The organism is Roseibium sp., assembly GCF_048261595.1.
In the GTDB taxonomy this organism is placed as follows: Bacteria; Pseudomonadota; Alphaproteobacteria; order Rhizobiales; family Stappiaceae; genus Roseibium.
In genome coordinates, this window is record NZ_JBLXFW010000002.1 from 350,701 (window position 1) to 466,043 (window position 115,343).

Consider the following 115,343-nt stretch of genomic DNA (forward strand, 5'->3'; position numbering starts at 1 on the left):
CGTTTTTCGAGATATATGTCTCAATCACCCTTGCGGAGGCTTCATCGCCATATTTCGACCAGCCGGTCTCGAAGTCCGCCATAGCCGCCCGGACCGTCTTGCCCTCGGCATAAGAGAGAATCCCCTGGCGCACCCGATCCAGATAATCGGTCAGCGTGCTCATGCGGCCTTCCGCGAGTGCCATAAGCCTGTCTTCCGCGAGATTGCGAACGCTGCTGGCTCCCGATACGTAGCTCGCAACACCCACTCCGGCGGAACACAGCAGGCCGATCCCGACGATGATCACCGGCAATTTGACAGATACTTTCAACGCGCCAACTCCTCTCAAAGAACGCGAGAGGCGGGGGCATGCCCCGCCGCCCAGCCACTAGAGGCTTTCTACGTTCACACCGAAGGTCACGGCGCCGATGTTTTCGCCAGTCTGCGGATCGGTGACAGGGACACTGACCTGACTTTGCAGCTGCTGGGTGGACTCGTCTTCCTCCAGGTCACCGACATGAACCGCGTCTTTTCCGACGAGGTAGGTTTCCTTCCACTTCGCCTCGTCACCCTGCCAGTAGTCGGAAGTGACATCGCTCTGGCCGACGTTCAGGCCCTTGGCGTCCATGACGAAGATTTCGGTAAACAGGCCATCGCTGTTGCCTTGCAGCTCTGCAAGATACGACGACAAGGCGTTGTCCAGTACCTGATCGATCATCGGCTGGTCGGCGGCTTCGGTTTCGGCGCGCCATGCCTTGTCCAACTCGTCGATCTTCGCCTGATCATATCCGGCAGTCATGCCGTTTTGTGCCTTCACCGCCTCGATCACCTCAGCAGAGGCCGCGATCTCGGCAATCTTGCCCTTCGCGAGCGCCTGCAGCTCTGCGAGGAATTCGTTGGCGTGAACGGTCCCCGCGCTGAGCACGAGGAACATGACTGCATTTGCTAGGAACTTCATGGTACACCTCTCCGGTTACTCCCAGAAGTTCACGCGTAAGATCTTAATTAAATGTTCTCAATGACAGCAATGCGAGTGAAATTACCAAGAAAGACATACCCAGACTCGATTTAGCGATAGATTTAAGTCAACAAAAAGTTGCAACAATACAAGAATACACACGCAACATGTTGAATATGCTAAGCAATATCATCCGCAAATATAACAATGTAATTACTTTGAAGCATCTTTTCCAAACGTCCTGTAAGCTGGGTACGGTTCGTTGTGCTGAAAAGGCAAGCCAGCACGGTTGGCCTTGCACCTGCACGGTCTTTCTTGTATAGCACCCGCGCGCCTGCACCCCTGGAGGAGGCGCATCTGGACCGATCCCGGATCTCGAGGCTGCAAGGCCTAGGAATACGCCGGTCCATTTTCATGACATCCGAAGGAGTTATGCCATGGCTAGCAGCTACGAGCTGAAGGCAACGGCTAGGGACCGGGTGGGCAAGGGGGCCGCTCGTGCACTGCGTCGCGAAGGTCTTATCCCCGCCGTCATCTACGGTGACAAAAAGCCGGCTTTGCCGATTTCTATTCCGCTGAAGGAAACCTCTCTTGCCCTGCATAAGGGCGGCTTCCTGACGCACATCGCCACCGTCGAAGTAGACGGCGCGAAGCACCAGGTTATCGCCAAGGATTTCCAGCTGCATCCGGTTCGTGACGAACTGCTGCACGTCGATTTCCTGCGCGTTGGCAAGGGCACGACCCTGACGGTCGACATCCCGGTTCACTTCATCAATGAAGAAACCTGCCCGGGCATCAAGAAGGGCGGCATGCTGAACGTCGTTCGCCACACGGTCGAAATGAACGTGCCGGCAACTGCGATTCCGGAAGCCCTGGTCTTCGACCTTGCCAAGGCCGATATCGGCGACACGCTGCACATCTCTGCAACGACCCTGCCGGAAGGCGCTCACCCGACGATCACCGACCGTGACTTCACGGTTGCAACGATCGCGGCACCGGGCGGCGGCGTTAAGGACGATGAAGAGGAAGAAACAGAAGAAGCTGGCGAAGAGTAAGCCGGAGTTCTTCGAAGTTTCCGGGGAGGCGGCGTGCTGCCTCCCTTTTTCGTATCTGCCCCTTGCAGCTACACTGGAGCAGGTGATGCTCTGGCGCGAAGGTTTTCAAGCGAAACGGTCTGTCCCATGAAGCTTATCGTCGGCCTCGGAAATCCCGGTTCGAAATACAAACGCAACCGCCACAACATCGGCTTCATGGCCGTGGATGAAATCCACCGCCGCCATTCCGGCTTCACCCCATGGAAAGCCCGCTTTCAGGGCCAGACCTCCGAAGGTCGCCTGGGATCGGAAAAGGTGCTTCTGCTCAAGCCCTCCACCTACATGAACGAGTCCGGCCGCTCCGTCGGCGAGGCCATGCGCTTCTTTAAGATCGAGCCTCAGGACGTGGTGGTTATCTATGACGAACTGGATCTGCCGCCCGCGAAGTTCCGGATGAAGACAGGGGGCGGCCATGGCGGCCACAACGGTCTGCGCTCCATCAGCACCCACATCGGGCAGGACTACCGGCGGCTACGCCTTGGCATTGGCCATCCTGGCGACAAGAAGCTGGTCTCCAACTATGTGCTCGGCGATTTCGCAAAGGCCGATGCCGATTGGCTGGAACCGTTGCTGACCCAGATCGCCGACACCTGCGATCTGCTGGCCGAAGGCAAGGACAGCCAGTTCGCCAACAAGATGACCCTGGCTCTGGAACCTGAAAAGGCCCGCCGCAACAGCAAGGCCGACGCCAGCGACAAACCTGTAGTGGCAGCTTCCAGGCCCGCCAAGGCAAAGGGGCAAAGCCATATCCGGCAGGCCCGTCAGGGCAGAACTCCGCAGCTTCCCAGTTCCGGCCCTATGGCGGATATGCTGAAGAAGCTTCTCGGCGGCAAGAATAATGACGACTGACTTCGCCGTTTCCTGAAATGCAGATTCCGCCCGCGGCTCGCGCGCGTGGCAGTTCAAAGGGGACTGAAACCCTTGACCTTGGCCCGCCCTTCCGGCACATAGCGGCAACGTTTTAGCCAGACAACCGAAAGCGATCTCCCATGGGTTTCCAGTGCGGCATCGTTGGACTGCCCAATGTCGGCAAGTCCACGCTCTTCAACGCGCTCACCAAGACCGCAGCCGCACAGGCCGCGAACTATCCGTTCTGCACCATCGAGCCGAACACCGGCGAAGTGGGCGTTCCGGATCCGCGCCTCAATGAAATCGCCAAGATCGCCGGGTCGAAGGAAATCATCCCGACCCGCATCACCTTCGTCGACATTGCCGGTCTGGTGCGCGGCGCGTCCAAGGGCGAAGGCCTTGGCAACCAGTTCCTTGCCAACATCCGCGAAGTGGACGCCATCGCCCACGTGCTGCGCTGCTTTGAAGACGACGACATCACCCATGTCGAAGGCACCATCGATCCCCTTGCCGACGCCGAGACCGTCGAGACCGAGCTCATGGTCGCCGACATGGAAAGCCTGGAGCGCCGTCTTCCTCCCCTGAAGAAGAAGGCAACCGGCGGCGACAAGGAAGCCAAGGCCGTTATCCCGATCATGGAAGCTGCCCTGGCGCTGCTTCAGGACGGCAAGCCGGTGCGCACGATCAAGCTGGACGACCCTGAGGAGAAGAAGATCCTCAACGGCCTCAACCTGCTGACCTCGAAGCCGGTCCTCTACGTCTGCAACGTGGAAGAAGCCTCCGCCGACAAGGGCAACGCGCTCTCGGACAAGGTAAAGGCCAAGGCTGCCGAGGAAGGCGCCGTTGCAGTTGTCATCTCCGCCGCCATCGAGGCAGAGATCTCCCAGCTCGACAAGGAAGAGCAGGCGGAGTTCCTGGAAACGATCGGCCTTGAAGAACCGGGCCTCGATCGCCTGATCCGCGCCGGATACGAGTTGCTCGGCCTGATCACCTATTTCACCGCAGGCCCGAAGGAAACCCGCGCCTGGACGATTACCCAGGGCACCAAGGCACCGGGCGCTGCCGGCGTCATTCACACGGACTTCGAACGCGGCTTCATTCGCGCGCAGACCATCGCCTACAACGACTACGTCACCCTCGGCGGCGAGACAGCTGCCAAGGAAGCTGGCAAGGCGCGCGACGAAGGCAAGGAATACGTGGTCAAGGACGGTGACGTCCTGCTGTTCAAGTTCAACACCTGACAGCCAGCGGACACTTCGGATTCTGGAGACCGGCCGGAGATTCCCGGCCGGTTTTTCTTTATCGGCTTGCCGCGTAGTAGGACACGCGCCGCTCCAGGTAGGCGAGTACCTCGGACACCGAGAAGGCCAGGGCGAACAGCACAATCAGAACCGCCCAGAAATGAGCCATCAGGAAGTTGTTGGCATAGAGCTCGAAGAGAGCACCGAAGCCCACGATCGAGATCAAAAGCTGACCGATGATCACGCCCTTGACCGCCCGGATGATGCCGATCCGCACCCCGCCGAGGATTTCCGGCAGAGCCGCCCAGAAATAGATCTTGTAGAAGGCCGCGAAAGGCTTGGCACCGTAGCTCTTGGCCATCTCCACCAGCGAGCGGTTGATCTGAAGGACACCGACCCGCGCATTCAGGATGATGATCCAGATGGCGAACAGTGTGGTGGTGATGATGATCGATTTCATGCCGAAACCGAACAGAACCATCAGCACCGGCACGAGTGCCGTCAAAGGCGCACTGAGGAACATGTTGACCCATGGCAACAGGAGCTCATCGATCAAGCGGTTTTTGCCCATCAGGATCCCGACGGGAATGCCGATGACCACCGCGAAGAAGACGCCCAGCGCGAAGGCATAGGCCGTTTCCGACAAGGCCTTCATGAAGGGAGCCGTGCCGATGACCCCGAACAGGGTCACCACGACTTCGCTGAGCGGTGGAATGAAGAAGGTCAGATCCATACGGCCGACAATTTCCCACAACAACGCCCACAGAATGAGCGACGACATCGCAGGAAGCCGATATCCAAAAATTGTCATCACGCCCTCCTATTCCACGTAGGAGCGCAGGGACGCCCATATCCGGTCGACGATATCGAGATATTCCGGATCGCGGCGGATCGTATCGGCATCCTTGGACCGGAAGCCGGTTGGCCGGATGATCTCGGACACGCGGCTTGGCCGTGGCAGCAGGATCGCGATCTGGTCGGAAACATAAACCGCCTCTTCGATGGAATGGGTCACGAAGATGAAGGTCTTGTTTTCATTCTGGACCAGATGGAGAAGATCCTCCTGGAACTTCCGGCGGGTCTGCTCGTCGACGGCCGAGAACGGCTCGTCCATCAACAGAACGTCCGCATCCACCGACAAGGCCCGGGCAAGGCCGACACGCTGACGCATGCCGCCTGACAACTCGTGCGGATAGGCCTTCTCGAAGCCCTTCAAGCCGACATCGGCAATGTACTTCTCGGCAATGGCCTCCCGCTCGGAGCGGGCAACACCCCGCAATTCGAGCCCGAATGCGGTGTTCCGCAGCACATTGGCCCAGGGCAGCAAGGCAAAGTCCTGGAACACGAAGGCCCGGTCGGGTCCTGGCCCCTGGACAGGCGCTCCATTGACCTCGATCTCGCCGGACGTCGGCTCGAGCAGGCCACCGATGATCTTGAGCAGGGTTGTCTTGCCGCAACCCGAAGGGCCAAGCAGTGAGGTCAGTTGCCCGCGCGGGAATTCCAGCGACAGGTTCTTCAGCGCCTCCACCTTCCCGTAGGTCTTCGAAACGTTGCGCGCGACAACCGCATTTTCGGTTGCAGCCACGTCCAGCTGCGTCGCAGCTTCCTTAATCTGAGGCATAACCACGGACATTTCCTTCAAACAGATAGACCTCGATCCGCTCCAGCAGATTCAGGAACAGGACGGCGAGCAGGATGATGGAGAAGATCGCCGCATACATTGCGGGATAGTCGGCAATCGAGCGGCTGTAGGTGATGATGTCCCCTACCCCCGTCGGCGTGATCTTGAGTTCGGCCAGAATGGCACCGATGAACCCTGCAGATATGCCAAGGCGGAGGCCGGAGAAGATGACCGGCGAAGCAGAGGGCAGGATGATCTTCAAGATGATATCCAGGTCTGACCCGAGATAGGCCCGCCCCATTTCCTTGATGGAGGTCGGCGTATTGCGGACCGCCCCTGCCGTATTCAGAACGATGACCGGCATGGCCATGATGCACACGACAAAGACCTTCGACGTCAGTCCGATGCCATAGGCCATCACGAGGATCGGGATCAGAGCGGCAAGGGGAGCCGCCTGCATGACGATGAAGATCGGCGAGAACAACCAGTCGAACTTGGCGCTAAGCCCGATCCACAGACCGAGGCCGATGCCAAACACCGAGGAAATCAGGATACCCACCACCAGCGGCTTCAGGGTCTCGGCGTAGGCGACCAGAAGCGTGCCGTCGAATGCCATGCGCAGCAATGCGGCGAAGGAATCGATGAACGTGGGAAAGGCATAACTTACAGGGATCCTTCCGGCGATTTCCCATGCGCCGAAGACGATGACCGCCGACAGGATCTTGAGTTGCAGCGAACGGCTGACCATTGTTTTTCCGTACCTCCAGAACCAGGGTCTGCCGGGAGCAAAGCCCCCGGCATGAGGGGTTACTGAGCTGCCGCATCAAGCGGCGCGAGATACCAGAAGTCTTCAATGTTCAGGGATGCAGGATCGCCTTCCAGCTGACCGGCCTGGGCGTACCATTCCATGTCGGCCTTTGCCGCCTTGCGCCCACCACCGTTGGGATCATAAAGACCACCGGCGACTGCATCGGCATAGAAGGCATCGAGGTCGCCGAGAATTTCCTTCGGCAATTGGCCGATCGGGCCTTCCGGATCGGTTTCCTTCGAAATGATGGTGGGGTCTTCGCTCATGTCGCGCCAGACGCTGACCAGCGCATCAACGAAGATCTGAACGTCCTTCTCGTTTTCCTTGATCCAGTCGAGATTTGCGAAAAGCGCCTCGTCGCTGGCGTCGACCTCGAACATCGGCAGGACGTTGAAGCGGTCACCAGCCTGCTTCATCAGCTTGTTCTTGTTGGACAGGTCGACGATGGTGGCATCGGTCTGTCCCGCCATCAGCGCAACGATGCGGTTGGACGATCCCGGAACATAGGAACGCTCACCAAGGGTGATGCCGATCTTGTCCTCGATCACGTTCGCGATGGAGTCCGTACCACCACCGCGAGAATGAAGCATGATCGGCTGACCGTTCAGATCCTCCAGCTTCTCGTATTTCTTGGACGTGACGGGGAAGAACTTCAGCTTCGAGAGCTGAAAGATGATCCTGAGCGGTGCCTTGGAGCGCTGCATTGCTGCGTAGGGCGTTCCGAAGCCGATATCCATCTGACCGCTGAGGACAGCCTGGATCGCCAGTTCCTCGTCGGAAAACGCAGTCCATTCGTAGTCAAGACCATTGGCCTTCGCCCGGTCGAGCGCCACGAAGAAGGCCGCCATTTCCGCCGATGGGGTTTCCGCCAATGCAATATTGATCTTTGCGGCCTGCGCGGCCGTTCCCAGACCGCAGGCAAGCGTCAGGGTTCCCAGCGCAAGGCTGAGCCTCTTGAACAAGCTCTTCATAGTTTCCTCCCAAGTTGCGGATGAAGCAATCCGCGTGCCTTCGGACCGTCCGCGGCGTTTTCGCTCTATCGGCGCGGTCCAAAACTGTCCGGGAAGTCAATCCTCCCCGAAAAGCCGCGCAGAAACCGAACCGATGTGTCGGCGCATGGCGTCATAAGCGGCTTTTGAATTGTGCGTCTCGATCGCCTCGACGATCGCGGCATGCTCTGCAAAACTGGTGTGATCTCGCTCCGGGCGCTCGGACGTGCGAACCACATTCTTGATGGCGACCGCCCGTCGAACCCGGTTGAGCTGATCGAAGAGCGACGACAACAGGATATTGTCCGCAGCCTCGGCGATTGCCTGATGGAACAGATCATCCTGGGTTTCATAGTCTTCCCAGGTCTCCGCAGCCTGGGCACGCTCCATGGCAGAGCGGATACGGACAATCGCTTCGCGCGAGGCATTGACGGCAGCCTCACCTGCAAGCGCCGGCTCAATGCACAAACGCGCCCTGACCATCTTGACCGGAGACATCTGCTGCACGAGTGAGGCAAGGCTGTCGGAGCCGTCCGCACCACCTTGCGAGGCAACAAACGTTCCCTTGCCGACATGACGCCAGATCACCCCCTCACGCTCGAGGCTATCGAGCGCCTTGCGCAGGGTCGTCCGGGTCATTCCGAGGGAAACGATAAGATCCCGCTCGGAGGGAAGACGGTCGCCGGGCTTGTAGGCGCGGTCGACAATGAACTGCCTGAGCGCGGCGATCGCCTCTTCCCGATCGGATTGGTCCGGACGCGTAAGCAAGAGCAATTCCCCCCATTGGTTGATCAATCATAGGCATATGAGTCGATCAATTGCAAATTTTTATCTCAAATCGTGAAAATAGACCAATATCATTAAATTGGTTGCGATTGGTTCAAAATAGATTAGGCTGACGGCCATCGCATAACCCGACAAGAATTCCAGGGGGGAGACTTCTGCAATGAATGTGATCGAAAGCCCGCAGGTACCGACACTTGCGGTCGCGGATAACGGCGGGACCTTTCCGGTTCGCCGCGTGTATTGCATCGGCCGCAACTACGCGGCGCACGCAATCGAAATGGGCCATGACCCCGATCGTGAGCCGCCATTCTTCTTCCAGAAGAACCCGGACAACCTGGATCAGTCCGGCGACTTCCCCTATCCGGTACAGTCGGAAGACGTCCATCATGAAGTCGAGTTGTTGGTGGCGCTGAAATCCGGCGGCACAAACATCCCGGTCGACAAGGCGCTGGATCATGTCTACGGCTATGCAGTCTGCCTCGACATGACACGCCGCGACCTTCAGGGCATCGCAAAGAAGATGGGCCGCCCCTGGGAAATCGGCAAGGCATTCGAGCGCTCCGCTCCCACCGGCCCGGTTGTTCCTGCAGACAAGATCGGTCACCTGGACCAGGGCAAGATCAGCCTGCACGTGAACGGTGACCTGAAGCAGGATGGCGACCTGAACCAGATGATCTGGAAGGTTCCCGAGATGATCGCCTATCTGTCGGAATATTTCGAACTGGCCGCAGGCGATGTGATCATGTCCGGCACACCCTCCGGTGTTGGCCCCGTCGTCAAGGGCGACAAGATGGAAGCCCACATTGAAGGACTGCCACCGCTGACCGTCTCGGTGATCTGACGCAGGCCGGCCCGCTTTTCACAGGCAAGCGGGCGGAAGGGCGCCAATAGCGCCCCTCGATCCGGACTAGCTGATACAAGAATGCCCCGCGCCATCGGTGCGGGGCATTTCGCTTTTCCGACAGGCCAATCCTGTCTCAGCGAATCTTCTTGGCTCCGTCCCAGTTCAGGCGAAGTCCTGCACTGCGATCTTCCTTCCAGGCGACCTGCCCGCGGACCGGCCGGTCGAAACCGTCGACATAGACAAGCAGGTCATCCGTCAATTTCTTAAGGCCCTCACCCTCAACGCGACATCCCGATCGGCTGGCATCGGTGATCACGCATGAGATTTCCATGGTTCGCGCAAGATCGCTGATCTTGGCAGCGACCGTGACCGGGTAACGCGGCTCAGCCCGCTTTTCCGAAGACGGTTTCACGTCCCTCTGGAAGACAACGGTGACGTATTCGGTCTTGTGCCCTGTCACACGCCCGCGCTGGAATTCATCCTCGCCTTCCAGCTTCAGAGCAATGTTGTGCCTGAGAACACCAAGGCCTGGCCCCACCAGCTTGCACCCCCAGTCGCTGAAATTCACCGCTTTTGTCTCGACGCACTTCAGGCTGTCCAGATCAAGTGCCAGGACCGGAATCGCATGCTCCAGTTCGCGGGCGGAGGACCTGCGTGCAGTGAGTTGATCGGTGAACATGAAAGCCTCGGAAAACGACAAAAAAATAGTGCCTTGGTCTAACTCACTATCATGAACAAACGCTTACCCCTGTCAGTATTTACAAGGGTAAGTTCAGCTTCCTGTCGAAATCCTCTCGATCCGTGCAACGCTTGACACCCTTCGGCATTTTAGAAAGATCAACAGCCTGAGCGTTGTGCGACGCGACATACACGCCGAGCCGCCATTCGAGAGCACCGCAACCGTGTCATTCGTTTTCCCTCGCCTGCCAAAGACACCACCGGCACGAGTCAAACCAGGCTACATGCATTAACGACAGGAGACAGCAGGTGACATTCGACCAAGGCGCTCTGTTCGCCCTTTTTGGCCTCCTCTTCGCGCTCCTGATCTGGGGACGTGTGCGCTATGATCTCCTGGCATTCAGCGCTCTTGTCATCGCGACCATCCTGGGTCTCGTCCCGACCGAAAGCGTTTTCTCGGGCTTTGGCCACCCGGCTGTCGTGATCATCGCACTGGTTCTGATCGTTTCCCGAGGGCTGATGAACTCCGGGGCGATCGAGCTGGTTGCTGGAAAGCTCTTGTCCGCTTCGGCCGGCCTGTCGCGTCACATAGGCACACTGTCGCTCATCGGAGCAGGACTGTCCGCGATCATCAATAACGTCGCCGCCCTTGCCCTTTTGATGCCTCTCGATATTGAAACCGCTCACAAGGCGGGCCGGGCTGTTGGCCTGTCACTCATGCCCCTGTCCTTCGCGACCATCCTGGGCGGAATGATCACCCTGATCGGCACGCCTCCGAACATCGTCGTCGCGCAATATCGGCAGGATGCGCTGGGTGCCCCCTTCTCGATGTTCGACTTTACCCCGGTAGGTCTCGTGGTCGCGGTCGCAGGAATCGTCTTCGTGACCCTGGCAGGCTGGCGCCTCCTGCCGTCGCGCCTGAAGCGAACAACGGAAAAACAGGATCATACCGAAAGCCTATATGTCGCCGAACTCAAGGTGGGAGAGGAAGCCAGCAGCAATGCCCTGACCGTCGGCGAGCTCTTCCCGGTGGCGGACGAGAAGGATGTCAACATCCTCGGCCTGATCCGCCACGGAGCAAGACTGCGCGGTTTTGCATGGCGCGAGCGCATCATCCCCGGCGATTTCCTGATTGTCGAGGGCGACCCAAAGAGCATCGAAGCCTTCATGGGTGCGGCGAAGCTTGATTTCGCCGGATCTGAAAAGCACAAGCCTGGCCTGACCGGCGGCAGCCTGACCATGCGAGAGGCCATTGTTCCGGACAACGCCCGAATCGCTCACCGCTCGGCCTTCGACCTGAGCCTCCTCCACGGCCATGGCGTCACACTTCTCGGCCTGTCCCGCCAGGGGAAACATGTCCATGCCCGCGTTCGGCACATGGAAGTGCGACCGGGCGACGTCCTTCTTCTATTGGGATCCTCGGAGCGCCTGGATGTCGCAATCAACTGGCTCGGTGTCTTTCCGCTGGAAGGACGAAGCACAGGCGTCGCCCAGCGCAACAAGGCAGCTCTGGCGATCGGCGCCTTCGCTCTTGCCATCGCGGCAGCCGTGTCCGGTCTCGTCTACCTTCCGGTGGCGCTCGCCGCCTGCGTCCTCATTTACGGGATCGCGGGACTGATCGGTGGCAGCGAAGTTTATGAGGCGGTTGAATGGAAGGTCATCGTCCTCCTCGGGTCACTGATCCCGCTCGGACAGGCTTTCGAGACTTCAGGCAGCGCCCAACTGGTCGCCTCGAGCATAGTGACGATAACAGAGGGCTATCCGGCCTGGGTAACGCTGGCTGTGCTCATGGCCGTCACAATGACGCTCTCCGACTTCCTCAACAACGTCGCCACTTGCCTGATCGCGGCTCCGATCGGAGTACAGATCGCTAATGCGCTTGGCGTCAATCCGGATCCCTTCCTGATGGCGGTCGCCGTTGCCGGCTCCTGTGCGTTCCTGACGCCGATCGGCCACAAGAACAACACGATCATCATGGGGCCCGGCGGATACCGCTTCGGTGACTACTGGCGCATGGGGCTACCACTGGAGCTGCTGGTCCTTGCGGTGGGCCTGCCTGCAATCCTGATGTTCTGGCCGCTCTAGACAGACATGGCCACCAATCAGAACCGCAGTGAGATGAACCTCAGAACGGCAATGAAACCAAGCAGGCCGAGCGCGTGGATCAAGCCACCCTGTGCCATCCAGGCATCCCAGAGCGAGGCTTCCTGCCCGACATCCGCACCGTTCAGCCAAGCCATGAAATCAATGCCAAGCGTGTAGAGAAGCAGCCCGCCAAGCCAGAAGACACCGGCAGCGACGGCAAGAACGAACAAGGGCGCCAGCATGCCGATCAGACGGCTGTACCAGGGCTGGCCGACCGCAAAATCGGCATCCGTGGCGTCGGGCTGCTTGCCGACAACGATGAAATCGCAGATCTCGTCCCAAAGGCTTTCGCGCTTGCCTGCCGAATGCGCCCCGCGCACGAACTTGCTGATCCCGCGCTCGTCCAGCTGATAGAGCACGCTGCCATCGAGGCTCGTCTCGAAGCCTGAATGCCCTGCCCCGCCCAGATCGAAAAAGCCCCGGAACCAACGCAACCCATAGGGAAAGAGCGCGACGACCCAGTCGAATGTCGCGCGGATGTTCAAAATCTTCTCGACGCGGCCCGCCTCAACCAGCCGGACCCAGTCGTAGTCGTTGCGCACCACGCTGCCCGCGAACATGATCCGCCTGAAGCTGGCCGCCGGATAATCCTGCAAGGCCTTCGCGCAAAGATAGGTTCCGTTGGAATGGCCGATGTAGTGGAAGTCTGCATCCGGGTAGGAAGTTCGCGCCTCGACGTACTGATCCATCAGCCATTCGACCTTTTGCCGCCGGTACCAGGGCAACACGAATGGCAGGATCGGAAAGTACCCGTAGCTCGGGGTGCGGGTGACAAGGGAACGCCCTTCTGCCGCCGTCTCGCAGTCTTCGCGCGCATGACGCAGCAACGCGTCCTCCCCCTGAGTTTCACCGGCAGCTTCGGAAGGGGCAGGAACACTTCTGGACAGAATGGTGTTGTAGGTTTGCGCGGCAACCTCCGCCGCCTTTCGTTTGACCCGCGCCGCGATTTTCTTGGTCCAGTACCCCCGGTCTCGAATGCCGTGGATGATGAAAAGGAGGTCGCGCACACGCGGGTCACGCGGCGGCGGCAATTCGTCGTTGAGGTAGCCACGCTCGATCGTGCGCTCGTCAAGAACTGGCGCGTCATCGCTCAACACGGCCGTCATGATTCGCGCCCGCTCCTCGCGAATACGGCGGTCAGCTTCGTCAGAGCCTTTGGCGACATCCACCTCGATAATCGTGGCATGACCGCTCGCCGGAACCTCGATCAGACGGAAGTGCTCGGAGTTGTTTGCGTCGGCGTAATCGACGCTGTCATCCGGAGAAACCATGTCATCGATGGTGCCGAGCAGCTGGATCACCTTGGGCTTGGGCAAACCGCTGTTGAGGAACTGCAGCCAGCGAAGGCGGGTCTGCACGATGAACGGTGCTCCCTTGCGGATGTCGAAGATGGTCGGTTTCCGGCCCGGAAGCAGGTGGCCATAGGTTGCGCCCAGGCGCCAGACCAGTTCCTCCATGCCGGACTTGGCGTTGTCGATGCTCCAGCCTCGGCTCATCCCTGCAATCAGGACCAGTCGCGACACCTTGCGTGCCCAGGGACAAGGACCGAGGTGTTCCAGCTCCGGCTCGACCCGCGACACGGGCCGGCCGCCCGAGAGACCCGGCCAGTTGCGTTCCAGATCCGAGGCCTCGATGAAAATCCTCCGGCCGATCACCGCACCCATCGAGTGACCGACGATCACGATCTCGTCGAAATCTCCCTCCTCGTGGATACGCGAGATTTCCGCGATCTGGTCTGCAACGACCTTCGCGGCCCCTACCCGGCAGAAGGTCTTGTTGTAGGGAAGTTCGGGATCATGGACCGTCGCGCCCGGGTATGTTTGCTCAATGAGGTGCTTCACGCCTGCCAGGGACGCCTTGCCATTCGTGTAGCCGTGCAGAAGAACCACCAGCATGCGCGCGTTCTGGCACTGCCCTGCATCATCCTTGTGATTGATGATCTTGCCGCCCTGTCCCATGCAGCGTCCCCCCGACAGCTCCGGATGCAAACTTTGCAATCATGGGTAAGCTTGGCAGGAATCACAAGCGCCAACCGCGTAGCGGTCTACTCGACGGCGAAGAGAGAAACCTCGACCGAGTTCTTGCGGCGCCCTCCCGCACCGACGAAGAGCATGCGATTGACCCAGGCGTAGCGCGGGTCGCCGGTTTCAAGCCTGGCATGCGTGCGCATGTAGTAACTGGACGGATCCACGTCCTCACCACGGCCGACGGCGGCAAGGACCTCGGCCGGACCATGCCGATAGCCGTAGTTGATGATTTCGATCAGCGCTCCGTCATCCGTCTCGAATGCGTAGCGGGTGTCCAGTTCGGCAACGCCATCGGCGAAAATGGTCTGCCAATCGGCGCCAAGGTTCAGGATCGTGCCGGATATTCGCTCGCCCGTAACGGTACCGCCGATGATGGGAATGATGCGCCGGTGCCCTGCCCGGCCCTGTCCCATTTCGCGGATGTCGGCAAGTTCGACCTTGAGGTCGCAGAAATGGGTCAGTATCGGTTCCAGCATGAAGCCTCGCAGCAATTACTTTTCAAGGCCAGCAAGCAGCTTGAGCATGCGGACCAGGTCAGCGCGCTCGTCATCGGTAAGGGCCTCCGCAAGACGGGCCTCGCTGACTGCGATTCTGGGCTTGATCCGTTCGAACCATTCACTGCCGTCGTTTGACAGCGTGTAGCCAGCCTTGCGGCCATCGCCATTGACCAGAACCTTGAGCAGGCGCCCGTCGGCAAGCAGCGGCTTCAACGTGGTCGTGACGACAGAGGCGGAGGTCTGCATGGCCGTACAGATTTCGGAATGGGTAATCTGCGGATTCTGGGAGATCAGCTCGACGATCATGAACTGCAGTGGCGTCACCGCCTCATCGCTGAACGCCTCCTGGAACGCACCCTGGCCGCGGTTAACCGCATAGCGCAGGAGGTGCCCCAATAGATCATTGAGCTGTCCGTAGTTCACGTCCGCCATCAAACTGAAATGCCTTGGGCCTCAAATTCATTCGTCAGCCTCGATCAGAGGCCGATGTACAATGCCATGTTCGGAAGCATTTGTTAAGTTCGTTTACATCGTAAACAATATCGAGTATCAAGAAAACACCGAAGGACGCAAGGGAGGATAGAATGCGCCCTGTAAGTATTGCAAGGAATCTCGTTGCAGGTGCTCTAGCCCTGTCAGCCGTCACCACGACATCTGTCGCCCAGGAAGTGACGCTGAAGCTTCACCAGTTCTTGCCGCCAGTGGCAGTGGTCCCGTCCAAGATCCTGAAGCCATGGGCCGAAAACGTCGAAAAGGCGTCCAACGGCCGCATCAAGGTCGAACACTACGACGCGATGGCGCTGGGAGGCCGCCCGCCGGAACTGTACGACCAGGCACGTGACGGCGTCGTCGACATCATCATGACGGTCACCGGTTACACTCCGGGCCGCTTCATCAAGACCGAAGTGTTCGAGCTTCCCTTCATGATGAAGGGCTCGGTGGCAACATCCAAGGCATTCTGGGAATACGTCGAAAGCGATCTCCAGAACGAGGAGTACAAGGACGTCAAGATGCTTGGCGCCTGGGTGCACGGCCCTGGTGTGATCCACACCGCCGACGGCGTCAGCAAGCTTGAGGACATGCAGGGCAAGAAGTTGCGCGGACCGACCCGCGTGATCAACGATCTGCTCAAGGAGCTCGGCGCCGTTCCGGTCGGCATGCCGCTGCCGTCCATCCCTGAGTCCCTGTCCAAGGGCGTCATCAACGGAACGGTCATCCCGTGGGAAGTGACCCCGGCCATCAAGCTGACCGAGCTGGTCAGCAACCACACCGAGTTTTCCGGTGAGGAAGCGCTCTACACGGCGACCATCATCATGGCGATGAACAAGGATCGCTACGACAGTCTGCCGGACGACCTGAAGGCCATCATCGACGCAGAGTCCGGTATGAAGCTGACGACCCTCGCCGCAGAGGAAATGCTGGCTGGTGACGCGCCCGGCCGTGCGATTGCCGAGAAGAACGGCAACACGATCGCTACGCTGGACCAGGCCGAAGTCGATCGCTGGAAGGAAGCTTCCAAGCCTGTCGTGGCGCGCTGGGTCGAGCAGGTCAAGGAGCGTGGCGTTGATGGCAATGCAGTCATCGAAAAAGCCAAGACCCTGATCGAAAAGTACGGCGAGTAAGCTTCGTCCAACATCCGAGTACAGGAGCGGGCCGCGAAAGCGGCCCGCAATCACGACATGACAGTGTTAATTGCCGGCGGCGGCATCGCCGGGCTCTCTCTTGGCCTGACCTGCGACCAGCTTGGACTTCCGTTCCGCATCTATGAAAGCGCGGCGGAGCTCAAGCCGCTTGGTGTCGGCATAAACCTTCAGCCCAATGCTGTTCGCGAACTTTTCGAACTCGGGCTCGAAGACGACCTTCCATCCATTGGCGTGGAAACACAGGAATTCGGCCTGTTCTCCAAGAAAGGTCTGGAAATCTGGACGGAGCCGCGCGGGCGCTGGGCCGGCTACAACTGGCCGCAATATTCCGTCCATCGCGGTCAGCTCCAGATGCTTCTTTACCGCCGTCTCGTCGAGCGGGCGGGCTTCGACTGTGTCGTGACCGCGGAACGCGCCACCGGCTTTACCAACACCGAAGGCGGCGTCACGCTGCACCTTGAAAACACCAAAACCGGCGAAACGTCATCGGTCGATGGAACGGTACTGATCGGCGCCGACGGCATTCATTCCGCCATTCGCGCACAGATGCAGCCAAATGAGGGCCCACCGCAGTGGGGCGGCGCGGTGCTGTGGCGCGGAACGGCATTGGCAAAACCGTTCCGGACAGGCGCTACAATGGTCATGATCGGCCACAAGACACAGCGCATTGTCGCCTACCCGATTTCACGGCCGGACCCGGAAACTGGCCTCGCGGTCATCAACTGGATTGCGGAACTCACCTACGATCCCGACGCAGGCTGGAACAAGGAAGACTGGAACCGCGAAGCGGACGTCAACGACTTCATGCCCCAGTTCGAAGGCTGGCAATACGACTGGCTTGATCTTCCTGCGCTCGTCGCAGGCGCCGACAAGGTCTACGAGTACCCGATGGTGGACCGGGACCCTGTCGACCATTGGACAGAAGGCAATGTCTCTCTGATGGGAGACGCAGCGCACGCGGCCTATCCGGTTGGCTCCAATGGCGCCAGCCAGGCAATTGTCGACGCGCGCAAGCTTGGAGCGGCCTTCCACAAGCATGGCATGACGAATAAGGCCCTCGTTGCCTACGAGACCGAGATGCTTCCCGTCACCGCAAAAATGGTAATGACCAACCGCGGAGCCGGCCCGGACGCCGTACTTCAGGTCGTCGAAGATCGTTGTGAAGGCCAGTTCGACAATATCCATGATGTCATTCCGGCAGAGGAACTCGCCGGTCATGCGGAAAAGTACAAGGCGATCGCCGGCTTCGCCATCGCGGCGCTGAACGAGCAACCCAGTCTTGTTCCTCAAGGAGCCTCTTCATGAAGACAGATACCCTGCTCGGCAAGGGAATCAGGGCGATCGCCGGAGCCACCGCCCTTGCCGGCGGCGCCGTGCTCGTCGCCATCGTGATCATGACCTGTGTCAGCGTCACCGGCCGCGGTCTGATCTCGCTCGGCCTCGGCCCCGTGGAAGGCGACTTCGAGATGGTTGAGATCGGCATGGCCTTCGCGGTCTTCGCCTTTCTGCCCTGGTGCCATCTCCAGCGCGGCCACGCGACGGTCGAGCTGTTCGCCGGGCGGATCGGCGAACGTGCCAATCGCTGGATCGACGTGATCTCGGACCTTCTGTTCCTACTGGTCGCCGCCCTGATCGCCTGGCGGCTCTGGCTCGGCATGCTGGACAAGAAGTCCTACTTCGAAACCACCTTCATCCTGCAAATCGACATCTGGCAAGCCTACGCGGCCTGCATGGTCGGAGCAGCCGTCTTTACAATCGTGAGCATCTATCAGCTGGGATGCAGCCTGAAACGCGCTCTTTCGTGAGGTCCTGATGTCCAGACTTGAAATCGGCCTCTGGTCATTCCCGGTCCTGCTCCTGCTCATCTTCCTGCGTATACCGATCGGCCTGGCGATGTTCATCGTCGGCATCGGCGGCAGCTACGTGCTCAACGGCACGACCCTGATGACCTTTGCCCAGCTGAAGCACATGACCTACGGGACTTTCTCCAGCTATTCGCTGTCGATCATCCCGCTGTTCCTGCTGATGGGCCAGTTCGCCACAATCGGCGGCATGTCGTCGAGCCTGTTCCGGGCCTCCGAGGCGTGGCTTGGCCACAAGAAGGGCGGCGTCGCCATGTCTGCAGTCGGGGCCTGCGCCGGCTTCGGTGCTATCTGCGGCTCCTCGCTTGCAACGGCCGCAACCATGGGTCAGGTCGCCCTGCCCGAGCTGCGCAAATACGGCTATTCAGGCGCCCTCTCGACCGGCGCGCTTGCTGCCGGCGGCACCCTCGGCATCCTCATCCCGCCGTCGGTGATCCTCGTCATTTACGCCATTTTGACCGAACAGAACATTGCGAAGCTTTTTGCGGCCGCGTTCATTCCGGGCATTCTGGCCGCCATCAGCTACATGATCGCGATCTACATCTACGCGAGCATCACCGGTGATACGGGCAAGACACGCGAACGCGTGCCCTATCTGGAGCGCTTCAAGGTGCTCCTGACAATCTGGCCGGTTCTGGCGATCTTCACCGCGGTCATCGGAGGCATCTACACGGGCTGGTTCACACCCACCGAAGCCGCGGCGATCGGCGCAGCAGGCACCGCGCTGGTCGCCCTCGCCAACCGGTCCCTGACTATAAAGTCCCTGGTTCAGGCGATCTTCTCCACTGCGACCTCGACCGGCATGATCTTCACCATCATTCTGGGAGCGGGCCTCTTCAATGCGTTCCTTGCGACAACCCAGCTGCCGCAGGAGCTATCGACCTACATCGCCACCCAAGGCTTCAGCCCGTGGCTCGTGTTGACGATCGTCCTCCTGCTCTATCTGGTTTTCGGCTGTGTCATGGACAGCCTGTCCATGGTCCTGCTGACGGTGCCGATCTTCTTCCCGATCATGTCCGGCCTGGATTTCGGCATGCCCGCCGCAGACTTCGGCCTCTGGTTCGGCATTCTCGTTCTGATCGTCGTTGAAGTCGGACTAATCACGCCTCCTGTGGGCATGAATCTCTTCGTCATCAACGCATTGGCGAAGAACGTGTCGATCGCGGAGACCTTCAAGGGTGTCATTCCCTTCGTCACGGCCGATCTGGTCCGCGTGGTGATCCTGGTCTTCTTCCCGAGTATCACTCTGTCGCTGGTCTGGCTTCTCTACTGACACCAGGCACCGTGCAAAAACAATGGGGCGGGATTTTCCCGCCCTTTTCTGTTCCTGCGTCACAACATCTTTTCCATGGCACAACGTCACGCCGCTCTGGAAACCGTCTCCAAAAATGGAGATGATGTACGCACATCAGACACAGGAGCATTCTCATGACCGGATCCGGCACCACAAAGCCGAAGCGTATCCTCTTTACCGGTGGCACGGGCAAGGCTGGGCGTCATGTGATCCCGTATCTGCTGGATAGGGGACACAGGGTCGTCAATGTCGACCTGAATCCGCTGGACCATCCGGGCGTTGACAATCTCACCGCCGACATCACCCAATCCGGCGAGATGTTCAACGTCATGACCAGCTACGCCAACTTCGATGAACTCGAACCCGGAAACGGTGTTCCGTCGTTTGACGCGGTCGTTCATTTCGCGGCGGTCCCGCGCATTCTCATCCATCCGGACAACAAGACCTTCGCGGTCAACACCGTTGGCACTTACAATGTCATAGAAGCGGCGGTGAAACTGGGTATCAAGAAAATCATCATCGCCTCGTCGGAGACCACTTACGGTGTCTGTTTCGCCGACGGCGTCGTCGACCCGAAGGTCCTGCCGGTCGAGGAAGACTACGATGTCGATCCCATGGACAGCTACGGCCTGTCCAAGGTGGTGAACGAACAGACTGCCCGCGCCTTCCAGCGTCGCTCCGGTTTTGACATCTATGCACTTCGCATCGGCAACGTCATCGAGCCGCACGAATATGACCGCTTCCCGGACTTCTTCGAAAACCCGGCTCAGCGCCGCCGGAACATCTTCTGTTACATCGACGCCCGCGATCTGGGTCAGATCGTCGATCTTTGCCTGCATAAGGACGGCCTCGGCTATCAGGTCTTTAACGCCGGCAACGACACCAACTCGGTGAACATTCCGAATTCCGAAATCCTGAAACGCTTCTTCCCGAACGTGCCTTTGGCCCGCGAACTGGGTGAGCATGAAGCACTGTTTTCAAACCGCAAGATCCGCGAAGTCCTTGGCTTCGAGGAAGAGCATGATTGGCGAAAATACGTTGAGGGCTGAGGAGCCCGCAAGTCATCCAGGTGGGAGGTAGTTGAAATGGCAAAACCGGTAATCGGCTTCATCGGTGTCGGGCTCATGGGCCATGGCATGGCCAAGAACATTGTCGAGAAGGGCTATCCGCTCGTGATCATGGGTCACCGCAACAGGGAACCCGTCGAGGACCTGATCAAGCGCGGAGCGACCGAAGTGAAGACGCCGCGCGAGATGGCAGAGCAGTGCGACATCATCCATCTGTGCGTCTCTGCAAGCCCGCAGGTCGAGGAGGTCATCCGCGGCGAAAACGGTATCCTCTCGTCCGGCAAGAAGGGACTGACGGTCATCGACTGCTCGACCTCCGACCCCGTCTCCACGCTGCAAGTCGCTGCTGACCTGAAAGCCGCCGGCATGGACTTCGCCGACGCTCCGCTGTCGCGCACGCCCAAGGAAGCGGAGGAAGGGACCCTCGACACCATGGTCGGCGCCGCACCGGAGACCTTTGAGCGGATCAAGCCGGTGCTGGAATGCTGGGCAAAGGTCATCGTCCACCTCGGAGAGGTCGGACTTGGCCAGAAGATGAAGCTCATCAACAACTTCATCAGCATGGGGTATGCGGTCATCTACTCCGAAGCGCTTGCAATCGCCCGCAGGTCCGGCCTCTCGGTCGAACAGGTGCATTCCGTTGTCGGACAGGGCCGCATGGCAAACGGCTTCTACGAAACCTTCATGAAGTATGCAGTCGACCGCGACGAGAACGCCCACAAGTTCACGATCACCAACGCCCACAAGGACATGCGCTACCTTGCGAACATGGCCAACAGCGTTGGGGCGGTGAACGCGATCCAGGCGGTAGTGAAGAATGCTTTTGCTGCGATGGAAGCGTCTGGCCAGGGCCAACGGCACGTCCCAATGCTCAGCGACTTTATTGCCGAGATGAACGGTCTGCCCGGCGATTGGCGATAGCCAGTTGTCCAACGACTGAGATCTGCCCCTTGGCGACGGTATCGCCAAGGGGCACTCGTTCTCGCAGCCAGGGATTGGGTGGTCGCGGGTGGTCCGGGCCAAGGATTGCCAACGTTCTTTTGAGGCTCGTTTCCCATTCGGGAACACGTGCCAGAATCCGCCTCTGTGCTTCAGGAGAATTCAGTGAGTACAGTCACTGAAATGGCTGGAGGCATGACCGGCATTTCAATAATGTCCGCCCATGACGAAGCGATATTATTTCGAGGACCTGGTACCGGGCCTCACCTTCGAACTCGGCAGCTATACGGTCAGCCGCGAAGAGATCATCGAATTTGCAAGCGAGTTCGATCCCCAGCCCTTCCATCTCGATGAAAAAGCCGGCAAGGCCTCGATACTCGGCGGCTTGGCGAGTTCAGGCTGGCACACGGCATCGATCACCATGCGCCTTCTCGCCCTCGGCCTGCTGAACCAGAGCTCCTGCCAAGGGGCCCCGGGAATCGAGAAGCTGCAATGGCGCAAACCGGTCTTTGCCGGAGACACGCTGAGCGCACGCATGGAAGTGATCGCGGCACGCCCGCTTCGCTCCCGGCCCAATCTGGGTGTGGTCACCATGCGGCTTGAAACAAGGAACCAGCACGGCGTTCCGGTGATGACCTACGACAACCCTGCCCTTTTCGCACGCCGCGAGGTCGGAGGATGATCGACTATTTCGAAGACCTTGAGATCGGCGACGAACAGGAACTCGGCAGCTACACGTTCACCCGTGAGGATATCATCCGGTTTGCCGAGAAATACGATCCGCAACCTTATCATCTCAGCGATGAAGGCGCCGCGCAGACCCATTTCGGAAAGCTGTGCGCTTCCGGATGGCACACGGCTTCGATTTTCATGCGGCTGTTGGTGCTGAAGACGCAGGAATTGGCTGCCCAAGCTGCAGCACAAGGACATCCGGTCGCGAAGACCGGCCCTTCACCGGGCCTGGAGGATCTCAAGTGGCTGAGGCCGGTTTATGTCGGCGACACCGTAACCTACACACGCCGTATAACAGAAAAGACCGAGACTGCGAGCCGGCCCGAATGGGGCATTGTGCACGGCGACAATCGCGGCGTGAACCAGCACGGGGAAACCGTATTCTGCTTCAAGAGCAAGGTGTTCCAGGAGCGCCGCCCCCAGAAGGGGTGACGCAAACGCAAGGTCTCTCAGAGCGAGCGCGCAAAGAGGACTTCGTCGTGGATCGGAATCCCGTAGTCTCCGCGCATCGGGATTTCGGACCTCAATTCCCGCTCCTTGTCGATAACACCCGGAGCAATACGCTCCATCCGGAAACCACGTCGTTGATAGAAGCGGAAAGCGTCGAGGTTGTCGTTGGAGGTTCTGACCGTCAGGCGTTTCATGCCCGCATCGCGGGCCTCCTTGACCACCGCGTCAAGCAGCAAGGTTCCCGTACCTCCCCATCGGCTCAGGGAGTCGAGTGTCAGGATTTCCCATTCCTGCGCACGCTTGATGACTGTGACCAGGCCAGCGACTTCCGACCCGGCTATTGCGATGTAGCCTGGGAGCCGTGATGCGTCGACAACCTGACCGTCGAGAAGTATTTCCGGCCCTGTCCACCTTTCGGTCAGCAGCTGGCGAGCCGCACCATGGTCTTCCTCTTCAATCGGACGAACTTCGACGCTCATGCCATCATCTCCAGCAAAGGTCTTGATTGAAACTCAACCGGCTTCATCTGCTTGCCTGACCATAGACAGCCAGACCGATGTTACGAAAGAGCAAATTTCACTGCCCCGGATTCTAGACTCTCGTTAACAAAATCCAGAATTTGTCTCGATAGCACAATCAGCGTTCGAACATTCTCCGGGCGAAATCTGTCCGTTCCTGCCAGTCATGGCGCTCCAGCTCCGGGTCCACATGCTCTTCCTGCGGATATCCGAGACAGAGATACGCGATGAAACGCCAGTGGCGGGGTACTTCAAGCGTGGTGGTAACAGCCTTCGCATCCAGAATGGATACCCACCCAAGCCCAATGCCATGGGATCGCGCGGCCAGCCACAACGTCTGGATCATGCCTACAGTCGAGTAGGCCAGCGTCTCCGGCATGGTGGCACGACCAAGACCGTGCCCCTGCTCCGGAGCTTCCTCACTGAAGACAGCAAGATGTACGGGCGCCTCGCTTAGGCCCGCGAGCTTGAGCCGTGCGTAAGCCTGTGCCTGCTGCCCCTGATAGTACTTCCCGGCCTGCGCATTCTGCGTCTCGAAATTCTGTCTGACAGCATCGCGGCGCTCCGGGCTCGCCACCTTTACGATCCGCCAGGGCTGACTGTTGCCGACCGAGGGGGAAAGATCCGCAAGCGAAAGGAGTCGATGGAGAAGATCATCGGGAACCGGATCAGTCCGGAAACGGCGCACGTCACGCCGCCACCTGATCAGATCCTCGAGTTCCAACTGAAAATCGCCGCCGAACTCGCGAGGCGTCACAGCGTCATCGCGGGACATGAACGTCAATGTCCGGGAAACGACACCAAGGTGCGAACAGGAACATCAAGCGCCTCGAGCTTGGCACGTCCGCCGAGGTCGGGCAGATCCACGATGAAACACGCAGCAACGATGTCCGCGCCCATGGACTGAAGCAGTTTGCAGGCGGCTTCTGCCGTGCCGCCGGTCGCGATCAGATCGTCGACGACGATGACCTTCTCTCCCGGCTTTATCGCGTCCTTGTGCATTTCCATTTCATCAAGGCCATATTCCAGGGAATAGGCAATGCGGACGGTCTCATGCGGCAGCTTGCCCTTCTTGCGGATCGGAACGAACCCCGCCGAAAGCTGGTGAGCAACGGCACCGCCTAGAATGAAACCACGAGCCTCGATGCCGGCGATCTGATCGACCTTGGAACCGGCCCAGGGTTGAACCAGAGCATCGACCGCACGGCGAAACGCCCGGGCGTTTCCGAGAAGCGTCGTGATGTCCCGGAAAATGATCCCTTCCTTCGGATAGTCGGGAATCGTGCGGATCGCATCCTTCAGCTCATCCTGCACCGTCTTGTCAAACATTGTTCTTCCGCTCCCTAGACCCGCGCAGCGCCGCCGATTTCAAGTCAGCGGAGCATATTTGTCCCAAGCTTGTAATACACACAGACACATTTCAAAAGCCGCCTTTCAGCCAGCGCCGACGTGATCCAAAAATGTCCTTAGCGACGGCAACAATGGGTCCAGGCCCCCCTGGAACACCTCATGTCCGGTAAATGGAATATTCAGCAAGTGTGCGTCTTTCACCCGCTCAAGGAGCCCGACCGTATTCTGCAGCGAGACCAGGAAGTCATCGTCCCCGCGCACTGCGAGCAATGGACATGCGATCTTCCGGACACTCTCTCCCGGATAGTCCGAGCTGCCAGAACCCAGCCACATGGTTCGAACCGCCGCGAAAAGTCGTTCGAAATCTGGCTCGGGATTTTCCTCCTCGTAGCCTGACACCTCGTCAGGAAACATTTCGCGCCATTCGTCAGATGTAATTGAGCTATAGAGACCCCGCGTCGGGTCATCCTGTTCAAGATCCCAGTGGGCGCCGCCGGCAACGACAAATCGAAGCGGCACTTCGCCCGACGCCGCGACACGCAGCGCGGCGATACCGCCGTCGCTGTGGCCGATTATGCCCACCGGCCCGCAGCCGATCTGACGAATGACCTCGACGACATCCTGCTCCAGTCTCTGATAGGTCAGCGGCAGATCCCCGATCGTCGACCGCCCATGGCCACGTGTATCCAGCGCTAAGAGGCGAGCGGACGGCCGAAGTGCTTCTGACAGCGGCAGAAAGTCATTGCGAGACCCAAGCCCGCCATGCAGCAAGAGGATAGGTAACGCATCATCGGGACCGGCTGTAGATACGAAAAGTCTCGCGCCGGACACCTCAAGCCACGAACCGGTTTCAAACACCGAACCACCTCCTGAAGGGGGACAAGGGGCAAGACCTGCACTCCCCTTGTTCAAGTCGATGGGTCGCCGCGCGATACGGTCTAGGCGCGCAGGACCCGGCCGGCAACAGCGTCCAGCTTGCTGATAAGCTCAGGATCTCGCGCGTCCGGCGCTGTCATGATTGCAAATTCCAACGCTGTATCAGAGCCGACCGGACAGGCAGGGTGTTCGCGCGGCAGATCCCTGGCGATCCGGGCCACGAGCCGCTGGGCGTTGCTGGCATTGGCGTGAAGCACCGACAGGATGGCCTGAATGTCCACTTCCCCGTGATCGGGATGCCAGCTGTCGTAGTCGGTGACCATGGCGACGGTTGCGTAGCAGATCTCTGCCTCGCGGGCGAGCTTCGCCTCCGGCATGTTCGTCATGCCGATCACATCGCAACCCCAGGATCGATAGAGGTGGCTCTCGGCCAAGGACGAAAACTGGGGGCCTTCCATGGCCAGATACGTACCACCACGGCGATAGACCAGGTCTTCGGCGCGCGCGGCCATCTCCACGCAGTCGACCAGCTTCGGACTGACCGGATAGGCCATGGAAACATGCGCAACGCAGCCCTGACCAAAGAAGCTTTTCTCCCGCGCGAACGTCCGGTCGATGAACTGGTCGACCAGAACGAAGCTACCGGGAGCGAGTTCCTCCTTGAGCGAACCGCAGGCAGACACGGAAATCAGATCCGTCACGCCACAGCGCTTCAAGACATCGATGTTTGCGCGGTAGTTGATGTCTGTTGGCGAATATTTATGACCCCGCCCGTGCCGCGGCAGAAACACGACCTTGAGGCCGTCAATCACGCCGATACGCACAGCATCAGATGGCTTGCCCCACGGGCTTTCAACTTCCACCCATTGCGCATCTTCAAGACCGGGCAGATCGTAGATCCCCGAACCGCCAACAACTCCAAGCACTGTCTGAACCATCATGCCCCCGCTTTTCTCAAAACTGGTCGTTAAGAAGGCTTAGGCGATCAGGCGAATAATGCCAAGGCTCCGGACGCCATTGTTCAAGGCGTAGATATGAAAAGAGCCGCATTTAATAGCGGCCCCCATTATTCACTTATTAAGGTGAGACTCGGTTCAAAAACTCAGCGAAACACGCCCGTTTGCAGACAGCTCCTGGGTCTGGGCGCCAAGGCCACCCAACTCTGCACCGATCTGGATTGCACACCCGTTCTCGCCGATCAGGGAGAAGCCGCCGGACACTCTCGCCGACCATCCATCAAGAGATGCCGGATTGGATGATGTCACAGCTGAACTATTGATATCGGAGAACTGCCAGTCGGCATGCCCACCGACATAAGGCGTGAAGGTCACCCGGCTGTCAAAAAGTGCGATGGCTTTGCTCACACGGCCGCCGATGGATGTCATGCCGGTTAGAATATCCATTCCGTTATGAAACGTGCTGGCACTGTCTGTGTAACTGCCTTGGCGTTCGTGGGCCAGCATCACACTCGCGTTCGGCGTGATACGGAACGGTCCGACCTCGTGCTGGCCTGAAAGAGCAAAGGATCCAAGAAAGCGTGACCCGTCAATCTTGCCATTTGCAGCACCGGAAGCCGTCTCATAATCAATCCCTGTCCAGGAGACGAGGCCATTGACGCGCATAGCCGGGAGAACCTTCCAGCCACCATATACCCCGACTGTTCCGCCCGTCCCAGACAGGCTGCTTGAGGTAGAGCCATAGCTGTAGTCGAAGGTTTCTACCCCACCGATGACACCGGCAACAAAGTTCGGGGTCAGCAAATAGCCAATACCGGCTGTCGCATTGAGCTGCATACCGTCATCGGATGAATTTCCGACGAGCCAGCCACCGCGCACATTCACCCAGGCATTCCAGGTGCGCCGATCCACGAAGGTCGCAGGCGTGCCACTGTCAGCAAAACCGAGCGCTGAAAAAGCTTCCCGGGCTTTCTTCGCTCGAAGCCGCGCCGCCATATCGGGTGCAAAGTTAAGCGTGATACCGCCGCCATCCGCGTTGAAGGGTGTGCCGCCGTCGAACGCGGCATTCGCGCCATTATTCGCCGCACCGGAAATTGCAGACCCCGATTGGGTCATAATGGCTGCGGTCCGGCCAGCTTGCGTTTTGGTTATCTTATCGCTGTCACTATCGCTCGTGTCCGTACTTGCTTCCGTGCAGGAGGCTGTAAGATTGAGCGTTCGGCCGGTTTTCTCAGCACCAAGGCTCACTCTCATTGCCGAGTAGCCGCTAACCGTGACCGTGATGGTCTGGGTCGTGCCATTTGGAATATTGGTATTCTGTTTGGTGTTGGCCCCAGACGGATCCAAAGTGACCTGGACCGTAGCCACCAAACCGGCAGATGCACTTGGATCCGTAATGTTCAATGTAACAACATCGCCATCGTTCAAATTGGAGATATTTCGCTGATCAGTGGAGTCCGTCACCGAAAAATTCAAACTACCGGCCGCAATGGCGGAGCAGCCATTGATGAAGCTGGCCGCTTGGGCGCCTTTCGTTCCAATTACTCCTGGAGCCGAGATCAAAAGTGAAAAAGCCAAAAGGCCTTTGACGCCCGCTAATGCCGGACGTACGAAACTGAAACTCATAAAATGCCCCCGCGCCGGTTCCGGCGAAACGTTACTCAAAAGTTAATTTATTGGAGCAAAATATGGCGGCAAACTATGCATCGCAACGAGTTTCCGTAATGAATACAATATGATTTCTACCTGTGGTTAATCCGACACATGCGCAGAGCAAAAGACCAGGAATCCCCTACGTCATCACCTTCGGTGCAATCTGACGAAATTGAACATCCGCATAAAAAAAGACCGGCCAGTGGCCGGTCTTTTCACTATTGTGAGGTCGATCGGAGAGCACTCAGTGCTCGACGTTGCGCCAGAGCGTCTTCTTGGTGAAGTACAGAAGACCGGCGAAGACGATCAGGAAGATCATCACGCGGAAACCGGTCTGCTTGCGCGCTTCCAGATGCGGCTCTGCGGCCCACATCATGAAGGCGGAAACGTCGCGAGCGTACTGCTCGGTGGTCATCGGCGTTCCGTCCGTATACTCGACAACTTCTTCGGACAGCGGCGGAGCCATGCCGATGAAGTGACCAGCCAGGAACTTCGGATTGTAGTACTGGCCAGCCGGAACTTCGACGCCTTCCGGCGCTTCGTGGTAGCCGGTCAGAAGAGCGTAGATGTAATCCGGACCCTGCTCCTGGTACTGGGTAAAGGCGTCGAAGACGAACCACGGGAAACCGCGATACGCCGCACGGGCCTTTGCCAGCAGCGAGAAGTCCGGCGGGTAAGCGCCGCCGTTGGACGCACGCGCTGCCTGCTCGTTCGGGAACGGAGACGGGAACTTGTCAGCCAGAACGGCGGACCGCTCGAACATGTCGCCATCGTCGTTCGGGCCGTCGGTCACGGTATATTCAGCCGCGATGACCTTGGCCTGCTCTTCTGTGAAGCCCGGGCCACCTTCTTCGGCAAGGTTACGGAATGCGACCTGACGCAGGCCGTGACAGGCCGCACAGACTTCCTTGTAGACCTTGAACCCGCGTTGCAGCTGGCCGCGATCGAAAGTGCCGAAAGGACCCGCGAAGGACCATTCCTGGCGCTCGATGGAGACGCCGCCGCCCGCGGCGAAGGCCGGGGCCGCAACGGCGATTGCCGCTGCTGCCGTCAGTGCACGAACCATTTTGATCATGGTGCTCATTTTCAAAAAACTCCTGATCCGTCCGTGGTCACTTGGTTTCCGGTGCAGAAACCGCACCAGCCGGCGTGCCCGAACCACCCTTCAGGACAGCCTCGGAAATCGAGGCCGGCAGCGGCAGCGGTTTCTCGAGGAACCCGAGCAGCGGCAGGATGATGATGAAATGGGCGAAGTAGTAGACCGTGCAGATCCGCGCCAGGATCACGTAGATCCCTTCCGCCGGCATCGCGCCGAGGTAGCCGAGGGCAACCGCGTTGATCGCGAAGATCCAGAAGAACTGCTTGAACAGCGGACGGTAGGAGCCGGAGCGAACCTTGGACGTGTCCAGCCAGGGCAGGACGAACAGGATCGCAATGGCGCCGAACATGGCCACAACACCGCCAAGCTTGTCAGGCACGGCACGCAGGATCGCGTAGAACGGCAGGAAGTACCATTCCGGAACGATGTGCGCAGGCGTGACGAGCGGGTTCGCCTCGATGTAGTTGTCCGGGTGACCCATGTAGTTGGGCACGTAGAACGCGAACCAGGCGAAGACGATCATGAACACGACGATCGCGAACAGGTCCTTGATCGTGTAGTACGGGTGGAACGGAACCGTGTCCTGCTTGGACTTCGGCTGCACGCCGGTCGGGTTGTTGTTGCCGGTGGTGTGGAAAGCCCACACGTGCAGCAGAACGACGCCGAAGATCATGAACGGCAGCAGGTAGTGCAGGGAGAAGAAGCGGTTCAGGGTCGGGTTGTCGACCGCGAAGCCACCCCACAGCCAGGTCTTGATCGCCTCACCCACCAGCGGAATGGCGGAGAAGAGGTTCGTGATCACGGTCGCGCCCCAGAAGGACATCTGGCCCCACGGCAGGACGTAGCCCATGAAAGCCGTGCCCATCATGATCAGGAAGATGATCACGCCCAGGATCCACGAGATTTCACGCGGAGCCTTGTAGGAACCGTAGTAGAGACCGCGGAAGATGTGGATGTAGACGGCGATGAAGAACATCGACGCTCCGTTGGAGTGCAGGTAACGCAGCATCCAGCCGAAGTTAACGTCACGCATGATGTGTTCGACACTGTCAAACGCCAGCGTGGTGTGCGGCGTGTAATGCATGACCAGCACGATGCCGGTGATGATCTGCGCGATGAGGCAGAAGAACAGGATCCCGCCGAAGGTCCACCAGTAGTTCAGGTTCTTCGGGGTCGGAAAGTCGACAAAGGATCCGCGCACGAGCGAAATGACCGGCAGACGGCTTTCAAGCCACTTTGCCCCGGCGCTCTGCGGTACGTAGTTAGAATGTCCAGCCATGGCTGTCTCCTCAAATTCCTGCCGTTAGCCGATCTTGATCGTCGTGTCGGACACGAACTCAAACGGCGGAATGAGCAAATTCTCGGGAGCCGGTCCCTTGCGGATACGGCCGGCGGTATCGTAGTGCGAGCCGTGGCACGGGCAGAACCAGCCACCGAAGTCGCCGGCATCACCGAGCGGCACACAGCCAAGGTGCGTACAGATACCAACCTGAACGAGCCACTGCTCCTTGCCCTCGGCTGCGCGGTTTTCATCCGTCGCATCGGCGCCATCGGGCAGGTTGGAGTTACGGGCGACCGGATCCGGCAGATCGCTGAGCGGAACGCTCTTTGCGTCAGCCACTTCGGCCTCGGTGCGGTAGCGGATGAAAACCGGCTTACCGCGCCATTTAACTGTGATCGACTGCCCCTCTTCCACGGCAGAAACATCGACCTCGATGGAAGCCAGGGCCAATGCGGAGGCATCCGGGTTCATCTGATCGATGAACGGCCATGCCAGCGCGCCCGCGCCCACCGCGCCCATGGCGCCGGTCGCTATATAGAGGAAATCGCGGCGAGTAGGTTCCGCCGTATCCGAATGTGCCAAGGTCGCGTCCTCTCGAAACCTGTTCAACCTGTACCAAAAGCCCGCATCTTACCTGCCGGCTCCAAGCTTGCGCAGGAGGATAGGCAGAATAAGGCAGGGCTCAAGGGGACCCGGTGCGGCAAGATCCCGCACCAGTCCAAGCGGCTCGTCTTTTTGCACCGATCAACCGCCTTGTCCAGATCGACAAAGGGGCCAAATCGAATATGTCGCAGAGAAAAACGAGCCCTTGTCCTTTTTCTGCCCTTTTTTTGCCACGCCGCGCAAGCGCGCTTGAGGGAAAAGACCGGAACGAAAGCAGATTTTTTGGTCTGGCAATCAACCTGCCTGTGCCGGATCGAGGAAACCACCGGACTGATGCGACCAAAGTTGGGCATAGAGCCCGTTCCCGGCCAACAGCATGTCATGACTGCCTTCTTCGATGATTCGGCCCTGGTCCATCACGATCAGACGGTCCATCGCCGCGATGGTTGACAGCCGATGGGCAATGGCAATCACGGTCTTGCCTTCCATCAGGTCGAAAAGGCTCTCCTGGATCGCAGCCTCGACCTCGGAATCGAGCGCGGATGTCGCCTCATCCAGGATCAGGATCGGCGCATTCTTGAGCAGAACCCGTGCGATCGCGATCCGCTGGCGCTGCCCACCGGAGAGCTTTACGCCCCGTTCACCAACATGAGCATCAATCCCCTTTCGCCCGTCCTTGTCGGACAGGCCCTGCACGAAATCGAACGCATGAGCCTTGCGCAGCGCCTCTTCCACCTCCGCGCGGGTGACATCGGGACGGCCGTAGGAGACGTTGTCGAGGATCGATCGATGCAGCAGCGACGTATCCTGCGTCACGACGCCGATACTCGCTCGCAGATCGTCCTGCCGGACGGCCGCGATGTCCTCACCATCGATCATGATCCTCCCACGCTCAAGGTCGTAGAAGCGCAGCAGCAGATTGACGAGCGTCGACTTTCCCGCGCCGGAACGACCGATCAGGCCGATCTTTTCACCGGGACGGATCTTCAACGAAAGATCCTCGATCACCCCCGTTTCCTTGCCATAGTGAAAGCCGATTCCCTCGAAGCGGATCTCGCCCCGGCTGACAGCAAGAGGTTTGGCCTGCGGAACATCGGTCACGTCCCGCTCTCGCGAGATGGTCGCAATGCCGTCCTGGACGGTACCAACGTTCTCGAACAGGCCGGAGACCTCCCACAGGATCCACTGGGACATGCCCTGAAGCCTCAGGACCAGGCCGACAGCAATGGCAACGTCGCCGATATTGACCAGCTCGTACTGCCAAAGGACGATCGCCAGCCCGCCGACACTTGCCAGCAGCAGCATGTTGATGATCGTCAGGGAGATGTTCAGCACCGTTACTAGGCGCATCTGCCGGAACACCGTATGCAGGAAGGATGTCATCGACGTCCGTGCATAGGTCTCCTCCCGCGCGGCATGGGAGAACAGCTTCACCGTTGCAATGTTGGTGTAGGCGTCCACCACGTGGCCTGTCATCAGCGAACGCGCATCCGCCTGGTCCTTGGAAACATCTCGCAGACGCGGAATGAACAGGCGCAGCACGAAGACATAAGCCGCGACCCACAGCAGGAACGGCGCAGCGAAGATCGGATCTGCCGAGCTCACAACCACGATGGCAGCTGTGAAATAGACCGTCACGTAGACGAGAATGTCAGCGATACGCGTCACAACCTCGCGCACCGAGAGCGCGGTCTGCATCAGCTTGTTTGCGATCCGTCCGGCAAAATCATCCTGATAGAACGATATGCTCTGTCTCAGGAGGTAGCGGTGAACCCGCCAGCGCACCGACATCGGATAGGGACCAAGCAGGCCCTGATGGAACAGCAACTGCCAGACAATCTCCACCAGCGGATAGACGACCAGCAACACCAGCAGCATGCCAACCAGCTGAGGCCAGTTGTCGGACAGGAAGGTTTCCCTGTCCTGCACCGACAGCCAGTTCACCAGATCACCGAGGAAGGTGAAGATCGTCACTTCCAGGATAGCGATGATCGCTCCCAGAACGGAAACACCGACCAGGATCGGCCAGACCGGTTTGGTATAGTACCAACAAAATGCAGCGAACCCCTTGGGCGGAACATCGAGCTCCGCCTCTGCGAAAGGGTCCACCATCTGCTCAAATCGATCGAACATTGATTGTCTCATCAAGTGTCAACGGATGAAGGCCGGTGGTGCGATGCAACGGATCAGTCTCCCGGTCCGCATCCTCCGGTGTCCGGAAAGTGGGCTGGCCACGCGCGGCAAGTACCGCGCTGGCAAGAAAGCAGACAAGCGCTGCAGCGATGACCGAACTGCCCAGGAACATGTCGGCGAGTCGCGCCACGAATGCCTGTGCAGTGTAGGCCCGGCCTGCCACTCCGAGGGTTTCGATCTGGCTGATCTCGCTCGCCAGAACAGGGAGAAAGATCAGGATCGACAGGCCGGCTGTCGCACCAATCCAAACGGCAAGGACTGTCATCGCGCCGCTGATGCGACGGATCACATTCTGATTTTCAATGAACTGCCCCGGCCCCGGGTCCGGCGACAGGAGAACATCGGGACGATCCGGCAAGGCGAACGGATCGAATGGATAACGACTGGACATCGGACGGTCTCCGAATGCACGAATTTTAAATCGATCCCGTCATGACACGTCGAATGACGTGCAGCCGATATTGACCGGATAGCGTGTCGGCGCGGCTTGAGGCAGGACTATGAATTCAAGAGGGAAAAAGCCAGTTGGCGCTTAAAGCGCCACAGACGTACCGAGATAGGTACTGAAGGGCGCGGATAGGATGAACATGTGACAATGGATATTCATATACGCCCTCCTCTGATTAGACGTTGGCAAGAAGTGCCATGACGGCACACGGGAGAAGCTACAGGTTCGAACGGCAAATGCAACCTGCAACACAGTGCCTCATCCTTCAGCCGCACCGGCGTTGCTTTCGGGCAACAGTCGCGATCGCCATTTCAGGGGAGGTGCTTTACCCGTGTCCGCGTCAGGAGATGGCAAGGCGCGTCAGATAGGTGCCGAGACAGGCTGACACCCCCGTCAGGACGGTACCCCATAAGACATCGACCATGACGACGGACGGCGGCCAGTCCTTCAGCGTCGCGAAATTGGTCATGTCGTATGTGGCGTAGGCGAAGAAACCAAACAGCCCGCCATATATGAGCGCTGTGGAGAGGCTTCCGGTGCGCAGCGCCGGTGCCACGGCGAAGATGACGATACCGACCACGTAGATGGCGTAGAAACCCGCTGCGGCAGCCATGTTCGGTTTTTCCATCAGAAGATGCCCGAGCCGCTCGGCATAGAACCCGCGCGAGACATGCGCCAGCCAGACATAGTCGATGCCGAGGAATACCACGGCGGTTGCGATATAGGCGACGAGGTACTGCACGAAGCGATCTCCTTTCGAATGACCTCTCTACGGCTCACGCTAACCGGTAGATCATACCGGGTATCCCGGCCGGAAGAGGGAGTCCGTCATGCAGGATCAATTCTCGACCCGGTCCGGCAGGAAACCGCCCGATTGCCGCGCCCATAATTGCGCGTAGAGGCCTGAGTTGTCCTGCAGCAAGACCTCGTGCGGCCCTTCCTGCACAATCTCTCCTCTGTCCATAACAATCAGACGGTCCATTGCGGCGATCGTCGACAGCCGGTGTGCAATCGCGATAACGGTCTTTCCCGTCATAAGCTCGGTCAGGTTTTCCTGGATCGCGGCCTCGACCTCGGAATCAAGCGCGGACGTCGCCTCGTCGAGAACCAGAATTGGTGCGTTCTTCAGCAGAACCCGGGCGATCGCAATACGCTGACGCTGACCTCCCGACAGTTTGACCCCTCGCTCACCCACGTGTGCATCAAGCCCTCGCCGGCCTCGCCGATCCTCAAGTCCCTCGATGAAATCCAGCGCATGTGCACGTCGCGCCGCGGCTCGAACGGCTTCTTCGCCCGCATCGGGCCTGCCATAGAGGATGTTGTCCCGCACGGAACGATGCAGCAGAGACGTGTCCTGCGTCACCATACCGATGGCATTGCGCAGGCTTTGCTGCGTCACCTTCGCGATGTCCTGACCGTCGATAAGAATCTGGCCCCGCTCAAGGTCGTAGAGGCGCAGCAGTACGCTTGCGAGCGTCGTCTTGCCCGCGCCAGATGGACCGACGATTCCGACGCGCTCCCCGGACTGGATCTCCAACGACAGTTCATCGATGACGCCATTCGTCTTGCCATAGTGGAACCCGATCTTGCGGAACGAAATGCCGCCTGCCGCAATCTTGAGTTCCGACGCATCTTTCGCGTCGCGCACGGAGATGGGCTTCACGATCATCTCCATACTGTCCTGAAGAGTGCCCATGTTCCGGAAAAGGCCATTCAGCTGGCCCATCAGGCGATTCAACATCAGGTTCAAACGCAGGATCAGCCCGAGACAGAAGGCGACGTCCCCGGTACTCACCAGCCCTTGTTGCCAGAACGACAGCGAGAGACCGGCAATCACCACGATCATGAGTCCGCTGAAAGTCACCATCACGCTACGGACCGCCGTAAGGGCCCGTGTGAATGTCATCAACCGCTGCATGAACGCGTCATAGGTGCTCCGAACACCCTGTTGCTCGCCTTCACTTGATCCGAACAGTTTGATCGTCTGGATGTTTGTGTAGGTATCCACGAGGCGTCCGGAAACGGCAGATCCGGAATTGGCTACCTGTTTAGCTGCTGCCCTGACCCGGGGAATGAAATGGCGGGCCACGATCGAGAAACCGACAAGCCAGACGACAACTGCCGCCCCCAGTCGCCAGTCGAGATTGCCGACCAGCAGCAAGGTGGTGAGGGCATAGACCAGAATATACCAGACCGTCTGCAGCAGGTTGGTCATGAAATCGCCAGCTGCCTGCCCCGCCTGCCAGACCTTCGCCGAAATACGACCGGAAAAGTCATCGTGGAAATAGGACAGGCTCTGCTTCATGACCTGCTGGTGGGCCTGCCACCTGACCAGGTTGAAGAAGCCGGGCACAACCGTCTGCTCCTCCACAAGAGCCGTCAGGATGGCAACGCAGGCCCTCACGACAAGGACGACGAACGCCATGATCAGCAGCGTCGAGCCATGCATCTCAAAGAAGCTCTCCCTCTGCCCATCCTGCAACAGGTCGACGATCGTCCCGATGAACGTATAGATCGATGCTTCCACGCCAGCTGTCAGGCCACCAAGGACAAGCATGACAACAAACGGCCACCGGCACTGGTTCACGAAGTAGAATAGAAAGGCAAAACCACCGCGTGGAGGACCGTCACCGGGACCAGCGACGAACGGATCGATCCATCTTTCGAATAGTCGGAATATGGGTTCCAACAAAGGTCTCCGCGAGTTGGAGGGAGGATGCAGAGAGAGCGCGGGCGCGTAGGTAGCTTGCGACAAGTCTAGGTGTCTCATGCCCGATTGCAATTCCAAACAGGACGTACACGGGATCGATGACAAGCCGCGACCCCGGTGATACTCAGGCCGGACACCAGATCCTGCACTCCGAACATGCCGAAATCGATTCATGCCTGACATCGCGCTCTACCAGCCCGACATCCCGCAGAATACCGGAACCTTGCTGCGCCTGTCCGCCTGCATGGGCATATCCGCCCATCTGATCGAACCGGCAGGGTTTCCCCTGTCCGACAGCGCCTTGAAACGGGCAGGCATGGACTATCTGGAACGCGCCGCGCTGACCCGGCACCTCAACTGGGAGGCATTCGACGGTTGGCGCCGTCAGCAAGGACGTCGCCTGGTACTACTCACGACCAAGACCACCGAGGCCTACACATCCTACAGCTATCAGGCCACTGATATCCTGCTCCTTGGCAGGGAGAGCTCCGGGGTGCCGGACGAAGTTCACGCCAGCGTCGACGGCCGGGTCACCATTCCCATGGCCGAGGGCATGCGGTCCATCAATGTCGCGGTCTCTGCCGGCATGGTGCTCGGCGAAGCCCTGCGACAAACAGCGGGCTTTCCGTAGACCGCGTTTCAGTAAATTCCTGCGCCAATCGCAGGACACTGGTGCTGGTTGGCTGCAACTGCCATAAGAACCTGCAAGAACGAGATCACGAGCTGAGGACTTTCCAATGAGCGCCCCCTCCCCCGAGCAACGCGGCGGCCCGATCCCCGACAACATCGAGGAAAAGAAGGAGCTCGCACCGCGCTGGTTCGCAGAGTTGCGGGACAGGATCTGCAAGAGCTTCGAGGATCTGGAAGACGAGATCGGCGCTCTTGGCGGCCCATTGAGTGATCAGCCGGCCGGGCGTTTCGAGCGCAGCCCTTGGGAGCGAACCGATTCCACCGGCGCGAAGGGTGGCGGCGGCGTCATGTCGATGATGCACGGCCGGGTTTTCGAAAAGGTCGGCGTCCATATCTCCACCGTTCATGGCGAATTCTCGCCGGAGTTCCGCGGCCAGATTCCAGGTGCGAACGAGGACCCGCGTTTCTGGGCTTCGGGCATCAGCCTCATTGCCCACCCGCAGAACCCTCATGTCCCTGCCGTGCACATGAACACGCGCATGGTTGTCACGACCCGCCAGTGGTTTGGTGGCGGCGCGGACCTGACGCCGGTGCTCGACGCCAGGCGGACGCAGGACGACCCGGATACACAGGCGTTTCACGCAGCGATGAAGGCACCCTGTGATGCACATGCCTGTGTTGACTACGACGCATACAAGAAGTGGTGCGACGACTACTTCTTCCTCAAGCACCGGAACGAACCACGAGGTATTGGCGGGATCTTCTACGACTATCTCAATACCGGCGACTGGGATGCCACCTTCGCCTTCACCAGGGATGTAGGGCTTGCGTTCGACGGCATTTATCCAGAGCTCGTACGGCGCAATTTCCAGAAAACCTGGACGGACGCTGAACGGGAAGAACAGTTGATCAGGCGCGGGCGCTACGTCGAGTACAACCTGCTATACGATCGCGGAACAATCTTCGGGCTCAAGACGGGAGGCAATGTCGCCTCGATCCTGTCTTCGATGCCCCCGGTTGTGAAATGGCCCTAGGTTTCGGCTCTACCTGCTCAGGCGGACAGGCGCCCTTGCGGCTGCGTGCGGAAATCGCCACGGCGGTTCCGCTTTAGCGTTCCTACATCGACGTTGAAGATCACTGGCCGGAACTTTGCCAACAGGTCCATGTCCAGCTTGCCCTTCATCTCCATCATGATGGCGAACGCCTGGCGAGGGCCATAGCTTTCCTTGTAGCTGCGCTGTTCGGTCAGGGCTGCATAGATGTCGCAGATCGTGAGAACACGGACGAGGAAGTTTATGTCTTTCTCCTCAAGTCCCATCGGATAGCCGGTGCCATCGAGATATTCGTGATGTTTCCCGGCAAGTTCCGCGATCCCCGGCGGGACTTCAGGGTGGTCCTTGAGTATCTCCAAGGCATGGAGCGGATGCTTCTTGATCTCTGCGTATTCCTCGTCGGTCAGACGAGAGGGCTTGTCGAGAATCGCAAGCGGAATGCGGACCTTGCCCAAATCGTGAATCAGGGCTCCCAGGCTGAGGACCGCGCATTGGTTGGGATCGAGACGCAGCGCTTGCCCAAAGGCCACGGCGAACCCGGTCACCATCATCGAGTGGCAAAACGTATGACTATGGTGGCTTTGAACAGCCGCGAGCCAGGCGTCGATCCCGTCCTGTTGAAGGGCAGACATCAACACATGTACGGATCGTGCCGCGCTCTTCATCGGCATCGGCGTACCGGAAATGGCGGCTACGGCAACTTCATCCAACGTGCTGCACAAGGAATTCACCGCGGTGCGGGTCGCGGCTGGAGTATCAGGGGACATTTCTGCCACGGAGTAGTTCCCGACCAACCCACGAATGGCACTGATCACATGAGCAATGTCGCCGGCACGGTCCCAAAGATGCACAAGGCCCAGCGCCTTTGCCTGAACAATTTCCTTGCGGTTGGAAAGGCTGATCATGCCGCCGCGCGGCACATGAGGAAACTCTCGCAGCTGTTTCTTGAAGGCGGTCAGGTGATCACCGTCGCCCACCGCAAAATCGACGACGATCAGCGAGCAATTGCGAAGATCATCAGCTGTGACCTCGTCTATCGCTCGCAGATTGGTGTCAAAGAAAAGCTGAACTTGCTTAAACAGCGTCGAAGTTACCGACAAGCTGCTTGCGACAAGTAGAATTTTTTGCATTTTCCCGCGCCTACCCCTCCCAAAGGTAAGCGAAGAAATTAACAGCAACGGGTAAATGAATGATTTCAACGATAGTCAAATATGCGAAGAAAACAATTTAGAAAGGCGAAACCATTATCCGCATTTTTTAGTACTATTGCTTGAGATCTCCCATCAATTCGGCCCGTCCAAGTTGGTAGCCACTTGCCTCCCATCGGGACTGCAGGAATTTGAGCTGGTGACCGATCTCAGGGCCGGGACGAAGACCCGCGTCGATCAGATCCTTGCCCTTCAGGGGAAACACCGGCACAGAAAATTTCCGCAGCCTTTCGAGTAATCCCGGATAGAACGCCGGATCACTGCCGTGTTCCTGAACCGCCCATGCAAGGAGGGTTCCATCGACAGCTCCCTGACGCCCGTGATGAAATAGAAGCCGGCGCACGTCAGTGTCGGTCGCAGTGCCGGCGAGCGTCGACACAGACTTCATCGCCGAAAGGGAGCAATGCATGCGGTTGCGCTCCGCATTCGACATTCGAAACCGGTCAGCGAGGCGATCCATATCCTCATCAATGAAGCCGGCCAAAGCCGCAAATGCCAAAGGCGCTTGGTTGACTTCGTCAGCAACTCCGCTCAGGTCACGGAAGGCCTTGAAGTCCACCAACCGCGCGACCCCGCCCGTCACGATCTCCAACAGGCCGTGATTTTCCATCAACTCGACGCATCTCGCGGCGAGGGGCGCCGTGACCAGACGCTTCATCTCCATTCCGATGCGTTCGGCAGAAAGGCTTCTCAAGCCCTCGCGTTCCTGGACACAGGCGAGAAGCCCCGCCCTGTCCGGCTCACCGTTGCCGTACATCCCGTGGATCCGGAAGAAGCGTAATATCCTCAGGTAATCTTCGCGAATGCGCTGGTTCGGATCGCCTATGAAGCGCACTCTGCCGGAAAGGCAATCCGGCAGGCCATCAAGCGGGTCGAAAATCTCGCCTGATCGATCGCAGTAAAGCGCATTCATCGTGAAATCGCGACGTCTGGCGTCCTCTTCCCAGCTGCGTCCGAAGCGCACTTTGGCCTGGCGTCCGAAGGTTTCGACATCGGCGCGCAGCGTCGTCACCTCGTAACCGAAGCCGTCACTGATCACGGTCACAGTGCCATGATCTATACCCGTTGGCACCGCCTTCAATCCGGCACGTTTCGCACGGTCGACAATGACCTCCGGCAGAGCCGTTGTCGCGATATCGACATCATGAACGGGACGCTCCAGCAAGGTGTTGCGAACGGCGCCGCCAACAGCCCTTGCGGCATCGCCCTCCTGTTCAACGGCATCAAAGACAGCCTGGATGCCAGGAAGCGCCAACCATTCTGCCGTCTTCAGCCGCGCCGGCATCTACTCGTATCCGCCCGGGACAAAGACGCCATTCTCCATGCGTGATGGCCGGTACTCGGTGCCGTCAGGCATTTTCCTGAAGCTGGCAAAGATCACCAGACTGGCGAGAACCAGAACAATTCCCGAGAGCGCGAGCCAACCGTTGGGCCCATTGCGCCAATTCTCGGAAGACTGCTCCTTCTTGTTCAGAAAAAGCCAGACCGCGTAGCCGATGAACGGCAGCAGGAACAAAAGGAAATGCGACAGGAATACTCGGATCATCGGCCATACACCGTATCATAGAGGGAGCGGATGATGCCTGCGGTCACACCCCAGATATACCTGTTCTCGTAAGGCATCTCGTAAAAGTATCGGGGCCGTCCGTTCCAGTCACGGCTCTGCTTGCGGTGGTTTTCAGGGTCCATGAGAAATGACAGCGGCACGTCGAAAACGTCCTCAACCTCATCCGGGTTCGGCACCAATTGTACTTCCGGGGCGACCTCCGCAACGATCGGAACGACACGGAAACCCGACCCTGTCAGATATGGCGCCAACTCGCCGATCGGCGTCACCGCCAAGGGGTCCAGACCGATCTCCTCATGGGCTTCGCGCAGGGCGGCATGCATTGGGCTCCCGTCATCCGCGTCGATCTTGCCTCCGGGAAATGCGATCTGCCCGGCATGGGTGGAAAGTTTTGATGTGCGCAGTGTCAGGATAACCCGGGGCTGCTGCACATCAGCCACAACCGGTATCAGAACGGCCGCGTCCCGAGGTGGTCCTTCCCATCTTGCGTAGGGCCCCATGTCAGGATTGAGCACGTGGTCGCCGGTATCTCTCAAAAGGTGCTCGGAGCGCAGTTGCCTGACGCGATCTCTGAAGTCGTCGAACACCTTTTATCCTGCCTCTTTCAGTCTGTCCGGGCATGCGAATCCTGCCCAGACCAGGAGCTTACCCCGTTTGAGATAGGATTTCCGGGGCCAGAGAAAAGAACGTTCCCGCGCTCCAGATGCCGGTGTGCATCGTATCGGCCTGTTCCTTCTCTTCGAGAAGGTCGACAAGCTGGTAGAGTAGCGGGCGGCTAAGGAGAGCCTCCAGACGACCGCGGACGAGAACATATGGCAGCAAGCCGCCGTTTTCGGGATCGACTTGAAATCGCAGCGGATGCTCGGCATCGACCCTGACCACGTCGCCGACATTGGTCCGCAGGGTGAGTACCTTGCCTTCACCGTTCCCTTCGCAGTGAAGTTCCACACCTAAAAATGCGACGTCCTCGACGGTGATGCCTATTTTTTCCACAGGTGTCACGAGATAGTGACGATCATCCTCATCCTTGCGCAGGACCGACGCAAAAAGGCGCACGAGTGCCTCGCGCTGGATCGGACTTCCGAGATAGGACCAGCTGCCATCGCGAGCGATACGGATGTCGAGATCGCCGCAAAAGGGCGGATTCCACTTGTCGACCGGGGGGTTACCCCGCGCGTTTCCGCCTGCGCGAGAGATCAGTGCAGCCAGACCGGCCGGCATTCCGCTCACATCGAATTGAGACATATCCTCTCTCGCGTTTCTCCATGGCCCCCAGTCGCGTCTATAGCCCGGCAGCGGTTCCATTGACAGTACAGGACCAATCCACACTCCGCAGAAATGCACATCTGCCCCTGTCTCGACAGAAATTGCGACTTATCTAACCAACAATATGGTGCCAAACTGTTTGAGTCGCGACGGAAGCGGTTCCGGAAAAACATTCTGTTGCCGCGCCGCACCTGCCCACCGGCTCCCGGGGAGCCTGAGACTGCGAAGGTGAACGATGAGCGTAATCACTCCACCTCCCGGCGATATCGCCGACCAGGACATGGACGCAATCGCGGAAGTCGCCGAAAAGGCACTTGAGCGCATCACGGCAGCCAAGGCCGACATCGCCCGGATCATTTTCGGTCAGGAAAACGTTGTCGAACAGAGCCTGGTGACGATCCTCGCTGGTGGCCATGGCCTGCTCGTCGGGGTTCCCGGTCTTGCCAAGACGAAACTGGTCGAAACGCTCGGAACGGTCCTTGGGCTCAACGCGCGCCGGATCCAGTTCACACCGGACCTGATGCCCTCCGACATTCTGGGCGCAGAGGTGATGGAACAGTCTCCGGACGGAAGCCGCGCATTTCGCTTCATTCCGGGCCCTGTGTTCTCGCAGCTGCTGATGGCGGACGAAATCAACCGTGCAAGCCCGCGGACACAGTCCGCGCTTTTGCAGGCCATGCAAGAGTATCACGTCACCGTCGCAGGTCAGCCGCATGACCTGCCCCGTCCCTTCCACGTGCTGGCCACTCAAAACCCGCTTGAACAGGAAGGCACATACCCACTTCCAGAAGCCCAGCTCGACCGCTTCCTGATGCAGATCGATGTCCATTATCCCGACCTTGAAGCAGAACGAAGGATTCTTCTGGAGACGACCGGCGCAAACCAGGCCGTCGCACAAACCGCGATGACTGCTGACGAACTGGCCGGGTACCAGCAACTGGTCCGCCGGATGCCCGTCGGAGAGTCGGTCGTCGACGCAATCCTGAAGCTGGTCCGTGCCGCGCGGCCTGCCGAAGATGGTTCATCGGCAGAAGGTGCCAAGGATCTGATAGCATGGGGTCCGGGGCCACGTGCCAGTCAGGCCCTGATGCTTACCGTTCGCGCCCGCGCTCTGGTGGAGGGGCGCCTTGCGCCATCGATCGATGACGTTCTGGCTCTCGCCGAGCCGATCCTCCAGCACCGCATGGCTTTGACATTTGCCGCCCGCGCCGACGGACACACGGTCCGCAGCGTGATCAGACAGGTGAAGGAAGTAATTGCATAAGACCCTGGAGTAAGGTGCGCCCATGGCTCTCAGGCCGACAGGAAATGCAAGCAAGCAAGTGGTCGATCAGGACACCTGGCCGAACGTCATTGGCGAGGCGCGCACGGTTGCCGACGCGCTGCCGGACCTCCTGGTCGAAGCCAGCCATGTCGCAAACTCGGTAACCGCCGGCTGGCATGGCCGCAGGCGCGCTGGACCGGGTGAGAGCTTCTGGCAGTTTCGGCCGTTCAACATGGGCGAACCGGCAAAGCGCATAGACTGGCGCAGGTCCGCCCGCGACGATCATCTCTATGTTCGCGAGCGGGAGTGGGAAGCTGCCCACACGGTCTGGCTTTGGGCGGATCTGTCGAGATCCATGGTGTTCCAGTCCCGTCTTTCTAGAGCATCCAAACGCGATCGTGCGATCGTCCTGATGCTCGCATTGGCCGACATGCTTGCCTATACCGGCGAGCGTATAGGCCTGCCCGGCATAACGCGTTCGTTCTCGGACAGGAAAGCAGCGGAACGTATCGCCGACGCCCTGACCCACATGGGAAAGCCGGATGCATTTCCGACGACGGCCCAGATCAAACGCTTCTCGGACGTCGTTTTGATATCGGACCTTCTCGACCCCATTGAAGATATCGCCAGGTGGATTTCGGAGGTCGCCTCAACCGGCGCCAAGGGCCACATCGTGCAGATCCTCGATCCGATCGAGGAGACATTCCCTTTTGACGGGCGCGTCGAGTTTCACGATCCCGAAATGGGCATCCGCCTGACCACCGGCAAGGCAGAAGGGTGGAGAGAGGCCTATCAGCAACGGATCCAGCGGCACCGGGCGGAAATACGCGACATCGCCCGTCGGGCAGGCTGGACATACGTTCTGCACCACACCGACAGGGCACCTGCGGAACCGTTACTGGTATTGCACAGCGCCCTTTCGGGAAGTGCCGAAGCACTGGCAAAGGGAGATTCGTAACCCATGGGAGGCCTTTTTCCCCTCGCCTTTACCTCGCCATGGATCCTGGCAGCGCTCCTGTCGCTCCCGGCGATATGGTGGCTGCTGAGGATGACGCCCCCAAGGCCGCGTGAAATTGATTTTCCTCCGACGCGGCTTCTGCTCGAGATCGAAAAGCACGAAGAGACACCCCAGCATAGTCCCTGGTGGCTGACGCTGCTGCGCCTCGCGCTTGCAGCTCTGCTGATCATTGCGCTCGCCGGCCCTGTATGGAAACCGACGCGCGCCGTGGAAACCGGATCCGGTACGATCTGGGTCATCCTTGATAATGGCTGGACCTCCGCAAGCGGCTGGGAGACCCAGGTCAACACGGCCGAACGGCTCTTGTCGGACGCTGAAAATTCCGGTCAGCCTGTCCTGTTTGCGGCAACCGCCGATGGCCCTTCGCAAACCCTGACACCGACAAGTGCCGCAGCTGCGCGCGATGTGCTACGTGTTCTGGAGCCACGCCCTTGGGCCGCCGACCGCGCAGAGTTGACAATCGGCCTGCGCAAGGCCGCAGCCGAGACACCCCCGAGTGCTATAGTCTGGCTGTCGGATGGCACCCAAATGTCGGACGCCAGCCCATTCCAGAAAGACCTTGCCGCACTTGCCGGAGCTGCTCCCGTCACCGTTTTTACCGGTGATGGCTCCCCCTTCGGCCTCAAGAACCTATCCAACGACGCTGAGTCCTTGTCGGTGACGGTGGTCCGGCATCCGGACGAAACACGGCGTGCGACGGCACTTCAGGCGCTTGACCGGAAAGGACTTGTTCTGGGCCGCACGGACGCAGTCTTCGAGGAAGATGCAACCGCTGCGGATGCCCGCTTCGAGTTGCCGAGCGAACTTCGAAACGATATCGCCCGGGTCGAGATCCTCAATGAAAATTCGGCAGGCGCGGTGCAGCTTGTCGACGAAAACTGGCGCCGGCGAACGGTCGGACTTGTCTCGGGCGGGGGCGGCGATCTCGCCCAACCCTTGCTTTCACCGCTTTATTATCTGCAACGCGCGCTAAGCCCCTTCTCGGACCTGCGCATACCCAAGGATGCCGATCTCGGCGCTGCGATTCCTGCCTTGCTGGAAGAAGGCCTTTCGATAGTTATGCTGGCAGATGTCGGACGCCTCCCGGAAGCCGCCGAAGTCAGCCTCTCGGACTGGATCGAAAACGGAGGCACACTCGTGCGCTTCGCCGGTCCGCGCACCGCCGGTGGAACGGACACGCTCATTCCGGTGTCTCTGCGCTCAGGCGATCGCTCGCTTGGCGGCAGCCTGTCCTGGGAACAGCCACAGAAGCTGACGGCCTTCTCGGAAGCCTCTCCCTTCGCATCCTTGAAGATTCCGAACGATGTTACCGTAAGTCGGCAGGTTCTCGCAGAACCAACTGCCGACCTGCCCGACAGAACCTGGGCGATGCTGGAAGACGGCACTCCGCTGGTCACCGCCGCCCGGCGTGGACGTGGCACGATCGTTCTGTTCCATGTCTCCGCGGACTCGGCCTGGTCCAACCTTCCGATTTCCGGTGTCTTTATCGATATGCTGCGTAGCATTCTGTCCATCTCAAATGCTGCCATGCCGACGGGCGAAAGCGGAGCGGGCACCGCCAATGCCGCGGTTCAAAGCGTATTGCCCCCGCTGCGCCTGATTGACGGGTACGGGCGCTTCATTTCACCGACTTCGGATGTCGCGCCGATAACGGTTTCTGCGTTTTCCGAGAGTCGGTCCAGTCGCAAGACACCACCAGGCCTTTACGGAACCGAAGACGGCTTCCGCGCCCTGAACCTGTTGAACAGTGATGCGGAACTGCTGAGACTTGATACAGCCGTGTTCGAGGGAACAGCCGACCTGCGGCCTTATCCCAGCAATGCCAGCACGGACCTAAAGGCGACGGCCTTCGCAGTTGCCTTCGCCCTCCTCCTGCTTGACGCCTTGGCTGTCATCCTGATGGCTGGCGGTCTCAGCCGCCTGCGCATGAGGCGAATGGCGGCCTCGCTGATGGTTCCGACCCTTGCCATTGCGCTCCTCGGGCCAGACCATGCATCGGCGCAGACCACGCAGGACGACCTGCGGGCGCTAGAGGCAACGCTGCAGACACACCTTGCATATGTCCTGACCGGTGCTCCCGACATTGACGATGCGAGTGCCGCCGGACTTTCCGGACTTTCGCAGTTTCTTAAAGAGCGGACCGCCCTTGAACCCGGCAATCCGATCGGAGTGGACATCGCCAGCGACGAGCTGGCCTTCTACTCGCTCCTTTACTGGCCTATCGACCCTTCTGCCGACAAGCCGACAGAAAGCACCATGGCCCGCATTGACACCTTCATGCGCAATGGTGGAACGATCCTGTTCGACACGCGCGACCACATCACCAGCTCGACGCTTGGCTTCGGCTCGACCCCGGCGACAATCAAGCTCCGCGAAATCCTCGAAGACCTCGATATTCCACCGCTAGAGCCGGTACCAACTGACCACGTGCTTACCAAGGCTTTCTATATCCTCGACACATTCCCCGGCCGCTACAACACGAGCCCACTGTGGGTCGAAAGCCTTGAACCCGTGGCAGCAGGCTCCGGACGCCCGGTTCGGGCTGGAGACGGTGTTTCGCCGATCATAATCACCGGCAACGATTTCGCCGCAGCCTGGGCGATCGATGAAGGCGGCAGCTTCATGTTCCCGACAGTGCCCGATGATGCTGTGCAAAGGGATTACGCGTTCCGCTCCGGCGTCAACATCGTGATGTATACGCTGACCGGCAACTACAAGGCGGACCAGGTGCATATTCCGGCCCTGCTGGAACGTCTGGGACAATGATGAGGAGCGGCATGCTGTCATGATCTGGTCTGTCTCCTTTGATCCTCTCATTCCCCTGTGGGCACTTGGCCTTGCCGCCGCCTTCACGGTGGCTGTCGCTCTGATCACCGGCCTGATGAAGCTGCGCGGCTGGCCGCTTCGCACATTGGCCATGGCGCTCGTCGCCTTCGCGCTCGCCAATCCCGCGCTGGAGCGCGAAAACCGCGAGCCGCTGAGCAGCGTTGTCGCGATCGTCGCAGACCGCAGTCAGAGCCAGCTTCTGGACGATCGCTCGGAAACCACCAATCGCGCGCTGGAAATCCTGCAGGAGCGACTGGAGGCCCTGCCCGGTTTCGAGGTACGTGTTCTGGAAAGCCGGAACGCCGGTCAGGGCAATGGCACGGAACTGTTTCAGAGCCTCGTCAACGGCCTTTCGGACGTTCCACCTGACCGGGTCGGCGGTGCGATCATGCTCACCGACGGCCAGATCCACGACATCCCTGAACAGGCAAATGCCCTCGGCTTCAACGCTCCGGTCCACGGCCTTGTAACCGGAACTGCGGACGAAACCGACCGCCGCCTCGTTCTGCACAAGGCACCTCGCTTCGGACTCGTTGGTTCAGAGCAGGTGGTTTCGATCCTCGTCGTTGACCAGGGTTCGGGGACAAGCCCGTCGGCCCGAGTTGCAGTGCGTGTGCGCCGCGACGGCAATCTCGTCAGCGAACGTCCCGTCGGTATCGGGCAAACGATCGACATTCCGGTCGAGATCGTGCACGGCGGAGACAACATCTTCGAATTCGAGGTGGACAGTCTCGCCGGTGAGCTTACAGACCTGAACAACCGGGTTGTCGTTACCATCGACGGCATCCGCGAAAACCTCCGCGTTCTGCTTGTCTCCGGTTCGCCCCATGCAGGTGAACGTACCTGGCGGAACCTCCTGAAATCGGATGCCTCGGTCGACCTCGTGCATTTCACGATCCTTCGCCCCCCTGAAAAACAGGACGGAACGCCGATCAATCAGCTGTCTCTGATCGCGTTCCCAACTCGCGAGCTGTTTTCGGTGAAGATCGACGAGTTCGACCTGATCATCTTCGACCGCTATGTTCGCCGCGGCGTATTGCCGATGCTCTATTTCGATAACATCGCCCGCTACGTTCAAAACGGAGGCGCCGTACTCCTCGCCGGAGGCCCGGACTATGCAGAAGCGGGCAGCCTCTATCGCACTCCTCTTGCCCAGATCCTTCCGGCCCGGCCGACCGGGGCAATCCTTGAAGAGCCGTTCCACGCGACCTTGGCGAGCGTCGGCAATCGTCATCCTGTAACGCGAGGACTGCCTGGTGCCCGTCAGGACCCGCCCGCATGGAGCCGCTGGTTCCGGCTTGTAGAAACTGAAATCGACGCCGGCCAAACCCTCATGAACGGCCCGAATGACAAACCGCTCCTCGTGCTCAACCGGGAAGGCGAAGGCAGGGTCGCCCTGCTTCTGTCTGACCACGTCTGGCTCTGGGCGCGCGGTTTCGAAGGCGGTGGCCCCCACGTGCCGCTGCTAAGGAGGCTGGGCCATTGGCTGATGCAGGAGCCGGATCTCGAAGAAGAAGCCTTGCGTGTTTCAATGCGCGGACCGGAATTGATCGCCGAGCGTCAGACGCTTGAAGACACGATCGGCGATGTTGTGGTTTCTTCGCCATCGGGGACCCAGACCAATCTGGTGATGACCGAAGCCGAGCCCGGATTGTGGCGAGGCAGCACCCCAACCACCGAGACGGGCCTTTTCACGGTTTCCGAAGGTGACAAAAAGGCCCTGATTCATGTCGGTCCCCAGAACCCCCGGGAATACACGGAAGTCCTTTCGACAACCGACAAGCTGGCGTCGTTTTCCGCACAGACCGGCGGCCAGTCGCTTCGGCTGAAGGACGTCGGGGGAGAAACCACTGTTCCTCGGGTCGTCCCACTCAGGAGCGCCTCGCAGTATGCGGGCAATGGCTGGATCGGACTCAAGACGACGGATGCCAGCGTACTGAACGGAGTGGACCGCTATCCACTGCTCGCAGGTCTTCTGGGCCTGGCGCTGCTTCTCGGCCTCGTGTCGCTGACCTGGTTCCGCGAAGGGCGCTGAGGCCCCGCCTCAGGCCCGGCGGCCGCCTGTAACCATTCCACGTGGCATGTCAGTCCCGTTCAGGGTCGCGACGAGTAGCCGCGCCGGGTCGACAGGACCGGGCAACGTGATTTGTCCGAGCGGCACCGGAGCAAATCCGGCGGGACCATAATATGGCGCGTCACCAACGAGCAGGACAGCCGTCTCACCACGGCTTTCGGCAACGTCCAGAGCCGTGCGCAGAAGGGCCTTGCCGAGACCGCGATTCTTGTATGCCGGAGCAACGGTCAGGGGACCGAGCAGCATTCCGGGCGTTTCTCCGATCATGATCGGGGTCAGGCGGACTGAGCCTGCAAGCTCTCCGCCGTTCAAACCCACAAAGCAAAGCGCGGGATCCTGGGGCACGCCTTCACGGATCTTGAAAGCTGTCTTGGCAAAACGCCCCGGCCCGAAGGCTTCTGCCTGCAAGGCATCGATATCCGCAGCGTCGGCAGTTTCTTCTGTCCGGATAAACCAGTTGATCGGCTTCATCGTCATGGTCCTGAAAAGTCAAAGCGGTGCAGAGCGCAGCCGGGACCATGAAAGAACAAGAGAGAAAGGTCCGGTCAGGCGCGCGAAAACAGGCGAGAAAATTCTCGTCGGTTGCTTCGTCGTCGCAATGTCAGACCAGTCGTCATGAAAACGAGTCTCAGGTTCAAGCGCCCCAAAACGAGGCAGTAAATGTCGGATAACAGACGACAAATGAAACGTCCAGCGCCTTTTTTCGTTGATCAATTGAACTCAAATCCCGATGGACCGTCCAATCACGTTGAACGGTGTTTCCAGAGGGCCGACAGATGCAACCACTGCCTTCCGGCACTAAGTGTCATGGAGCAGCAAAGGAGATGATTATGGGACTTCTGGTCGACGGCGAATGGAAAGACCAATGGTACGACACGAAAAAGACCGGCGGCAGGTTCAAGCGCACCGAATCAGCATTTCGCAATTGGGTCACAAGTGACGGCAGCACGGGACCGTCCGGGGACGCTGGCTTCAAGGCCGAGGCCGGCCGCTATCATCTGTATGTTTCCTATGCCTGCCCTTGGGCCCATCGCACCCTGATCTTCAGAAAGCTCAAGGGATTGGAGGAGATTATCGACGTGACCGCCGTTGAGCCCTTGATGCTCGAAAACGGTTGGACATTCGACAAGCCCGATCCGGTAAACGGAAAGGGTTTTCTCTGGCAGGTCTACACCAAGGCCATGTCCGATTACTCCGGTCGCGTCGTTGTTCCGGTGCTGTGGGACAAGCAGAGCGAAACGATCGTTTCGAATGAGTCGTCAGAAATCATCCGCATGTTCAACAGCGCGTTCGATGGTCTGACCGGTTCCACTGTCGACTTCTACCCGGAGGCCTACCGGGACCGTATCGAGGAAATCAACGAACGGGTCTATGGCGCGGTCAACAATGGGGTTTACAAGGCAGGTTTTGCCACAACACAGGAAGCCTACCAGGAGGCAGTTGTCGCCCTCTTCAAGGAGCTTGACGCACTGGAGCAACTTTTGGGCAAGAACCGCTACCTGGCGGGGGATCGCCTGACAGAAGCCGACTGGCGCCTTTTCACAACGTTGGTCAGGTTCGACGCTGTCTATTTCGGCCACTTCAAGTGCAACATCCGTCGAATTGAAGACTATCCGAACCTTTCGAACTATCTGCGCGAGCTGTACCAGGTGCCTGGTGTCGCCGACACGTTCAAACTCGACGTCGCCAAGGAGCACTATTATGGCTCCCACAAGACCATCAACCCGACTGGTGTCATTCCGGTCGGACCTGATCTGGATTTCTTGCGGGCACACGACAGGGATGCATTGCAACAGGCCGCGTAACGGCTACCAGTAGCCGTCGCCGCCACTCCCGAGCGTTCCTTGCTGAAGTTCGTAGAGACGCCTCACCGTCGCAGGTGAGGCGTCTCGCGGCAACGAATCGAGACTGAAGAAACGCGCTTCGGCAATCTCGGCATTCGGCTTGCGAAAGCCCTGCCCCTTTTCCCAGCTTGCAACTTCGAAGAGACCGATATGGTCTCGCCCGAGGCCCTTTCGGTTCAGATAGATGCCGACAAGCCGGGGAGCCGACCCGGCCTCGATGCCAACCTCTTCGCGCAACTCGCGCACGGCCGCGTCGGCCATGACCTCTCCGCCATCGACGCCCCCGCCCGGCAGGTACCAACCGGCCAGATAGCTGTGCCGAACGAGCAGAACGCAGCCGTCTTCATCACGTACCAGGACGCGCACGCCAAGCACGTAAGGGTTCCGAAACAGTGCAACCAGCTGGACGAGGTACCGGACCACCGGCTTGGGAAGAAATGACAGCGCTTTCAGCATGTTTTCCTTATCACCGACCGGCCGCGCGGGATCAATCGCGTTTGGCTCAGCTATGCAACCGACGCAATGCAGTCCCACCGATAACACCACTACTCATTTCGAAGGAATTGCATATGTTTTGCGCACCCTGAACAAATTTCAGGCACATGACAGATCAGCCCGCGCATTGGGTGCAGGCGAAATCAAAGAGTAATCAACATGTTCCGCGCATATCTCACGAGCCGTCGTCGCCGTCGTGCATTCCAGTGGAAGCCGGCCGTGGATCTCAGCAACCCCCGGGTCGCCGCAGCTCTCACGACGTTCTCCAGCAACTGAGTTCCCTGCTTTGGGATCATTTGATCCCGGCCGGATGGCATTTCTTGCCACTTTTTGCATGTCGCAGGGCACCATTCGGGCATTTGGGCGTTTTCACTTGACGTCTTTCCTTTTGCCTAGATGATGCCCTCCCATGCTTAGACTTGCCCACCTGTCAGATCCACACTTGGGACCGCTACCGGACCCCAAGCTTATCCAGCTGTTTTCAAAGAGAATTCTCGGCTACCTCAATTGGCGTCGCAACCGTTCCGGAGCGATGGGAGGTAACCATCTCGAACAGCTTGTTGCTGATATGAAGGCCCAGTCGCCGGACCATATCGCTGTCACCGGCGACCTGGTCAACATCGCGCTTCCCCTTGAAATCATCGGTGCTCGCGACTGGCTCGAAGAAGTAGGTCCAAGCGATTTTGTTTCCGTCGTTCCCGGCAATCACGATGCCTACGTTCCTGGCGCGCTGAAGAAGGCTCGCGAGGCGTGGGCGGACTACATGACCGGTGACGAGACCAAAGCCGGGTCAGAGACCGGCGCCCAGCCAACCTTTCCCTACGTCAGGCGACGCGGCGACATAGCGATCGTTGGCGTCTCCACCGCCCGGGCATCAGGCCCCTGGTTTGCGACCGGTCGTGTCGGCAGTGCCCAGGCGAAACGCTTGAGAGCAACGCTCGAAGACCTGGGCAAGCAGAACCTGTTCCGGGTTGTGATGATCCATCATCCCCCCTTCAGGAATGCCACCCACTGGCACAAGCGCCTGTCAGATGCTTCCCGGGTTCGCGCGGTGATCAAGAAGGCCGGAGCCGAACTGGTGCTCCACGGACACACGCATATCGATAGCCGCGCGCACATCGAGGGACCTACCGGGCCGGTTCCCGTGATTGGCGTACCCTCGGCGACAAACGCCCCCGGCGGCAAGAAACCAGGCGCCCGGTACAACCTCTTTTCCATCGATCGTGAGAACGGGGAATGGAGCTGCAGATTGACAGAGCGAGGCTTCACGACGTCGGGAGAAGCCATATCGACAATTGCCAACGAGGCAATTGTCATCCCTTCCTGATTATTCTTCGGATTGGTTCGCGCAGAAACAGCGGCTCAAAGCGGGTTGGCAAACCAGGCATAGGCGACAAGGCCGCCGATGCCTGCCAGCATGCCAACAATGAACGCAATCATGAACAGAAGCACCGGGTGCCAGGCTTGCGATTTTCTCGCGGCCTTTACCTTGGTTTCTCCGTCCTGAAGCCGCTGGTTCAGCCAATCTCCTTCGAGGGCCTTCTCACGCTCCAGGATTCGCTCGGCGATGTATTCGGTCAGACAGTCGGCCATATCGTCGATTTCGGCCGTTTCCAGGAGGACCGTGCGCCCGAAGCGGGTATCCTTCAGGAACCTGTAGGTCTTCCGGTCTCCGCCGACAACGACATGACTGGTGACATCGATCCACAGGCGTGGCGTCGTGCCTGGCACGATCTGAAGGGTGAACTGATCGTCGTCTTCCGGGATCTCCTTGAAGACATCCTTCATCTCATCGGACAGCATCTCCAGTCGCGCCCGCTCGGTATCCTGAAGCTCGACGACCACGTCGGAGCGTTCCACCTCACCGAGCTGCACCTTCCGGATCGCTTCCCGAAGGGAGCGCACACGGGTGTGAGGCACCACGTTGTCCTGCATTTCAGACATGGTTTCAGGCTCCGTTTACCTTTGACGCATCGCGTTAAGAATAATCTTAAGCAATTCTTACCTTTACGAAACCGCAGCCAAGCCCGCAGTTGCGTTCATCCACCGGCATTCCAGCAAATTTGGTTAATGAATATTAAGGTATTTAAACGGCCCGATCCAGCAACTTGCTGGTGGCAGCATGGACAACGATGAGTTATGCAGGAAGTAACAATAAAAAATGCAACCCCGAAGGGAATTGACTTGTCATGAATGTGAATGGTCAGCGATATCGCACAATTTGGACCGCAGACACCGGTCAAGATGTTGAAATCATAGACCAGACGCGTTTTCCGCACGTATTCACCACGACAACGCTCAAGACGGTGGAGGACGCTGCGCATGCGATTCGCGTCATGCAGGTCCGTGGCGCGCCGCTAATCGGTGCGACGGCAGCCTACGGTGTTGCCCTTGCGATGCGAGCGGACACCAGCGATGACGCCCTGATGAGCGCCTACAGCCTTCTGTTGGCAACTCGTCCGACCGCTGTGAACCTGCGCTGGGCGCTCGACCGGGTTCGAAAAGCCTTGCTGACCGTTGACGAAAAGGATCGTGTTGCAGCCGCATACAAGCTGGCAAGCGATGTCTGCGACGAAGACATTGCAATCAACATGGCAATCGGCCTGCACGGGTCGGAGATCATCGCCAATATCGCACGCACCAAGAAGCCGGGCGAAAAGGTCAACATCCTGACCCATTGCAATGCCGGATGGCTTGCGACCGTAGACTGGGGAACCGCAACTGCTCCGATCTACATGTCCCACGATGGCGGGATTCCAGTCCATGTCTGGGTCGACGAGACACGCCCGCGCAACCAAGGCGCCTTCCTTACAGCCTGGGAGCTTGGTCACCATGGCGTGCCGCACACGGTCATCGTGGACAATGCCGGAGGCCACCTTATGCAGCGTGGCGAGGTGGACATGGTGATCGTCGGCACAGACCGGACGACTGCAAGTGGCGACGTGTGCAACAAGATCGGGACCTATCTCAAGGCCCTTGCCGCGAGGGACTGCGGTATACCGTTCTACGTCGCGCTTCCTTCCCCGACGATCGACTTCACGCTCACCGATGGCCTGAACGAAATCCCGATAGAGGAACGCTCAGGAGCAGAGGTCAGTTCGCTTACGGGCCGTACAAAATCCGGCTCGATCGAGACTGTCGATATCGTTGCGGACGGATCGAATGTTGCAAATCCAGCATTCGATGTCACACCTGCCCGACTCGTGACAGGACTGATAACAGAGCGCGGCGTGGTGGATGCGAGCCAACAGGCTATTGCCAAGGCGTTTCCCGACCGGATATCGGCTTCTGCCTGATCAGTTCAGTGCCCTAGGCAATAAGCGGAACGTGGCGCCCCTTATCCATCGGCACGTGCCCTGAAAGGCGTGGATCGTCCATTACCTCAATGGCACGTTTGAAAGGCCGGAAGCCACAAGACTGATAGAAGTGGATCGCCTGCGGGCTGTCACCCGTGCATGTGTGGAGCCAGACGCGTCTGGTTTCCGCATGCGACCAGGCAAGCTCCATTGCTTTTGCCATCATCCACCGTCCCACACCGCCGCCGACAGTGCTCGGCACCAGACCGAAGAACGAAATCTCCACGTTCTCGCGGCTCCGGAAGTTGAGTTCCAGAAGTCCCACCCGTCGCCCGTTGACGATTGGCGCATAGATCTGACGATGGGGGTCATTCAGTAGCCCGTCCAGTTTCTCATCAGAAATGGTCAGACGCGAGTACCATAGCCAGTCCTCCCCGATTTCGCGGAACAGTGCGCGGAATTCATCGCGCGAGGGGTCCTCCCAGCGCTCAAACGCAATGTCGGAGCGTTCCGAAGCGCCAACGTCGGGCTTCTGCGGCATTTCCAGATAGGTGACGACATATGCCACCTTGCCCTTGGGCAAGTCGGTGTAGCCATTGAGATTGAGCTCTACCGGCGCCATGAAACCTCCGTCGGATCGATCATTCAAAGGCGGAATAGCAGCCAGTTGAAGCTCGGCCAACCCCTTATGCAAATTGCGGAAAATTAACGGTTCGTTAATCCTGATCTGACATCTCTTAAAGGGTATCCAGGAAAGATGCGCCCATGCCGAAAGTCGGAAATTACGTCCAGCGCGACTACAATACGCGCTCCAACCGCAAGTCGACGTGGTCCGACTACAACAAGGCTTGGGCAAGCAAGCGATCCAATGCGATCAACAAGTCTCAGCAGCTGCGTAACATCGCGAACAGTTTCGCCGTGATCAGCACGCAGGCTTCCCGCTCCGCCACGTCACTCGTTTTGCAGAACCAGAATTCAGGTTCGCCCTATGCAAGCAACACAGCGGTAATGTCGCGCATCAACGTTCTCGTCTGAGAACAACTATTTCCGCTAGATTGATCCGATGGTCTTCAGCTTAACGCGAGGATGCACTTCGCCCTGGCTCATGACCGTTGTGTGGGCGCGGAAGCGCTCGACAATCGAGCGCACGAACGGCCGCGACTGAGGAGAGGTCAACAGCACGGGAACCTCGCCCTGCTGCGCGGCGGCCTCGAATGCGTCGCGAACCTTTCCGACAAATTCCTGAAGCTTGCTCGGCTGCATGGCCAGTTGCCGGTCGTCACCTTCGCCCACGATACTTTCAATGAAGGCCTGCTCCCACTGTGGTGAGAGCGCAACGAGGGGCAGATATCCACCGGGTGCCAGATTGGCAGCGCAGATCTGGCGCCCGAGCCGGCTGCGGACGTGCTCGGCAATCGTATTGGTGTTGCGCGTCATCCCGGTCGCTTCCGAGACACCCTCCAGAATGGAGCCGAGATCACGAACAGAGACGCGCTCCGACAGCAGTGCCTGCAAAATGCGCTGAACGCCAGACACGGTGATCTGCGACGGAATGAGGTCGTCCACGAGCTTGGCCTGCTCGCCCTTGAGTTCTTTCAGCAGCTTCTGGACATCGCCGTAGGTCAGCAATTCGCTGACATTGGCCTTGATCGTCTCAGTGAGGTGCGTCGAAAGGACAGTCGCCGGGTCGACGACCGTGTAGCCACGCAGGGATGCGTCCTCGCGATATTGCGCCTCGACCCAGGTTGCGGGCAAACCGAAAGTTGGTTCTGTCGTATGCGTGCCGGGCAACTTGACCTGCCCGCCGCTCGGATCCATCACCATGAAATGGTTCGGATAGAGAGTGCCCCGGCCGGCCTCCACTTCCTTGACCTTGATGATGTAGTCGTTCGCGCCAAGCTGGATATTGTCGAGGATGCGCACCGGCGGCATGATGACACCCATGTCGCTGGCGATCTGTCTTCTCAGCGCCTTGATCTGATCAGTCAGCTGGTCGCTGCCGCTCTGGTCGCGACCATTGATCAACGGCAACAGCGCGTAACCCAGTTCGATACGAAGCTCGTCCATCTTCAGAGCATCGGTGATCGGAGGCTCCGGAGCCGGTTTGGGCGCTGCCTCGATTGCCTGTTTCTGCAGCGCCTGCGCCGCCACTTCCTTCTTCTTGTTTCCGGCCTGGAAGGCGAGCCACCCCGCAACACCGGCAAGCCCCATGAAGGGGATCATCGGCATGCCCGGCATGAATGCGAGGATCGCCATCACGGCGCCGGACATCCCCAGCGCCTTCGGGTATCCGGTGAACTGGGTAGCCAGCGCCTTGTCGGCGGCTCCCTGCACACCTGCCTTGGACACCAGAAGGCCTGCCGCTGTCGACACGATCAGGGCCGGAATCTGAGATACGAGGCCGTCACCAATCGTGAGCAGCGTGTAATTGTTGGCAGCTTCGGAGAAGGACAGCTCCATCTGCGCAACGCCGATGAAAATGCCGCCTAGAATGTTGATGAACGTGATCAGAAGACCCGCGATCGCATCACCGCGCACAAACTTAGAGGCACCATCCATGGCACCGAAGAACGAGCTTTCGTCTTCCAGGTTTCTGCGCCTCTGGCGGGCCTCTGCCTCATCTATGAGCCCCGCAGAGAGATCCGCATCGATAGCCATCTGCTTGCCGGGCATGGCGTCCAGGGTAAAGCGGGCAGCAACTTCCGCAATACGGCCGGAGCCCTTGGTGATGACGACAAAGTTCACGATCACCAGGATCGCGAAAACGATAATCCCGATGACGAAATTGCCACCCATGACGAGATTGCCGAACGACTCAATCACACTCCCCGCAGCAGACGTGCCTTCATGGCCGTTGGCAAGGATCAGGCGGGTCGAGGAAATGTTCAGACCCAGACGAAGCATCGTCGCAATCAGAAGCACGGTCGGGAAAGAGGAAAACTCGAGAGGTTTTTGAATGAATAGCCCGGTCATGAGGATCAGGACCGAGAAGATGATCGACACCGCCAGGAACATGTCCAGCATCATCGGCGGCATCGGCAGGATCATCAGCGTCAGGATAACCAGAACGCCGACGGCAAGCCCCGTATCGCCGCGCTTCAGCGCCGTAATGATGTCTGCGGCCGACGGAAAGCCGACGCCGCCTGCCGGCGCGGGAACATTACCCCCCTGCGCCTGCCCGGTAGTCTGACCGTTTTCCGCCGTCGTGTCCGACATTCAGATCCTCTGACCTTCAACAATTCCTAGCCAAGCTCAACGCGTCAGCTCGTCCTACATCGAGGCACGCGCTTCGCCGGGCCCAGGCACCCTCACACCTTCATCCGTATATTGATTCAGCTTGTTGCGCAGCGTCCGAATTGAGATACCCAAAATCTTTGCAGCATGCGTTCGGTTGCCAAGACAATGATCCAGCGTATCCAGGATCAGATCTCGCTCGACATCGGCAACAGTACGCCCGACAAACGATCGGGATATGGCTTCTGCCGCTTGCGCGGCGCGTTCCGCCGGACCTCGCGAAACGGTAATTGGGCTACCGTCCGGCATCCGGATGGCTTCGACGCCAATTTCGTCCCCATGTGCGAGCAGAACGGCACGATGCATGGTGTTTTCGAGTTCGCGCACATTCCCCGGCCACGGGTTGACCGTTAGGGCCTGCCTTGCATCTACCGAAAGGGGCCGCACCGGAACGCCGTTTGCCTCGGCATAGTGCTCGACGAAGAACCGGGCCAGTTCAAGGATATCGGCAGGACGCTCGCGCAGCGGCGGCAACTTCAGATTCACGACATTGAGGCGGAACAGGAGGTCTTCGCGAAACACTCCCTGCCGAACGCTCTCGGCCAGATCCCGGTTGGATGTCGCCAGAATACGGATATTGACCGGAACCGGACGAGTGCCTCCGACGCGGTCAATGACCCGCTCCTGAATGGCGCGCAGCAGCTTGGCCTGAAGCCGCACATCCATTTCCGAAATTTCATCGAGCAAAAGTGTCCCGCCGTCCGCTTCCTCGAACTTACCGATACGACGCGCGACAGCTCCGGTGAACGCACCCTTCTCATGACCGAAGAGTTCGGATTCCAGAAGATGCTCCGGAATAGCCGCACAGTTGATCGAGATGAACGGCTTGCTGGCACGATTGGACGACTTGTGAACGTGGCGTGCAATGACCTCCTTGCCCGTTCCGGACTCGCCTGTGATCAGCACCGAAGCGTCGGAAGGCGCAACCTGTTCCGCAAGACGAACGACGGCCGCCATTGCATCGTCACGATAAATGAGATCGCCGCGTTCCTGGGCGACAGCTGCCAGAACCGCTGCGATCATCTCCGGATCTGGCGGAAGCGGGATATATTCCTTTGCCCCTGCGCGAATTGCCGAAACTGCTGCCTGGGCATCGGTTTCGACACCGCAGGCGACAACCGGAACATGAACGCGTTCGCTCTGAAGCTTGGCCAGAAGGCCAGCGATGTCCAGATTGACATCGACCATCAGAAGGTCCGCTCCGCGGCCCGAGCGCAGAACCTTCATCGCGCTCTCGGTGCTGTCGGCCTGCATGACCTGAGCGCCGCGTTGCATGGCGATTTGTGATGCGGTCGTCAGCTGCCCGCCTAGGGTTCCTACAATCAGCAGTCTCATGACCGTTTCCTGTTATTAGCGGTCAGTCTTGATGATTTCAGTCATCGTGACACCGAGCTTGTCCTCGACCAGAACGACTTCCCCACGGGCAACCAGTCTGTCATTGACATAAATATCAATTGCTTCACCGACCTTGCGATCGAGCTCCAGCACCGTGCCTGAAGCAAGTTTCAGGAGTTCGGCCACATGCATCTTCGAGTGACCGAGCACGGCGGAGATCCGCACCGGAACATCGAAGACCGCTTCCAGATCCGCAGCGGACTGCGGCCCATGTGTTTCATGGCCCTCAACATCCTTGCGGGAAGGAGCCTCCAGTTCGTCAAGCGGAATACCTGCGTCTTCCTCGTTGCTCATTCTTCAGCTTCCTTTGAAGGCGTTTCCGTAGCGGCAGTCGGCACGGTCGCCGATTTGTTCGATCGAACCTGCAGATATGTGCGAATGCTCGCGTCGATCCGTTGCTCGAGCGCTTTGCGATCCCTGAGTATGCCGCCATCCGCCCATTCTATGCGGCAATCCCCACGCGCTATGTCCGGCTCGCCAAGGATGACCAGGCGTCCCTCGAAGCCTTTTTCATGCACGATCGGGTCGATCCGCTTTTTAAGTGCCTCGACGTCCTTGGCGGCAATCCGGATCACCAGGTGCGGAGCACGGCGCAATGGCCCGAGGCATTCCGAAACCAACGCAACGGTTTCTGCCAGCGGCTGACGTGCCAGGAGATGTGCGCAAAGCCGGCGCGCAACGAGAAAGGCCAGACTGATGGCATCCTTCTCCTGGTCCGAACGTTCCTCATCCAGTTGCTCGAGGACATGTCCGACTGCTCCGGCAAGTCGCTGCACCTCGTCAGTCAGCAGCTTTTCCTGCGTTCCCTGCAGGTCTTTCAACGCTTCAGCGCGCCCCTCTTCAAAGGCGGCCTTTTTAGCTGCCGCAAGCAAGGCCTCATGCTCGGACACCGGCATCATCGGGATTTCCGGCTCGACCGGCGCCTCTACTTCAGGCTCCTCGGGCTCGGAGAAATCCATATTGAACAGGAATTTTGACGGGTTCCGCATAGTGCCTTTAGCTTTGGAGAGTGTGTGTTCCTGCATCATCAGTAGATAATCTCGTCATCACTCTTGGACTTGGAGATCATGATTTCGCCCTTGGCCGCGAGATCCTTGGCGGTGTTGACCATGCCGGTCTGAGCTTCATCCACGTCGCGCAACCGGACAGGACCCAGGGCCTCCATGTCGTCCTGCAAGAGCTTTGCCGCACGAGATGACATGTTGCCGAAGAAGAAGTCGCGCGCAGCGTCGGTCGACCCCTTGAGCGCGATCGCCAAGCGATCCTTCTCGACATTGCGCAAGAGCGTTTGACAGCTCGCCGCATCCAGCTTCATCAGGTCGTCGAAAGTGAACATCAGCGTCTTGATGCGATCTGCCGCTTCGCGGTTTTCCTCTTCCAGGGCAGCCAGAAACCGCGCCTCAGTCTGGCGGTCGAAATTGTTGAAGATGTCCGCCATCATCTCATGACTGTCGCGGCGGGAGGTATTCGTCAGATTTGACATGAACTCCACGCGAAGCGTCTGCTCGACCTTCTCCAGAACTTCCTTCTGCACCGCGTCCATGCGCAGCATGCGGCTGACGACCTCCAGCGCGAGCTCTTCGGGCAAAATTCCAAGCACGCGCGCTGCGTGATCGGAATTGATCTTGGAGAGCACGACTGCGACCGTCTGCGGATATTCGTTCTTGAGATAGTTCGCCAGAACGTTCTCCTGAACGTTCGACAGCTTCTCCCACATGTTGCGGCCGGCCGGACCACGAATTTCTTCCATGATGATATTGACACGGTCGCCCGGCAGGAAGGATGCAAGCAACCTCTCGGTCGCATCAACGTTCCCTGTCAACGCGCCCTTGGAGGTGATCTTGCGAACAAAATCCACAAATAGCGCTTCCAGCATGGTCGGCGTGACTGGCCCCAGGTTGGCCATCGCCGCCGAGACCTGGCGAACTTCAATTTCGTCCAGCTTGTCCCAGATCGGCTTGCCATGCTGCTCACCAAGGGCAAGCAGCAGAACGGCTGCCCGCTCTGCTCCCTTAAGCTCGCGCTCTTCCTGGTCCGCAGAGACCGTCAGCTGTTTTTGAAGCGCATCACCCGCCATCGCTATGCCGCCTCATCAAGCCAGCCGCGAACGATTGTAACGGCCTCTGACGGATATTCGCTGATCATCTCACCAACCTTGGCAATCGAGCTCGCCTGCATTGCGCCCTGTGCCTTCGCTTCCTCAAGCCATTCGATACGGAACTCGTCCTCGTCGTCGGAAGCATCGGCAGGCACTTCTGTCTCGGCCACCAGCATGCCGTCAGGCCCGATCACCAACTCCTGAGGTGCCTTTTCCTCCGGAGTTACGATGCGGCGCAGCAGCGGACGGACCACGAAGAGCAGCAGGAGCAGGGAGATCAGCAGAAGAACACCAAGTTCGGCAAAGCGCATGATGTCTTCGCGGGTAAACTGGAAAAGGCCGTCGCCTTCTGCGGAAAGATCTTCTTCCGGCGGCAAGGCGAACTGCAGATTGACAACCTCGACAACGTCACCCCGCCCTTGGTCGAAGCCGACCGCGGAACGCACGAGGACAGCGATACGGTCAAGCGTTTCCTGGGTCCGCGGAGCATATGTAACCTTGCCGTCGCCGTCAGGCTGGTAAAGCCCATCAACCAGAACGGCAACCGACAAACGCTTGATCCTGCCAGCCTCGACGATTTCAGTCTTGGTGGACTTCGAGATCTCGTAGTTGACGATTTCTTCCGTCAGGCTGGAATCATCACGGTCACCGCTCTGCCCATCGGCACCATCCGCATTCGGCAACTGGTTGCCGACGGTGACCTCGTTTTGGTTGGTTACGCTGGAAGAAGCCTCTTCCTTGGTCTGGGTGGAACGCACCACCTGCCCTTCAGGATCAAAGGTCTCAATGGTCTCCGTGGTACGGTTAAAGTCGACCTCGGCAGCAACACGAACGCGAGCGCGGCCAGGACCGACGACGCTACTGAGAATTTCCTCGATCTGGTTGCGAAGGCGCGACTCGATTGCGACGACGCGTTCCTGCAAGGAAGCCGACAGAACACCGTCCTCACCAGTCGACGCCCCCGATACAAGCAAGCGGCCGGTTTCGTCGACAATCGAAACCCTGTCCGGATCAAGACCATCGACGGCAGTGGCGACAAGATGCTGAACGCCGCGAATTTCGCTTGGGCCGAGCGACCCGCGCACCTTCAGCACGATTGATGCAGAAGGCGGCCTGCGATCGCGCTGGAACAGTTCACGTTCTGGGATGACAAGATGGACGCGTGCGGAGTTGATGCGGTCGATGGATGAAATCGTTCTGGCAAGCTCGCCCTCGATGGCGCGAAGCTTGTTGATGTTCTGAACGAAACTCGTGGCACCAAGCGTATCGGTCCGGTCGAAGATCTCGTAGCCGATGGAACCGCCCGTCGGCAGACCGTCTTCAGCCAGCCGCATCCGCAGGCGGGCGACCTGGTCTCCGGGCACCAGGACAGTGCTGCCGTCGCGCTTCAGCTCGTAGGGAACGCCAAGGGACTCCAGCTGATTAACGATCGCTCCTGAATCTTCGAGTGTAAGATCCGAATAGAGCTGGGTCATCTGCGGCGCGGTAACACGGAAGATGATGAATGCAAACACCCCGATCAGGATCGCGGCCACGGCACCCATGGCAGCAACTCTGGTCGGACCCAGTGTCCTGATAAATTCGACAAGTCCGTTCACTTGAGCCCGCCCGCGTCTCTTGCCCCACTTCAGATCCGAAAGGGATCCGTGTCGGAAACGACTTCGTTAACCGATAGGCAAAATCTGCCGCCCAGAAGGTTAACAAGTGGTTAACAGCATGAATTCGAATTAACGCAAACGGCGGTTTCTTGCCATTTTCATTTATGCATTCTGCAACTCAGATGGGGAAAAACTGCCGACCACGTTAACCAATTGAACATCAAAACTCTGGCTTACGAAACGGCACATCGGCGTAGAATGGCGGTCTTCCACCGATTGAGCGGCGGAACACGAAAAAGGGCGGCTCAAGGCCGCCCCGTTCAATCACCCCGACGCATATCGGGATGCTCTCAAATGTCTCGGATGCGATTCCCGGTCAGTTTCTATACTGCTGTATCCGGGTCGCCCTGAGGCCGGCCAGTCCATGCTTTTCGATGGAGCTTTGCCAGGAAAGGAATTCTTCGACCGTCAACGTGTAGCGCTGACAGGCTTCCTCGAGTGACAGAAGCCCACCGCGCACAGCGGCGACCACTTCGGCCTTTCGGCGGATCACCCAACGCTTTGTTGAGGTCGGCGGCAGATCGGCAATTGTCAAAGGACTGCCGTCCGGACCGATGACGTATTTTACACGCGAACGAATTTGTTCGGTCATTGTACTCTCACACTAACCATGACCAAGGTTGAGTATGAGAGTAATCACATGAGCTTAAAATTTACCTAAGCAAGAATACATGTTTCATTAACTACAAAATCGCGAATTAGTGAATATGAATTAATGAAAGGCGCATCAATCGGACCCAATTATTAAGGCCGCAGCGCATAACATTAACTAGCGCCCAATCTCCTCGCATACTGCAATGCTTTAACGAACTGGTTACCCTGCGACGCACCGATTGCCAATTGACGAAATTCTCCAGTAACTTGAACTGGAGCACGAATTTGGCGGATTAACCAACACTGGTGACACTGGTCACCGAACTAACCGGGATCTTCACATCCCCGACGCGAAGGAATGCGGAGCCCGTCGACAGATCGACCTGATCCACGACACCGCTTACCTTGGTCGTCACGCTTTCCGTATTGCCGGAATTGTCCGTCAGCTTGAACTTGACGGTATAGGCTCCCTCCGGCGAGGCAGCGCCGCTCTCTCCCACTCCGTCCCAAGTGTAGGTGCCACTGCCCTTGGCCAAGGTAACGTCGCCGCTGTAGACAACCGCTCCGGACGAATTCGTGATTTCTACGGTGCCGGAGGCCTCTTCGGCGATCGAATAGGACCAGGCAGCTTCTCCATCCGACAACATTGCCGTTGCACCGGATGCCGTCACCTTCGACCCGAGGTAGCTTACATAGGAAGATGCCTGGCTGCTTTCCATCGCGGCAACCAACTCTTCCAGATATGCGTTGGTCTGGATCGACTGTTCGACTGCGGAATATTGAACCAGCTGGTTCGTGTATTCCGCAGAGTCGAGCGGATCGAGAGGATCCTGATTCTGGATCTGGGTCGTCAGCAGTGAAAGGAAGAGATCGTAGTTGCCGATCAGACTGGTGCTCGCGACCTGAGACGCAGACTTCGAACTCGCTGACGATGTGGATGTGACTTCAACCATACTCTCAACTCCTTGCCCAAATCGACGCTAGCGTCGATGGCACATTGATCAGATCCTGATATCCAGCGCTGAATTGCTGGTGCGCAGATAGACTTCGCTTACGACTTCAACATCCGCCTCATCACCGGAGAATTTATCTCCGCCGGCAGTTCGCTGCTGATTGTCCTGCTGACCAGAGAAGGCTGACTGCTGCCCCCCATCCTGCTTGAGCGAAAACTGCAAGTTCTCGGACTCCGCGTTCAGCCCCGCAGTAACCAGGGCGCGCTCAAGCGCCCTCTGGTCGCGGAGGAACATGTCCAGGGTCTCAGGCCGCTCGACGATCATGTGCGCATGCACGCTGCCATCTGCAGCAACCTTCATGTTGATATCGACGCGACCGAGTTCCGGTGGATCAAAGCGCATCTGGAAACGGGTCTGCCCATTCTGAAGGTTGCGCGCGATGGCGGCGGCGACCTGCCCGGCAGCAGCATTGGCATGGCTGCGCGCCTGTGCGGTCGCTTGCCCAGATGCGTCGGAAGATGTCAGCTCAACTCGCCCGGCCGGCCGCGCTTCCACCTGAAGTGATACGTCACCATCAGCGGCTACATCGGTAGCTTCCATGACTTCAGGGGCCGCAACAGCCGCGGCGAGCGACATGGCAGCACCTGCCGGAGCCGCCGGCTGACCGTTTGCCGAGGCACCGCCACTGACCTGCCCTGTCAGTGCTGTATCACGCGCAACCGTAGCCTCGACATCGACTGCACCAGGATCAGTTGTAGAGCCGAATGCCCCAGGCTTAACCACAGGCTCGGCATCCATCGGCTTCGCAACGGCACCAGCGATCGCGTCCTCGCCAGACGTCGTTACATCAGCACTAGCGGAGAGCGGTGCAGCGGCAGACTGCCCTCCTGCGACACCGGCCCGACTGATCTGTCCATTAGAAGAGTTTGCCGCCTGCAAAGGCGCAGCTCGTGATGCGACCAGCTCACCGGCATCGATGCCCGGTTCCGCCACATCAGAACCAACAGGACGACCAATCTGCCCCATACTCACAGGCGCAGCCTCGGCAAGGCTCACATTGGCCTGCGCAGAGACCGCCGAAGAAATAGCCGGCGCGGGTCGAGCATTCACCTCGTCAACTTGACCTGCGACCTTGTCGGCCCCGATCTTGGCAGAGCGAGAAAGTTCGGGAAGATCAGTCTTCCAGCGCGGAGGAGCGGATGCACCCTCGGCGCCTCTCCCAGCCAAGGGCGAGAGTGCCTCACGAGCGGCATTGCCAGTCGCATCTGGAACTTGCTGCACCGGAGAACCGCTGGCAAGCGCTGCCTCGCCACCTTCGATTATCATGTTCGAGCCGACACTGCCGGCAGCTTTAGGCAATTGAGTGTCAGCGACGGCCGCTGCAGCAGGCTCAACAGACTTCAGGACCTGCGCAGCAGAAGCAATAGCATCACTCTTGAGACCGGCTGAGGCCTGAGTTTCATCGACACCGGCAGTTTCTACTACAGAGCCGATTGGAAATGCAGGAGAGGCGATGGAACCCGAAACGCCCGAAGCGCCTTGCACCGGAGAAGCCTGCCCCGTTTCCGATCCGCCCGGGCCACGACCGCTCCCGGCAGCGACTGGTCCGGCGGCACCCCTACCTGCTTCGGCACCTGAAACGCCTACAGGCGCCTCAGAGAAGCCGCCGGAGATTGCGACATCCGCATCAGGGCCCGCACCGCCGAAAACCGGAGCAGACTGCAAGGCCGCCAGGGCAGGACCGTCGACAACGGCAATCGCGTCGGACAACCCGGCAGAATTTTCAGCATCTGGCTCCCCAGGCTGATCGAAACCACCAATCGGAGCCTTGACCTCGGGCGACAGCGAAGCTCCGCCAAACTCGGCAGTAGCTGCCTCAACAAGCCCTTCCTCCGGCAAGACGGACACCGCCGCACCATCGGAACCCTTTTGCCGCAGAGACTCTGCCGAAAACTGCCATGTGCGCGCCTGACCACCAACGGCCGGCGAGCCTGTATTCTCTGACAATGCAACGCCGGCCCCGCCATCAGCATCCAGGTACTTCTGGAAGGTATCAGCAGACTGCGCCATACCGCCGGCAACACCAGTGGCACTGGCCGCCGAAATGGCGACAGCAGAGACATCCGAGAGCATTCCAACTGGCAGCAAAATCGCCCCCATTGCATTTTTTCGACAAGCCACATTTGCGGCCCATCTTCATCTGCAATTGGCACGCCAACTCTGAATAATTATTTTACGTATATAATTCAGATACTTAGAACTATCGAACTAAACCGAATGGCAGCTCCTGCCGGAATCCTTTTCCCACACGGCAATGCTTGCCCACCAAACGTCTGGCACAATTGGCTTGCGGACCCCACTTCTGTATAGTGCGGCCAAATTGAAACAAGCGCTCATCCTGGAGATACCAAGGCACCGCCGGACCATGACACATGGTCGCCGGGCAGCCGGTTCATGCCGATGAGGGCAATCAAGGTGCAAATGCCAATGCTCAACAGTCTCGGCCTGCCCGGGCGCCCGGAAGACACCCGGGTTGTGGTTGCAATGTCCGGAGGTGTCGACAGTTCTGTCGTCGCCGCCCTGCTGCATGACCAGGGCTACGAAGTAATAGGCGTGACGCTGCAGCTCTATGATCATGGGGCAATGGTCTCCAAGGCAAAGTCATGCTGCGCAGGCGTCGATATCCACGATGCTCGGCGAGCGGCCGAGAAAATCGGTATTCCGCACTACGTTCTGGACTATGAAAGCCGGTTCAAGGAAGCCGTGATGGATCGATTTGCCGACAGCTACATGGCGGGCGAGACGCCGATCCCTTGCGTTTCCTGCAATCAGACTGTCAAGTTCCAGGACTTGCTCAAGACGGCAAAGGATCTTGGTGCCGACGTCCTGGCCACGGGTCACTACGTGCGCTCCGAGCCGGTCGGAAACAAGCGTGGCCTTTTCAGGCCTGCAGATCAGGACCGGGACCAGAGTTACTTCCTGTTCGCAACGACCCAGGAGCAGCTCGATTACATCCGCTTTCCGCTCGGCGCCATGCCAAAGACGAAAGTGCGTGAGCTCGCCGCGCAGTACGGCCTGAGTGTCGCCAACAAGCCCGACAGCCAGGACATCTGCTTCGTTCCCAATGGCGACTATGCAGAGGTGATCAAGAAGCTGAGGCCCAATGCCGCCGAACCCGGAGATATCGTTCATCTCGATGGCCGTATCCTCGGACGGCACGAAGGCATCATTCATTACACGATCGGACAGCGTCGCGGCCTTGGCGTCGCAACGGGCGAGCCGCTTTACGTCGTCCGCCTCGACCCGGACCAGAAACACGTCGTTGTCGGCCCGCGCGAAGCGCTTGCAACGCGCAAGGTGATCCTGCGCGAGGTCAACTGGATCGGCGACCTTCCTCTCGACGAAGGTGCATCTCTGGAAATCTTTGCAAAAGTCCGCTCAACGCGCCCTCCCGCGCCAGCACGTCTCATCAATACCAATGGCATCGTTTCAGTCGAGCTGACATCCGGTGAACGCGGCGTTGCTCCGGGGCAGGCATGTGTGTTCTTTGATAGTGACAGCACGGAGGCACGCGTTCTTGGAGGCGGATGGATTGACCGCACCGAGCGCGAACCTGTTCCATCTATTGAGCCCGCCAGGGAAAAAGCCGAGATCCTATGAGCCGCAGCGACACACTTCCCGACCGCCTCCGCCAGATACGGCAAAAGGTCCAAGGCCTCATGCGTTCGGGAACTGTGCCGGTCGTCCGGCGCCTCGATGACGACGCGGTTCGCGCCGCCTATGCTCGCTGGGCGCCGATCTACGATATCGTGTTCCGCGCGCCGCTCTACTGGGGACGGGCAGCGGCTGTCAGACATATCAATGCCCTTGAAGGCAAGGTGCTGGAAGCGGGAGTGGGGACCGGAATGTCCTTGCCGCACTATTCTTCCCACCTGACCGTGACCGGCATCGATCTTTCGGAAGACATGTTGCGCAAGGCCCGCAAACGCACCGCCCACCTTGCCAATATCAGCGAACTCGTTGCGATGGACGCCGGTGATCTTGATTATCCCGACAATCATTTCGATGTCGTGGTCGCCATGTACGTGATGACCGTGGTCCCCGACCCGGTAAAGGTCATGCGGGAACTCGAAAGGGTCACGAGGCCAGGCGGCACGGTGATCCTGGTGAACCATTTCTCCGCAGACACCGGGTTCCGCGCCATGGTCGAAAAGGGTCTGAAACGCTTTGCCGATCGCCTTGGCTGGAACCCTGAGTTTCCCATTTCCAGGGTCCTTGGCCACACTTCGATGCAGGTCGAATTCGCGCAGACCCTTCCGCCTCTCAGCCTTTTCACGCTTCTGAAATTCCGCAAGCAGACGGCATAGACATCTGCCAAGACCATCCTGAAACGGTGGATGGAACCCTGGGAGACGAGTGGGCGGCAAGCGCGTCCAGAGAGCTTAAGACCGCCAATGTGCATACCAGTGACATAGGCACCAGTTCCGTGCCTGCCAGAAGAGGAACGCACCGTTCACACCATGATCGCCCCCCCTGACACGGGACGCAAAGAGCGCTTTGTCAGCATGAAACAGTTCGGAAGCACCAGCACTTGCCCGCGCATTTCCACAGTGCGGCCCGGGTTTTCCGGTATTGAGAGAAATTCCACATGTCTGCAGCACGTGGCCGCTTGACAGCTCGTCCCGCTCCTCACTATAAGCACCCCACATTCGCTGCAGCCAAGCGCTTGCAGCAACGGATGGCGGAGTAGCTCAGCCGGTTAGAGCAGCGGAATCATAATCCGCGTGTCGGGGGTTCGAGTCCCTCCTCCGCTACCAAATTTTTCCTCGAAAATTTAATTAGTTAGATCTCGAACTCCACGAGCACATCTGCTCGCGGAACGCCCGGGGTTGCATTCTGGGTGACAAATGCGTGCGCTTGAATGCGATGGAATGGGGCGGATTGGCTAACTTGGCAAGCCCTTCACATTCATCCTTCACTCGCCATTGTTCTACTGATCCCGCCCCAAATGCTCCTCAATACTTTCTGGCAATCTCGCTTTGCCATCCTGTCGGAATTGGGCGAGGGTTCTAATTCGGCGATAAATGGATAAAAGAATTTTCAAGGTTCTTAGTTCATTACCAGTTCTTGTATTAAGTGCATCAATATCGGTGAAATTTAAAATTCCTCCCATTTCAATATTAGCTTTTCGCAAAAATGCAAAATTTTCTTTTGCCAGTGAGAACTCTTCTTTTTCAATCTTCAACTGCGTCAGCTTTCGGTCTTGCATTCCTTTATAAATTGAATTGTACGTCCCATTTATCAGACGAATAGACCCACAGACGCTTCCTACGACGATCCCAACATTGATGGCTACTTCTTGAATAAGGTTGAGATCTATCCAGCCGGGAGAAGCGTAACTAATAGAAGTAATCGTAGGCCGCTGAGGCTTCGGCATTGAGTATTTGAGCTGATTATAAAAATTTACGGCACTATAGCCACCCCGCCAAGGGTACGATGAATATGCATACGCCAACCTCTCATTTGTAAAATCATCATCAAAAAATAATAGTGAATAATATGCAAAGTACGCCTGCTCAAACGCGCGAGGAAACTTGTACAAATCCTCAAGTTCCCAACGACTGTCCATTTTTACTCTATAATTCCCGGTATCCAACTGCATTTTGCATCCCAAGCTTATTCATTGAGTTGTTCATCGGACCGAGAACAATCTAAAACTCACGTGAGCAGATAGTCTAGAGGGCAGTTCGAAAGCCCCACCTATGTCTGCTCTTACTGAAAAAACCTCTCGTAGCGAGCTGGGGCACCACAGCACCTAAGCCTAAGTAAGCTAAAAAGAAATGCATTCATAAGTTGCATACAGAGACCAAAATCAACTAATACAAACCTTGATTTAAGCCAAAATCGCGGATGAGTGGACGATGGGGGAAGCGAAACGTAAGCGCGCAGTCTTGGCGAGATTGATTCAGCTTTCCAAGCCAATCAAACAAACGCGCTTCGACCTTTATGCACTTGGCACACGCCAATCTCTAGCCCGCTATATGGCTGAAGAACTATCTTGGTGGAGCGATCAAGAAGAACAACTTATAGGGTTCGTGTTTCGTGACACCACCGACAATGACTTCGGCTGGATCATGCTGGCCCGTGATCGCGTGGGACGTTTTAGATGCGTGAAGCTCGAAGCAAGCCTTCCAAGCGAGGCATACGCTACTGTAGGTCTTCGCAAATCAATAGGTTTGACCTTAGAGACCGAGAATATCAGAGAACTTGGAGTCCAAGGTGATGAACCCAATGCACCTACGGATTTGCTAAGCGTTGCAGACGGCGTAGACAGATCGAAATTGCACCCCTATTTCCTGGAGCTTTTAGAACGCCCCGGGAGAGAGCCCGCCAGAGCTGTTGTCCGTGAAATCGGCCCTTGGCTTGCCCCGGCTGATCCACATTCCGTACAAGAGTTTCAACAAAACCAGTTTGATCAGCGCCTTTGGGAACTTTATCTTTGGGCGGCCCTACGTGAGCTCGGATTTGACGTAGAACAACTTGAGGCCCCGGATTTTCGCTGCAAAGCTCCGGGAGTGAATTTCACAATTGAAGCGACAACCGCTGCGCCGTCTACAATGGGGCCCCTTGCTGAACACCCTAATCCGAATACTCAAGAAGAAACTCGTGACTTCTTAGAAAACTACATGCCATTGAAATATGGCTCGGCTCTGGTGAGTAAGCTCAATAAAACAAACAAGACGGGGCAACATTATTGGGAAAGGGATGGCAACAAAGGCCTTCCGTTTCTTTTGGCAATCGCAGATTTTCATAAACCAGCGACTACAGATGAGCTGGGATCGATGACGTATACTCAATCAGCAATTTGGCAGTATTTATATGGAACCAGGGTTGCTTGGGAATGGATTGAAGGACAACTCATTCTGACATCGAGCAAAATTGCGTCACATAAGTACAGAGACAAGGAAGCTCCATCCGGTTTCTTCGATCTACCCGGTGCTGAAAACATTTCAGCGGTTCTTTTTTCCAACGCAGGTACGATATCCAAGTTCGACAGGATGGGGGTCGTGGCAGGATTCCCGGCTGCACAACATGAATATCAGAGGTTTGGCATTAAACTTAACCCTGACCCAAACGCCGCGACTGGCCTACCATTTTTTGCGAATGTGCTAGATGATTCATATACGGAATATTGGTCTGATGAACTTCAGGTATTTCATAACCCGAACGCAAAACTCCCAGTTCCACCGGAATGGTTCGCAGGCGTTGCACAACATCAGTTTATCGATGGCGACCTATATTCATTTGGCCCTGAACACCAAGTTCTTTCATCTTACACGATGATCATGAAAATAATTGATGATCAAAGCGATGAAGTATAGCTGCGATCGTGGAATCGACCGAGAATAATCCCATATGAAACAAATATGTAATTTCCAATAATAATTTCGAGACAACAATGAAACGCCTTGAAGAAAGACCAGAAATATATCTTGCCACAACGGCTCGAATGCTTGTGGCAGAAGGCATGTTTGAGGCCGCAAAACTATTAAAATCGGCCGAAATCTCTGTTGATGAGACTGGCTTCGACAATTGGAATGGCGGCACGAGGATTTGGACGATCTACCTGAATATTGAACCAGAAACATATGCTCAGTTGGGAAGTGAACGTGAAGTAATCCAAGAACAGATTGAAAAGCGCCTAAAACCTATTGTAGAGCAATTTACAGACGATTGGTTTAGTGTGGTTTTAGCACCAAAAACATCGATTGAACCGGAATGGCGTGAACAGCAAGATCAGATCTCGGCAGTCACCCGTCGGAACATTATTGATGGCTTGAAGATCGATCAGATTCAGTGGAATGGACGCCTAGATGACGTCGAATTCCTTGCGCGGATATTTGATCTAGAGGCCATGCCCTCTCACGACGGCCGCTTTGAAACGGCTTCCAGAGATATATGGCAGCATCGCATAAACAACTTTGATTGGGACGACGATTGGATTTATGGGGATCGCCGTTTCAATCTGATTTCGGGCCCATCCGATACCTTTCTACGGTTCCTGTGCGAAGTTGTTCACCCGGTGGTTCGACCAGATAGAAATGAAACGCTAAAACTCGTCAGTCAGTTCAATGATCAACTTCGCCGAGAAGGCTGGGAGTTGGTCGAGGTGGAAAAGATTGCGGGTCGTCCTCGCTTTGAGCCTCGTCAAATCCGGCACTCCGGAGGCCGATCAGTTTCCAGAGCCCGGACTGTAGCAGACGCACTCGATGCGAGCTGGATGCACAAGGAAATTGAACGGGTTGAGAATGCAATTGAGACCGATCCAGCGCTTGCAATAGGCACCGCAAAGGATCTAGTTGAAAGTTGCTGCAAGAGTATTTTGGAACGTAGAAATATCACACCGCCTAAGTCCGCAGACCTACCAAAGTTAACAAAAATGGTGACAACAGAGCTTCGACTAGTTCCTGATGGAATCTCTGATCAGGCTAAAGGCGCAGAAACGATAAAACTGATCCTCCGCAATCTCTCTGCACTCACTCAATATCTTGCAGAGCTTCGGGGTTTGTATGGATCCGGTCATGGCCGAGATGGCAAATATCGGGGTCTTCAGCCAAGGCACGCCCGTCTGGCCGTAGGCACTGCCGTAGCATTTATCGATTTTATCACTGCGACATACCGAAAGCAGACGGACGGCGAAGACTGAAAACTTCATTCAACAGCTATTTAGACAAAACCGACCTCGCCTCCTTCTCTCCAGCCGATCCTTTTACCCAGCTCCACGGCGCGCGGGGCTTGTGAAGCTTCGCTAGTTCGGGGTGTTTCTTCGGATCGCGGGCGGCTGCCCTTAGCTTTTCGCGGGCTTCGTGCGGATCGAGTTTTAATTCGGCGCAGAGCTGCTTGAGGGTGATGATGTCAGTCATTGATCGTCTCCTTCGGTTTCAAGACGATCTATCCAATAAGACGACCACAACGGCCTTGTCAGGGAAAATCCCAGATCAGCGAGCGCGCGTTCTTGATGGCCCTCCTATAAAAACAGAATGTTCCTGACGTGTAGCCGGCGCCTTCTTACGATGTGTTGTGTTCGCTACAAACAGATTCTGGCTACATGGATACGATCCTGACCTTCATCAAAAACCACCCCTCCCTCACCATCATGGCTGTGGTTTTCCTGAGCGCAGGCGCGGTCAGCGAATGGAACCGGATCGTTCGCCCTTTTTTGCCGACCGGAATAAGGTTCGAGGCTTGCTGATGTCCTCGTCGCTCGGCACGGCGACCGGGCCGAGGAAATGGCTTTCATTGAGGAAGACCGCGCATGGCGCTATTCGGAAATCTTCAAGCAAGGGGTTTGGCGAAGGGTCCGACTTGAGCTGCGCCGTCGGCAGGCTTTGAACGATCAGCGTTCGGTAGCGAACCGAACGGAACACAAAACACGATGCTTGCATCTTGCCTTGATACAAAGATGACAGGGCAACCTGTGCCACCGAACACACAACCTCAGATTTCTTTTGCGATTGACGCACCATTTTTGACTTGGCAGGCTGGCTTATCTTCAGGGTATTAGTAGGAGGTATTTCCAATGCCGTTGACCGGGAAAAGCCATCAAGAAATTACGAATTTGGAAAATGCCTTTCTGGAAGCTGTGCCGGACGATGGGTCGAGTATCGGAAACAAGCGCCTGCGTGATGAAATCTTAAAATGGGATAGCAACATTTACTTAGCCGTCAGGAAGCGACTGCTCGATACAGGCACCTTGACCGTCGGCAAAGGTAAAGGCGGCAGCGTGCGAAGAACACCGGTTGAACAGGCAGCGGTACTCGCGGAACCCGCTGAACCGATTGAAGCCATTGCAGCCGTCGAGGCTCATCAACCTTATCCAGATGAAGCTAGCCTTTATGACCCGATGCTTGTTGTCATTCGGGACCGGTGGACACTCGATCAGCCATTCGATCAGGTTTTAGTTGAGAAGACTGATCGCGGTGGAAGGCGTGCAGATGGAATCTGGACAAGACCTGATATTACCGTCGCCGCGATGACGTCTTATACATTCGTTCCTGGACGGCATTTCGATATCGTCACATTCGAGATCAAGCACTACCGCGGTCTAAATGTTACCGCAGTATACGAAGCGTTGGCTCATCGCAGATCTGCGACACGCTCTTATCTGCTTGTGTATGTGCCCGACGATTTGCTGGAACAATTAGAAAGCTCGACTTTGTCGGAAATTATTGAAGAGGCAAGCCGCCACGGTATCGGGTTAATAATCGCCGGTGATCCAACTGATTTTGACTCATGGGACATAAGAGAGGATGCGACGCGGACCTCTCCGGATCCTGCGAGAATGAACACTTTTATAAGGAACCAGCTAAGCGAAGGGACAAAGGACCAAATCGTTCGCTGGTTTAGAGTATGAACTGGCCGAGGGTTCAAACAGAACTGTCAGTACGACCTGCCACTAACCTGCACTCTACACGGACATTTGCGCGCGGCAGCATTACAATTCACCAGCAACGCCGTTTGTAGCATTTCCGGAGGATGCATACCCTACAGAACTCCAAAGCCCAGCGCTGGCTCGTTTGTGCGCTTGGCCATCGCGCGCGCTACTCTGCCCACGGAAGGTGCTGGTCGTTCTCAGAGAAGTCCTAAAACATCCCTTCTATACCCCGTCGTCACCTAGAATAGGCTGCCACAGTTGAGGGCAAAATTGGATGCATTGATTAGATCGGGTAATTCACCTTTCTGGGGCTTCTGCCAGGCTGACTAATTATCCGGCGTGTCGACATTATGCATCAGCATTCGGCATCGCTATTCTCACGTCATGATCGAAGCTGAGCCCCACAACTTTACATGTTTCCCGAATAATGCGCATCTTTTCACGGTTCGCTATGTTCAATCCTATCAGCCATCCGGGCGCTATCTCAGCTGCACGCGCTAGATCGGGTCGCGACGGATAGATTTCTTCGGGGCTGGCAGCAATATGATTTCGACTAGTGCCTCGTGCAGCTTTTGAAATTGCATCCATTTTTGCTGGATAACGAGCTGCTATCGCACGCATGATTTCGATAAGAGCAGCAGACGCATTAGGCGCCGTCTGTCTTGATCCGAATATCTCAAACTCTATCGCACGCCCGACTGAAATGGGATGAGCAGCATCCCGTTGTTTATCTTTGTCAATTCCGACGGCCGGCGACGTAGATGGTTTCGTCAATCTCAATGCATTTGGAACGGTGTTTGTGTCTTCGGATAGCTTCAACGCACGCAGAAAGCGGACAACCTCAGCACTGGTTGGCCGAAATCCTGAGATCGCTTCCGTCTGTTCCGCCAGCAGATCAACCAATAAATCTTCCGGCTGATTGACGAGTGCAGCCCATGCATTCGGCAGACTACGCGCGGCCTCTCTTCTTGAGGCAATATCGCGATAGTCGCGCATCGCATCCTCAAATGCATCACCAGACTTTACGCGTCCAAATTTCAAATATCGTTCCAAAATACGAGCGCATTCTGATGGGGGCCGCTCGATTAACTGAAGCCGATATACACGTCGCTCGTCATAGCTCCCTTGCCCACTAGGAAGGTAAAAGCTCCAATCGCGGCCATCCGTTAAAAGGCAAAGCGGTATTCCTTCATGAAAGGCATATTCAAAAAGCTGTCTATCTCCATCTACAGCCCTTCCCACCCCTTTCACCTCGATGAATAGGCTCGGCCTGCGTCCAGCACAACACAGAGCAAAATCTACACGCCGGCCGCCACTTGAATACTCTGGCATTACTTGCTCAGGATCGCTGTCATCCCACCCAAGAGCACGGAGTATTGGCATCACGACACTGAATGAAATAGCAGCCTCGTTGGGATATGCCCCCTCTCTCAATCGTGTTTGTACGCGAGAAATAAGATCTTCCATGACCAATTTAGCCCACTCGAATGCTATATTATCTAGCCTAATCGGATTGTTGTAACGGCATCAACCGATACATGCAGCTACCCGCTGTTATAGAGGGGTGTTGCCTAGCAAGAGCGTCCACAGTGCAATAGGAAGAACTGGACTGGACCCGGTTGCCCGGACTGGAACGGGCTCTGCGTGAAATCGCAGCAAATTCAGTGATGCAGGTCACAGCCGCTAGAGTACCTGATCAAAGATCTTGGCATTCCCCCTAATGGTTGTATCGTGGATAATCGCTCGGATAGGGAGGCGGAACCGGTTTCCAGTATTGCTATGCGCATTTCAATGACCATTTATTCCATATTCATCGCACTTTCGTTGTCCTTTCCGTCTGCAACAAAAGCAGATCTAAATTTCGATATTGACCGCACTGACGACGGCCTAACCTTCGCGATCGTAAGTGGGACGTTCGAATTCGATGATGACCTGACCACTTTCGTGCAGCTTGTGGACCAGCATCGTCCAACGATCATTGGCTTTGCCAGTAGTGGTGGGAACATTTCAAAGGCGATGGAGTTCGGCCGTCTGATACGGCGATTTAGATTGGACACGCTCCAGGTCAGAAGCCTTGAATGTGCTTCCGCATGCTCGCTTGCGTTTATGGGAGGCGTAAACCGATTTGCAGAACCCGGCTCGATCGGCGTTCACAGATCATCCTTCGCAACTGACATCAGAGTGAATACGCGTACAGCAGTTTCCGCAGTCCAAGAACTCACCGCCGACATCCTGGGCTACATGTCTGAAATGGGCGTAGATCCCAAACTGATGCAGCTAGCTCTCAAGACAGACGCGAACGACATTCGCTATCTTTCGGGACGAGAGATGGCAGAATTCAACTTAACAACCGGTCGAAAGGCCGAGAGAGCCGCTTCTGAACGAGTCCAAGACCTAACAACCGCGCAACCTTTCGCTCCCCCAATTCCCGCCGCCAATGCTAATCGCATTCCAGTTGCACGAACAGGAACGGTTCGCCACCCAAAGGGTGGTGTAATGATGAAAGGAACGCCTGCCAGCCATGGTTTCAATGTTGTGCAGCTTTCAAATGGCACTCCAGTCGAAATCCTTGCTGATAGCGATCGCTGGTACCGGGTTCGCGCGACAGGTTTCACCGGCTATATGCATCACACATGGGTGCGAGTGGACCAATTTGAGGCCACACCGGGCCTTCAACGGCTTATCCAAATCAAGAGCTTCGACAACCTCGATGACGCATTAACGTATGCAAAAGCGACAAATATTCCTGCATCGGTTTTCTTAGCAACAAATGGATGGTTTGCAGTGACCGTTGCAGCCTGGTTCGACAAGAGCGATGCGTTGAAAGCAGCAAAACGCCTCAAGAAGCAAGAACGCATCCCAGAGGATAGCTTCGTCACCCTCGGAAACACGTACGTCGTCAAACTGTGCTGCAATGAACAACGTACGACGCCAATCGTCTCCCCATCTGTCAAACCCACACAGTCCTTCTCACTAGCCAATGAATGATGGCAGCAAAGAAGAACGGCTACACTCTGAACCGCATCGGATTTTAACAAGCGCATAAATGTTGTTGGAGACTTATCGAGCATCCCGCAACATTAGCCATAGGCCGCATCCGGTTTAATGCGAAAACTACAACCAAAAACGATCCAGTTTTCGGGGATCAGAGCAGTGAAGCCTGATTTACTGCGCAGAGTTACATTCACGACTGCAAGTGGCCAGAGAAGGCGGCCGGCTAGGCGCAATCGTCTAGTCGCAGCGTGCTGTCATACCACCGTCAACAACAATCTCAGTTCCGGTGATGAAGCGGGCCTCCTCCGATGCGAGAAACAGCGCTGCATTGGCGGTGTCCCGGCCGTCTCCCATGAAGCCCAAGGGGATGCGGGCGAGTCGCGTTTTCAGGAGCGCATCCACATCGCCCCCAGCTCTCTGGCCTGCAAGCCTCGCCTCGACCATGGGCGTATGAAGCTGGCCCGGTACGACCGTGTTCACCCGGATGCCCCTTGCGGCGTATTCAACCGCAACGACCTTGGAGAACTGGATCACCCCCGCCTTGGTTGCCGCATAGGCCGACTGAGCGGCTCCGGTCCATCTCATGCCAGACGTGGACGAGGTATTGACGATGGCCCCGCCCCCTTGCGCCTCCATGTGCGGCAGAACGTGTTTACAGGTCAAGAAGACGCTTTTCAGGTTGAAGTCGACTTGCCGGTCCCACACTTCTTCTGACATCTCGACAGGCCCGCCCTTTGCCGAGCCTCCGACGTTGTTGACCAGAATATCGACAGCCGAGAACCTTTCGACGCAGGCCTCGACCATCTTTTGAACCTGAGCCCTATCGGTGATGTCGCAGATATGTCCTGCGATCTCTCCGCCCGCTGCCTCTGTTCGCTCGATCGTCTCCTTCAGCGCTTCAGGACTGAGGTCCACCGCGAAGATTTTCGCGCCTTCTTCTGCAAAACGAATGCATGTGGCCCGGCCATTACCCCAGCCCGGGCCGACGCAACCTGCGCCGGTTACAATGGCTACCTTGCCCTCAAGCCGTCCGGCCATGTCTCATTCTCCGGGTTAGATATCGAAACTGTAAAAACGCATCGGATTGTCAACGAGCAGCGCCTGTTGCAGCTCCCCGGTTGGCGCGATCTGCGGGATCAGGTCGACCAGAACGCCATCATCAGGCGCATCTGCGCGGAAGTTCGGGTGTGGCCAATCGGTGCCCCAGAGAACCCGCGCCGGGAAGGTATCAACCAGCTTGCGTGCGAAGGGAACAGCATCCGCGTAGGGTTCATCCTGACGCGATGCCCGCTCGCAGCCGGACACTTTGACGAGCACATGCTTGTTTTCCATCAGCCGCAGCAAGGCATTGAAAGGTTCCTGGTCCATGCCGAGAGAGGCATCGATGCGCCCCATATGGTCGATCACGACGGGCGTGCTTGCCTTCGCAAGCCCCTCGGCCTTTTCCGCGATCAGCTCGTTATCCATATGGATCTGTAAATGCCAGTCATGCCTCGCAAGTCGCTCGGACAGCCGCAGCAGTTCATCCATCGACGCACCGCCGGCCAGATGCGCCATGTAGTTGAAGCGGATGGCGCGGAAGCCCTGATCATGATGACGACGGATCTCGTCGTCACTGACATCAGCGGGCAGGAGCGCAACGCCGAGGTAACGTCCGGCGCGCGCGGCAATCGCGTCGGCTGCCGCCGAATTGTCAAACCCATGAACCCCGGACTGAACGACAACACAGCGGTCGATCCCAATCATGTCATGGAGAGCAAAAAGCTTTTCCTTGGGCGCATCGCCAGGCTGCAGCTTGCTCTGCGGCGCATATGGAAACCGGGAAGCAGGACCAAAGACATGGCAATGGGTGTCGCATGCCCCCTTCGGCATGACAAACGTCGGTTTGCTCGGCGCAGGATGATAGGTAATGGGAGCCGTGTTCATGGCACTCCTCATCGCAATTTCGATAGATTGGGAAGGCAGAAAAGCGGGACCGCTTCTGCCTATTTCAGTTCAGGTGCCAGTCCGTCGGGCGGTGGCAATTCAAAGACATTGATGGTCATGGAAATAAGCGTGTAGTAACCAAGGATCCCGGTCAGATCGACGACGGCTTCCTGGCCCAATACTTCGACTGCTTCACGATAGAGGTCATCGCTCACCCGGCGCTCGGTATGAAGGACCTTGGCGAACCGGTAGACGACCTGTTCGTCCGCTTTCTCGATGACCGGCTCGTCTCCGACGCGCAGCGCCTCGACGAGCTCCGGCGCAAGTCCTGCCTTCAGGGCGATAGGTTTATGCGCCGCCCATTCAAACTCGGACATCCACACCCGTGCTGTCACAAGAATGGCGAGTTCGGAAAGACGTGGCGGCAACAAGCTGTCGTAGCGACAGTAGCGGCCGAGCGCCTGCGCCCGATCCGCGAGGTCGGGACGATGGAGCCATACAGCGAGAGGGCCCCTCACCCGGCCGCGCGGACCCGATACAATGGCATCATGGACTTCTCTTTGCCTGTCGCTCAGACGTTCAAGATCAAGCGGTGCTATCCGGGTCATGATGCGGCCTCATCAGGTCTGCGTGTTGCATCAAACGCCGGTTCGGCTGCCGCAAAAGCCTTCAGCCATTCAACAAGCTTCGGAAAACGCGAGCGCCATTCAACCGGCTCGCGCCAATCGAGATAACCGAGCGCACAGGCGAGCGATATCGAGGCAATATCAGTCGTCTTCGGGTTTGGCAGAGCGTGGGAAATGGCAGTCAGCCCCCTCTCCACCTTTCCCCTTTGATGGGAAAGCCAGACTTCAGACTTCTGTTCCGGGTCACGGAACCGTCCCTCGTAGACCATCAGCAGCGCTGCATCGGCTATGCCGTCTGCAAGGGTCGCGCAGGTGAGAACCTGGGCCCTGTCATGAGCATCTTGCGGAATGAGACGGTTTCGACCCGACCACTGATCAAGAAATTCGATGATCACCCGGCTATCGTAGATGGCCGTTCCACTATCGAGCAGAAGGCAGGGCATCTTGCCGAGCGGGTTCTGCTCTCGCAGCGTGTCTGTCTCACTGCGCGTGTCGGCGGGCTCCACCTCGATCTGGTCTCCCAGACCGAGGATCACCATCGCCATCCTGACCTTGCGCCCGAATGGCGAGGTTAGGGTGGAACGCAGAAGCCTTGGCGCGGGAGGCACCGCCGCTTCCGCCGATTGAAGTGTGTTGACGTTCATCCCCTGCCTCACTTCATCGTCTGCGGCAGGAACAGAGCCATCTGAGGGAAAAGGCAAAGCAGCAGAAGCATGACAAAACCGGCCAGCACGTAAGGCACCAGTCCCTTGAAGACATCCTCAAGGCGGACCCTGCCCTCAGAGGCAGCCTGAACCACGAAGCAATTAATGCCGACAGGGGGCGTGACCGCTCCAATCTCCACCAGCAGCACCACGAAGACACCGAACCAGATCGGGTCGAAGCCCAGCTCCATCATCACCGGATGCGTGATCGGCAGGGTGATCGCGAGCAGTGCCGGGGCATCCATCATCATGCCAAGCACGATGTAGATCGCGACAATGATCGCAACCACGACCCAGCGGTTCACATCCAGGGAGGTCAGAAAGCCACCGAGCGCATTGGCGACGCCGCTCAGCGCCAGGAACTTTGAGAAGACCAGAGCACAGATGATGATGGCAAAGATCATTGCAGAGGTGCGGATCGTGTCCAGAAGCGTCTCGCTTAGCTTGACGCCTTTCAGCCCACGCTGACGGATGATCGCAAGGATAAGGGTCAGGCCCGCACCTATGCCGCCGGCCTCGGTCGGCGTGAAAACTCCGAGATAGAGGCCTGCAATAATGCTGGCGATGACAAGGACTAGCGGACCGGCAAGACGAAGCGAATAAAGTTTCTCGCGTAGCGTCGCGTCAGTGCCGACCACCGGTGCGAGAGCAGGATTGCGAAGGACCGTGAAATAGGTCGCAAAGCATAGGATCACGGCGAAAAGGACGCCAGGAATGACACCCGCGATCAGGAGACCACCGATACTGGAGTCGGTGAGAATGCCATAGACGACGACCAGAGCACTCGGCGGGATCATGACCGCCAGCGTTCCTGCAATCGCGATGGAGGCCGATGCCAGACGCTTGTCGTATCCGCGAGCCAGCATTTCCGGCAAGGCGAGCTTGGTGAAGACCGTTGCTGTCCCGACACTGGAGCCCGACGCAGCGCCAAAGGCTGCCGCCCCGATCGTGGTCGAGATCGCAAGTCCGCCCTTGAGGTTGCCGAACCACTTGGTCGTGGCCTCGAACATATCTTCGCCGAGCCCGGCGCGCATGGCAAAGAAGCCCATCAGCAGGAAGAGCGGAATGACGCTAAAATGGAAGCTGTGAGTGGTATCGAAGAACACCGTCGACAGCATGGCCGTCGCGCCCTTGATGCCGACGATGGAAGCAAGGCCCGCGGCGCCGACCGCGCCCAGCGCAACCATGACGTTGACGCCGAGAAGGATCGCGGCAAACAGCGAGACAATACCGATAAGGCCGATTTCAAGACCTGTCATTGCGAGGCAAGCTCCTCATTGTCATCGGAGCCGATGAGTTCGCGCAGGACGCCCAGACCATATTGGACGGCAAGCAGGGCAAGGCCGATGAACACCATGAATTTGATGGGGTAGAGCGGGTAGCGCACGGCGCCCCACTGCTGTTCGTTGATGATGTAGGCTTTCACCGCGTAGCCCCAGGCCGCATGGGCACACCAGACAAAGAACACGGTGCCAAGAGCCAGGGCGAAGAGACGCGTCAGCTTCTGAAAGGCTTTGGGAAAGCGCTGGGTGACAAGCACCACCTTGATGTGTCCGCCCTCAAACTGGGTCAGTGCCAGTGACAGGAAGATCAGCACGGTCAACATGCTCTCCGTCACCTCGAAGGCACCGGACACCGGCGCATTGAACAGAAAGCGGGAAATCGCGTTGGCGATGACCAGCAGCATCATGGCAAAGGTCGTATACCCGGCCACGAGACCACATCCGCGCAGGAACCGGCCGTATCCGTGCCAGACCCGTTCGAACAACGACATGGGATTTTCTCCGATGAAAGGATTGCGTTCTTTTGGCGAACGCTGGACCCGTCCGGGACCGCGCTTGCGCAGCCCCGGAGGCATTATTCGTCCGACTTGATCAGAACTTCAGTTCGGCAGCGATATCGTCCGCCGGAAGGCCGGCGGCATTGGCCCGGTCGAGCCATTCCTTGCGTACGCTCTGGATGCGCTCATCGCCAATGACGGCAATCAGCTCTTCCTGCGGGAACTGGATCACCTCAACACCCTTTTCCGGCCAGCCGTCGCGAACGGCTGCGATGGTCGCATCCAGTTCGTCAGCGTAGTTCTTGGCATAGTCGTGGCCGAGCTGGTCAACGACCGCGCGGGTGCCCTCGTCCATGCCATTGTAGGTGTCGAGGTTCATCGCAATCAGGTGGCCGAAGGAGGCACCAAGCGGGATCTCGATGTAGAACTTGGCAACCTCATCATACTTCCAGCCATGGGCCAGAGCCGGGCCGATCGGCGTACAATCGAGAATGCTGCGCTCGAGCGCCTCGTAGGCTTCGGAGGTCGCAACAGAAACCGGAGTGGCGCCCAGCGCTTCGACAAGTGCCGGATAGGCAAAACCATAGGTACGGATGCGCTTGCCCTTCAGGTCCGCTGCGGAGCGAACCGGCGAGGTGCAAAGAAGGCCGTAGCTTTCCAGCGGACGGAAACCGATTGCCTTCAGGTTGTTCTGGGCAAGTTCCTGAGAGAACTGCGGGTAAGTGGCATGCCACTGTTCCATCAGGCCGGAAATCTCGATGGTCGACTTCGGCTGCGGGATGAAGAAGCCGACAGCATTGTTCAGCGGGAACTTGTCCGGGAAATAAGGGGTGACAACATCACCGAAATCACCGACGCCGGCAGCAAGGGATTCCGGGATCTCGCGGGTCTTGGCAACCGAGCCGCCCCAGAAGACCTCGATCTCGTGCTCACCATTAGTGCGCTTCTTGAACTCATCGACAAACCACTGGGTCGAGATTGCCTGCGCATCGCCTGCGCCCTGCGGCTTGAAGGTGATCCACTTGAAGGTGTCGGCGGCGGTCTCGGTTGCCAGAGCGGCAGTGAAAAGGCCGAAGGCAAAGGCTGCGGATCCAAAGAAGCCGCTGCGGCGAAGTCCAGTCATATATCCTCCCTTGGCGTCTTTTCTGACGCCTGACGGTTTCTGGCCGGGCACGCTCCTCTGCCCCGGCATCTGACATGACTGTTAAAGAAGACCGGTCGCTATAATTCAAATATAATAGAAGTATGCTATCCATGCCTTCAAGGCATAGATCATCTCCAGATCCCATCGTCGACGAGGTTTTGAACGATCTGCCGGATGAGTTGCTCGACGACCACGAGCGTCTGCTTCCGGCTCTGGTCGGTCCGCATGGCAACGCACAGCGTCCAGAGGATTTCCGGGTCCGTGATAGGGACCGCTTCCAGCTCTCCCTGCTGCACCTCCGAGATGATCGCGCCATAGGTGAGAATTGTGAAGCCATGGCCATAGCGCACCAGGGATTTGGTGTGGCCGATACCATCCGAGCGGGTAACAACATTCAGCGGCGTCTCGGAGCGCTCGGCGCAATTGTCGATCAGGATCCTGAGGAAATTCGGTCGCCCCGGCAGGATTAGCGGATACTCACTCGCCTCCTGCAATGTGTAGCTCGGCTTGTCGAGCGTGCCTTTCTGGCCGACGAGGCACAGGTGCTCGACAAGCAATTCGCTGATCTTGATTTCATCGCGCGGCGCCGGGTCGTGCATGACGGCAACGCCGATCTCGTTGTTCGAAAGCTTCTGCTCCAAGTCTGCGCTGAACCCCTCCACAAAGCGTAGCTCGATATCCGGATAGAGCTGCTTTGCCCGCTCAAGAAGACGTGGCGCGATGAACTCCCCGGGCGTCGGCGGCATGCCGACGGAAACGACCCCGCCCAGATGGCTGGAGTGGATCGTGACATCGTGATGGGTCTGCTGGATCTGGTTGAAGATCAGATATGCGCGCCGCAAAAGGATCTCGCCTGCCTCGGTCAGCTCCGCACCACGCGCATGGCGAACGAAGACCTCGACCTTCAGGTCCTCCTCAAGCCGCTTGATCTGACGACTTAAGGCAGGCTGGGCGATGCGCAAACGAGCCGCAGCCCGCGTGAAACTCTTCTCTTCGGCAACGCAGACGAAATACCGCAAGGACCTGAATTCTATTTGCCAATCGCCGTCCATCAAACGCCCCGGATAGAAAATCGCACCATGCGCGGCGTATAAAGTGAATGTGCGCTCACGCCCAGACGCTGCGAAACCTCCGAAACCGGATACCCTCGCTCGGTGATCTGACGCACCGCATCGCGCTTGAACTCTTCCGTGAAATTGCCTTTGCCCATGAAGGCCTCCTTGCCTCAAATTTAGGGAAGATGGCGTCTACAAATCTAGGGATTATTCAGTTCAATCCTTGACGAGTGTTGCAGAGCACACGGTGAGGGCAGAACCCCCACCCATAAATTGCTTCGAAAATCCACTACGTAGACCTCATACAAACCGCAGACCGAAAATTTCCTTGAGGCTGGAAAGCACGAGAGTCGGCAATGCCGCGATACCGCAACATCCGATGAGCGCCTTCAGGGAAAGAGTTTCTGTCCCGAGCACGAAATTACCGAACGGCGTATAGACGGCGACCGCCGACAGAGCGAGAGACAAAGCCACTGCCATCAGCAACTTCGGGTTTCCAAACGGAGACTTGCGGAACAGGGTCGTGGTCGTACGCGCATCAAACACATGCCAGATCTGGGCAAACATGATTGTGACGAAGGCCATCGTCTGAGCCGTCGAAAGGTCGATGTCCCGCCCCAGGGCGTTCTGGAAGACGTAGTAGCTGACGCCACCTACTGCGAGGCCACGGATCAGGATGCGTTCCTTGAGCCCATCAGCGAAAATGTCCTCGTCCCGAGCTCGTGGCGCCCGCTCCATGATGTCGCCTTCCGCATCCTCAAAGCCCAGTGCCAGGGCCGGTATCCCATCCGACACCAGGTTGACCCACAAGATCATCAGCGGTGTCAACGGCAGGAGCGGGTCAGAGCCCATGAGCACGAACGCGAAAAGGATCGCAGAGACTTCGGCGACGTTGGCCGTGAGCGCCTGGCGGATGAACTTCAGCAGGTTGTCGTAGATCCGCCGCCCTTCGCGTACCGCCTTGACGATCGTCGTGAAATTATCGTCCAGAAGGACGAGTGCTGCGCTGTCCTTGGCAACGGACGTTCCGGCGATGCCCATGGCAACGCCAATGTCCGCCGTGCGCAAGGCTGGTGCGTCATTGACGCCGTCGCCTGTCATTGCAGCGACTTCGCCCGTAGTCTGCAGGGCCTTGACGATGCGCAGCTTGTGCTCGGGCGAAACTCGCGCGAAGACAGCGGCCTTTGGAACAATCTGCTCGAGTTCCTTGTCATCCATACGGTCGAGTTCGACCCCGGTGTGAACTGTCTGCTCGGCGGAGGTAAGAATGCCGATCTGCTCGGCGATGGCCCGGGCTGTGACAGCGTGGTCGCCGGTAATCATCACAGTGCGGATCCCTGCGCTCGTGGCGTCTGCCACGGCGGCCTTAACCTGTGGCCTCGGCGGGTCCATGATGCCGTGAATACCGATCAGGACAATATCCTGCTCCGGATTTTCCGGGTCGAAGGTGCCGTCCTCTGCCTTGCGGAAGGCGACTGCAAGGGTTCGCAATGCTCTTGCGCCGAAATCCTCGATGACGGCTTCGACCTCTAAACGCCGCACGTCGGTCAATGGCACCATTTCGCCATTGATCTGAATTTCCTTTGCCCGCGCCAGGATGACATCAGGAGCGCCCTTGGCGGCCAGATACTTTTCACCGTTGGGCAACTGCACATGAATGCTCATCATTTTGCGGGTGGAATCGAAGGGAAAGGTTTGCAGCGCCCTGAAATTCTCGTCCTGCAGGCGTTGCCGTGTCAGACCGACCTTCGCCCCGGCAACGACAAGAGCGCCCTCGGTTGGGTTACCCTGAATCGCCGGGCGGCCCTCCACCTCAATCAACTCGGCATCGTTGCAAAAAACGGAGATGTTCAGCATCCGCCTGAGATCGAGCTCAACTTCAAGGTCCGCCGTTTCGCCGTTGACGTCAAGAAAGTGCCCGTGCGGATCGAACCCCTCTCCGGTTACCTCCCAAACCTTGCCACCAGCCCAGGTTCGCATGACCTGCATCTGGTTCTGCGTCAGCGTTCCCGTCTTGTCAGAGCAGATGACGGAGGTGGTACCCAAGGTCTCGACCGACGAGAGTTTCCGGGCCAAAGCATTGTTCTGCACCATCCGCTGCGATCCGAGGGTCAAGACAATGGTCACCACCGTCGGGAGCCCTTCCGGGATTGCGGCAACGGATAGTGAAATGCCCGTGTTCAGCATCTCCGTCAGGTCCATGCCATGGAAGATGCCAATGCCGATCACCACCGCGACAACGACAAGGGCAGCGCCAATGAGGACATGAGAAAGCGACTCGATACGTTGCTGCAATGGCGTCTTGGGCTCTTCCGCATTTGCCATCAAGTGAGCGATATGGCCAACCTCGGTCGCCATGCCGGTCGCAACGGCGATGCCTTCCCCGGTGCCGTTGGTGACCTTCGTGCTCATGAAGCCCATGTTCAGCCGGTCTGCCAGAACGGTATCGTTGGAGGAAATTGCCAGGGTGTGCTTGTCGACGGGCTCGGATTCGCCGGTCAGGGCAGCTTCGTCGATTGCAAGACGCGCAGCTTCGAACAGCCGCACGTCCGCAGCGATGATATCGCCCGCCTTGAAGCGCAGAATATCGCCCGGAACGATGTCGGATGCCTGGATTTCCAGCCATTTGCCATCGCGCTTCACAAAGGCCTTCGGCGCGGCCATGTCCTTGAGGGCCGCCAGTGATTGAGCCGCCTTGAACTCCTGAACAAAGCTGATGATGGCATTCAGCAGGACGATGACACCGATAGCGATCGCATCGACCAGATGGCCCGTGTAGGCGGAGATCAGAGCCCCGGCGATCAGGATGATCAGCAACGGGTTTCGAAACTGGCTCAAAAACAGAACTATGGGTGAAACGGCAGCGGCCTCCGCAAGTCGATTGGGACCGACCTCGGCGAGTTTGTCATGCGCCGCCGCAGTAGACAGCCCCGTTTGAAGATTGCTCTGGAGACGCTGAGCAACGGCTTCGACATCCGTCGCCCAGGAAGCAACGGGGCCTTGGGAGGAAACCTCTTTCGAAACTTGATCCGTCATGAAACCACCAATCAAAGTACTTTAGCGATCCACCACTACGAGCTCGGTGGCGGCCTGATCAATCGTCGTGCCGGCAGTGCCGGAAAGGGCTGAGGAAATGTCCTTGAGCGAACAAATGACGGCACGTTTGCCGGTCGCGCGAACGAAGTCCTGAGCAGCCTGCACCTTCGGCCCCATCGAGCCGGCCGGAAAATCGAACGCATCCATCATGTCGGGGGATGCCCTGCGGATAGCCCTCTGTTCGGGCGTCCCCCAATCGAGGAACACGGCCTCGGCATCCGTAGCGACGACAAGGACATCGGCATCGATTTCGCGCGCCAGCATGGAGGAGCAACTGTCCTTGTCGATGACGCATTCGACGCCAACGAGCTTGCCATCCTGGTCATACTTGGTCGGGATCCCGCCTCCGCCGGCAGCGATGACCACGGATCCCTTTTCCAAAAGCCAGCGGATCGGACCAATCTGAAAGATACGCTTCGGGGCAGGTGACGGCACAACACGGCGCCACTTGTCGCCGTCCGGCTTTATCGTCCAACCCTTGTCAGCCGCGTTTTGCTCGGCTTCCTCTTTAGAATAGACCGGCCCGATGAACTTTGTCGGATCGTCAAAGGCTGGATCGGCCGGGTCGACCTCAACCATGGTCAGGACGGTCGCCAACGGCTTTTCAAATGGCAGGAGGTTGCCCATTTCCTGCTCGATCATGTAGCCGATCATGCCCATGGTCTCTCCAACCAGAACGTCGAGCGGATACTCGTCAACGGCCGTATAGGCCGCTTCCTGGAGGGCCAGAAGGCCAACCTGCGGACCATTGCCGTGGGTTACGACCAGTTCGTTATCCTCGGCGAGGGGTGCCAGGATCTCGGCTGCAACACGAACATTCTTACGTTGGTTTTCAGCAGTGAGCGCCTGTCCGCGCCTCAGCAGAGCATTTCCTCCAAGCGCAACGACGATCCGCATGGCTCACCTCCCGAGCGTCGCGACCAGGATTGCCTTGATCGTGTGCATTCGGTTTTCCGCCTGTTCGAAAGCGATGTTCATAGGGCTTTCGAAGACCTCTTCGGTGACTTCCATCTCCGTGATCCCGAACTTGGCCGCGATATCCGCGCCAACCTTGGTTTCCGTGTTGTGGAACGCCGGCAGGCAGTGCATGAACTTGACGGCCGGGTTCCCGGTTTTCTTCATCAGCGCCATGTTTACCTGATAGGGCGTGAGCAGCTCGATCCGGCTTTCCCAGACATCCACCGGCTCGCCCATGGACACCCAGACATCCGTGTGCACGAAGTCCACTCCCTCGACCGCATCGATGTCATCCGTGATCGTGATGCGTGCGCCGGTTTCGGCAGCACGGGACTTGGCCATCTCGATCACGTCCTCATGGTTCTGGTTGGCTTTTGGAGCAATCATCCGCACATCCATGCCCATAAGCGCCCCGAGCATCAGCAACGAATTGCCCATGTTGTTGCGGGCGTCGCCCAGAAATGCATAGGAAATCTGGCTGCGCGGCTTGTCTGCGTGCTCGACCATGGTCAGCATGTCGGCGAGCATCTGGGTCGGGTGCCAGTCGTCGGTCAGGCCGTTGTAAACAGGAACACCGGCATATTGCGCCAGCTCCTCGACCTTGTCCTGCCCCGACCCGCGGAACTCGATCGCGTCGAACATGCGACCAAGTACGCGTGCTGTATCCTTCATGGACTCCTTGTGTCCAATCTGGCTCCCGGACGGATCGAGATAGGTGATATTCGCCCCCTGGTCATAGGCGGCGACCTCAAAGGCGCATCGGGTACGGGTCGACGTCTTTTCGAAGATCAGGCAGATGTTCCGCCCCCGCAGCGAGGGCTGTTCGGAATGGGAGTACTTGGCGCGCTTGAGATCACGTGCGAGGTCGAGCAGATAGAGCATTTCGCGTTGGCTGAAGTCCGCGATCTTGAGATAGCTGCGGCCTTTGAGATTGAATGCCATCGGGATGTCTCCTTTTGAAAAGGACTGAAATCAATAAACAGGATCGCGCAGCAGCGGACAGGTCATGCAATGGCCACCGCCCCGCCCCCTGCCGAGTTCCTGGCCATTGATTTCAATGACCTCGACACCGGCCTCCCGCATCTTGCGGTTGGTGAAGGTGTTGCGTGAATAGCCGACGACGACACCAGGAGAGAGCGCGACGACATTGTTGCCATCGTCCCATTGCTCGCGCTCGGCCTGGAATTCATTGCCCCCGGTGGAAATGATCCTCAGGTCGGACAGGGACTGTACTTCGCGATAGACGTCAAAGATCGATCCTTCTTCCGGTCGAATGTCCATGCCCCCCTTGTCATCGGGGCGGGCCGAGAAGCATCGGATCTCGTCTGCCACCTCGAGGAACGCCGTGACCTTGTCCTCCTCCAGACAGGAAAACACGGTATCGAGATGCATCGCGGCGCGGGATTTCGGCATCACGCAGGCGACAACCCGTTCGGCCGCCTGATTGTCGAACAAACGCTGGGCGACCTGTGTCACAGCCTGCCGGGAAGTGCGCTCGCCCATGCCGATAAACACCGTTCCATGGCCGATGGGCATGACGTCACCACCTTCCATGGACGATGCCTGGAAGTCCTCGTCGCTGTCGCCCCACCAGATCTTGAAATCCGCATTCCGGAACATCGGATGGAACTTGTAGACCGTCCGCTGGAACAGGGCCTCGGGCTTTCTGGCCGGCCAGAACATCGGATTGCAGGTCACGCCGCCATAGATCCAGCAGGAAGGATCGCGCTGGAACTGCGCATTGGGTACGGCGGGAATGATGAACTCGCTCCCGGCCATGATCTGCGATGCCATCCGCACCATGTTATTGTCCGGAAGATCAGAGAGGATGATCCCGCCAAGCAGCTGCCTGGCGAGGGCCTTCGGCGCCATCTCGTCCAGCCATGGCCTAATCTCCCGCGCAAGGCCCGGACCGCAGAGATTGGGAGTGATCATACGATCCAGCAGGAAGGGACGCGCGTCATCGGTCTTCTCGAACGCCTCGGCCAGAAGATCCTGAATGTCGAAGACCTCGATGCCTCGGGTTTCCATGGCCCGGACGAATTCTGCGTGATCCTTGCGCGCCTGCTCGACCCAAAGAACATCATCGAACAGAAGCTCCTCGCAGTTTCGTGGTGTCAGCCTCTCATGCGCCAGCGAGGGACGAGAGACCATGACTTTGCGAAGCTTTCCCACCTCGGAATATACGCCGAATTCCATTGGCTCATATCTCCTGATCAAAATGAACTTGAGAGCCCTCAATCGTTAGGAGAGGGCGGCACCAATGCTGAGGACAATCATGATGATGATAGCCAGACCCAGAACCAGCGGTATGACAAACCTCAACCAGCGCTCATACGAAATGCGACCGATCGCCAAACCGCCCATGACGACCGCAAAGGTCGGGTTGAACAGGTTCACCAGGCCGTTGGCAGACTGATAGGCTGTGACGACAAGGTCACGGCCGACACCCGCAAAATCCGCCATCGGCGCCATGATCGGCATGGAAAGCGTTGCCAGTCCCGAAGACGACGGCACCAGGAACGACATCAGCACCTGGATACCGAACATGGCATTGATGAACAGGAATTCGCTCAGCCCGGAGACGAAGCCCTCAGCCGAATGCAGGATCGTGTCGGTGATCTTGCCCGCATCCATGATGACCACGACACCACGGGCCACCCCTATGATCAGAGCGACGCCCAAGAGGTCTCTCGCACCGTCCACGAAGGTGTTGACGAAGGTTTCCTCGTCCACCCGTGAGCTCTCGTCGAACTTGCCAACCACCCAGACCGCGATGGCCATCAACAGGAAGAGCGCCGACATCTCGCCCATCCACCAGTCGAGGGCGACAACGCCGTAGATCATCACCGCGAAGGTCAGACCGAAGAGTGTGAGGATGACCGAGCGGGTCGTGGTCATGACCGGCAAGGTATCCCCCTCCTTTTCGGCCCCCTTGAGGAAATGAGCCTGATTGTCTTCGGCCATGTCGGCGACAATCGACGAAGACGGGTTGTTTTTCACCCGTTGTGCATAGCGAACGACGAAGGCAATTCCTGCAACAAGACAAAGCATCAGGATGACGAAACGCATCACGATGCCGTCGGTGAACGGAATGCCGGCACCCTGCGATGCGACGACCGTGGCAAATGCATTGAAGGTGGATCCAACTGTGCCGATCCCGGCGCCCAGCATGATCACCGCGACGCCCGTGACAGAGTCATATCCCGCACGGATAAAGACCGGAATGATCAGTGCGTAGAAGGCGAGCGTCTCCTCCGCCATGCCATAGCTGGTACCACCCAGGGCAAAGGCGATCATGAGGATCGGAATCATCAGGACCTCACGCCCCTGAAGCTTTGCCAGCAGCCATCCGATACCGGCATCGATCGCCCCGGTCCGCGTCACGACCATGAGGAACCCGCCGATGATCAAGACGAAAAGAGCGACATCAATCGCTGCACTTGAAGAGGATCCGAGCAGTTCCGGCTCGTACATGCCCGCAATCGGTGCGAGCAGGACAGATGTCAGGCCCTGGGGATTTGGATCGACCTGGTGATAGGTGCCGGGGACAGGCGCTTCGCTGCTCAGACTTTCGCTGTAGGCGCGCTCATACTCGCCCGCCGGGATGATCCAAGTCATGACGGCGACGACGGCAATCAAGGCGAATAGAATTGTAAATGCCGTAGGAAATTTGAAGGATTTCATTACGGCACCTTTCATATATTTGAATAAAAATACTCTCATTCCAGAATAACACCCAAGTATCATTGACAATTTGATCAGGGTCAATCGGTTGTGCTTTAATGATTGGTGACGTCAGCTCGCTGCCTGGGTCAGCACCGTTGCAGTTTGACGTGACGGTGAATGCAGGGTCGACGTCGGCTGATGGCAATTGTTGAACAGATATCCAAGGTTATCGACGCGCTCGTGATCATTCTGCTGATCACTGGCCTGCTCGCGTCGATTGTCTTGGCAATACGCGAGTTCCATCAGACGAACGGAAACTGGGCAGAGCGTATTTCAGGCCCGGTGCTCATCAAATTCCGCATCACGCTCGGCCGCTGGCTACTGGCCGGTCTGGAGGCACTCATCGTGTCCGACGTGCTTCACTCCATAATTCACCGCACATTGAACGAGGTCGCCATTGTCGGCGCAATCGTGGCTATACGAACGGCCCTTGCCTATTTCCTCGAGCGTGAGATTTCGCACGTCGAGAACGGGAATTCCGCCAGAACCTGACCCAACCGCCGGAACGAGAACGTGACAGACAACAACGGCGCCGCCAATGCGATGCGGCGGGAAGAGAAAGCGCCAGCCTTGTTTTGGGCGCTCGTGCCGATCCTCACGCTGGTACTGCTTCTTGCCGCAGCCTACAGCCTCTACGGCGACGAGGCGGCAGACGGAGCCAACCAGCTCGCCCTGACCTTCGCTGGGGTTACGGCGATTGTCGTCGGACGCCGGCATGGATACTCGTATGATGCAATGCGCGAGGCCGCGCTGGAGAGCGTCAACACAGGCCTTGGAGCAATCTTCATCCTGCTTGCCGTTGGAGCCCTGATCGGAACCTGGGCCATGAGCGGAACACTCGTGGCAATGGTCTACTGGGGCCTGAAGATCCTTTCGCCCGACTTCTTCTATTTCAGCGTGGTCCTGATCTGCGCCATCGTGGCCTTGTGCGTCGGCAGCTCATGGACCGTCGCAGGAACCATCGGCATCGGTCTGATGGGTGTCAGTCAGCAGATGGGGCTTGATCCGGCGATTACAGCCGGGGCGATCATCTCCGGCGCCTATTTCGGTGACAAGTCTTCCCCATTGTCGGATGCCACGAACCTTGCCACCGCCGCGGCCGGAGCCGACCTTTTCCACCACATCACCGAGACGCTCTGGACTTCGATTCCGACGCTGTGCATTTGCCTCGTGATCTTCCTGATGCTCGGCGCACCCGGCGACTTTGACGCCTCCGGCTTCAACTCCGAACTGGCACGCTCATTCAATGTCGGCGTCCTGCCATTCCTGCCGATACTGCTGGTCATGGGGCTGGCACTCTTTCGCTATCCCCCGTTCCTGACGATCTTTATCGGTGCGCTCGCAGGTGGTGTCGTCGCCGTCATCCTCTATCCGGATGCGGTGTTCCTGATGGCCGCTGATCCGGAGTTACCGACCGGCTGGGGGCTACTCAAGGGTGTGTGGACCACAATGGCACAAGGATACGTCTCGCAAACGGGAGCCGAGGTGGTCGACAACTTCCTGACCCGCGGCGGAATGGCGAGCATGCTCGTTACCGTCTGGCTCATTCTGTCCGCCCTCGCGTTTGGCGGGATCATCGACAGGATTGGCATCCTGGACAAGATCCTCGGAGGCATTCTTGAGGCGGCCCATACGACGGGACGGCTTGTCAGTGCGCTTGTGTTCGCTGCAATCGGCACAAATGTGCTTGCGTCCGATCAGTATATCGCCATCGTTCTGCCGGGTAAGCTGTTCCAGAAAGCCTTCCGCAAGATGGGCCTTGCCCCGGAAATTCTGTCTCGCGCACTGGGCGATTCCGCGACCGTCACCAGCGCACTCGTCCCCTGGAACAGTTGCGGAGCCTATATGGCGGCAACCCTTGGAGTCGCGACGGTATCCTACCTTCCGTTTGCATTCTTCAACATTCTCAACCCGCTTGTAACCATGGCATTGGCGTTCGCGGGGATCCGGATGCTGAAAGCGGCTAAGTCCACCTCCTAGGCGGGTGCACCAGCGCAGGCACTTGCCATTTGAGATCGCTGTTCTGAGTTGAAGCGAAAGAGCGCGCTAGGTCAGAGACTTGTTTTGTCGCCGGCCCGGCCGCTGGCAAAGGCTCCTGCTTGGGCACTCTCCCAACCGCAAGCTTGTTCCAACATCCTGACGACGGGAGGGGAAATTCAAGAAGCTCGCGCAATCACCCAAGGTAGGGAGCTGAGACGGAGAGCGCTTCGCCAATCTCGGCCAACGGCTTCGACCAGACCAGCCGGTAGAGTTCTTCTAAATGGCCCCGAGTGCAGTAGGAATCTTTCAGCTCATGATTGGTGTCTGTTCTAAAACTTGACGGGCGACAACATGACGTTCCGGGCGTCCTTGCCTGTAAACGACCCGCCTTCGGATATTCTGAGCGTATCATTTGGCACTGCGCTCCGAGGCGCTGATCTGTTTCTGATCAGGGTTTTCCATGTTTTCGCCAGCCCCACCGACAGAGCCTCGGGATCAAGGCAGCCAGGCCCGCCAAACTTCGTAAAGGCATTCGCTCTGCGCAAAACCCTCAGAACGCTCGTCTCAGCCGCGCTTGGGACGAGATCTCAGTTTGCTAGGTAAAACACCAGCTCACTGAAATTCATCGTCAGAGAAATAGTCGGGAAACTGCTCTCTCAGCTTCTCCACACGGCTGATCGTGCCAGACAAGTGCTCGTTCATTGCGGCCGCCGCGCGTTGAGCGTCACCTGCTTCGAGCCCTTCGATCACCTTGGCGTGCTGCTGAAGGATTGTTTCCATCTTGCCTTTCACAGGCAGCTCCAATCGCTGACAGCGACCGAGATGGCCCATTTTCCGGCGCACCATCTCGTTGATGCGGCTCATGCCGGCCCCTTCAAAGAGCGCCTCGTGGAAGGAACGGTCGAGCTCGTTGAAGAGGTCCATCTTGTCGATCTGCCCTTCCAACGTCGATTGCATGCGCAAGATTGTTCGAGCGCGATCGATGGTTTCGGTCTGTTTTGCGTCGGCAAGCCTTCGGACCACCTCGCATTCCACCGCAACACGCAAAAACTGCGTCTCATACAGCTGTTTGACATCAATCTGTGAAACCACGGTCCGGGACTGAGGGATGATCAGTACCAGGCCATCCTCTTCCAGGGCCTGCAATGCCTCTCGGACCGGGGCCTGGCTAACGCCGTACTGCTCTGCAATCTCGTTCCGGCTCAACGATGCGCCCGGGGGCAGTTCAAAATTGAGAATGCGCTCCCGCAGATGCCGGTAAACCCGCTCCGGTGCACCGCCAGACTTTGAGCCCACCGACCGCGTATTCCTTAAACTCTGCTGCATTTCTCTTCCGTTCTCGTGACAGTTCAAAAATATGCCGTTGCCAAGAATAGTCAACTAATATATTAGTTAGATGTTCGTTCTGATCGTGCGGAAAAAACCTGCACAGTACGAATTTTGGGAGGAGTTCTATGAAAGTTAATATTCTCGGCAAGACGCTTGCCATCGCGGCTGCGTTTGGCCTCAGTGTCGCTGTTTCTCATGCGGCAGATCGCGTCCTGAAAATCCAGACGTCATCAAATGCAAGCCACGCATCGCTCGCTTACCTCAACGAGGAATGGGTACCTAAGCTGGAGAAGATGACCGGTGGTTCTCTAAGCATTGAACTGTTGCCGGTTGATGCTGTTGTTCCGCGCCGCGAAACTGCCGAGGCCATTTCCGTCGGCATTCTTGATGGCGACCTGACTTCCATTAACTATTTCGCGGGCATTGATCCGGCCTTCGCACTCATGGGCGACCTGATTGCCGGCTATGACAGCGCAGACCAAATCCAGGCCTTCTGTGCCCAGGGTGGCGGCAAGGAAGTTCTGCAAAAGCTTTATGACGCGCACTTTCCTGGAGTTCACGTTGTCGGCTGTGGCGCCTACGCGCGCGAAGCTTTCGTGTCCAAGGTTCCGGTACGCGGTGTCGCAGACCTTAAAGGCTTGAAAATCCGCTCGCCCGAAGGCTTGGCTGCAGACGTATTCAAGCGCGCCGGCGCAGCGCCCGTCTCCATGTCAGGCTCGGAAACTTACGGCGCACTGGAAAAAGGCGTCATCGATGCGGCTGACAACTCGGCCTACGCGAACAACGATGCCAATGGAATGCACAAGATCGCAAAGTTCCCGATCTTCCCGGGCATCCATTCTACCCCGATCCTGCAGTTCACTATCAGCCAGTCCGTCTATGACGAGCTGAGCGAACAGCAGCGCCTGGCACTCGAGACCTGGTACCTCGCCGCCTATAACGGACTGCGCCAATACTTCGATCGGCTTGATCGTCAACTGGTTGCTCGTGACAAGGCCGAAGGTGAAATCGAGGTTATCGATTGGCCCCAGTCTGAACGCGACGCGCTGCGCACCATTGCTCAGGAAGCCTGGAACGACTTTGCGGCTGGCTCGGAGCTCGCCAAGGAAGTCTTCGACGCACACGTTGCGTTCATGAAGCAAGCCGGCCTGCTCTAAAGGCTCTCACACACCACATTGACTCACCCCGGGCTCTGCCCGGGGTGACACACCTCCTCGTGCAAATCATGAACGGGGAAGGTCCGGATATTGTCCGGCAAGGGAGAGGAACGAGATGGGCGACCAATACGACAAGGCGCTGGAAGCAACTGAAATCGAGATCGCGGCCCAGGATCCGGAACATCACGAAACGGATACACCGCGCAGCGAATATGGCCCGATCGAACACGCCAGCCATGTTACCGGCATCGCAGTTTCGACATTTTACCTCATTGCGGCTCTCGCAACGCTTTATGAAGTCTTCTCCCGATATGTGCTAAATGCCCCCACGTTTTGGGCATTCGAAACTGTCATGGTCACCGTCGCTGCCGCGTGGATGTTGTCGGCGGGCTATGTGACCATGAAAAAGCGCCATATCGCGATCACGGTCATCCATAACATCGCCAGCCCGACACAACGTTGGTGGCTCGAGCTTTTTGCAATGATCGTCGGCGTCATAGCGCTCTACATGCTTTTGACCGACGCACCGATCCGCGCCTATGACAGCATCGGGCGCATCGAGAAATCAGGATCCGCGTTCAACTCTCCGCTGCCAATGATGATGAAGTCGCTGATGGTCATCGGCGCCTTCATGTATCTCGCACAGCTCATGGTGAACCTGCACCGGCATCTGACCTCGAGTTGGGCCAAATGGCTGGTCAAGATTGTTGCCGCCTATTTCGTCGCCTACTTCGCTTCAGCCTTCCTGAGCCACGCACTCGACATCCAGCTTTTCGGCTACTTCTCTGACTTCGTTTCTGAAATCGGAAAGGATCTGGACCCCTCGAAGACCCTGCAACTGCGCAGTATGGATCTAGGCACCATCTCCATCATCATGGTGGTGTTGCTGGTCGCCCTGATGATGACGGGTATGCCCCTCGGCATCGTGACGCTTATCGTGTCAGTGATCATGGCGGTCGGCTTTTTTGGACCGCGCGGATTATTCCTGGTCAGCTCCAACGCCGTAGGATTGCTGGAACACTATTCGCTCGTCGCTGTGCCGTTCTTCGTGCTGATGGCATCAATCCTTGAGAGGGCCGGCATTGCCGAGGATCTGTTTGATGCCATGTCCATTTTTGCCGGCAACTTGCGCGGCGGCGTTGCGGTCCAAACGACAATCGTGGCCGTCATTCTGGCTGCGATGTCGGGTGTCATGGGCGGCGAGATCGTCATGCTCGGCCTCGTGGCGCTCCCGCAAATGTTCCGACTTGGATATGACCGCAAGCTTTCAATCGGCCTGATATGCGCCTCCGGGGCGCTGGCCACGCTGATCCCACCCTCGATTATCACCATTGTTTACGGCGTTTCTGCGGAAGTCGGCATCGGCGACCTTTTCATGGCTGGCGCCATACCCGGCGTCATGTTGGCCACCTTTTATGCCGGATATGTCTTGATCCGCGTGAATCTGAATACATCTCTGGCGCCCACAGCCACCGAAGTCGCACAACTGACGGGAACCGAGCAGAAGCTCTCCCGCGAGCGGCTCACCGCGGTGATCCTCTGCGTCATTCTGATCATGATGGTGATGGGTTCGATCTACGCCGGAATTGCCAGTGTAACGGAATCCGCTGCCGTCGGCTGCGTCGGAGCCCTCTTCATCGCTGCTGTCCGCAACCGCTTTAACTGGTCAGTCGTCTCGGCCTCGCTGCTGGGCACCATGACGACTGTGGGCACGATCATCTGGCTGATCCTGGGTGCGGTCAGCTTCGTCGGAATTTTCAACCTGGTTGGCGGCGGCGATTTCATTCGCTCGCTCTTCCTGAACCTTGGGCTTAGTGCCATGGGAACTGTCATCGTCATGATGCTGATCCTCATGGTGCTCGGCACATTCATGGAGTGGATCGCAATCGTCCTGATCACGGTTCCGGTTTTTGCTCCGGTGGTGATGACCCTCGCCCCTGAACTGGGGTTGACTGAAGATCAGGCGAAAATCTGGTTCGGCATCCTTTTTGTCATGAACATCCAGATCTACTTCCTGTCGCCTCCCTTTGGCCCTGCCTGTTTCTGGCTGAAGTCGGTCGCACCCAAGGACGTGACCTTGCAGGAAATTTTCATCGCCGTGCTGCCCTTCATTGGCCTGCAGGTTCTTGGCCTGGTGCTGGTGATGATGTTCCCGCAGATCGCACTCTTCCTGCCTGAACTCTTGAACTGAGGAGACTGCCATGATCGGCCGCGATTCCGACGATGACATCAATGGCTATGGCATGTGGCCCTGGGTTCTGGGCCTGGCTCTGGCCGGTGTGATCATCTTCCTGATGTTCACCCTTGCCCAACCGATTTCCTGACTGAGGTCTGACGAATGACAAAACGCCCCGAAGACCTCCGGTCCGCCCGCTGGTTTGCACCGGATGACCTGCGCTCCATGGGTCACCGATCACGCGCCATGCAGATGGGTCTTGACGGTGATGACTGGGAAGGCAAGCCGGTCATCGCGCTCATCAACACCTGGTCGGACCTTTCCCCCTGTCACCATCACCTGCGTGACCGGGCGGAGTTCGTGAAAAAAGGCGTGTACCAGGCTGGCGGAATGCCAGTCGAAATGCCGGTGCATTCCTTTTCCGAACAGTTCCTGAAACCGACATCCATGCTCTATCGCAACATGGGGGCCATGGAAGTCGAGGAAACGATCCGCTCCCACCCGATCGATGGCGTGGTTCTCATGGGCGGTTGCGACAAGTCAACACCAGCACTGGTCATGGGCGCACTGTCAGCGGGTCTCCCTTTCATATTCATGCCTGCCGGCGCGATGCTGAGAGGGAACTATGCCGGGCAGAAACTGGGCTCAGGTACGGATGTCTGGAAATACTGGGACGAACGGCGCGCGGGCAACATCGGCAAGGAAGAATGGGATGGTGTCCAAGGCGGCATCGCCCGAAGCTACGGCACATGCATGACCATGGGCACTGCCAGCACCATGATGTCGATCGCCGAAGGTTTTGGACTGACATTGCCTGGTGCTTCATCAATCCCCGCGCCGGATGCGGGACATAAACGGATGGCAGCGGCGTGCGGTCGCCGTATCGTTGACATGGTCTGGGAAGACCTTACCCCCGACAAGATCGTGACCCCCGCAGCGACAGCCAATGCCACCGTGATTGCGATGGCCACCGGCTGCTCGACCAACGCGATCATCCATCTGATCGCAATGGCAAAGCGTGCCGGTATTGACTGGGGGCTCGATGATCTGGACCGGATTGGCCACGAAGTTCCGGTCCTTGCCAACATCCGCCCGTCGGGCAGCGAATACCTGATGGAAGATTTCTTCTATGCCGGCGGTCTGCCCGCGCTCATGAAGGAACTCGGCGACAAGCTGGACCTGTCGGCCATCACGGTGAACGGCAAGACACTCGGCGAGAACATCAGCCCGGCAGTGAACTACAACGAAGACGTGATCCGGCCGCTGACCAACCCGGTCTACCACGAAGGATCGCTTGCCGTCCTGCGCGGCAACCTCGCACCAGACGGTGCGGTGATCAAACCGGCGGCCTGTGACCCCAAGTTCCACAAACACTCGGGCCCGGCCATCGTTGCCGACAGCTATCCGGAACTGAAGAAGATCGTCTCCGATCCCGATTACCCGATGACCCCCGACCATGTGCTGGTCCTGAGAAATGCCGGTCCGCAAGGCGGGCCGGGCATGCCCGAGTGGGGCATGATCCCGATGCCGCAGGCACTGTTGAAGGACGGTCACCGCGACATGGTCCGCCTCAGCGACGCCCGCATGTCCGGCACGTCCTACGGCGCCTGTGTACTCCACGTCGCCCCCGAATCCTTTGTCGGCGGACCGCTGGCCCTGATCCGCACTGGCGACATCATCGAGCTTGATGTGCCCAACCGCATCCTGCGGGTCGACATTTCGGACGAAGAACTCCAACAGCGGCGCAAGGACTGGATCCCGCCGGAACCGCGATACGAGCGTGGCTACGGGTACATGTTCTCCAAGCACGTTGAGCAGGCCGACAAGGGCTGCGACTTCGATTTCCTGCGCACCGAATTCGGCAAACCTGTCAGCGAACCGGAAATCTTCTGATGAGTCTTGATCTTTCCACCCGCCGGATTCCTGCCCGCCCGCCGCTGGCCGGGATCCCGAAGAGTTCCGCATCCCAAGATGCGATCAAGGGCGGACGGGTGATGCATGTCACCTTGCCGCTGGACAAGCCGATTTCAGACGCCAAGGTGTTGACCGGACGCCAGACGCCCCTGGCGGCGCATGAGCTGCTGTTCGTCGAACTGGTCAGCGAGGACGGGCACCGCGGCCTTGGCTTCAGCTACACATTGAGGGCGGGTGGTTCCGCGCTTTATGGCATCGGATGCGAACTGGCGCCGCTCCTTGCCGGGCAGGATCCGAATGACATCGCCCGCCTGTGGGAACGGCTGGCGTGGCAATCCATCTCGCTCGGGCGCGGCGGCGCGGCCTACCAGGCCATCTGCGCCCTCGACGTGGCCCTTTGGGACATGAAGGCTCGGCGGGCCAATCTGCCACTTGCCAAGCTGTTCGGCGCGCATCGCGATTCCTGCCGGATCTACAATTCCTCCGGCCAGTTTCTGCAGGCGTCCATTCCCGAAATGAAAGCGGCCGCCGATGCTTCGCTCGAACGCGGGATCGGCGGCATCAAGATGAAGGTCGGCCAGCCGGACGGACAGGAAGACCTGAAGCGGATCGATGCCCTGCGGGCGCATCTGCCTGGCGACATCACCATGATGATCGACGCGAACCAGCAATGGGACCGGGCTTATGCCTTGCAGTTCGGCCGCATCGTCGACGACATGGGACTGGGCTTCATCGAAGAACCCCTGGATGCCTGGGATTTCGAAGGCCACGCGGAACTGGCGCGTGCCCTTGCCACTCCGATCGCCACCGGGGAAATGCTGACCTCGCCCCAGGAACACTTTCAACTGATCGGCCTTGGCGGCTGCGACATCAGCCAGGCGGATGCACCACGGATCGGCGGCATCACGCCGTTCCTGAAGGTGATGGCGATGGCGGAAGCCAACCAGGTCCAACTGGCGCCGCATATGGTCATGGAGCTGCACCTGCATTTGGCTGCCGCCTTCCCGACCGAGCCCTGGGTCGAGCATTTCGAGTTCTACGACCCGCTTTTCAACGAGCACAACGAAATCCGCGACGGACGCATGCATGTGTCGAACCGCCCCGGATTGGGACTGAGCCTGTCGGACAGGGCGCATGATCTTGTTGTCGCCTCGCAGACCTTTGGAGATTTCAATGCCGCATGATCTTGCCCGCGCCCTGACCGGTGTGTCCGGGATCCTCGTCACGCCATTCGATGCCGCAGGCGAGATTGCCCCCGATCTGCAGGCCCCGGTGGTCGAACGCGCGATCAAGGCCGGTGTTCATGTCCTCACGGCGAATGGCAACACGGGCGAGTTCTACGGTCTGACCACCGATGAAGCTGTTGCGATGGTTGAGGCGTCCGCCCGTCACATCGCCAAACGCGTGCCACTGGTCGCCGGTGTCGGGCGCAGCATTCGCGATGCCTGCCGGTTGGCGGAGGCCTCTGCTGCGGCTGGTGCCGATGCCTTGATGATCCACCAGCCGCCCGACCCGTTCGTCGCGCCGCGCGGCATCGAGGATTACATCCGCGCGGTTCAGGAAGCCGGTGGCGGACTGCCGCTGGTTCTTTACCTGCGCAACGACGCCATCGGCACGGATGCCATCGCCAGCATTTGCCGGATCCCCAACGTCATCGGCGTAAAATGGGCGACGCCCAATCCCATGAAGCTGAAAGCCGCTATGGCAGCGGCCCCGGATCACATCATCTGGACCGGCGGCCTTGCCGAAGTCTGGGCCCCCGCCTTCTACGCAGTCGGCGCCAGAGGTTTTACATCCGGCCTTATCAATGTCTGGCCCGAGTGTTCGGTGGCGATCAATTCCTCTCTGGAGGCGGGCGACTTCGCAACGGCACGCACCTTGATCGGCGAAATGCAGGTGTTCGAGGACATTCGCGCCGAGGAACAGGGCGGCGCCAATGTACCCGGCGTCAAGGCAGCACTTTCTCTGATGGGCGAAGACTGCGGTGCCGCGCGCCCGCCGGCGGCCTGGCCGCTGAGCGAAAACCAGCTCGCCCGTCTCACCGATTTCATGCGGGCCAATGGCCTGATCAAAGCCTGACATCGCGGTGGTATCCCCCGCGCATCTAAAGAGAAATCCATGACCGAAACTTCCCCCAATCCAGACACGATCGAAAAGCTCCGCCATGTGTCCGTCGCAACCCTTGCAACCGCGCTCTACAAGCGTGGCCTGCGCCATCAGGTCATCCAGGACGTGCGACCGGTCAAGCCCAAGGGGCGCAACATGGTCGGCCCCGCCTTCACTCTGCGCTATATGCCGGCGCGCGAGGACCGCAACCAGCTGGTCGAGTTCCGCAATCCCAAGCATCCGCAGCGCCATGCCATCGAAACCTGTCCCCCGGGACACGTGCTCGTCATGGACAGCCGCAAGAATGCGACGGCGGCGAGCGCAGGTGACATCCTGATCACCCGGCTGATGGTGCGCGGCGGCGAAGGCGTCGTCACCGATGGCGGGTTCCGCGACGCCATGAACATCGGCGAACTGGAGATGCCGGCCTATCACTCCCGCCCGTCCAGCCCGACGAACCTGACCATCAACGAAGCCATCGACATCAATGTGCCGATCGGCTGCGGCGACGCGCCTGTATTCCCGGGCGACATCGTCGTCGGCGATGACGACAGCGTGATCATCATTCCGGCGCATCTGGCCGATGAAGTCGCTGCGGAAGCGACCGAGATGACTGCCTACGAGGACTTTGCCCTCGAACAGGTACAAGCTGGTGAAACCATCATCGGCCTCTACCCCGCGACACAGGAAGAAAATCTCGCCAGGTTCAAAGCCTGGCGCGAGAAAAACGACCGATGAACGACCACGGGCGAACAGTCCGGCTCGACCCGGCCGACAATGTGGTTGTCGCGCTGGCCGATATCCCCGCCGGGACAGAAATCCGCGCCGAGGGCATCACCGCGTTGCAAGACATTCCGGCCGGGCACAAGATCGCGACGCAGAAGATCTCCGCCGGCGCGCCTGTGCTGAAATACGCCACGGTCATCGGTTTCGCAGGCGGCGACTGCCCCCCGGGCACCTGGATGCATGCCCATAACGTGTTGATGGACGACGTGCAGAAGGACTACCGGTTCGCCCAGGACTATGTCCCGGCGGCCGTTCTGCCCGCGGCTGAGCGCGCCACGTTCGACGGCTACGCCCGCGCGGACGGAAGGGTCGGAACGCGCAACTACATCGGCATCTTCATCACCGTGAACTGCGCGGCCACGGTGGCGCGGCGCATCGCGGCCCATTTCACGCCCGAAAGACTTGCCGACTACCCGAACGTCGACGGCGTCATTCCCTTCATCCACCAGCAGGGCTGCGGAATGGAAATGACCGGCGAGCCGATGGACCTGCTCCAACGGACGCTCAAGGGCTATATCACCCACACGAATGTCGCCGCTGCCCTGGTTTGCTCCCTTGGCTGCGAACGCAACAACCTCGACCGGTTCTTCGAAGCGGCGGCAATAGAAATCGGGACCTCCCTGCAAACGGTTCGCATGCAATCCGTCGGCGGCACGGCGGCAGCCATCGAGGATGGGATCGCCAAGGTCTCGAAGATGCTGGCCCAAGCGAATTCGGTCTCCCGTACGCCGCAATCCGCCGAACACCTGGTCATCGGACTGCAATGCGGCGGGTCGGACGGATTTTCCGGCCTCTCGGCCAATCCTGCCCTCGGACGTGCCGTGGACCTGCTTGTCGAAAACGGCGGCACGGCCATTCTTTCCGAGACGCCAGAGCTCTACGGCATCGAACACACCTTGACCTCCCGCGCCCGGGACGAGGCGACGGGACGGGCGTTTCTGGACCGCATCAGCTGGTGGCTCGACTACACCAACGGCAAGGACGTGCAGATGCAGGGCGTTGTCGGCCCGGGGAACCAGGCCGGGGGTCTGGCGAACGTCATCGAAAAGGCGCTCGGCGGATCCAAGAAAGGCGGCTCGACCGGGATCGAGGCGGTCTATAAATACGGCGAGCCGGTCACTGCGCGCGGCCTCGTCATCATGGACACCCCCGGCTACGACCCGGTTGCGGCGACCGGACAGATCGCGGGTGGCGCGAACCTGATCTGCTTCACCACCGGTCGCGGATCCTGTTTCGGCTCCTACCCGTCCCCGACGATCAAGCTTGCCTCCAACTCGCAGATGTACGCCCGCATGCAGGGCGACATGGACATCAATTGCGGTCCTGTCCTCGACGGCACAGCCAGCCTCGACGACATGGGCCGGACGATCTTCAACGAAATTCTGTCGATTGCCTCCGGCGCCCGGTCGAAGAGCGAGGCGCTGGGTATCGGCGCCGAGGAATTCGCCCCCTGGCCGATTGGTGTCACCGGCTGACAAACCACAAGGAACCTGAGACATGACCGAGAAACAGGGCTTTGCCCCTCACGGCAATCATTTGATCGCCGGAGCCTGGGTTGGCGGGGAAGCGAGCTTTCTGTCGGAGCCCGCGCACGGCCCGGCGCATTCCTTTTCAGTCGGCTCGGCCGATCTGGTGAACCGTGCCTGCGAGGCGGCCGAAGATGCCTTCTGGTCCTACGGGTCATCGTCTCGAGAAGCCCGGGCGCAGTTCCTCAACGCCATTGCGGACGAAATCGAAGCCCGGGCGGACCAGATCACCGAAATCGGAACACAGGAGACGGGGCTTCCCGAGGCACGGCTGCAAGGCGAGCGCGGACGCACCACCGGTCAACTCCGGCTGTTTGCCCAGCATATCCTGGCCGGACACCACCTTGACCGGCGTCATGACGAGGCCTTGCCCGACCGTGCGCCCCTGCCCCGACCGGACCTGAAAATGGTGCAGCGTCCCGTCGGCCCCGTCGCCGTTTTCGGCGCGTCGAACTTCCCGCTGGCCTTCTCCACCGCCGGCGGCGATACGGCGGCGGCCCTGGCCGCAGGTTGCCCGGTTGTCGTCAAGGGACATTCCGCCCACCCCGGCACCGGCGAGATCGTCGCCGAGGCCATCAAGGCCGCAATCGAGACCTGCGGCGTTCATCCCGGCGTGTTCAGCCTGATCCAGGGTGGCAAACGCGATGTCGGCACCACGCTTGTCACTCATCCGCTGATTACCGCCGTCGGCTTCACCGGCTCGCTGCGCGGCGGACGGGCGCTGTTCGACCTGTGCGCTGCACGTGAGAACCCCATTCCCTTCTTCGGTGAGCTTGGATCCGTCAATCCGATGTTCCTTCTGCCCGAGGCGCTGAACGCCCGCGGGGCGGCACTGGCGCAAGGCTGGGCCGGATCGCTGACCATGGGCGCCGGGCAGTTCTGCACCAATCCCGGCATCGCGGTGGTGATCGAAGGACCGGACGCGGACGCCTTCACCGAAGCCGCTGGCAAGGCGCTGGAAGCCATCGGCCCGCAGACAATGCTGACCGACGGCATCGCGTCCGCCTACCGGAACGGCCGTGACCACATCAAGGATGTCAGCGGCGTCGAGGCGGTGGTGACGACCGACTGCAACGGGCGGACCGCGACGCCCTATCTCTACGCCACCACGGGCGACGCCTGGCTGACAAACGAGGTGCTTGGCGAGGAGGTCTTCGGACCGCTCGGCCTGATCGTCAGGGTCAAGGACATGGAGCAGATGCTGAAACTTGCGCACACGCTCAAGGGACAGCTGACCTGCACCTTGCATATGGACGCAGGCGACACCGAAGACGGGCAGAAGCTGATGCCCATCCTGGAACGCAAGGCTGGCCGCCTGCTCGCCAACGGCTTCCCCACCGGTGTGGAAGTCTGCGACGCCATGGTCCATGGCGGCCACTATCCGGCCTCGACAAATTTCGGCGCCACATCGGTCGGCACCCTGTCGATCCGCCGCTTCCTGCGTCCGGTCTGTTACCAGAACCTGCCGGACGACCTGCTTCCGCTCGATTTACGCTAAGGATTACGATCATGATTTCCCCCACCGATCTGCGTGACATCATCCGCTCCGGATTGCTGTCCTTTCCCGTCACGCCGTTCGATGCCGACGATGCCTTCAATCCGAAAGCCTTTGCCGCGCATCTGGAATGGTTGAGCCCGCACAAGATCGCCGGACTGATCGTCGCAGGCGGAACCGGCGAACTGTTCTCGCTAACCCCGGGCGAAGTGGTCGAGGTGGTCAGGACCGCCCGCGCGGCCCAGCCCGGCCAACCCGTCATCGCCGGCTGCGGCTACGGCACGAAGCTCGCCTGCGAGATGGCGCAGGCGATCGAAGACGCCGGGGCCGACGGCATCCTGTTGCTGCCGCATTACCTGATCGGAGCACCGCAGGCGGGCATCGAGGCGCATATTCGCACCGTGTGCAAGGCCACGAACATGGGCGTGATCGTCTACAACCGCGGCCAGTCCGTGGTCTCCGCGGATACGCTCGCCCGGCTGGCCGACGATTGCCCGAACCTGATCGGCTTCAAGGACGGCACTGGCGACATCGACACGGTGAAGCGGATTACCGTCGGCCTGGGCGACCGGCTGGCCTACATCGGCGGCATGCCGACGCACGAACTCTTCGCCCAGGCCTTCCGCGGCGCCGGCGTCGATACCTATTCGTCGGCGGTGTTCAATTTCGTTCCGGAAACGGCTCTTGCCTTCCACAAGGCGTTCAAGGCCGGGGATGATGCAGCGTGCAACAACATGCTGCGCGATTTCTACTATCCCTTCGCGAAGATCCGCGACCGCCAGACCGGCTACGCCGTGTCCGCCATCAAGGCAGGCGTTGCCTTGAAAGGGTTTGAGACAGGTCCGGTTCGCCCGCCGCTGACCGACCTGACGGACGAAGAGCGCCAGATGCTCAAGACCTTGATCTCCGGTTTCAGGTAGCAGCCAGAACGGTCACTGGGGGCATCCAAGTCTGAGCGGTTTGGATGCCCTGCCGCTCAACATTGAATACACCGCTTTGCGGGTTGCAGAACGTCTCGATGTAGCCGGGCACGTCCTGCCTGCTCTCGACGCGGATCCTTCAGGTCCGGTGTCTTGTTCTTTCGCGCTTGAGCAGATTGAAGAGGCTTTCGGCAACAGCGTCGTCATGACAATTGCCGCACCGGCTCATGCGGCGAACCATACTGTGGTGTCGAAGGAAGTTGGCCGAATCCACGCTCGTGAATTGGAACCCTGATCGGAATGGCCCAGCTTCCTGCGAAATCTCCGCAACCAGATAGCCTCACTCGGTAATCTGGCGCACCGCATCGCGCTTGAACTCGCAGTGACGTTACCTTTGCGCATGAACGCCTCCTCGCCCCAAGTTTGGGAAAGAAGGCGTCGATAGATCCAAGGGCTAGTCAATCCCCTATACGACAATCCTATAAGCGCGATCATATGTGCCGAATCCCGACGATCAATCTTCTTCGCCCTGAACCGACCGTGCCAGCTCTCTGGGGGCCAAGCCGTACTTGCGCCGGAACATCGTCGAAAAATGCGCTGAACTGTTGAAGCCGTGATCGAAAGCGATCGACGTAATCGATCGCCGCTCTCCGCGCGACAGGCGATCGTAGCAAAGTTGCAGGCGACGGTTCCAAATCCACTCGGAAGCGGACATTTCGCAGTGCTTGAAAACCTGATGCAGGTATCGCACCGACATGCCGTTGGCGAAGGCAACCTTTTCAAGTGAGAGGGCCGGGTCGCCGAGATTCTGCTCGATCCATTGCTGCACAGAGCGCAACCGCGCCATTTGCACGGACCCCTCGCTACCCGGGAGGTCTGCGGCGCTCGTCATCAATGCAAGGGCCAAGGTATCCATGAGCTGACTGCCAAGGCACGCTCTGGTTTCCGGAGCAAGACGCGCGCCCTCCATCGCCAACATGGAGCAGAATTCCGTGGCAATCCGGCCAAGGCCCATTGTCGTGTTCATGGTGGCGACAATCGGAACCTCTTCCTTCGGAAACCGACTGGCAAATGCCTGCCGCGGGAGCTCGAGGTAGAAGGCTCGCGCCTCGCCAAGCACCTGCAATTCATATTGCTCGGTCGCGCAGAAGATTGCCCCGCGCGCCGCATTCGTATTCAGGGTTTGCCCATCCTGCACAATATTGAGGTGCCCAGAATGGACCAGTTGCAGGTAGTAGCAGTCCTTGTCGATACGGGAGATGTGACGGTTGTTTCGCTTGATCCGCTGCTCTGACAGCAGAATATCGCTCATCATCACATCGCCGAACTGCGCTTCCTTTATGAAGCCACGATAGTCCTCAGGTTCCGTCGCATCCACGTCGACGTGAACATAGAAATCGCAGATCGCGGACTGCCAGGCCTTGTAACGGTCCTCGCGCGCAAACCTGTCGGTCGTGAAAACAAGATCCATCGGCTCCTCCCCAGCCAGACGTCTCTAAATCATATGGCGACTGTCAGTTCGCCGTATGCGCATAAGCTTCTTTTCCGGCTTATGACTTCAATACACTAACGTGCGTGTGAATATCAGACAAGCAGCATTCATGCTGTGCACTCTCAGGCAACAAATACTGCACGCTCAAACAAGAACGGTTCCGGCCCCGGTCATAGTCTCTGCGTCAAGGCATCCCGAGAGATGCCGCGATTTCACTTGGCGGAGGGAAGACTGGAATGAAGATTGCCGGACGTTTGAGCCAGGAACAGATCGTATTCGCTCTGGCGATCCTCCTGTGTCTGGGCTTCGCGGTCACCCTGCCGGGTTTTCTGACCGCCACCAACCTGCTCAATCTGGTTCGAAGCGTGTCCATCCTGGGCATATTGGGCGTCGCGATGGGGCTGGTCGTCATCGGCCGCGGCATCGACCTTTCGCTGGTGGCGACGATGGCAATTTCGGTCGCCTGGGCCCTGCAATTGATTTCGGTGGGAGTGGGAACGCCAGAAGCGGTTCTCCTCGGGCTTTGCTTCTGCCTTGCGGTCGGCGCGATCAATGGCATCCTGATCGCCTATGTCGAGATACCCGCAATCTTCGCAACACTCGCGATGGGTACGGCAATCTACGGCTTCGGCCGCTATTTCCTGTTCAGCCTCGACGTCATCTACATGCCCGAAGTATCAAACAGCCTGCTCTGGCTTGGCCAAGGGCGGCTCATGGGCATCCCGGTTCCCATTTACATTTTCCTGCTGGTTTGTGCAGGGGCGGCACTGTTCCTGCGATACACGAAGTATGGCCGCTACCTGCGTGCAGTAGGGGACAACCTGCAGGCCGCACGGATCACCGGTGTACCTGCGCGCCCGATTATCGTCCTGCAATACATGCTGTCCTCGACGATAGGCTTCGTTGCCGGGATGGTGACCGCGGGTTCGGTCGCCAGCATGAACACCCGCATCGCCAACTCCACCTTCATCTATGACGTCATCCTGGTGGTCGTGCTGGGCGGCATCGGCCTGTCCGGTGGCCGTGGCCGTGTCAGCAACGTGATCGTCGGGACCCTGCTGATCGGCGTTCTGCTGAACGGAATGACCATCATGAACATCGAATACACGGTCCAGAACGTCATCAAGGGCATCATTCTTCTGACCGCAATCGTGATCGACACGATCCTGAATCCCCGCGACGAGCAAACAGCGCAACAAGGGGACATTTGAGTCCGTTTTCATTGGGAGGAAAGCATGAAGACGATCCAGAAACTGGCATTCGCCATGACTGCCGCATTCACAGTAGCAGCGACACCGCTCCTCGCTCAGGGTATCGACGACCCGACGCGAGAGGCCTACTACAGTTCTTTCACCGGCAAGCGGGTGGCCTATGTTCCGGTTGCAATGGGTTTCGACCTGACCGAAGGCTGGGCTGCCGGGCTCAAGGAAGCACTTGAGCCGCTTGGAATCCAGTTCGACATCCGCGACCCCAATTGGAGCACAGCTGCAGGTGCCCAGGCGATCACTGCCCTTATCTCAGAAAAGCCAGACGTCCTTGTGGTTCACAACCCGGACGTACAATCCTACGCACGCCTTTTGAAGAAGGCCGAGGAGGCAGGAATCTACGTCGTGCAGGTGAACATGCGGTCCAGCTATTCGACGGACGCCTTCATCGGCGCCGACTATGTCGGCATGGGAGAAGCGATTGGCCGGCGCATGGTCGAGGTCTGCTCTCCAGAAAACGGCGGCAGCGGCAAGGTGGCGATCACCCAGGGCGTTCTGACCGCCGCCGCCAGTGCCTATCAGATGAAGGGCATCAGCAATATCCTGGAGCAGCACCCGGAAATCCAACTGGTGTCAAACCAGGCGGCAGACTGGGATGCGACCAAGGCCAAGAACATCGCCACGACTGTGATCCAGCAGCATCCGGACCTGTGCGCGATCACCGGTTTCTGGGACGTGATGGACGTCGGTACATCCGCGGCCATCAAGGAATCCGGCAAGGACGTCTATCTGTTGACCCAGGGCGGCGGCAACAAGTCTGCCTGTGACGGCCTTGAGAACGGCACCTACTCGGAAGTTGTTGTCTATCACGTACCCGGTCAGGCGCGCGACATGGCGAACATGATCAAGCAGCTTCTGCAGCTCAAGCAGGAGCCCGGCTCGATGAAGACGACCCTGTTCACGCCGCTTCAGTTCCTGACGAAAGACAACATGGAGCCCGGCTCCTGCTGGGCGCTGCCCGGTCAGAAGTAACCGCCTCCCTGCCGGCGCGGCCTGACCAGGGACGCGCCGGCCCCTACTCCTGAAATCAGAGCAGAGCATCATGTCCGTGTCAGACACGTTCGTGCGTTGGCGGTATCGCGCCGTGCCCGACCACCTTCTCGGCGAAATTCTCACCAAACGCTGGGTCGATAACGCCATTCCGGTCCTCATCCTGATCGCAGTGGTCGCCACCTTCGGATCACTGATCCCCAATTTCTACAGCGCAGCCAGCCTTAATGATCTGATGCGGCAGTGGGGTGAGTTCAGCCTGCTCGTTCTGGCGCTCATGATCGTGATGGTAGCGGGTGGAATCGATCTGTCAGTCGGCTCAACCTTCGCTCTTGGCAACATAGTGGCTCTTGGGTTGATGAACGTGGCCGGTTGGTCGATGCCTGCCGTCGTGCTCGCAACACTTGCCTGTGGTGCAGCTGTCGGTCTGATCAATGGTCTGCTGGTCGGATTCCTCCGCCTGCGCGCATTCCTCACCACACTCGTCACTCTGATCATCGTACGGGCGATCGTTGACATGTTGCTGCTGAAATACTCAGTGCAGATTGCAGCGAACTTCCCGGATTCAGACGCTTGGTACTTCCTTGGGGAAGGATCTGTCCTGGGTGTTCCGTTCAGCGTGGCGACCGCCGTTGTCATTGCGCTCATCCTCCACCTGATCCTCAGCCGCTCAAGTGTCGGCTGGCACATTCTTGCAACCGGCGGATCGCGCCGCTCGGCGCACAACGTTGGCATCTCCGTCCGCCGCGTGATCTGTTCCACTTACGTCATTTCGGGGACGTTATGCGCGCTATCCGGCCTTCTCTTCGCATCGAGGCTCGGAGGCGCTGGCTCTGATACAGGCATAGGGCTCGAGATTGCGGCACTGACGGCAGCCGTGCTGGGCGGCAACAGCCTCGGCGGCGGCCGGGGCTCCGCCGCCAAGGCGATCATCGGCTCGATCATCGTGATGATCATCGTCAACTCACTGGTCCGCCTTGGCGTGACAAGCGGTGCGAACTCGCTTCTTCTCGGTATCGTGTTGCTCGCGGCTGTCGCTATCGACGTGAGATGGCTGAAGAATCGCGCGAAAGTCCTTTCGAAGGTCTACGTCTCACCGACCTATGCATCCCTGCCCGAGGCGCCGGGTACATCGGGGGGCTCTCCCTACGCGCTCAATGATCGCCTACGTCCCGTGGAACAGATCGGGCTAGGTGCGATCGACGGTCCGGAGGACGTCATCCTCGACAAGGACGACAATATTTATGCGGGCAATCGTACCGGCGACATCATAAGGTTTCTCGCGCCCGATTACACGCAGCAGGAAGTCTTTGCCCATACGGGCGGCCGTCCCCTGGGCATGGCCTTCGCGAAAGATGGCTCGCTGGTGTGCTGCATCGGGGGCATGGGTCTTTACCGCATAACTCCAGACCGCCAGGTGGAAAAGCTGACCGACGAAACGAACAGGTCGTGGTTCTCCATCATCGATGACTCGCGCCTTCGCCTTGCCGATGACCTGGATATTGCCCCTGACGGCCGGGTGTTCTTTTCGGAAGCGACTGTCCGCTATGAAATGCACGATTGGCCGGTCGACTGCCTGGAATCGCGCGGCAATGGGCGCATCATCTGTTTTGACCCCGCGACGGACACGACGCGGACCGTGCTCAAGAACCTTGTCTTCCCGAATGGCATCTGTATGGCCGGCGACGGAGAATCCTTCTTCTTTGCAGAGACATGGGCTTGCCGGATCAGCCGATACTATTACGAAGGGCCGAAGAAGGGCTCGGTTGAACGGGTGATTTCAGATCTTCCCGGCTATCCGGACAACATCAACCGGGCATCCGATGGGACCTATTGGCTTGCGCTGGTGGGAATGCGTACGCCTTCTCTCGACCTGGCAATGAAGATGCCCGGCTTCCGCAAGAGAATGGCGCGGCGCATTGCACCCGACGAGTGGCTCTACCCGAACATCAACACTGGCTGCGTTGTCCGTTTCGATGAGACCGGAGAGATCCTCGAAACCCTCTGGGATCTCGGCGGTGAGAACCATCCAATGATTACCTCGATGCGCGAGCACAAGGGGCATCTGTATGTCGGCGGTATCTTCAACAACCGCATTGGCAGGCTGAAGCTCGACGCAAGCGACGAGACATGGACAGGACCGGCATCCTATTGGGGGCGCACATGATTTCGGCCTTCGCGAAAATCTGGGACAACATCGTCGGCCGTGGCGACGCAGCGGTTACGGTCCCGGCACTCGATGGGGCCCTTCGGCCCAATCGGCACCTTGATGAGGCCAAGACGCGGTTGCCCCTGGATGACGTCGATGATCTTGTCTCCACCGGTGACACGCTCCTGGCAGCAGCAGGGCAGAATGTCCACCAATTGTCTGGCGAGGGTCATGTCTGGTCCATCCGACAGTCCTTTCCGCAGAAAATTGCGGCCCTCACAGCTTTGGGCAACGCAGAATTTGCGGTCGCACTGGCGAGCGGAGAAATCTGCCGCGTGACCGATGGCGGAGCGGCCCGGATCAGCCCTGCGCAGCCAGAGCTTGGTTGCATCACTGCAATGACATACTCCGATGGCTTCCTGTACCTCGCCAACGGATCGCAGGACCACGGCGCAGACGACTGGCAACATGACCTGCTTGGGCGCGGTTCAACGGGAAGCCTCTGGCGTGTGGATGTTGGCACGGGCGAGGCTTTCTGCTTGGCCAGCGGATTGGCCTATCCCGCTGGCCTGACCATACACGGGGATAATCTCGTCTTCTCCGAAGCATGGAGGCATCGCATTGTCAGCATGCCTCTTTCCGCACCCGGACACTTCAAGACGCTCTACGCCGATCTTCCGGGATATCCCGGCCGGATCAGCAATGCAGCAGCAGGTTATTGGCTAGCGGTTTTTGCCCCGCGCAGTCAGCTCGTCGAGTTTGTTTTGCGTGAGCCAGTCTACCGTCGGCGGATGATGGAAGAAGTCCCGCGTCCGTTCTGGATCGCACCCAAGCTCTCTTCGGGCGAAAGTTTCTATGAACCGCTGCAGGGTGGAGGCGTGAAGCATCT

General features: G+C 58.5%; 105 protein-coding genes, 1 tRNA gene and 3 pseudogenes (2 of these 109 only partly in view). 46 read left to right on the top strand and 63 right to left on the bottom strand.

Annotated elements, in window-relative coordinates; translation table 11 throughout:
• Both ACN0SY_RS08950 and ACN0SY_RS08955 read right to left on the bottom strand, forming a co-directional pair.
• Positions 1–310 carry the beginning of a methyl-accepting chemotaxis protein gene (locus tag ACN0SY_RS08950; protein WP_417686477.1) on the bottom strand. Its footprint begins 1,817 nt before the window's first position, so the window shows 310 of its 2,127 coding nt (coding positions 1–310); the start codon lies at positions 308–310; its stop codon lies off the left edge, out of view.
• A gap of 57 nt (positions 311–367) precedes the next feature.
• The gene (locus ACN0SY_RS08955; protein WP_417686478.1) at positions 368–937 is read right to left on the bottom strand and encodes a hypothetical protein; all 570 of its coding nucleotides are present in this window, start codon (positions 935–937) and stop codon (positions 368–370) included.
• Positions 938–1,374: 437 nt separating this feature from the next.
• Here ACN0SY_RS08955 and ACN0SY_RS08960 point away from each other — a divergent pair, with 437 nt between their 5' ends.
• The 3 genes from ACN0SY_RS08960 to ychF all read left to right on the top strand — a co-directional run bounded on the left by ACN0SY_RS08960 (position 1,375) and on the right by ychF (position 4,121).
• Positions 1,375–1,992: a 50S ribosomal protein L25/general stress protein Ctc gene (locus tag ACN0SY_RS08960; RefSeq protein WP_417686479.1), complete on the top strand. Its 618-nt coding sequence runs from the start codon at positions 1,375–1,377 to the stop codon at positions 1,990–1,992.
• Positions 1,993–2,118: 126 nt separating this feature from the next.
• Positions 2,119–2,880, top strand: a complete 762-nt coding sequence (pth, locus tag ACN0SY_RS08965) for an aminoacyl-tRNA hydrolase (RefSeq protein WP_417686481.1) — start codon at positions 2,119–2,121, stop codon at positions 2,878–2,880.
• 140 nt (positions 2,881–3,020) lie between these two features.
• Positions 3,021–4,121 carry a redox-regulated ATPase YchF gene (ychF, locus tag ACN0SY_RS08970; RefSeq protein ID WP_417686483.1) on the top strand — a complete coding sequence of 367 codons (1,101 nt, stop codon included), beginning with the start codon at positions 3,021–3,023 and terminating at the stop codon, positions 4,119–4,121.
• A 58-nt stretch (positions 4,122–4,179) separates the two neighbouring features.
• Here ychF and ACN0SY_RS08975 read toward each other — a convergent pair whose 3' ends face one another.
• The 5 genes from ACN0SY_RS08975 to ACN0SY_RS08995 form a co-directional block, all read right to left on the bottom strand.
• Positions 4,180–4,932, bottom strand: a complete 753-nt coding sequence (locus ACN0SY_RS08975) for an ABC transporter permease (RefSeq protein WP_417686485.1) — start codon at positions 4,930–4,932, stop codon at positions 4,180–4,182.
• Positions 4,933–4,941: 9 nt separating this feature from the next.
• Positions 4,942–5,742: an ABC transporter ATP-binding protein gene (locus tag ACN0SY_RS08980; protein ID WP_417686487.1), complete on the bottom strand. Its 801-nt coding sequence runs from the start codon at positions 5,740–5,742 to the stop codon at positions 4,942–4,944.
• A complete protein-coding gene (locus ACN0SY_RS08985) occupies positions 5,729–6,490 on the bottom strand; it encodes an ABC transporter permease (protein WP_417686489.1) in 762 nt (253 codons plus the stop codon). Before ACN0SY_RS08985 ends, ACN0SY_RS08980 begins: the two co-directional genes overlap by 14 nt.
• 59 nt (positions 6,491–6,549) lie before the next feature.
• Positions 6,550–7,521, bottom strand: coding sequence for an ABC transporter substrate-binding protein (locus tag ACN0SY_RS08990; RefSeq protein WP_417686491.1), 972 nt, complete (start codon positions 7,519–7,521; stop codon positions 6,550–6,552).
• A gap of 96 nt (positions 7,522–7,617) precedes the next feature.
• Entirely contained in the window at positions 7,618–8,307 is a 690-nt protein-coding gene (locus ACN0SY_RS08995; RefSeq protein WP_417686493.1) for a FadR/GntR family transcriptional regulator, read from the bottom strand.
• 178 nt (positions 8,308–8,485) lie between these two features.
• On the opposite strand from ACN0SY_RS08995, the gene ACN0SY_RS09000 reads away from it, so the two are divergent.
• The gene (locus ACN0SY_RS09000; RefSeq protein ID WP_417686495.1) at positions 8,486–9,166 is read left to right on the top strand and encodes a fumarylacetoacetate hydrolase family protein; all 681 of its coding nucleotides are present in this window, start codon (positions 8,486–8,488) and stop codon (positions 9,164–9,166) included.
• Between the two features lie 136 nt (positions 9,167–9,302).
• Here the strand turns inward: ACN0SY_RS09000 and ACN0SY_RS09005 are convergent, their stop codons facing one another.
• Positions 9,303–9,848: a PilZ domain-containing protein gene (locus ACN0SY_RS09005; protein WP_417686497.1), complete on the bottom strand. Its 546-nt coding sequence runs from the start codon at positions 9,846–9,848 to the stop codon at positions 9,303–9,305.
• Between the two features lie 308 nt (positions 9,849–10,156).
• Between ACN0SY_RS09005 and ACN0SY_RS09010 the strand changes: the two genes are divergently transcribed.
• On the top strand, positions 10,157–11,932 hold the full coding sequence (locus tag ACN0SY_RS09010; RefSeq protein ID WP_417686499.1) for an SLC13 family permease: 1,776 nt from the start codon (positions 10,157–10,159) through the stop codon (positions 11,930–11,932).
• A gap of 17 nt (positions 11,933–11,949) precedes the next feature.
• On the opposite strand, the gene ACN0SY_RS09015 is transcribed toward ACN0SY_RS09010, so the two are convergent.
• From ACN0SY_RS09015 to ACN0SY_RS09025, 3 genes are all read right to left on the bottom strand, one after another.
• Positions 11,950–13,950, bottom strand: coding sequence for an alpha/beta fold hydrolase (locus tag ACN0SY_RS09015; RefSeq protein ID WP_417686501.1), 2,001 nt, complete (start codon positions 13,948–13,950; stop codon positions 11,950–11,952).
• A gap of 86 nt (positions 13,951–14,036) precedes the next feature.
• The gene (locus ACN0SY_RS09020) at positions 14,037–14,495 is read right to left on the bottom strand and encodes a DUF3237 domain-containing protein (protein ID WP_417686503.1); all 459 of its coding nucleotides are present in this window, start codon (positions 14,493–14,495) and stop codon (positions 14,037–14,039) included.
• Positions 14,496–14,510: 15 nt separating this feature from the next.
• The gene (locus ACN0SY_RS09025) at positions 14,511–14,948 is read right to left on the bottom strand and encodes a MarR family winged helix-turn-helix transcriptional regulator (protein ID WP_417686505.1); all 438 of its coding nucleotides are present in this window, start codon (positions 14,946–14,948) and stop codon (positions 14,511–14,513) included.
• 152 nt (positions 14,949–15,100) lie between these two features.
• Here ACN0SY_RS09025 and ACN0SY_RS09030 point away from each other — a divergent pair, with 152 nt between their 5' ends.
• From ACN0SY_RS09030 to ACN0SY_RS09065, 8 genes and pseudogenes are all read left to right on the top strand, one after another.
• Positions 15,101–16,138 carry a TRAP transporter substrate-binding protein gene (locus ACN0SY_RS09030; RefSeq protein WP_417686507.1) on the top strand — a complete coding sequence of 346 codons (1,038 nt, stop codon included), beginning with the start codon at positions 15,101–15,103 and terminating at the stop codon, positions 16,136–16,138.
• Positions 16,139–16,195: 57 nt separating this feature from the next.
• The gene (locus tag ACN0SY_RS09035; protein WP_417686509.1) at positions 16,196–17,464 is read left to right on the top strand and encodes a flavin-dependent oxidoreductase; all 1,269 of its coding nucleotides are present in this window, start codon (positions 16,196–16,198) and stop codon (positions 17,462–17,464) included.
• A complete protein-coding gene (locus ACN0SY_RS09040; RefSeq protein WP_417686511.1) occupies positions 17,461–17,964 on the top strand; it encodes a TRAP transporter small permease in 504 nt (167 codons plus the stop codon). Before ACN0SY_RS09035 ends, ACN0SY_RS09040 begins: the two co-directional genes overlap by 4 nt.
• 7 nt (positions 17,965–17,971) lie before the next feature.
• Complete coding sequence (locus ACN0SY_RS09045) at positions 17,972–19,294, top strand: TRAP transporter large permease (protein ID WP_417686513.1); 1,323 nt, start codon at positions 17,972–17,974, stop codon at positions 19,292–19,294.
• 155 nt (positions 19,295–19,449) lie between these two features.
• On the top strand, positions 19,450–20,364 hold the full coding sequence (locus ACN0SY_RS09050) for an NAD-dependent epimerase/dehydratase family protein (RefSeq protein ID WP_417686515.1): 915 nt from the start codon (positions 19,450–19,452) through the stop codon (positions 20,362–20,364).
• 30 nt (positions 20,365–20,394) lie between these two features.
• Positions 20,395–21,303: pseudogene (locus ACN0SY_RS09055) on the top strand (NAD(P)-dependent oxidoreductase); the annotation flags it as partial.
• A 241-nt stretch (positions 21,304–21,544) separates the two neighbouring features.
• Entirely contained in the window at positions 21,545–22,003 is a 459-nt protein-coding gene (locus ACN0SY_RS09060; RefSeq protein WP_417686517.1) for a MaoC family dehydratase, read from the top strand.
• Positions 22,000–22,485: a MaoC family dehydratase gene (locus ACN0SY_RS09065; protein WP_417686519.1), complete on the top strand. Its 486-nt coding sequence runs from the start codon at positions 22,000–22,002 to the stop codon at positions 22,483–22,485. The genes ACN0SY_RS09060 and ACN0SY_RS09065 overlap by 4 nt, the downstream gene beginning before the upstream one ends.
• A 17-nt stretch (positions 22,486–22,502) precedes the next feature.
• Here ACN0SY_RS09065 and ACN0SY_RS09070 read toward each other — a convergent pair whose 3' ends face one another.
• From ACN0SY_RS09070 to ACN0SY_RS09130, 13 genes are all read right to left on the bottom strand, one after another.
• Positions 22,503–22,982 carry a GNAT family N-acetyltransferase gene (locus ACN0SY_RS09070; protein WP_417686521.1) on the bottom strand — a complete coding sequence of 160 codons (480 nt, stop codon included), beginning with the start codon at positions 22,980–22,982 and terminating at the stop codon, positions 22,503–22,505.
• Positions 22,983–23,139: 157 nt separating this feature from the next.
• Entirely contained in the window at positions 23,140–23,796 is a 657-nt protein-coding gene (bluB, locus tag ACN0SY_RS09075) for a 5,6-dimethylbenzimidazole synthase (RefSeq protein ID WP_417686523.1), read from the bottom strand.
• Between the two features lie 5 nt (positions 23,797–23,801).
• Positions 23,802–24,350 carry an adenine phosphoribosyltransferase gene (locus ACN0SY_RS09080; protein WP_417686525.1) on the bottom strand — a complete coding sequence of 183 codons (549 nt, stop codon included), beginning with the start codon at positions 24,348–24,350 and terminating at the stop codon, positions 23,802–23,804.
• 105 nt (positions 24,351–24,455) lie between these two features.
• Entirely contained in the window at positions 24,456–25,229 is a 774-nt protein-coding gene (locus ACN0SY_RS09085) for an alpha/beta fold hydrolase (protein ID WP_417686527.1), read from the bottom strand.
• A gap of 80 nt (positions 25,230–25,309) precedes the next feature.
• The gene (locus tag ACN0SY_RS09090; protein WP_417687199.1) at positions 25,310–26,185 is read right to left on the bottom strand and encodes an S-methyl-5'-thioadenosine phosphorylase; all 876 of its coding nucleotides are present in this window, start codon (positions 26,183–26,185) and stop codon (positions 25,310–25,312) included.
• A gap of 156 nt (positions 26,186–26,341) precedes the next feature.
• A complete protein-coding gene (locus ACN0SY_RS09095; RefSeq protein ID WP_417686529.1) occupies positions 26,342–27,829 on the bottom strand; it encodes an autotransporter outer membrane beta-barrel domain-containing protein in 1,488 nt (495 codons plus the stop codon).
• Between the two features lie 271 nt (positions 27,830–28,100).
• On the bottom strand, positions 28,101–28,940 hold the full coding sequence (locus ACN0SY_RS09100; RefSeq protein WP_417686531.1) for a cytochrome c1: 840 nt from the start codon (positions 28,938–28,940) through the stop codon (positions 28,101–28,103).
• A 28-nt stretch (positions 28,941–28,968) separates the two neighbouring features.
• Complete coding sequence (locus ACN0SY_RS09105) at positions 28,969–30,234, bottom strand: cytochrome b (protein WP_417686533.1); 1,266 nt, start codon at positions 30,232–30,234, stop codon at positions 28,969–28,971.
• Between the two features lie 24 nt (positions 30,235–30,258).
• A complete protein-coding gene (petA, locus tag ACN0SY_RS09110; protein ID WP_417672141.1) occupies positions 30,259–30,819 on the bottom strand; it encodes a ubiquinol-cytochrome c reductase iron-sulfur subunit in 561 nt (186 codons plus the stop codon).
• Between the two features lie 315 nt (positions 30,820–31,134).
• A complete protein-coding gene (locus ACN0SY_RS09115; protein WP_417686535.1) occupies positions 31,135–32,973 on the bottom strand; it encodes an ABC transporter ATP-binding protein in 1,839 nt (612 codons plus the stop codon).
• Positions 32,957–33,424: a hypothetical protein gene (locus ACN0SY_RS09120; RefSeq protein ID WP_417686537.1), complete on the bottom strand. Its 468-nt coding sequence runs from the start codon at positions 33,422–33,424 to the stop codon at positions 32,957–32,959. Before ACN0SY_RS09120 ends, ACN0SY_RS09115 begins: the two co-directional genes overlap by 17 nt.
• Before the next feature lie 397 nt (positions 33,425–33,821).
• Positions 33,822–34,223: a DUF2177 family protein gene (locus tag ACN0SY_RS09125; RefSeq protein ID WP_417686539.1), complete on the bottom strand. Its 402-nt coding sequence runs from the start codon at positions 34,221–34,223 to the stop codon at positions 33,822–33,824.
• A 96-nt stretch (positions 34,224–34,319) separates the two neighbouring features.
• Entirely contained in the window at positions 34,320–36,170 is a 1,851-nt protein-coding gene (locus ACN0SY_RS09130) for an ABC transporter ATP-binding protein (RefSeq protein ID WP_417686541.1), read from the bottom strand.
• A gap of 193 nt (positions 36,171–36,363) precedes the next feature.
• On the opposite strand from ACN0SY_RS09130, the gene ACN0SY_RS09135 reads away from it, so the two are divergent.
• Both ACN0SY_RS09135 and hemF read left to right on the top strand, forming a co-directional pair.
• Positions 36,364–36,822, top strand: a complete 459-nt coding sequence (locus ACN0SY_RS09135) for a tRNA (cytidine(34)-2'-O)-methyltransferase (protein ID WP_417686543.1) — start codon at positions 36,364–36,366, stop codon at positions 36,820–36,822.
• A 106-nt stretch (positions 36,823–36,928) separates the two neighbouring features.
• Positions 36,929–37,855, top strand: a complete 927-nt coding sequence (gene hemF, locus ACN0SY_RS09140) for an oxygen-dependent coproporphyrinogen oxidase (protein WP_417686545.1) — start codon at positions 36,929–36,931, stop codon at positions 37,853–37,855.
• Between the two features lie 17 nt (positions 37,856–37,872).
• On the opposite strand, the gene ACN0SY_RS09145 is transcribed toward hemF, so the two are convergent.
• The 5 genes from ACN0SY_RS09145 to ACN0SY_RS09165 all read right to left on the bottom strand — a co-directional run bounded on the left by ACN0SY_RS09145 (position 37,873) and on the right by ACN0SY_RS09165 (position 41,893).
• The gene (locus tag ACN0SY_RS09145) at positions 37,873–39,072 is read right to left on the bottom strand and encodes an HD-GYP domain-containing protein (protein WP_417686547.1); all 1,200 of its coding nucleotides are present in this window, start codon (positions 39,070–39,072) and stop codon (positions 37,873–37,875) included.
• 64 nt (positions 39,073–39,136) lie between these two features.
• Complete coding sequence (locus tag ACN0SY_RS09150; RefSeq protein WP_417686549.1) at positions 39,137–40,366, bottom strand: CCA tRNA nucleotidyltransferase; 1,230 nt, start codon at positions 40,364–40,366, stop codon at positions 39,137–39,139.
• Entirely contained in the window at positions 40,367–40,627 is a 261-nt protein-coding gene (locus tag ACN0SY_RS09155; protein WP_417686551.1) for a DUF6111 family protein, read from the bottom strand. It abuts the gene before it with no gap.
• Positions 40,624–41,235, bottom strand: coding sequence for a CoA pyrophosphatase (locus ACN0SY_RS09160; RefSeq protein ID WP_417686553.1), 612 nt, complete (start codon positions 41,233–41,235; stop codon positions 40,624–40,626). The genes ACN0SY_RS09155 and ACN0SY_RS09160 overlap by 4 nt, the downstream gene beginning before the upstream one ends.
• A 58-nt stretch (positions 41,236–41,293) precedes the next feature.
• The gene (locus ACN0SY_RS09165; protein WP_417686555.1) at positions 41,294–41,893 is read right to left on the bottom strand and encodes a DUF1285 domain-containing protein; all 600 of its coding nucleotides are present in this window, start codon (positions 41,891–41,893) and stop codon (positions 41,294–41,296) included.
• Between the two features lie 256 nt (positions 41,894–42,149).
• Between ACN0SY_RS09165 and ACN0SY_RS09170 the strand changes: the two genes are divergently transcribed.
• Genes ACN0SY_RS09170 through ACN0SY_RS09185 form a run of 4 tightly spaced genes read left to right on the top strand, consistent with a single transcriptional unit; the run spans position 42,150 to position 49,057 of the window.
• On the top strand, positions 42,150–43,178 hold the full coding sequence (locus ACN0SY_RS09170) for an AAA family ATPase (RefSeq protein WP_417686557.1): 1,029 nt from the start codon (positions 42,150–42,152) through the stop codon (positions 43,176–43,178).
• 22 nt (positions 43,179–43,200) lie between these two features.
• Positions 43,201–44,136 carry a DUF58 domain-containing protein gene (locus ACN0SY_RS09175; RefSeq protein WP_417686558.1) on the top strand — a complete coding sequence of 312 codons (936 nt, stop codon included), beginning with the start codon at positions 43,201–43,203 and terminating at the stop codon, positions 44,134–44,136.
• A 3-nt stretch (positions 44,137–44,139) separates the two neighbouring features.
• Positions 44,140–46,962, top strand: a complete 2,823-nt coding sequence (locus tag ACN0SY_RS09180; RefSeq protein ID WP_417686560.1) for a DUF4159 domain-containing protein — start codon at positions 44,140–44,142, stop codon at positions 46,960–46,962.
• Between the two features lie 19 nt (positions 46,963–46,981).
• On the top strand, positions 46,982–49,057 hold the full coding sequence (locus ACN0SY_RS09185) for a hypothetical protein (protein WP_417686562.1): 2,076 nt from the start codon (positions 46,982–46,984) through the stop codon (positions 49,055–49,057).
• 9 nt (positions 49,058–49,066) lie between these two features.
• Here the strand turns inward: ACN0SY_RS09185 and ACN0SY_RS09190 are convergent, their stop codons facing one another.
• Positions 49,067–49,567 (bottom strand): GNAT family N-acetyltransferase, encoded by a 501-nt coding sequence (locus ACN0SY_RS09190; RefSeq protein WP_417686564.1) that lies wholly within the window; start codon positions 49,565–49,567, stop codon positions 49,067–49,069.
• 359 nt (positions 49,568–49,926) lie between these two features.
• On the opposite strand from ACN0SY_RS09190, the gene ACN0SY_RS09195 reads away from it, so the two are divergent.
• A complete protein-coding gene (locus ACN0SY_RS09195) occupies positions 49,927–50,901 on the top strand; it encodes a glutathione S-transferase family protein (RefSeq protein WP_417686566.1) in 975 nt (324 codons plus the stop codon).
• Between the two features lie 3 nt (positions 50,902–50,904).
• Here ACN0SY_RS09195 and ACN0SY_RS09200 read toward each other — a convergent pair whose 3' ends face one another.
• Positions 50,905–51,396 carry an NUDIX domain-containing protein gene (locus tag ACN0SY_RS09200; protein ID WP_417686568.1) on the bottom strand — a complete coding sequence of 164 codons (492 nt, stop codon included), beginning with the start codon at positions 51,394–51,396 and terminating at the stop codon, positions 50,905–50,907.
• 448 nt (positions 51,397–51,844) lie between these two features.
• On the opposite strand from ACN0SY_RS09200, the gene ACN0SY_RS09205 reads away from it, so the two are divergent.
• Positions 51,845–52,762 carry a metallophosphoesterase family protein gene (locus ACN0SY_RS09205; protein ID WP_417686569.1) on the top strand — a complete coding sequence of 306 codons (918 nt, stop codon included), beginning with the start codon at positions 51,845–51,847 and terminating at the stop codon, positions 52,760–52,762.
• Positions 52,763–52,797: 35 nt separating this feature from the next.
• Here ACN0SY_RS09205 and ACN0SY_RS09210 read toward each other — a convergent pair whose 3' ends face one another.
• Entirely contained in the window at positions 52,798–53,379 is a 582-nt protein-coding gene (locus ACN0SY_RS09210; RefSeq protein WP_417686571.1) for a hypothetical protein, read from the bottom strand.
• 245 nt (positions 53,380–53,624) lie between these two features.
• On the opposite strand from ACN0SY_RS09210, the gene mtnA reads away from it, so the two are divergent.
• A complete protein-coding gene (gene mtnA, locus ACN0SY_RS09215) occupies positions 53,625–54,731 on the top strand; it encodes an S-methyl-5-thioribose-1-phosphate isomerase (protein WP_417686573.1) in 1,107 nt (368 codons plus the stop codon).
• A gap of 13 nt (positions 54,732–54,744) precedes the next feature.
• Here mtnA and ACN0SY_RS09220 read toward each other — a convergent pair whose 3' ends face one another.
• Positions 54,745–55,353, bottom strand: coding sequence for a GNAT family N-acetyltransferase (locus tag ACN0SY_RS09220; RefSeq protein WP_417686575.1), 609 nt, complete (start codon positions 55,351–55,353; stop codon positions 54,745–54,747).
• Positions 55,354–55,496: 143 nt separating this feature from the next.
• Between ACN0SY_RS09220 and ACN0SY_RS09225 the strand changes: the two genes are divergently transcribed.
• Complete coding sequence (locus tag ACN0SY_RS09225) at positions 55,497–55,766, top strand: flagellar biosynthesis protein (protein WP_417686577.1); 270 nt, start codon at positions 55,497–55,499, stop codon at positions 55,764–55,766.
• A 15-nt stretch (positions 55,767–55,781) separates the two neighbouring features.
• On the opposite strand, the gene flhA is transcribed toward ACN0SY_RS09225, so the two are convergent.
• The 9 genes from flhA to ACN0SY_RS09270 all read right to left on the bottom strand — a co-directional run bounded on the left by flhA (position 55,782) and on the right by ACN0SY_RS09270 (position 66,883).
• Positions 55,782–57,947, bottom strand: a complete 2,166-nt coding sequence (gene flhA / locus ACN0SY_RS09230) for a flagellar biosynthesis protein FlhA (protein ID WP_417686578.1) — start codon at positions 57,945–57,947, stop codon at positions 55,782–55,784.
• A 54-nt stretch (positions 57,948–58,001) separates the two neighbouring features.
• Positions 58,002–59,360 (bottom strand): sigma-54-dependent transcriptional regulator, encoded by a 1,359-nt coding sequence (locus ACN0SY_RS09235; protein ID WP_417686580.1) that lies wholly within the window; start codon positions 59,358–59,360, stop codon positions 58,002–58,004.
• Between the two features lie 15 nt (positions 59,361–59,375).
• The gene (fliN, locus tag ACN0SY_RS09240; protein ID WP_417686582.1) at positions 59,376–59,714 is read right to left on the bottom strand and encodes a flagellar motor switch protein FliN; all 339 of its coding nucleotides are present in this window, start codon (positions 59,712–59,714) and stop codon (positions 59,376–59,378) included.
• A complete protein-coding gene (locus tag ACN0SY_RS09245) occupies positions 59,711–60,448 on the bottom strand; it encodes a FliH/SctL family protein (RefSeq protein ID WP_417686584.1) in 738 nt (245 codons plus the stop codon). The genes fliN and ACN0SY_RS09245 overlap by 4 nt, the downstream gene beginning before the upstream one ends.
• Positions 60,448–61,497, bottom strand: a complete 1,050-nt coding sequence (fliG, locus tag ACN0SY_RS09250; protein WP_417686586.1) for a flagellar motor switch protein FliG — start codon at positions 61,495–61,497, stop codon at positions 60,448–60,450. The genes ACN0SY_RS09245 and fliG overlap by 1 nt, the downstream gene beginning before the upstream one ends.
• 2 nt (positions 61,498–61,499) lie before the next feature.
• The gene (fliF, locus tag ACN0SY_RS09255; protein ID WP_417686588.1) at positions 61,500–63,116 is read right to left on the bottom strand and encodes a flagellar basal-body MS-ring/collar protein FliF; all 1,617 of its coding nucleotides are present in this window, start codon (positions 63,114–63,116) and stop codon (positions 61,500–61,502) included.
• A gap of 376 nt (positions 63,117–63,492) precedes the next feature.
• Positions 63,493–63,768: a DUF1153 domain-containing protein gene (locus ACN0SY_RS09260; RefSeq protein WP_008194991.1), complete on the bottom strand. Its 276-nt coding sequence runs from the start codon at positions 63,766–63,768 to the stop codon at positions 63,493–63,495.
• Between the two features lie 295 nt (positions 63,769–64,063).
• Positions 64,064–64,723, bottom strand: a complete 660-nt coding sequence (locus ACN0SY_RS09265) for a flagellar hook assembly protein FlgD (protein WP_417686589.1) — start codon at positions 64,721–64,723, stop codon at positions 64,064–64,066.
• Positions 64,724–64,771: 48 nt separating this feature from the next.
• Positions 64,772–66,883, bottom strand: a complete 2,112-nt coding sequence (locus tag ACN0SY_RS09270) for a flagellar hook-length control protein FliK (protein WP_417686591.1) — start codon at positions 66,881–66,883, stop codon at positions 64,772–64,774.
• Positions 66,884–67,204: 321 nt separating this feature from the next.
• Here ACN0SY_RS09270 and mnmA point away from each other — a divergent pair, with 321 nt between their 5' ends.
• From mnmA to ACN0SY_RS09285, 3 genes are all read left to right on the top strand, one after another.
• The gene (mnmA, locus tag ACN0SY_RS09275) at positions 67,205–68,383 is read left to right on the top strand and encodes a tRNA 2-thiouridine(34) synthase MnmA (RefSeq protein WP_417687200.1); all 1,179 of its coding nucleotides are present in this window, start codon (positions 67,205–67,207) and stop codon (positions 68,381–68,383) included.
• The gene (locus ACN0SY_RS09280; RefSeq protein WP_417686593.1) at positions 68,380–69,090 is read left to right on the top strand and encodes a class I SAM-dependent methyltransferase; all 711 of its coding nucleotides are present in this window, start codon (positions 68,380–68,382) and stop codon (positions 69,088–69,090) included. Before mnmA ends, ACN0SY_RS09280 begins: the two co-directional genes overlap by 4 nt.
• A 373-nt stretch (positions 69,091–69,463) precedes the next feature.
• Positions 69,464–69,540 (top strand) — tRNA-Met (locus ACN0SY_RS09285).
• 173 nt (positions 69,541–69,713) lie between these two features.
• Here the strand turns inward: ACN0SY_RS09285 and ACN0SY_RS09290 are convergent.
• A complete protein-coding gene (locus tag ACN0SY_RS09290; RefSeq protein ID WP_417686594.1) occupies positions 69,714–70,385 on the bottom strand; it encodes a hypothetical protein in 672 nt (223 codons plus the stop codon).
• Between the two features lie 259 nt (positions 70,386–70,644).
• Here ACN0SY_RS09290 and ACN0SY_RS09295 point away from each other — a divergent pair, with 259 nt between their 5' ends.
• Both ACN0SY_RS09295 and ACN0SY_RS09300 read left to right on the top strand, forming a co-directional pair.
• On the top strand, positions 70,645–72,105 hold the full coding sequence (locus tag ACN0SY_RS09295; protein ID WP_417686596.1) for a hypothetical protein: 1,461 nt from the start codon (positions 70,645–70,647) through the stop codon (positions 72,103–72,105).
• Positions 72,106–72,182: 77 nt separating this feature from the next.
• Positions 72,183–73,430, top strand: coding sequence for an abortive infection family protein (locus tag ACN0SY_RS09300; RefSeq protein WP_417686598.1), 1,248 nt, complete (start codon positions 72,183–72,185; stop codon positions 73,428–73,430).
• A gap of 16 nt (positions 73,431–73,446) precedes the next feature.
• Here ACN0SY_RS09300 and ACN0SY_RS09305 read toward each other — a convergent pair whose 3' ends face one another.
• Together ACN0SY_RS09305 and ACN0SY_RS09310 are read right to left on the bottom strand one after the other, a co-directional pair.
• The gene (locus tag ACN0SY_RS09305; RefSeq protein WP_417686600.1) at positions 73,447–73,647 is read right to left on the bottom strand and encodes a hypothetical protein; all 201 of its coding nucleotides are present in this window, start codon (positions 73,645–73,647) and stop codon (positions 73,447–73,449) included.
• A 264-nt stretch (positions 73,648–73,911) separates the two neighbouring features.
• Entirely contained in the window at positions 73,912–74,208 is a 297-nt protein-coding gene (locus ACN0SY_RS09310) for a hypothetical protein (protein ID WP_417686602.1), read from the bottom strand.
• Positions 74,209–74,303: 95 nt separating this feature from the next.
• Between ACN0SY_RS09310 and ACN0SY_RS09315 the strand changes: the two genes are divergently transcribed.
• Positions 74,304–75,137: a hypothetical protein gene (locus tag ACN0SY_RS09315; protein WP_417686604.1), complete on the top strand. Its 834-nt coding sequence runs from the start codon at positions 74,304–74,306 to the stop codon at positions 75,135–75,137.
• A 369-nt stretch (positions 75,138–75,506) separates the two neighbouring features.
• Here the strand turns inward: ACN0SY_RS09315 and ACN0SY_RS09320 are convergent, their stop codons facing one another.
• Positions 75,507–76,625: a hypothetical protein gene (locus tag ACN0SY_RS09320; protein ID WP_417686606.1), complete on the bottom strand. Its 1,119-nt coding sequence runs from the start codon at positions 76,623–76,625 to the stop codon at positions 75,507–75,509.
• A gap of 324 nt (positions 76,626–76,949) precedes the next feature.
• On the opposite strand from ACN0SY_RS09320, the gene ACN0SY_RS09325 reads away from it, so the two are divergent.
• Positions 76,950–78,146 carry an SH3 domain-containing protein gene (locus ACN0SY_RS09325; RefSeq protein ID WP_417686607.1) on the top strand — a complete coding sequence of 399 codons (1,197 nt, stop codon included), beginning with the start codon at positions 76,950–76,952 and terminating at the stop codon, positions 78,144–78,146.
• 243 nt (positions 78,147–78,389) lie between these two features.
• Here the strand turns inward: ACN0SY_RS09325 and ACN0SY_RS09330 are convergent, their stop codons facing one another.
• The 14 genes and pseudogenes from ACN0SY_RS09330 to ACN0SY_RS09395 all read right to left on the bottom strand — a co-directional run bounded on the left by ACN0SY_RS09330 (position 78,390) and on the right by ACN0SY_RS09395 (position 93,166).
• Positions 78,390–79,190, bottom strand: coding sequence for an SDR family NAD(P)-dependent oxidoreductase (locus ACN0SY_RS09330; RefSeq protein ID WP_417686609.1), 801 nt, complete (start codon positions 79,188–79,190; stop codon positions 78,390–78,392).
• Between the two features lie 15 nt (positions 79,191–79,205).
• The gene (locus ACN0SY_RS09335) at positions 79,206–80,078 is read right to left on the bottom strand and encodes an amidohydrolase family protein (protein WP_417686611.1); all 873 of its coding nucleotides are present in this window, start codon (positions 80,076–80,078) and stop codon (positions 79,206–79,208) included.
• A gap of 59 nt (positions 80,079–80,137) precedes the next feature.
• Entirely contained in the window at positions 80,138–80,686 is a 549-nt protein-coding gene (locus tag ACN0SY_RS09340; protein ID WP_417686613.1) for a carboxymuconolactone decarboxylase family protein, read from the bottom strand.
• Entirely contained in the window at positions 80,683–81,348 is a 666-nt protein-coding gene (locus ACN0SY_RS09345) for a glutathione S-transferase N-terminal domain-containing protein (RefSeq protein WP_417686615.1), read from the bottom strand. The genes ACN0SY_RS09340 and ACN0SY_RS09345 overlap by 4 nt, the downstream gene beginning before the upstream one ends.
• Positions 81,349–81,356: 8 nt before the next feature.
• Positions 81,357–82,667, bottom strand: coding sequence for a TRAP transporter large permease (locus ACN0SY_RS09350; protein WP_417686617.1), 1,311 nt, complete (start codon positions 82,665–82,667; stop codon positions 81,357–81,359).
• Positions 82,664–83,182, bottom strand: a complete 519-nt coding sequence (locus ACN0SY_RS09355) for a TRAP transporter small permease subunit (protein ID WP_417686619.1) — start codon at positions 83,180–83,182, stop codon at positions 82,664–82,666. The genes ACN0SY_RS09350 and ACN0SY_RS09355 overlap by 4 nt, the downstream gene beginning before the upstream one ends.
• A 100-nt stretch (positions 83,183–83,282) precedes the next feature.
• On the bottom strand, positions 83,283–84,311 hold the full coding sequence (locus ACN0SY_RS09360; protein ID WP_417686621.1) for a C4-dicarboxylate TRAP transporter substrate-binding protein: 1,029 nt from the start codon (positions 84,309–84,311) through the stop codon (positions 83,283–83,285).
• 149 nt (positions 84,312–84,460) lie between these two features.
• Positions 84,461–85,351: a LysR family transcriptional regulator gene (locus ACN0SY_RS09365; protein ID WP_417686623.1), complete on the bottom strand. Its 891-nt coding sequence runs from the start codon at positions 85,349–85,351 to the stop codon at positions 84,461–84,463.
• Between the two features lie 71 nt (positions 85,352–85,422).
• Positions 85,423–85,542, bottom strand: a pseudogene (locus ACN0SY_RS09370) (transposase); the annotation flags it as partial.
• Between the two features lie 145 nt (positions 85,543–85,687).
• On the bottom strand, positions 85,688–88,423 hold the full coding sequence (locus ACN0SY_RS09375; protein WP_417686625.1) for a cation-translocating P-type ATPase: 2,736 nt from the start codon (positions 88,421–88,423) through the stop codon (positions 85,688–85,690).
• Positions 88,424–88,444: 21 nt separating this feature from the next.
• Positions 88,445–89,380 (bottom strand): carbamate kinase, encoded by a 936-nt coding sequence (gene arcC, locus ACN0SY_RS09380; protein ID WP_417686626.1) that lies wholly within the window; start codon positions 89,378–89,380, stop codon positions 88,445–88,447.
• 3 nt (positions 89,381–89,383) lie between these two features.
• On the bottom strand, positions 89,384–90,382 hold the full coding sequence (locus tag ACN0SY_RS09385) for an ornithine carbamoyltransferase (RefSeq protein WP_417686627.1): 999 nt from the start codon (positions 90,380–90,382) through the stop codon (positions 89,384–89,386).
• Between the two features lie 30 nt (positions 90,383–90,412).
• On the bottom strand, positions 90,413–91,639 hold the full coding sequence (locus tag ACN0SY_RS09390; protein ID WP_417686629.1) for an arginine deiminase: 1,227 nt from the start codon (positions 91,637–91,639) through the stop codon (positions 90,413–90,415).
• Between the two features lie 45 nt (positions 91,640–91,684).
• On the bottom strand, positions 91,685–93,166 hold the full coding sequence (locus ACN0SY_RS09395; protein WP_417686631.1) for a YfcC family protein: 1,482 nt from the start codon (positions 93,164–93,166) through the stop codon (positions 91,685–91,687).
• A gap of 141 nt (positions 93,167–93,307) precedes the next feature.
• Between ACN0SY_RS09395 and ACN0SY_RS09400 the strand changes: the two genes are divergently transcribed.
• Both ACN0SY_RS09400 and nhaC read left to right on the top strand, forming a co-directional pair.
• Entirely contained in the window at positions 93,308–93,661 is a 354-nt protein-coding gene (locus ACN0SY_RS09400; RefSeq protein ID WP_417686633.1) for a DUF1622 domain-containing protein, read from the top strand.
• Between the two features lie 21 nt (positions 93,662–93,682).
• Positions 93,683–95,149, top strand: a complete 1,467-nt coding sequence (gene nhaC, locus ACN0SY_RS09405) for a Na+/H+ antiporter NhaC (protein ID WP_417686635.1) — start codon at positions 93,683–93,685, stop codon at positions 95,147–95,149.
• A 612-nt stretch (positions 95,150–95,761) separates the two neighbouring features.
• On the opposite strand, the gene ACN0SY_RS09410 is transcribed toward nhaC, so the two are convergent.
• Complete coding sequence (locus ACN0SY_RS09410) at positions 95,762–96,529, bottom strand: GntR family transcriptional regulator (RefSeq protein WP_417686637.1); 768 nt, start codon at positions 96,527–96,529, stop codon at positions 95,762–95,764.
• A gap of 74 nt (positions 96,530–96,603) precedes the next feature.
• Between ACN0SY_RS09410 and ACN0SY_RS09415 the strand changes: the two genes are divergently transcribed.
• From ACN0SY_RS09415 to kdgD, 10 genes are all read left to right on the top strand, one after another.
• Positions 96,604–97,635, top strand: coding sequence for a TRAP transporter substrate-binding protein (locus ACN0SY_RS09415; RefSeq protein WP_417686639.1), 1,032 nt, complete (start codon positions 96,604–96,606; stop codon positions 97,633–97,635).
• Between the two features lie 115 nt (positions 97,636–97,750).
• Entirely contained in the window at positions 97,751–99,826 is a 2,076-nt protein-coding gene (locus ACN0SY_RS09420) for a TRAP transporter large permease subunit (protein WP_417686640.1), read from the top strand.
• Between the two features lie 10 nt (positions 99,827–99,836).
• Positions 99,837–99,959 carry a hypothetical protein gene (locus ACN0SY_RS09425; RefSeq protein ID WP_417686642.1) on the top strand — a complete coding sequence of 41 codons (123 nt, stop codon included), beginning with the start codon at positions 99,837–99,839 and terminating at the stop codon, positions 99,957–99,959.
• A gap of 14 nt (positions 99,960–99,973) precedes the next feature.
• Positions 99,974–101,704, top strand: a complete 1,731-nt coding sequence (gene araD / locus ACN0SY_RS09430) for an L-arabinonate dehydratase (RefSeq protein ID WP_417686644.1) — start codon at positions 99,974–99,976, stop codon at positions 101,702–101,704.
• Complete coding sequence (locus tag ACN0SY_RS09435; protein ID WP_417686646.1) at positions 101,704–102,909, top strand: L-talarate/galactarate dehydratase; 1,206 nt, start codon at positions 101,704–101,706, stop codon at positions 102,907–102,909. The genes araD and ACN0SY_RS09435 overlap by 1 nt, the downstream gene beginning before the upstream one ends.
• Positions 102,899–103,804, top strand: coding sequence for a dihydrodipicolinate synthase family protein (locus ACN0SY_RS09440; RefSeq protein ID WP_417686648.1), 906 nt, complete (start codon positions 102,899–102,901; stop codon positions 103,802–103,804). The genes ACN0SY_RS09435 and ACN0SY_RS09440 overlap by 11 nt, the downstream gene beginning before the upstream one ends.
• A gap of 39 nt (positions 103,805–103,843) precedes the next feature.
• Positions 103,844–104,569: a ribonuclease activity regulator RraA gene (locus ACN0SY_RS09445; protein WP_417686650.1), complete on the top strand. Its 726-nt coding sequence runs from the start codon at positions 103,844–103,846 to the stop codon at positions 104,567–104,569.
• On the top strand, positions 104,566–106,092 hold the full coding sequence (locus tag ACN0SY_RS09450; protein ID WP_417686652.1) for a UxaA family hydrolase: 1,527 nt from the start codon (positions 104,566–104,568) through the stop codon (positions 106,090–106,092). Before ACN0SY_RS09445 ends, ACN0SY_RS09450 begins: the two co-directional genes overlap by 4 nt.
• 22 nt (positions 106,093–106,114) lie before the next feature.
• Entirely contained in the window at positions 106,115–107,641 is a 1,527-nt protein-coding gene (locus ACN0SY_RS09455; protein ID WP_417686654.1) for an aldehyde dehydrogenase (NADP(+)), read from the top strand.
• Positions 107,642–107,652: 11 nt separating this feature from the next.
• Positions 107,653–108,558, top strand: coding sequence for a 5-dehydro-4-deoxyglucarate dehydratase (kdgD, locus tag ACN0SY_RS09460; protein ID WP_417686656.1), 906 nt, complete (start codon positions 107,653–107,655; stop codon positions 108,556–108,558).
• A 76-nt stretch (positions 108,559–108,634) separates the two neighbouring features.
• Here the strand turns inward: kdgD and ACN0SY_RS09465 are convergent.
• Positions 108,635–108,897, bottom strand: a pseudogene (locus ACN0SY_RS09465) (IS3 family transposase); the annotation flags it as partial.
• A 175-nt stretch (positions 108,898–109,072) separates the two neighbouring features.
• Complete coding sequence (locus tag ACN0SY_RS09470) at positions 109,073–110,029, bottom strand: helix-turn-helix domain-containing protein (protein WP_417686658.1); 957 nt, start codon at positions 110,027–110,029, stop codon at positions 109,073–109,075.
• A 257-nt stretch (positions 110,030–110,286) separates the two neighbouring features.
• On the opposite strand from ACN0SY_RS09470, the gene ACN0SY_RS09475 reads away from it, so the two are divergent.
• The 4 genes from ACN0SY_RS09475 to ACN0SY_RS09490 all read left to right on the top strand — a co-directional run.
• Positions 110,287–111,261, top strand: coding sequence for an ABC transporter permease (locus tag ACN0SY_RS09475; RefSeq protein ID WP_417686660.1), 975 nt, complete (start codon positions 110,287–110,289; stop codon positions 111,259–111,261).
• 24 nt (positions 111,262–111,285) lie between these two features.
• A complete protein-coding gene (locus ACN0SY_RS09480; RefSeq protein ID WP_417686662.1) occupies positions 111,286–112,287 on the top strand; it encodes a sugar ABC transporter substrate-binding protein in 1,002 nt (333 codons plus the stop codon).
• Between the two features lie 70 nt (positions 112,288–112,357).
• Entirely contained in the window at positions 112,358–114,472 is a 2,115-nt protein-coding gene (locus tag ACN0SY_RS09485) for an ABC transporter permease (RefSeq protein ID WP_417686664.1), read from the top strand.
• Positions 114,469–115,343: the 5' portion of a hypothetical protein gene (locus tag ACN0SY_RS09490; RefSeq protein WP_417686667.1), read on the top strand. The gene runs 217 nt beyond the window's last position; 875 of the gene's 1,092 nt are visible here — the first part of the coding sequence; it begins with the start codon at positions 114,469–114,471; its stop codon lies beyond the right edge, outside the window. The genes ACN0SY_RS09485 and ACN0SY_RS09490 overlap by 4 nt, the downstream gene beginning before the upstream one ends.

Bases quoted from the DNA above. Each gene is read 5' to 3' on its own strand.
- ACN0SY_RS09030 (WP_417686507.1), top strand. From the start codon at position 15,101: ATGCGCCCTGTAAGTATTGCAAGGAATCTCGTTGCAGGTGCTCTAGCC.
- ACN0SY_RS09225 (WP_417686577.1), top strand. From the start codon at position 55,497: ATGCCGAAAGTCGGAAATTACGTCCAGCGCGACTACAATACGCGCTCC.
- ACN0SY_RS09245 (WP_417686584.1), bottom strand. From the start codon at position 60,448: ATGATGCAGGAACACACACTCTCCAAAGCTAAAGGCACTATGCGGAAC.
- mtnA (WP_417686573.1), top strand. From the start codon at position 53,625: ATGAATGTGAATGGTCAGCGATATCGCACAATTTGGACCGCAGACACC.
- ACN0SY_RS09050 (WP_417686515.1), top strand. From the start codon at position 19,450: ATGACCGGATCCGGCACCACAAAGCCGAAGCGTATCCTCTTTACCGGT.
- ACN0SY_RS08975 (WP_417686485.1), bottom strand. From the start codon at position 4,932: ATGACAATTTTTGGATATCGGCTTCCTGCGATGTCGTCGCTCATTCTG.
- fliG (WP_417686586.1), bottom strand. From the start codon at position 61,497: ATGGCGGGTGATGCGCTTCAAAAACAGCTGACGGTCTCTGCGGACCAG.
- ACN0SY_RS09470 (WP_417686658.1), bottom strand. From the start codon at position 110,029: ATGGATCTTGTTTTCACGACCGACAGGTTTGCGCGCGAGGACCGTTAC.
- ACN0SY_RS09435 (WP_417686646.1), top strand. From the start codon at position 101,704: ATGAGTCTTGATCTTTCCACCCGCCGGATTCCTGCCCGCCCGCCGCTG.
- kdgD (WP_417686656.1), top strand. From the start codon at position 107,653: ATGATTTCCCCCACCGATCTGCGTGACATCATCCGCTCCGGATTGCTG.
- ACN0SY_RS09320 (WP_417686606.1), bottom strand. From the start codon at position 76,625: ATGGAAGATCTTATTTCTCGCGTACAAACACGATTGAGAGAGGGGGCA.
- bluB (WP_417686523.1), bottom strand. From the start codon at position 23,796: ATGTCCCGCGATGACGCTGTGACGCCTCGCGAGTTCGGCGGCGATTTT.
- ACN0SY_RS09020 (WP_417686503.1), bottom strand. From the start codon at position 14,495: ATGCTGGAACCGATACTGACCCATTTCTGCGACCTCAAGGTCGAACTT.
- ACN0SY_RS09330 (WP_417686609.1), bottom strand. From the start codon at position 79,190: ATGGCCGGACGGCTTGAGGGCAAGGTAGCCATTGTAACCGGCGCAGGT.
- ACN0SY_RS09045 (WP_417686513.1), top strand. From the start codon at position 17,972: ATGTCCAGACTTGAAATCGGCCTCTGGTCATTCCCGGTCCTGCTCCTG.
- ACN0SY_RS09400 (WP_417686633.1), top strand. From the start codon at position 93,308: ATGGCAATTGTTGAACAGATATCCAAGGTTATCGACGCGCTCGTGATC.
- ACN0SY_RS09420 (WP_417686640.1), top strand. From the start codon at position 97,751: ATGGGCGACCAATACGACAAGGCGCTGGAAGCAACTGAAATCGAGATC.
- ACN0SY_RS09475 (WP_417686660.1), top strand. From the start codon at position 110,287: ATGAAGATTGCCGGACGTTTGAGCCAGGAACAGATCGTATTCGCTCTG.
- mnmA (WP_417687200.1), top strand. From the start codon at position 67,205: ATGCCAATGCTCAACAGTCTCGGCCTGCCCGGGCGCCCGGAAGACACC.
- ACN0SY_RS09070 (WP_417686521.1), bottom strand. From the start codon at position 22,982: ATGAGCGTCGAAGTTCGTCCGATTGAAGAGGAAGACCATGGTGCGGCT.
- ychF (WP_417686483.1), top strand. From the start codon at position 3,021: ATGGGTTTCCAGTGCGGCATCGTTGGACTGCCCAATGTCGGCAAGTCC.
- ACN0SY_RS09300 (WP_417686598.1), top strand. From the start codon at position 72,183: ATGAAACGCCTTGAAGAAAGACCAGAAATATATCTTGCCACAACGGCT.
- ACN0SY_RS09315 (WP_417686604.1), top strand. From the start codon at position 74,304: ATGCCGTTGACCGGGAAAAGCCATCAAGAAATTACGAATTTGGAAAAT.
- ACN0SY_RS09115 (WP_417686535.1), bottom strand. From the start codon at position 32,973: ATGTTCGATCGATTTGAGCAGATGGTGGACCCTTTCGCAGAGGCGGAG.
- ACN0SY_RS09185 (WP_417686562.1), top strand. From the start codon at position 46,982: ATGATCTGGTCTGTCTCCTTTGATCCTCTCATTCCCCTGTGGGCACTT.
- ACN0SY_RS09095 (WP_417686529.1), bottom strand. From the start codon at position 27,829: ATGAGTTTCAGTTTCGTACGTCCGGCATTAGCGGGCGTCAAAGGCCTT.
- ACN0SY_RS09065 (WP_417686519.1), top strand. From the start codon at position 22,000: ATGATCGACTATTTCGAAGACCTTGAGATCGGCGACGAACAGGAACTC.
- ACN0SY_RS09135 (WP_417686543.1), top strand. From the start codon at position 36,364: ATGCCTGACATCGCGCTCTACCAGCCCGACATCCCGCAGAATACCGGA.
- ACN0SY_RS09325 (WP_417686607.1), top strand. From the start codon at position 76,950: ATGACCATTTATTCCATATTCATCGCACTTTCGTTGTCCTTTCCGTCT.
- ACN0SY_RS08990 (WP_417686491.1), bottom strand. From the start codon at position 7,521: ATGAAGAGCTTGTTCAAGAGGCTCAGCCTTGCGCTGGGAACCCTGACG.
- ACN0SY_RS09210 (WP_417686571.1), bottom strand. From the start codon at position 53,379: ATGTCTGAAATGCAGGACAACGTGGTGCCTCACACCCGTGTGCGCTCC.
- ACN0SY_RS09200 (WP_417686568.1), bottom strand. From the start codon at position 51,396: ATGCTGAAAGCGCTGTCATTTCTTCCCAAGCCGGTGGTCCGGTACCTC.
- ACN0SY_RS09265 (WP_417686589.1), bottom strand. From the start codon at position 64,723: ATGGTTGAAGTCACATCCACATCGTCAGCGAGTTCGAAGTCTGCGTCT.
- ACN0SY_RS09360 (WP_417686621.1), bottom strand. From the start codon at position 84,311: ATGACTGGACTTCGCCGCAGCGGCTTCTTTGGATCCGCAGCCTTTGCC.
- ACN0SY_RS09120 (WP_417686537.1), bottom strand. From the start codon at position 33,424: ATGTCCAGTCGTTATCCATTCGATCCGTTCGCCTTGCCGGATCGTCCC.
- ACN0SY_RS09105 (WP_417686533.1), bottom strand. From the start codon at position 30,234: ATGGCTGGACATTCTAACTACGTACCGCAGAGCGCCGGGGCAAAGTGG.
- ACN0SY_RS09305 (WP_417686600.1), bottom strand. From the start codon at position 73,647: ATGACTGACATCATCACCCTCAAGCAGCTCTGCGCCGAATTAAAACTC.
- ACN0SY_RS09170 (WP_417686557.1), top strand. From the start codon at position 42,150: ATGAGCGTAATCACTCCACCTCCCGGCGATATCGCCGACCAGGACATG.
- ACN0SY_RS09385 (WP_417686627.1), bottom strand. From the start codon at position 90,382: ATGGCATTCAATCTCAAAGGCCGCAGCTATCTCAAGATCGCGGACTTC.
- ACN0SY_RS09355 (WP_417686619.1), bottom strand. From the start codon at position 83,182: ATGTCGTTGTTCGAACGGGTCTGGCACGGATACGGCCGGTTCCTGCGC.
- ACN0SY_RS09100 (WP_417686531.1), bottom strand. From the start codon at position 28,940: ATGAGCACCATGATCAAAATGGTTCGTGCACTGACGGCAGCAGCGGCA.
- ACN0SY_RS09090 (WP_417687199.1), bottom strand. From the start codon at position 26,185: ATGGTTCAGACAGTGCTTGGAGTTGTTGGCGGTTCGGGGATCTACGAT.
- ACN0SY_RS09195 (WP_417686566.1), top strand. From the start codon at position 49,927: ATGGGACTTCTGGTCGACGGCGAATGGAAAGACCAATGGTACGACACG.
- ACN0SY_RS09485 (WP_417686664.1), top strand. From the start codon at position 112,358: ATGTCCGTGTCAGACACGTTCGTGCGTTGGCGGTATCGCGCCGTGCCC.
- flhA (WP_417686578.1), bottom strand. From the start codon at position 57,947: ATGTCGGACACGACGGCGGAAAACGGTCAGACTACCGGGCAGGCGCAG.
- ACN0SY_RS09335 (WP_417686611.1), bottom strand. From the start codon at position 80,078: ATGAACACGGCTCCCATTACCTATCATCCTGCGCCGAGCAAACCGACG.
- ACN0SY_RS09260 (WP_008194991.1), bottom strand. From the start codon at position 63,768: ATGACCGAACAAATTCGTTCGCGTGTAAAATACGTCATCGGTCCGGAC.
- ACN0SY_RS09220 (WP_417686575.1), bottom strand. From the start codon at position 55,353: ATGGCGCCGGTAGAGCTCAATCTCAATGGCTACACCGACTTGCCCAAG.
- ACN0SY_RS08980 (WP_417686487.1), bottom strand. From the start codon at position 5,742: ATGCCTCAGATTAAGGAAGCTGCGACGCAGCTGGACGTGGCTGCAACC.
- ACN0SY_RS09035 (WP_417686509.1), top strand. From the start codon at position 16,196: ATGACAGTGTTAATTGCCGGCGGCGGCATCGCCGGGCTCTCTCTTGGC.
- fliN (WP_417686582.1), bottom strand. From the start codon at position 59,714: ATGAGCAACGAGGAAGACGCAGGTATTCCGCTTGACGAACTGGAGGCT.
- ACN0SY_RS09190 (WP_417686564.1), bottom strand. From the start codon at position 49,567: ATGAAGCCGATCAACTGGTTTATCCGGACAGAAGAAACTGCCGACGCT.
- araD (WP_417686644.1), top strand. From the start codon at position 99,974: ATGACAAAACGCCCCGAAGACCTCCGGTCCGCCCGCTGGTTTGCACCG.
- ACN0SY_RS09180 (WP_417686560.1), top strand. From the start codon at position 44,140: ATGGGAGGCCTTTTTCCCCTCGCCTTTACCTCGCCATGGATCCTGGCA.
- pth (WP_417686481.1), top strand. From the start codon at position 2,119: ATGAAGCTTATCGTCGGCCTCGGAAATCCCGGTTCGAAATACAAACGC.
- ACN0SY_RS09080 (WP_417686525.1), bottom strand. From the start codon at position 24,350: ATGTTTGACAAGACGGTGCAGGATGAGCTGAAGGATGCGATCCGCACG.
- ACN0SY_RS09425 (WP_417686642.1), top strand. From the start codon at position 99,837: ATGATCGGCCGCGATTCCGACGATGACATCAATGGCTATGGCATGTGG.
- ACN0SY_RS08985 (WP_417686489.1), bottom strand. From the start codon at position 6,490: ATGGTCAGCCGTTCGCTGCAACTCAAGATCCTGTCGGCGGTCATCGTC.
- ACN0SY_RS09375 (WP_417686625.1), bottom strand. From the start codon at position 88,423: ATGACGGATCAAGTTTCGAAAGAGGTTTCCTCCCAAGGCCCCGTTGCT.
- ACN0SY_RS09480 (WP_417686662.1), top strand. From the start codon at position 111,286: ATGAAGACGATCCAGAAACTGGCATTCGCCATGACTGCCGCATTCACA.
- ACN0SY_RS09450 (WP_417686652.1), top strand. From the start codon at position 104,566: ATGAACGACCACGGGCGAACAGTCCGGCTCGACCCGGCCGACAATGTG.
- ACN0SY_RS09005 (WP_417686497.1), bottom strand. From the start codon at position 9,848: ATGTTCACCGATCAACTCACTGCACGCAGGTCCTCCGCCCGCGAACTG.
- ACN0SY_RS09235 (WP_417686580.1), bottom strand. From the start codon at position 59,360: ATGAGACTGCTGATTGTAGGAACCCTAGGCGGGCAGCTGACGACCGCA.
- hemF (WP_417686545.1), top strand. From the start codon at position 36,929: ATGAGCGCCCCCTCCCCCGAGCAACGCGGCGGCCCGATCCCCGACAAC.
- ACN0SY_RS09175 (WP_417686558.1), top strand. From the start codon at position 43,201: ATGGCTCTCAGGCCGACAGGAAATGCAAGCAAGCAAGTGGTCGATCAG.
- ACN0SY_RS09415 (WP_417686639.1), top strand. From the start codon at position 96,604: ATGAAAGTTAATATTCTCGGCAAGACGCTTGCCATCGCGGCTGCGTTT.
- ACN0SY_RS09290 (WP_417686594.1), bottom strand. From the start codon at position 70,385: ATGCAGTTGGATACCGGGAATTATAGAGTAAAAATGGACAGTCGTTGG.
- ACN0SY_RS09390 (WP_417686629.1), bottom strand. From the start codon at position 91,639: ATGGAATTCGGCGTATATTCCGAGGTGGGAAAGCTTCGCAAAGTCATG.
- ACN0SY_RS09040 (WP_417686511.1), top strand. From the start codon at position 17,461: ATGAAGACAGATACCCTGCTCGGCAAGGGAATCAGGGCGATCGCCGGA.
- ACN0SY_RS08960 (WP_417686479.1), top strand. From the start codon at position 1,375: ATGGCTAGCAGCTACGAGCTGAAGGCAACGGCTAGGGACCGGGTGGGC.
- ACN0SY_RS09000 (WP_417686495.1), top strand. From the start codon at position 8,486: ATGAATGTGATCGAAAGCCCGCAGGTACCGACACTTGCGGTCGCGGAT.
- ACN0SY_RS09270 (WP_417686591.1), bottom strand. From the start codon at position 66,883: ATGGGGGCGATTTTGCTGCCAGTTGGAATGCTCTCGGATGTCTCTGCT.
- ACN0SY_RS09455 (WP_417686654.1), top strand. From the start codon at position 106,115: ATGACCGAGAAACAGGGCTTTGCCCCTCACGGCAATCATTTGATCGCC.
- ACN0SY_RS09350 (WP_417686617.1), bottom strand. From the start codon at position 82,667: ATGACAGGTCTTGAAATCGGCCTTATCGGTATTGTCTCGCTGTTTGCC.
- ACN0SY_RS09165 (WP_417686555.1), bottom strand. From the start codon at position 41,893: ATGTCTCAATTCGATGTGAGCGGAATGCCGGCCGGTCTGGCTGCACTG.
- ACN0SY_RS08955 (WP_417686478.1), bottom strand. From the start codon at position 937: ATGAAGTTCCTAGCAAATGCAGTCATGTTCCTCGTGCTCAGCGCGGGG.
- ACN0SY_RS09155 (WP_417686551.1), bottom strand. From the start codon at position 40,627: ATGATCCGAGTATTCCTGTCGCATTTCCTTTTGTTCCTGCTGCCGTTC.
- ACN0SY_RS09295 (WP_417686596.1), top strand. From the start codon at position 70,645: ATGGGGGAAGCGAAACGTAAGCGCGCAGTCTTGGCGAGATTGATTCAG.
- ACN0SY_RS09060 (WP_417686517.1), top strand. From the start codon at position 21,545: ATGACGAAGCGATATTATTTCGAGGACCTGGTACCGGGCCTCACCTTC.
- ACN0SY_RS09345 (WP_417686615.1), bottom strand. From the start codon at position 81,348: ATGAACGTCAACACACTTCAATCGGCGGAAGCGGCGGTGCCTCCCGCG.
- ACN0SY_RS09340 (WP_417686613.1), bottom strand. From the start codon at position 80,686: ATGACCCGGATAGCACCGCTTGATCTTGAACGTCTGAGCGACAGGCAA.
- ACN0SY_RS09025 (WP_417686505.1), bottom strand. From the start codon at position 14,948: ATGGCGGACGTGAACTACGGACAGCTCAATGATCTATTGGGGCACCTC.
- ACN0SY_RS09395 (WP_417686631.1), bottom strand. From the start codon at position 93,166: ATGAGAGTATTTTTATTCAAATATATGAAAGGTGCCGTAATGAAATCC.
- ACN0SY_RS09440 (WP_417686648.1), top strand. From the start codon at position 102,899: ATGCCGCATGATCTTGCCCGCGCCCTGACCGGTGTGTCCGGGATCCTC.
- ACN0SY_RS09015 (WP_417686501.1), bottom strand. From the start codon at position 13,950: ATGGGACAGGGCGGCAAGATCATCAATCACAAGGATGATGCAGGGCAG.
- ACN0SY_RS09280 (WP_417686593.1), top strand. From the start codon at position 68,380: ATGAGCCGCAGCGACACACTTCCCGACCGCCTCCGCCAGATACGGCAA.
- arcC (WP_417686626.1), bottom strand. From the start codon at position 89,380: ATGCGGATCGTCGTTGCGCTTGGAGGAAATGCTCTGCTGAGGCGCGGA.
- ACN0SY_RS09205 (WP_417686569.1), top strand. From the start codon at position 51,845: ATGCTTAGACTTGCCCACCTGTCAGATCCACACTTGGGACCGCTACCG.
- ACN0SY_RS09150 (WP_417686549.1), bottom strand. From the start codon at position 40,366: ATGCCGGCGCGGCTGAAGACGGCAGAATGGTTGGCGCTTCCTGGCATC.
- ACN0SY_RS09445 (WP_417686650.1), top strand. From the start codon at position 103,844: ATGACCGAAACTTCCCCCAATCCAGACACGATCGAAAAGCTCCGCCAT.